107 protein-coding genes, 1 tRNA gene and 2 riboswitches (1 of these 110 running past the window's edge) are annotated in these 114,873 nt (G+C 70.2%); of the genes, 69 read left to right on the top strand and 39 right to left on the bottom strand.

Annotated features, from left to right (window positions below; translation table 11 throughout):
• The first annotated feature begins 42 nt into the window (after positions 1–42).
• The 7 genes from ACFY3V_RS13955 (at position 43) to ACFY3V_RS13925 (ending at position 7,867) form a co-directional block, all read left to right on the top strand.
• Positions 43–3,216, top strand: a complete 3,174-nt coding sequence (locus ACFY3V_RS13955; protein WP_362897518.1) for a S41 family peptidase — start codon at positions 43–45, stop codon at positions 3,214–3,216.
• Between the two features lie 94 nt (positions 3,217–3,310).
• Positions 3,311–4,429, top strand: coding sequence for an ABC transporter ATP-binding protein (locus tag ACFY3V_RS13950; protein ID WP_389773183.1), 1,119 nt, complete (start codon positions 3,311–3,313; stop codon positions 4,427–4,429).
• A gap of 2 nt (positions 4,430–4,431) precedes the next feature.
• A complete protein-coding gene (locus tag ACFY3V_RS13945; RefSeq protein ID WP_389773675.1) occupies positions 4,432–5,229 on the top strand; it encodes an ABC transporter permease in 798 nt (265 codons plus the stop codon).
• Between the two features lie 142 nt (positions 5,230–5,371).
• Positions 5,372–6,553: a sensor histidine kinase gene (locus ACFY3V_RS13940; RefSeq protein WP_389773180.1), complete on the top strand. Its 1,182-nt coding sequence runs from the start codon at positions 5,372–5,374 to the stop codon at positions 6,551–6,553.
• Positions 6,550–6,747 (top strand): hypothetical protein, encoded by a 198-nt coding sequence (locus ACFY3V_RS13935; RefSeq protein WP_362897524.1) that lies wholly within the window; start codon positions 6,550–6,552, stop codon positions 6,745–6,747. The genes ACFY3V_RS13940 and ACFY3V_RS13935 overlap by 4 nt, the downstream gene beginning before the upstream one ends.
• On the top strand, positions 6,744–7,337 hold the full coding sequence (locus ACFY3V_RS13930) for a response regulator transcription factor (protein WP_362897775.1): 594 nt from the start codon (positions 6,744–6,746) through the stop codon (positions 7,335–7,337). Before ACFY3V_RS13935 ends, ACFY3V_RS13930 begins: the two co-directional genes overlap by 4 nt.
• 212 nt (positions 7,338–7,549) lie before the next feature.
• A complete protein-coding gene (locus ACFY3V_RS13925; RefSeq protein ID WP_362897526.1) occupies positions 7,550–7,867 on the top strand; it encodes an STAS domain-containing protein in 318 nt (105 codons plus the stop codon).
• Positions 7,868–7,985: 118 nt separating this feature from the next.
• Here the strand turns inward: ACFY3V_RS13925 and ACFY3V_RS13920 are convergent, their stop codons facing one another.
• From ACFY3V_RS13920 to ACFY3V_RS13900, 5 genes are all read right to left on the bottom strand, one after another.
• Positions 7,986–8,591 (bottom strand): TetR/AcrR family transcriptional regulator, encoded by a 606-nt coding sequence (locus tag ACFY3V_RS13920; protein WP_362897528.1) that lies wholly within the window; start codon positions 8,589–8,591, stop codon positions 7,986–7,988.
• A 349-nt stretch (positions 8,592–8,940) separates the two neighbouring features.
• Positions 8,941–9,564, bottom strand: a complete 624-nt coding sequence (locus ACFY3V_RS13915; RefSeq protein ID WP_389773176.1) for a response regulator — start codon at positions 9,562–9,564, stop codon at positions 8,941–8,943.
• Positions 9,565–9,567: 3 nt separating this feature from the next.
• Complete coding sequence (locus ACFY3V_RS13910) at positions 9,568–10,884, bottom strand: histidine kinase (RefSeq protein WP_389773172.1); 1,317 nt, start codon at positions 10,882–10,884, stop codon at positions 9,568–9,570.
• Positions 10,842–11,624, bottom strand: coding sequence for an ABC transporter permease (locus ACFY3V_RS13905; protein WP_389773169.1), 783 nt, complete (start codon positions 11,622–11,624; stop codon positions 10,842–10,844). Before ACFY3V_RS13905 ends, ACFY3V_RS13910 begins: the two co-directional genes overlap by 43 nt.
• 107 nt (positions 11,625–11,731) lie before the next feature.
• Positions 11,732–12,574 (bottom strand): ABC transporter ATP-binding protein, encoded by an 843-nt coding sequence (locus ACFY3V_RS13900; RefSeq protein ID WP_389773166.1) that lies wholly within the window; start codon positions 12,572–12,574, stop codon positions 11,732–11,734.
• A gap of 422 nt (positions 12,575–12,996) precedes the next feature.
• Here ACFY3V_RS13900 and ACFY3V_RS13895 point away from each other — a divergent pair, with 422 nt between their 5' ends.
• Entirely contained in the window at positions 12,997–13,128 is a 132-nt protein-coding gene (locus ACFY3V_RS13895; protein WP_362897538.1) for a DUF397 domain-containing protein, read from the top strand.
• 56 nt (positions 13,129–13,184) lie between these two features.
• On the opposite strand, the gene nucS is transcribed toward ACFY3V_RS13895, so the two are convergent.
• From nucS to ACFY3V_RS13870, 5 genes are all read right to left on the bottom strand, one after another.
• Positions 13,185–13,844 (bottom strand): endonuclease NucS, encoded by a 660-nt coding sequence (gene nucS, locus ACFY3V_RS13890; RefSeq protein ID WP_350948584.1) that lies wholly within the window; start codon positions 13,842–13,844, stop codon positions 13,185–13,187.
• A 135-nt stretch (positions 13,845–13,979) separates the two neighbouring features.
• Complete coding sequence (locus tag ACFY3V_RS13885; protein WP_389773162.1) at positions 13,980–15,134, bottom strand: ABC transporter permease; 1,155 nt, start codon at positions 15,132–15,134, stop codon at positions 13,980–13,982.
• The gene (locus ACFY3V_RS13880) at positions 15,131–16,009 is read right to left on the bottom strand and encodes an ATP-binding cassette domain-containing protein (protein ID WP_350948586.1); all 879 of its coding nucleotides are present in this window, start codon (positions 16,007–16,009) and stop codon (positions 15,131–15,133) included. The genes ACFY3V_RS13885 and ACFY3V_RS13880 overlap by 4 nt, the downstream gene beginning before the upstream one ends.
• Positions 16,006–16,410, bottom strand: a complete 405-nt coding sequence (locus ACFY3V_RS13875) for a winged helix-turn-helix domain-containing protein (protein WP_389773159.1) — start codon at positions 16,408–16,410, stop codon at positions 16,006–16,008. Before ACFY3V_RS13875 ends, ACFY3V_RS13880 begins: the two co-directional genes overlap by 4 nt.
• Entirely contained in the window at positions 16,407–16,847 is a 441-nt protein-coding gene (locus ACFY3V_RS13870; RefSeq protein ID WP_362897545.1) for a hypothetical protein, read from the bottom strand. The genes ACFY3V_RS13875 and ACFY3V_RS13870 overlap by 4 nt, the downstream gene beginning before the upstream one ends.
• 254 nt (positions 16,848–17,101) lie before the next feature.
• Here ACFY3V_RS13870 and ACFY3V_RS13865 point away from each other — a divergent pair, with 254 nt between their 5' ends.
• Both ACFY3V_RS13865 and ACFY3V_RS13860 read left to right on the top strand, forming a co-directional pair.
• Complete coding sequence (locus tag ACFY3V_RS13865; RefSeq protein ID WP_389773156.1) at positions 17,102–17,422, top strand: ATP/GTP-binding protein; 321 nt, start codon at positions 17,102–17,104, stop codon at positions 17,420–17,422.
• A gap of 163 nt (positions 17,423–17,585) precedes the next feature.
• Positions 17,586–18,299: an alpha/beta hydrolase gene (locus ACFY3V_RS13860; protein ID WP_362897547.1), complete on the top strand. Its 714-nt coding sequence runs from the start codon at positions 17,586–17,588 to the stop codon at positions 18,297–18,299.
• Positions 18,300–18,513: 214 nt separating this feature from the next.
• Here the strand turns inward: ACFY3V_RS13860 and ACFY3V_RS13855 are convergent, their stop codons facing one another.
• Together ACFY3V_RS13855 and mce are read right to left on the bottom strand one after the other, a co-directional pair.
• Complete coding sequence (locus ACFY3V_RS13855) at positions 18,514–19,794, bottom strand: DivIVA domain-containing protein (RefSeq protein ID WP_362897549.1); 1,281 nt, start codon at positions 19,792–19,794, stop codon at positions 18,514–18,516.
• Between the two features lie 157 nt (positions 19,795–19,951).
• Positions 19,952–20,413: a methylmalonyl-CoA epimerase gene (gene mce / locus ACFY3V_RS13850; RefSeq protein WP_350948591.1), complete on the bottom strand. Its 462-nt coding sequence runs from the start codon at positions 20,411–20,413 to the stop codon at positions 19,952–19,954.
• A gap of 83 nt (positions 20,414–20,496) precedes the next feature.
• On the opposite strand from mce, the gene ACFY3V_RS13845 reads away from it, so the two are divergent.
• Positions 20,497–21,684: an acetyl-CoA C-acetyltransferase gene (locus ACFY3V_RS13845; RefSeq protein WP_389773151.1), complete on the top strand. Its 1,188-nt coding sequence runs from the start codon at positions 20,497–20,499 to the stop codon at positions 21,682–21,684.
• A complete protein-coding gene (gene meaB, locus ACFY3V_RS13840; RefSeq protein WP_362897554.1) occupies positions 21,681–22,625 on the top strand; it encodes a methylmalonyl Co-A mutase-associated GTPase MeaB in 945 nt (314 codons plus the stop codon). Before ACFY3V_RS13845 ends, meaB begins: the two co-directional genes overlap by 4 nt.
• Positions 22,626–22,785: 160 nt before the next feature.
• Here the strand turns inward: meaB and ACFY3V_RS13835 are convergent, their stop codons facing one another.
• Positions 22,786–23,463 (bottom strand): DUF4230 domain-containing protein, encoded by a 678-nt coding sequence (locus tag ACFY3V_RS13835; protein WP_389773148.1) that lies wholly within the window; start codon positions 23,461–23,463, stop codon positions 22,786–22,788.
• Positions 23,464–23,518: 55 nt separating this feature from the next.
• The gene (locus ACFY3V_RS13830; RefSeq protein ID WP_362897557.1) at positions 23,519–24,934 is read right to left on the bottom strand and encodes a hypothetical protein; all 1,416 of its coding nucleotides are present in this window, start codon (positions 24,932–24,934) and stop codon (positions 23,519–23,521) included.
• A gap of 291 nt (positions 24,935–25,225) precedes the next feature.
• Here ACFY3V_RS13830 and ACFY3V_RS13825 point away from each other — a divergent pair, with 291 nt between their 5' ends.
• The 10 genes from ACFY3V_RS13825 to ACFY3V_RS13780 all read left to right on the top strand — a co-directional run bounded on the left by ACFY3V_RS13825 (position 25,226) and on the right by ACFY3V_RS13780 (position 36,874).
• On the top strand, positions 25,226–25,759 hold the full coding sequence (locus ACFY3V_RS13825; protein ID WP_350948596.1) for a MarR family transcriptional regulator: 534 nt from the start codon (positions 25,226–25,228) through the stop codon (positions 25,757–25,759).
• Positions 25,760–26,184: 425 nt separating this feature from the next.
• Positions 26,185–27,852, top strand: a complete 1,668-nt coding sequence (locus tag ACFY3V_RS13820) for a methylmalonyl-CoA mutase family protein (protein ID WP_350948597.1) — start codon at positions 26,185–26,187, stop codon at positions 27,850–27,852.
• 46 nt (positions 27,853–27,898) lie between these two features.
• Positions 27,899–28,837: a tetratricopeptide repeat protein gene (locus tag ACFY3V_RS13815; protein WP_389773144.1), complete on the top strand. Its 939-nt coding sequence runs from the start codon at positions 27,899–27,901 to the stop codon at positions 28,835–28,837.
• A gap of 178 nt (positions 28,838–29,015) precedes the next feature.
• Complete coding sequence (locus ACFY3V_RS13810) at positions 29,016–30,428, top strand: NAD-dependent malic enzyme (protein ID WP_350948599.1); 1,413 nt, start codon at positions 29,016–29,018, stop codon at positions 30,426–30,428.
• Between the two features lie 187 nt (positions 30,429–30,615).
• The gene (locus ACFY3V_RS13805) at positions 30,616–31,194 is read left to right on the top strand and encodes a YqgE/AlgH family protein (protein WP_329091052.1); all 579 of its coding nucleotides are present in this window, start codon (positions 30,616–30,618) and stop codon (positions 31,192–31,194) included.
• A 155-nt stretch (positions 31,195–31,349) separates the two neighbouring features.
• The gene (locus ACFY3V_RS13800; protein WP_362504743.1) at positions 31,350–31,601 is read left to right on the top strand and encodes a DUF3039 domain-containing protein; all 252 of its coding nucleotides are present in this window, start codon (positions 31,350–31,352) and stop codon (positions 31,599–31,601) included.
• 243 nt (positions 31,602–31,844) lie between these two features.
• The gene (locus ACFY3V_RS13795; RefSeq protein ID WP_362897562.1) at positions 31,845–32,609 is read left to right on the top strand and encodes a zinc metalloprotease; all 765 of its coding nucleotides are present in this window, start codon (positions 31,845–31,847) and stop codon (positions 32,607–32,609) included.
• Entirely contained in the window at positions 32,606–33,991 is a 1,386-nt protein-coding gene (locus tag ACFY3V_RS13790; RefSeq protein ID WP_362897564.1) for an MFS transporter, read from the top strand. The genes ACFY3V_RS13795 and ACFY3V_RS13790 overlap by 4 nt, the downstream gene beginning before the upstream one ends.
• Before the next feature lie 99 nt (positions 33,992–34,090).
• The gene (locus tag ACFY3V_RS13785; protein ID WP_350949853.1) at positions 34,091–34,957 is read left to right on the top strand and encodes a hypothetical protein; all 867 of its coding nucleotides are present in this window, start codon (positions 34,091–34,093) and stop codon (positions 34,955–34,957) included.
• Between the two features lie 165 nt (positions 34,958–35,122).
• Positions 35,123–36,874: a DEAD/DEAH box helicase gene (locus ACFY3V_RS13780; protein ID WP_362897568.1), complete on the top strand. Its 1,752-nt coding sequence runs from the start codon at positions 35,123–35,125 to the stop codon at positions 36,872–36,874.
• 201 nt (positions 36,875–37,075) lie between these two features.
• Here the strand turns inward: ACFY3V_RS13780 and ACFY3V_RS13775 are convergent, their stop codons facing one another.
• Complete coding sequence (locus ACFY3V_RS13775; RefSeq protein WP_350949851.1) at positions 37,076–37,849, bottom strand: hypothetical protein; 774 nt, start codon at positions 37,847–37,849, stop codon at positions 37,076–37,078.
• 198 nt (positions 37,850–38,047) lie between these two features.
• Here ACFY3V_RS13775 and ACFY3V_RS13770 point away from each other — a divergent pair, with 198 nt between their 5' ends.
• A complete protein-coding gene (locus ACFY3V_RS13770) occupies positions 38,048–38,620 on the top strand; it encodes a hypothetical protein (RefSeq protein WP_389773137.1) in 573 nt (190 codons plus the stop codon).
• 7 nt (positions 38,621–38,627) lie between these two features.
• Here the strand turns inward: ACFY3V_RS13770 and ACFY3V_RS13765 are convergent, their stop codons facing one another.
• Positions 38,628–39,203, bottom strand: coding sequence for an isochorismatase family protein (locus tag ACFY3V_RS13765; protein ID WP_350949849.1), 576 nt, complete (start codon positions 39,201–39,203; stop codon positions 38,628–38,630).
• 4 nt (positions 39,204–39,207) lie between these two features.
• Positions 39,208–40,497 (bottom strand): nicotinate phosphoribosyltransferase, encoded by a 1,290-nt coding sequence (locus ACFY3V_RS13760; protein WP_362897575.1) that lies wholly within the window; start codon positions 40,495–40,497, stop codon positions 39,208–39,210.
• A gap of 40 nt (positions 40,498–40,537) precedes the next feature.
• Here ACFY3V_RS13760 and clpS point away from each other — a divergent pair, with 40 nt between their 5' ends.
• From clpS to ACFY3V_RS13730, 6 genes are all read left to right on the top strand, one after another.
• Positions 40,538–40,825, top strand: a complete 288-nt coding sequence (clpS, locus tag ACFY3V_RS13755) for an ATP-dependent Clp protease adapter ClpS (protein WP_329091067.1) — start codon at positions 40,538–40,540, stop codon at positions 40,823–40,825.
• 118 nt (positions 40,826–40,943) lie between these two features.
• Complete coding sequence (locus tag ACFY3V_RS13750; protein ID WP_350949847.1) at positions 40,944–41,468, top strand: DUF2017 domain-containing protein; 525 nt, start codon at positions 40,944–40,946, stop codon at positions 41,466–41,468.
• A gap of 9 nt (positions 41,469–41,477) precedes the next feature.
• Positions 41,478–41,894, top strand: a complete 417-nt coding sequence (locus tag ACFY3V_RS13745; RefSeq protein WP_350949846.1) for a M67 family metallopeptidase — start codon at positions 41,478–41,480, stop codon at positions 41,892–41,894.
• A 171-nt stretch (positions 41,895–42,065) separates the two neighbouring features.
• Positions 42,066–42,203, top strand: coding sequence for a hypothetical protein (locus ACFY3V_RS13740; RefSeq protein WP_362897577.1), 138 nt, complete (start codon positions 42,066–42,068; stop codon positions 42,201–42,203).
• Positions 42,204–42,292: 89 nt separating this feature from the next.
• Entirely contained in the window at positions 42,293–42,571 is a 279-nt protein-coding gene (locus tag ACFY3V_RS13735) for a MoaD/ThiS family protein (RefSeq protein ID WP_350949844.1), read from the top strand.
• A 154-nt stretch (positions 42,572–42,725) separates the two neighbouring features.
• Positions 42,726–43,673: a cysteine synthase gene (locus tag ACFY3V_RS13730; protein WP_350949843.1), complete on the top strand. Its 948-nt coding sequence runs from the start codon at positions 42,726–42,728 to the stop codon at positions 43,671–43,673.
• A 96-nt stretch (positions 43,674–43,769) separates the two neighbouring features.
• Here ACFY3V_RS13730 and ACFY3V_RS13725 read toward each other — a convergent pair whose 3' ends face one another.
• Entirely contained in the window at positions 43,770–45,605 is a 1,836-nt protein-coding gene (locus tag ACFY3V_RS13725; protein ID WP_389773129.1) for a DUF3352 domain-containing protein, read from the bottom strand.
• A 317-nt stretch (positions 45,606–45,922) separates the two neighbouring features.
• Here ACFY3V_RS13725 and ACFY3V_RS13720 point away from each other — a divergent pair, with 317 nt between their 5' ends.
• From ACFY3V_RS13720 to ACFY3V_RS13685, 8 genes are all read left to right on the top strand, one after another.
• Positions 45,923–46,714: a thioesterase family protein gene (locus tag ACFY3V_RS13720; RefSeq protein ID WP_362897581.1), complete on the top strand. Its 792-nt coding sequence runs from the start codon at positions 45,923–45,925 to the stop codon at positions 46,712–46,714.
• A 134-nt stretch (positions 46,715–46,848) separates the two neighbouring features.
• Complete coding sequence (murI, locus tag ACFY3V_RS13715) at positions 46,849–47,670, top strand: glutamate racemase (RefSeq protein ID WP_362897583.1); 822 nt, start codon at positions 46,849–46,851, stop codon at positions 47,668–47,670.
• Positions 47,671–47,790: 120 nt separating this feature from the next.
• The gene (locus ACFY3V_RS13710) at positions 47,791–48,543 is read left to right on the top strand and encodes an MBL fold metallo-hydrolase (RefSeq protein WP_362897585.1); all 753 of its coding nucleotides are present in this window, start codon (positions 47,791–47,793) and stop codon (positions 48,541–48,543) included.
• 5 nt (positions 48,544–48,548) lie between these two features.
• On the top strand, positions 48,549–49,265 hold the full coding sequence (gene rph / locus ACFY3V_RS13705; protein ID WP_350949838.1) for a ribonuclease PH: 717 nt from the start codon (positions 48,549–48,551) through the stop codon (positions 49,263–49,265).
• 43 nt (positions 49,266–49,308) lie between these two features.
• The gene (locus ACFY3V_RS13700) at positions 49,309–49,962 is read left to right on the top strand and encodes an XTP/dITP diphosphatase (protein ID WP_389773124.1); all 654 of its coding nucleotides are present in this window, start codon (positions 49,309–49,311) and stop codon (positions 49,960–49,962) included.
• A 106-nt stretch (positions 49,963–50,068) separates the two neighbouring features.
• Positions 50,069–51,808, top strand: a complete 1,740-nt coding sequence (locus tag ACFY3V_RS13695) for a molybdopterin-dependent oxidoreductase (protein WP_389773121.1) — start codon at positions 50,069–50,071, stop codon at positions 51,806–51,808.
• A gap of 158 nt (positions 51,809–51,966) precedes the next feature.
• Positions 51,967–52,722 carry a toxin glutamine deamidase domain-containing protein gene (locus ACFY3V_RS13690; protein WP_389773118.1) on the top strand — a complete coding sequence of 252 codons (756 nt, stop codon included), beginning with the start codon at positions 51,967–51,969 and terminating at the stop codon, positions 52,720–52,722.
• The gene (locus ACFY3V_RS13685) at positions 52,719–52,988 is read left to right on the top strand and encodes a hypothetical protein (protein ID WP_389773115.1); all 270 of its coding nucleotides are present in this window, start codon (positions 52,719–52,721) and stop codon (positions 52,986–52,988) included. Before ACFY3V_RS13690 ends, ACFY3V_RS13685 begins: the two co-directional genes overlap by 4 nt.
• Positions 52,989–53,011: 23 nt before the next feature.
• On the opposite strand, the gene ACFY3V_RS13680 is transcribed toward ACFY3V_RS13685, so the two are convergent.
• The 8 genes from ACFY3V_RS13680 to bcp all read right to left on the bottom strand — a co-directional run bounded on the left by ACFY3V_RS13680 (position 53,012) and on the right by bcp (position 61,037).
• Positions 53,012–55,528 carry an FtsX-like permease family protein gene (locus ACFY3V_RS13680; protein WP_362897611.1) on the bottom strand — a complete coding sequence of 839 codons (2,517 nt, stop codon included), beginning with the start codon at positions 55,526–55,528 and terminating at the stop codon, positions 53,012–53,014.
• Position 55,529: 1 nt separating this feature from the next.
• Entirely contained in the window at positions 55,530–56,300 is a 771-nt protein-coding gene (locus ACFY3V_RS13675; protein ID WP_362897613.1) for an ABC transporter ATP-binding protein, read from the bottom strand.
• 436 nt (positions 56,301–56,736) lie between these two features.
• A complete protein-coding gene (locus ACFY3V_RS13670; RefSeq protein WP_389773111.1) occupies positions 56,737–57,315 on the bottom strand; it encodes a DUF1707 domain-containing protein in 579 nt (192 codons plus the stop codon).
• 9 nt (positions 57,316–57,324) lie between these two features.
• Positions 57,325–57,987: a response regulator transcription factor gene (locus ACFY3V_RS13665; protein ID WP_350949859.1), complete on the bottom strand. Its 663-nt coding sequence runs from the start codon at positions 57,985–57,987 to the stop codon at positions 57,325–57,327.
• Between the two features lie 23 nt (positions 57,988–58,010).
• Entirely contained in the window at positions 58,011–59,210 is a 1,200-nt protein-coding gene (locus ACFY3V_RS13660) for a sensor histidine kinase (protein WP_362897617.1), read from the bottom strand.
• 748 nt (positions 59,211–59,958) lie between these two features.
• A tRNA-Leu gene (locus ACFY3V_RS13655) sits at positions 59,959–60,031 on the bottom strand.
• Positions 60,031–60,498: an HNH endonuclease signature motif containing protein gene (locus ACFY3V_RS13650; RefSeq protein WP_389773108.1), complete on the bottom strand. Its 468-nt coding sequence runs from the start codon at positions 60,496–60,498 to the stop codon at positions 60,031–60,033. Before ACFY3V_RS13650 ends, ACFY3V_RS13655 begins: the two co-directional genes overlap by 1 nt.
• Positions 60,499–60,572: 74 nt before the next feature.
• Positions 60,573–61,037, bottom strand: coding sequence for a thioredoxin-dependent thiol peroxidase (gene bcp / locus ACFY3V_RS13645; RefSeq protein WP_350949829.1), 465 nt, complete (start codon positions 61,035–61,037; stop codon positions 60,573–60,575).
• A 111-nt stretch (positions 61,038–61,148) separates the two neighbouring features.
• On the opposite strand from bcp, the gene ACFY3V_RS13640 reads away from it, so the two are divergent.
• Together ACFY3V_RS13640 and ACFY3V_RS13635 are read left to right on the top strand one after the other, a co-directional pair.
• A complete protein-coding gene (locus ACFY3V_RS13640; RefSeq protein WP_350949828.1) occupies positions 61,149–61,481 on the top strand; it encodes a DUF3618 domain-containing protein in 333 nt (110 codons plus the stop codon).
• A gap of 129 nt (positions 61,482–61,610) precedes the next feature.
• On the top strand, positions 61,611–62,108 hold the full coding sequence (locus ACFY3V_RS13635) for a hypothetical protein (protein WP_389773104.1): 498 nt from the start codon (positions 61,611–61,613) through the stop codon (positions 62,106–62,108).
• A gap of 107 nt (positions 62,109–62,215) precedes the next feature.
• On the opposite strand, the gene ACFY3V_RS13630 is transcribed toward ACFY3V_RS13635, so the two are convergent.
• Positions 62,216–63,409 (bottom strand): amino acid deaminase/aldolase, encoded by a 1,194-nt coding sequence (locus ACFY3V_RS13630; RefSeq protein ID WP_389773101.1) that lies wholly within the window; start codon positions 63,407–63,409, stop codon positions 62,216–62,218.
• Positions 63,410–63,558: 149 nt separating this feature from the next.
• Between ACFY3V_RS13630 and ACFY3V_RS13625 the strand changes: the two genes are divergently transcribed.
• Positions 63,559–64,215 (top strand): DUF6286 domain-containing protein, encoded by a 657-nt coding sequence (locus ACFY3V_RS13625; protein ID WP_362897623.1) that lies wholly within the window; start codon positions 63,559–63,561, stop codon positions 64,213–64,215.
• 227 nt (positions 64,216–64,442) lie between these two features.
• On the opposite strand, the gene ACFY3V_RS13620 is transcribed toward ACFY3V_RS13625, so the two are convergent.
• The 8 genes from ACFY3V_RS13620 to ACFY3V_RS13585 all read right to left on the bottom strand — a co-directional run bounded on the left by ACFY3V_RS13620 (position 64,443) and on the right by ACFY3V_RS13585 (position 74,312).
• Positions 64,443–66,626 carry a hypothetical protein gene (locus tag ACFY3V_RS13620; RefSeq protein ID WP_389773097.1) on the bottom strand — a complete coding sequence of 728 codons (2,184 nt, stop codon included), beginning with the start codon at positions 66,624–66,626 and terminating at the stop codon, positions 64,443–64,445.
• 141 nt (positions 66,627–66,767) lie between these two features.
• A complete protein-coding gene (locus ACFY3V_RS13615) occupies positions 66,768–68,144 on the bottom strand; it encodes an L-serine ammonia-lyase (protein WP_362897627.1) in 1,377 nt (458 codons plus the stop codon).
• A 72-nt stretch (positions 68,145–68,216) separates the two neighbouring features.
• On the bottom strand, positions 68,217–68,606 hold the full coding sequence (gene gcvH, locus ACFY3V_RS13610) for a glycine cleavage system protein GcvH (RefSeq protein WP_350949822.1): 390 nt from the start codon (positions 68,604–68,606) through the stop codon (positions 68,217–68,219).
• A complete protein-coding gene (gene gcvT, locus ACFY3V_RS13605; protein ID WP_389773093.1) occupies positions 68,603–69,694 on the bottom strand; it encodes a glycine cleavage system aminomethyltransferase GcvT in 1,092 nt (363 codons plus the stop codon). Before gcvT ends, gcvH begins: the two co-directional genes overlap by 4 nt.
• A gap of 33 nt (positions 69,695–69,727) precedes the next feature.
• A riboswitch (glycine riboswitch) is annotated at positions 69,728–69,822 on the bottom strand.
• Positions 69,823–69,921, bottom strand: a riboswitch (glycine riboswitch).
• A 72-nt stretch (positions 69,922–69,993) separates the two neighbouring features.
• Complete coding sequence (locus tag ACFY3V_RS13600; protein WP_389773090.1) at positions 69,994–70,689, bottom strand: gamma-glutamyl-gamma-aminobutyrate hydrolase family protein; 696 nt, start codon at positions 70,687–70,689, stop codon at positions 69,994–69,996.
• Positions 70,690–70,825: 136 nt separating this feature from the next.
• Positions 70,826–71,590 carry a 3-oxoacyl-ACP reductase gene (locus tag ACFY3V_RS13595; RefSeq protein WP_362897633.1) on the bottom strand — a complete coding sequence of 255 codons (765 nt, stop codon included), beginning with the start codon at positions 71,588–71,590 and terminating at the stop codon, positions 70,826–70,828.
• 5 nt (positions 71,591–71,595) lie between these two features.
• Positions 71,596–72,942, bottom strand: coding sequence for an aldehyde dehydrogenase family protein (locus tag ACFY3V_RS13590; RefSeq protein WP_389773086.1), 1,347 nt, complete (start codon positions 72,940–72,942; stop codon positions 71,596–71,598).
• Between the two features lie 2 nt (positions 72,943–72,944).
• On the bottom strand, positions 72,945–74,312 hold the full coding sequence (locus tag ACFY3V_RS13585; protein WP_389773670.1) for a glutamine synthetase family protein: 1,368 nt from the start codon (positions 74,310–74,312) through the stop codon (positions 72,945–72,947).
• Between the two features lie 63 nt (positions 74,313–74,375).
• Here ACFY3V_RS13585 and ACFY3V_RS13580 point away from each other — a divergent pair, with 63 nt between their 5' ends.
• The 20 genes from ACFY3V_RS13580 (at position 74,376) to ACFY3V_RS13485 (ending at position 98,041) form a co-directional block, all read left to right on the top strand.
• Positions 74,376–75,098, top strand: a complete 723-nt coding sequence (locus ACFY3V_RS13580; RefSeq protein WP_362897639.1) for an FCD domain-containing protein — start codon at positions 74,376–74,378, stop codon at positions 75,096–75,098.
• A gap of 135 nt (positions 75,099–75,233) precedes the next feature.
• Positions 75,234–76,013, top strand: a complete 780-nt coding sequence (locus ACFY3V_RS13575; RefSeq protein WP_362897641.1) for a hypothetical protein — start codon at positions 75,234–75,236, stop codon at positions 76,011–76,013.
• A gap of 72 nt (positions 76,014–76,085) precedes the next feature.
• Complete coding sequence (locus ACFY3V_RS13570) at positions 76,086–76,484, top strand: hypothetical protein (RefSeq protein ID WP_362897643.1); 399 nt, start codon at positions 76,086–76,088, stop codon at positions 76,482–76,484.
• Positions 76,481–77,167, top strand: coding sequence for a nucleotidyl transferase AbiEii/AbiGii toxin family protein (locus ACFY3V_RS13565; protein ID WP_362897645.1), 687 nt, complete (start codon positions 76,481–76,483; stop codon positions 77,165–77,167). The genes ACFY3V_RS13570 and ACFY3V_RS13565 overlap by 4 nt, the downstream gene beginning before the upstream one ends.
• Positions 77,168–77,279: 112 nt before the next feature.
• Positions 77,280–77,477: a hypothetical protein gene (locus tag ACFY3V_RS13560; RefSeq protein ID WP_362897647.1), complete on the top strand. Its 198-nt coding sequence runs from the start codon at positions 77,280–77,282 to the stop codon at positions 77,475–77,477.
• A gap of 348 nt (positions 77,478–77,825) precedes the next feature.
• Positions 77,826–79,514, top strand: a complete 1,689-nt coding sequence (locus ACFY3V_RS13555) for an ABC transporter ATP-binding protein (protein WP_389773667.1) — start codon at positions 77,826–77,828, stop codon at positions 79,512–79,514.
• 367 nt (positions 79,515–79,881) lie between these two features.
• Complete coding sequence (hutU, locus tag ACFY3V_RS13550) at positions 79,882–81,537, top strand: urocanate hydratase (RefSeq protein ID WP_362897651.1); 1,656 nt, start codon at positions 79,882–79,884, stop codon at positions 81,535–81,537.
• A 180-nt stretch (positions 81,538–81,717) separates the two neighbouring features.
• Positions 81,718–82,542, top strand: a complete 825-nt coding sequence (locus tag ACFY3V_RS13545; protein ID WP_389773079.1) for a MurR/RpiR family transcriptional regulator — start codon at positions 81,718–81,720, stop codon at positions 82,540–82,542.
• Between the two features lie 42 nt (positions 82,543–82,584).
• Positions 82,585–83,271, top strand: a complete 687-nt coding sequence (locus tag ACFY3V_RS13540; RefSeq protein WP_389773076.1) for an SDR family oxidoreductase — start codon at positions 82,585–82,587, stop codon at positions 83,269–83,271.
• Positions 83,272–83,376: 105 nt separating this feature from the next.
• Positions 83,377–84,540 (top strand): allantoate amidohydrolase, encoded by a 1,164-nt coding sequence (locus ACFY3V_RS13535; protein ID WP_362897778.1) that lies wholly within the window; start codon positions 83,377–83,379, stop codon positions 84,538–84,540.
• Positions 84,528–85,901 carry a formimidoylglutamate deiminase gene (locus tag ACFY3V_RS13530; protein ID WP_362897657.1) on the top strand — a complete coding sequence of 458 codons (1,374 nt, stop codon included), beginning with the start codon at positions 84,528–84,530 and terminating at the stop codon, positions 85,899–85,901. The genes ACFY3V_RS13535 and ACFY3V_RS13530 overlap by 13 nt, the downstream gene beginning before the upstream one ends.
• On the top strand, positions 85,898–87,070 hold the full coding sequence (gene hutI / locus ACFY3V_RS13525; RefSeq protein ID WP_389773073.1) for an imidazolonepropionase: 1,173 nt from the start codon (positions 85,898–85,900) through the stop codon (positions 87,068–87,070). Before ACFY3V_RS13530 ends, hutI begins: the two co-directional genes overlap by 4 nt.
• A gap of 211 nt (positions 87,071–87,281) precedes the next feature.
• Positions 87,282–88,229: a sigma-70 family RNA polymerase sigma factor gene (locus tag ACFY3V_RS13520; protein WP_362897661.1), complete on the top strand. Its 948-nt coding sequence runs from the start codon at positions 87,282–87,284 to the stop codon at positions 88,227–88,229.
• A 1,494-nt stretch (positions 88,230–89,723) separates the two neighbouring features.
• Positions 89,724–91,043 carry an ammonium transporter gene (locus tag ACFY3V_RS13515; protein ID WP_362897663.1) on the top strand — a complete coding sequence of 440 codons (1,320 nt, stop codon included), beginning with the start codon at positions 89,724–89,726 and terminating at the stop codon, positions 91,041–91,043.
• Positions 91,040–91,378, top strand: a complete 339-nt coding sequence (locus ACFY3V_RS13510) for a P-II family nitrogen regulator (RefSeq protein WP_350948726.1) — start codon at positions 91,040–91,042, stop codon at positions 91,376–91,378. Before ACFY3V_RS13515 ends, ACFY3V_RS13510 begins: the two co-directional genes overlap by 4 nt.
• Before the next feature lie 3 nt (positions 91,379–91,381).
• On the top strand, positions 91,382–93,658 hold the full coding sequence (locus tag ACFY3V_RS13505) for a [protein-PII] uridylyltransferase (protein ID WP_350948725.1): 2,277 nt from the start codon (positions 91,382–91,384) through the stop codon (positions 93,656–93,658).
• Positions 93,659–93,919: 261 nt separating this feature from the next.
• Positions 93,920–96,652 (top strand): nitrate- and nitrite sensing domain-containing protein, encoded by a 2,733-nt coding sequence (locus tag ACFY3V_RS13500; RefSeq protein ID WP_389773067.1) that lies wholly within the window; start codon positions 93,920–93,922, stop codon positions 96,650–96,652.
• Positions 96,649–97,071 (top strand): roadblock/LC7 domain-containing protein, encoded by a 423-nt coding sequence (locus tag ACFY3V_RS13495; protein ID WP_389773064.1) that lies wholly within the window; start codon positions 96,649–96,651, stop codon positions 97,069–97,071. Before ACFY3V_RS13500 ends, ACFY3V_RS13495 begins: the two co-directional genes overlap by 4 nt.
• A gap of 93 nt (positions 97,072–97,164) precedes the next feature.
• On the top strand, positions 97,165–97,473 hold the full coding sequence (locus tag ACFY3V_RS13490; protein WP_389773663.1) for a DUF742 domain-containing protein: 309 nt from the start codon (positions 97,165–97,167) through the stop codon (positions 97,471–97,473).
• Entirely contained in the window at positions 97,454–98,041 is a 588-nt protein-coding gene (locus tag ACFY3V_RS13485; RefSeq protein ID WP_350948722.1) for an ATP/GTP-binding protein, read from the top strand. Before ACFY3V_RS13490 ends, ACFY3V_RS13485 begins: the two co-directional genes overlap by 20 nt.
• 94 nt (positions 98,042–98,135) lie before the next feature.
• Here the strand turns inward: ACFY3V_RS13485 and ACFY3V_RS13480 are convergent, their stop codons facing one another.
• Complete coding sequence (locus tag ACFY3V_RS13480; protein WP_389773060.1) at positions 98,136–99,122, bottom strand: ABC transporter substrate-binding protein; 987 nt, start codon at positions 99,120–99,122, stop codon at positions 98,136–98,138.
• Between the two features lie 389 nt (positions 99,123–99,511).
• On the opposite strand from ACFY3V_RS13480, the gene ACFY3V_RS13475 reads away from it, so the two are divergent.
• Both ACFY3V_RS13475 and ACFY3V_RS13470 read left to right on the top strand, forming a co-directional pair.
• Positions 99,512–102,301 carry a nitrate- and nitrite sensing domain-containing protein gene (locus tag ACFY3V_RS13475; protein WP_389773057.1) on the top strand — a complete coding sequence of 930 codons (2,790 nt, stop codon included), beginning with the start codon at positions 99,512–99,514 and terminating at the stop codon, positions 102,299–102,301.
• A gap of 1 nt (position 102,302) precedes the next feature.
• The gene (locus ACFY3V_RS13470) at positions 102,303–102,899 is read left to right on the top strand and encodes a DUF742 domain-containing protein (RefSeq protein ID WP_362897674.1); all 597 of its coding nucleotides are present in this window, start codon (positions 102,303–102,305) and stop codon (positions 102,897–102,899) included.
• Between the two features lie 97 nt (positions 102,900–102,996).
• On the opposite strand, the gene ACFY3V_RS13465 is transcribed toward ACFY3V_RS13470, so the two are convergent.
• Together ACFY3V_RS13465 and ACFY3V_RS13460 are read right to left on the bottom strand one after the other, a co-directional pair.
• The gene (locus ACFY3V_RS13465; protein ID WP_362897676.1) at positions 102,997–103,950 is read right to left on the bottom strand and encodes an SIS domain-containing protein; all 954 of its coding nucleotides are present in this window, start codon (positions 103,948–103,950) and stop codon (positions 102,997–102,999) included.
• 46 nt (positions 103,951–103,996) lie between these two features.
• Entirely contained in the window at positions 103,997–104,887 is an 891-nt protein-coding gene (locus tag ACFY3V_RS13460; RefSeq protein ID WP_389773052.1) for a hypothetical protein, read from the bottom strand.
• A gap of 394 nt (positions 104,888–105,281) precedes the next feature.
• On the opposite strand from ACFY3V_RS13460, the gene ACFY3V_RS13455 reads away from it, so the two are divergent.
• The 4 genes from ACFY3V_RS13455 to ACFY3V_RS13440 are packed head-to-tail and all read left to right on the top strand — an operon-like array spanning position 105,282 to position 109,075.
• Positions 105,282–106,406 carry a spermidine/putrescine ABC transporter substrate-binding protein gene (locus ACFY3V_RS13455; protein ID WP_362897680.1) on the top strand — a complete coding sequence of 375 codons (1,125 nt, stop codon included), beginning with the start codon at positions 105,282–105,284 and terminating at the stop codon, positions 106,404–106,406.
• The gene (locus ACFY3V_RS13450; RefSeq protein ID WP_362897682.1) at positions 106,403–107,284 is read left to right on the top strand and encodes an ABC transporter permease; all 882 of its coding nucleotides are present in this window, start codon (positions 106,403–106,405) and stop codon (positions 107,282–107,284) included. Before ACFY3V_RS13455 ends, ACFY3V_RS13450 begins: the two co-directional genes overlap by 4 nt.
• Positions 107,277–108,050, top strand: coding sequence for an ABC transporter permease (locus tag ACFY3V_RS13445; RefSeq protein WP_362897684.1), 774 nt, complete (start codon positions 107,277–107,279; stop codon positions 108,048–108,050). The genes ACFY3V_RS13450 and ACFY3V_RS13445 overlap by 8 nt, the downstream gene beginning before the upstream one ends.
• Positions 108,050–109,075, top strand: a complete 1,026-nt coding sequence (locus ACFY3V_RS13440) for an ABC transporter ATP-binding protein (RefSeq protein ID WP_362897686.1) — start codon at positions 108,050–108,052, stop codon at positions 109,073–109,075. Before ACFY3V_RS13445 ends, ACFY3V_RS13440 begins: the two co-directional genes overlap by 1 nt.
• Here ACFY3V_RS13440 and ACFY3V_RS13435 read toward each other — a convergent pair.
• Positions 109,069–109,677 (bottom strand): TetR family transcriptional regulator, encoded by a 609-nt coding sequence (locus ACFY3V_RS13435; protein ID WP_350948712.1) that lies wholly within the window; start codon positions 109,675–109,677, stop codon positions 109,069–109,071. The genes ACFY3V_RS13440 and ACFY3V_RS13435 overlap by 7 nt on opposite strands.
• A gap of 257 nt (positions 109,678–109,934) precedes the next feature.
• On the opposite strand from ACFY3V_RS13435, the gene ACFY3V_RS13430 reads away from it, so the two are divergent.
• The 3 genes from ACFY3V_RS13430 to ACFY3V_RS13420 all read left to right on the top strand — a co-directional run.
• Complete coding sequence (locus ACFY3V_RS13430) at positions 109,935–111,074, top strand: nucleotide disphospho-sugar-binding domain-containing protein (RefSeq protein ID WP_362925190.1); 1,140 nt, start codon at positions 109,935–109,937, stop codon at positions 111,072–111,074.
• Between the two features lie 34 nt (positions 111,075–111,108).
• Positions 111,109–112,515, top strand: coding sequence for an aminobutyraldehyde dehydrogenase (locus ACFY3V_RS13425; protein ID WP_350948710.1), 1,407 nt, complete (start codon positions 111,109–111,111; stop codon positions 112,513–112,515).
• Positions 112,516–112,712: 197 nt separating this feature from the next.
• A protein-coding gene (locus ACFY3V_RS13420; protein ID WP_362897693.1) for a nitrate- and nitrite sensing domain-containing protein crosses the window boundary here: on the top strand, positions 112,713–114,873 show its 5' portion. 806 nt of this gene lie beyond the right edge of the window; 2,161 of the gene's 2,967 nt are visible here — the first part of the coding sequence; its start codon is at positions 112,713–112,715; its stop codon lies beyond the right edge, outside the window.

Below are 114,873 nucleotides of genomic sequence, written 5' to 3'. Positions count from 1 at the left end.
AACCATCCTGTTTAACCTGATAGAGGACCATATGATTTATCGATGGTTTCTGGTTTCTACCTGCGATTCCCCCACATCTCCCACGAGACGCTCACCTTCGTCGCCGACGACGACGTGTGGGCGGCCCCGGCGGACGGCGGCCGCGCGTGGCGTCTCTCCCTGGACCGAGCCCCCGCGAGCCACCCTCGTCTCTCGCCAGGCGGTACCAGGGTCGCCTGGACCGGTGTCCGTGACGGCGCTCCCGAGGTCTACCTGGCGGACCTGGAGTCCGGTTCCGCGGAGCGGCTGACCTACTGGGGAGACGCGCGGACGCGGACGCGCGGCTGGACGCCGGACGGCGAGGTCCTCGCGATCAGCGCGACCGGCCAGCCGTTCGCTTCGCAGACCTGGGCCTACGCGCTCGGTGAGGGACGGGTCGAGCGGCTGCCGTACGGCCCGGTCAACGACCTGTCGATGGCGGGGGACACAGTGGCGCTCCTCGCCGGAGGGCTTCCCCGCGACCCCGCGGTCTGGAAGCGCTACCGGGGCGGCACGGCGGGCCGCCTGTGGGTGCGGCGCGGCGACGGTGACTTCACCCGGATCCTGACCGACCTGAACGGCCACCTCGCGAGCCCGATGCTCGTCGGGGGGCGGCTCGTCTTCCTCTCCGACCACGAGGGCATCGGCAACCTCTACTCCTGCGACCTGGACGGCGGCGGCCTGCGCCGCCACACCGACCACGAGGTCTTCTACGCCCGGCACGCCACCACCGACGGGACCCGGATCGTCTACCAGAACGCCGGAGACCTCTACCTCCTGGACGATCTCGACGCCGAGGCCCGCAAACTCGACGTCACCCTCGGCTCCCCGCTGCGCGGGCGGCAGCCGTACCAGGTCAACGCGGGCAGGCGGTTGCACGACCTGGCCGTGGACGCGACCGGGCGCGCCAGCGCGGTGGAGGTCCAGGGAACGGTGCACTGGGTGACGCACCGGGACGGCCCGGCGCGGCAGCTCAGCGACGGCCTGTCGGCGGGGCGGCCCCGCATGCTCGGCGACGACCGCGTGGTGTGGGTCTTCGACGACGGTGAGACGCAGGGGCTGGAGATCGTCCCGGCGGGCGGCGGGGAGAGCCGCAGGATCGCCGTGGGGACGCTGGGCGAGGTCGGTGACCTCGCCGTCGCGCCCGACGGGAACACGATCGCGGTGACCGCGAGGAACGGACGGCTGCTCCTGGTCGACGTGGCCTCCGGCGAGGCCGTGGAGCTGGCCAGCGCCGAAGGGGAGATCCACGGCCTGACCTGGTCACCCGACTCGGCCTGGCTGGCCTGGTCGCACCCCGACGGCCCCCAGCTGCGCAGGATCAGGCTGGCGAGGGTGGCGGACCGGGTCGTCACCGATGTCACCGACGGCCGGTTCGTGGACATCTCACCCGCTTTCGCGGGTGACTATCTGGCGTTCCTGTCGCGACGCGGCTTCGACCCGGTCTACGACGCGCACTCCTTCGACATGTCCTTCCCTTTCGGCTACCGGCCCTACCTGGTGCCGCTGTCCGCGTCCACGCCGTCCCCGTTCGCGCCCAGCGCCGCGGGAAGGGCGGCCGACCCCGACTCGGACTCGGGTTCCGGCTCCGACGGCGACGGCAAGAGCGACGGTGCGCTCACCGTGGACCTGGAGGGCATCGCCGCCAGGGTCGTGCAGGTTCCGGTGCCGGAGGGCCGCTACTCGGACCTGCGCGCGGTCAAGGGCGGGTTCGTCTGGCTGCGGGAGCCGCTGGCGGGGGAGCTCGGCGAGGACAGGGACGAGGTGGGCGGCGAGGCGCCCCGCCCGGCGCTGGACCGCTACGACCTGGTCAAGCGCGAGTGGAAGGAAGTGGTCGACAAGCTCGACTGGTACCGGGTGAGCGGTGACGGCACACAGCTCGTCGTCAGCGACAAGGGCACGCTCACGGTTCGTCCCGCCGGGGGCAAGCAGGGCGGCAAGAACGGTGACGACGCGACCGTCGACCTGTCCAGGATCCGGATCACCGCCGATCCGCGCGTCCTGCGGCGGCACGCCTACGCCCAGGCGGGCCGCAGGATGCGCGCCGACTTCTGGGTCGAGGACATGGCCGACGTCGACTGGGAGGACGTACTGGAGGAGTACCGGCCGCTGGTGGACCGGGTCGCCACCGCCGACGACTTCGCCGACCTGCTCTGGGAGGTCCTGGGGGAGCTGGGCAGCTCGCACGCCTACGTCGACGCCGCTCCCTGGGGCTACCCGGCCTCAGAACCGGTCGGGCTGCTCGGCGCCGACCTCTCCAGGGGCGACGACGGCCGCTGGCAGGTGGACCGGGTGCTGCCCGCGGAGTCCTCCGACGTGCACGCCCGCTCGCCGCTCGCCGGTCCGGGGGCGGGCGTCCAGCCGGGAGAGGCGCTGCTCGCGGTCGACGGGCGCCCGGTGCCGCCGGAGGGACCCGCGCGGCTGCTGGTCGGCGCCGCCGACAAGCCGGTCGAGCTGACCCTGGGTGGCGGGCGGCGGGTGGTCGTCACACCGCTCCGCGACGACCGGCGCCTGCGCTACCAGCACTGGGTGGCCGGATGCCGGGCACGGGTCAGGGAGCTCGGCGGCGGACGCCTCGGCTACCTGCACATCCCGGACATGGTGGCCGAGGGTTGGGCGCAGTTCCACCGCGACCTGCGCAGGGAGATGACCTTCGAAGGGCTCGTGGTGGACGTACGGGGGAACCGAGGCGGCCACACCTCCGAGCTGGTCATCGAGAAGCTGATCCGCCGGGTCATCGCCTGGGACCTGCCCAGGGGCATGACGCCGATCACCTATCCCGAGGACGCGCCGCGCGGTCCGCTCGTCGCGATCACCAACCAGAACGCCGGATCCGACGGCGACATCGTCACCGCGGCCTTCAAGATCCACAAGCTCGGGCCCGTGGTGGGCACCCGAACCTGGGGAGGCGTCATCGGCATCGAGGACGACCACCGCCTGGTCGACGGCTCGCGCGTCACCGTGCCCAAGTACTCCTTCTGGTTCGAGGAGCTGGGCTGGGGCGTGGAGAACTACGGTGTCGATCCCGACGTCGAGGTCGACATCACCCCCGACGACTGGGCGCAGGACAGGGACCCGCAGATCGAGGAGGCGGTACGGCTCGTGCTGGCCGCGCTGGAGGAGCGTCCGGCGGCGACCCCACCCGATCGCTCCACCCGGCCCTCCCGGCGGCGTCCCGCGCTGCCACCCCGCCAGTAGTTGACATTTGTCACCCGGAACACCGTAAAGATCACCGTTTTCCGGTGATATCCACGACTACCTGGTCAAATGCCGGACGACGACGATTGTCGTCATGAGAACACCACAGGTGACGGACCCGCCGGGCCTCGACAGTGTGATCGAGGTCGGCGGGCTCCGGCAGGCGTACGGCGACTTCGAGGCGGTGCGCGGCGTCTCCTTCGACGTCCCGAGGGGCGAGTTGTTCGCCCTGCTCGGCACGAACGGCGCAGGCAAGACCACCACCGTGGAGGTCCTGGAGGGTTTCAGGGCCCCCACCGACGGCAGCGTCCGGGTGCTCGGGCTCGACCCGGTCAGGCAGCGCCGGACGCTGCGGCCCCGTGTGGGGATCATGCTGCAGGAGGGCGGCTTCCTCGGTGACCTCACGGTCGCGGAGACCGTCGGCCTGTGGGAGGGGCTGAGCCGGGACACGGGCCGTACCGCCGCCTCCGCGAGGACGTTCTCCCTTCCCGGCCGGCGCAGGGGCACGGATCCGGGGACCATGGACGCGCTGGAGGCGGCGGGGCTGGCCAGGAAGGCGAGGACCAGGGTCCGGCAGCTCTCCGGTGGCCAGCGGCGCAGGCTCGACCTCGCACTGGCGGTGATCTCCCGGCCGGAGGTGCTCTTCCTGGACGAGCCGACCACCGGCATGGACCCCGAGGCGCGTCGTGCCACCTGGAAGGTGATCGAGGACCTGCGGGCGGGGGGCACCACGGTGCTGCTCACCACCCACTACCTGGAGGAGGCCGAGCGCCTCGCCAACCGGCTGGCCATCATGCACGAGGGCCGGATCCACCTCCAGGGCACCGTCGAGGAGGTGGTGGCCGGCTCCGGCGACCGGATCTCCTTCCGCCTTCCCGGCATCTCCTGGACCTTCGGCGAACTGCCCCCGCTGGACGGCGTAGCCCCCGTACTGACCTACGGCGGCGACACGGGCGATACGGGGGTCGCCTACACCCTGACCGGCGCGCGGGCGGCGGCCCGCGCGCACGCGGCGGTCCGGCTGCTGCTGGACTGGGCCGACGCGCGGGGCGAGACCCTGGAACGGCTGGCCGTACGCCGGGGAACCCTGGAGGACGTCTTCCTGCGGGTGGCAGGGGAGGCGTCGCCGGCCGGGGACGCCGGAGACGACGGTACGGATCGGCGGGCCGACGGCGGGCCGGTGGCGGCAGGACCGACGAGAAGGGGCGAGTGACCATGAGAACCGACGTGCTGCACGCGATCAGGCTCGCGAGGATCGATCTCACCCTGGTGAGCAGGAACACCACGGTCCTGTTCAACGTGCTCCTGCTGCCGCTCCTGATGGCCTGGCTGTACACCCAGGCGGTCGGCGCCGAGAAGATCGACGGCGTGGACGGAAGGCAGTTCGTCCTGGCCGGGCTGCCGGGGGTGCTGCTGGTGTTCGCGGTCTTCGTCAACCTGGTGAACTCCTTCACCGCCCGGCGCGAGGAACTGGTGCTCAAGCGGCTGCGCGCGAGCCAGCCGTCGGGGCCGGCGATCCTCGGTGGCGGCGCCCTCGGGGCACTCGTGCTCTATCTCGCCCAGGTGGCGCTTCTGGCCGTCTGGATGCGGCGGGCCGAGGGAATCACGGTGGCGAACGTGCCGATGCTCGTGACCGTCGCCGTCCTGGGAGTCGCGCTGTTCTGCCTGCTCGCCGCTGCCTTCTCCGGCCTCACGCCGAACGCCGAACTCGCCCAGGTCACGGTGCTGCCGGTGCTCCTGCTCGTGCTGGTCGGCGCCCCGATCGCGTTCCCCGCGGACACGCTGCCCGGCGCGCTGGGCCATGTCGCCGCCCTGCTTCCCGCGACTCCGATCGTGGAGATCGCGCGTACCGCCTTCCTGGGCGGTGACCACATCTCCGGGGGCGGCGAGGCGCTGAGCACGGGCGGGCAGTGGGTGGCCGCGCTGCCCTCATTCGCGATCCTGCTGGCCTGGATCGCGGTGGCCGGGCTGCTGGCCCGATGGCTGTTCCGCTGGGAACCTCGGCACGGCTAACGTGCATAACGAAATGCCGGCCGACTTCGCGAGACAAGGGATGAGGCGCCTCGCGCGCCTCGTCCCCTCCGCGTTCTCCACGCACCGTGCCCCCGCCGCCCCCGCCCCCGCCGCCCCCGTCCCCGCCCCTTCCGTGCTTTCCGTGAGAAGGCGGCGCTCATCCGTCCAGCGGCTCCGCCGGATGACCGTCTTCTCCCTCACCATGGGCCTCGTCCTCGCCTGGATCAGCCCTCTCGCCGAGCTGGCGGACGAGGACGGGGGAAGCAGGCCCTCGCTGCTGACCGTCGGGATACCGGGCCTGGTGATCTTCAGCCTTCTGTACCTGAGGATCGTCAAAGCGGCCCTGGACGACACCGGCGCGCGAGGCGAGATCGTCGCCTCTGCCGTGGTCGCGGTGGTCCTCATGCTGACCCAGAATGGCGATCCCTGGCCCTGGGGGTTGCTCGGCCCGGCGTGGGCGTCGGGCGCCGCGCTGCTGCTCGGCAGATCCGCCACGATCGCCGTCACCGTCGTGGCCGCCGCCGCCGGACTGTTCCTCGCGTCGCAGGGACAGGGGGTCGCCGAGGTGTTCGCGGCACCGTACGAGGAGAGTTCCCTGCCCGGCATCGGCGCCTACCTCGGGGTGGCCGCGGCGGCGCCGTGGGCGAACCGGTTCCAGCTCTGGTTCTGGCAGCTGTTCAGGGCCGCTGAGGAGGGCAAGGAGGCGCGGGCCAGGCTCGCCGTCACCGAGGAGCGACTCCGCTTCTCCCGCGACCTGCACGATCTGGTCGGGCACAGCCTCTCCGCGATCGCCGTCAAGAGCGAGGTGGCCTCCAAGCTGTCGGGCGTGGACGCCGGGCGGGCGGCCAGGGAGATGGACGAGGTGAGGACCCTCGCGCGGCAGACGCTCAAGGAGATCCGCGCGGTGGTACGCGGCTACCGGACGGTCGATCTCACCGCCGAGCTGCGCGCGATGACCGCGGTGCTGGAGGCGGGCGACATCCGCTGCACCCTGGAGACGCCGCGCGAACAGGTGCCAGAGGGGACGGCCACCCTGCTGGCCTGGGTGGTGCGGGAGGGCACCACCAACGTGCTGCGGCACAGCTCAGCCACTCGGTGCCGTATCACGATCACCCTCCACGGGGAAGACGTCGTGCTGGAGATGACCAACGACGGGGTGAACGAGGAAGGGGCGGGTGGCGACGGGGTGGACGGCCGGGGCGGCACCGGCCTCCTCGGGCTGTCGGAGCGGGTCGCCGCGATCGGCGGGACCGTCACGGCGGGCCCCGGCGCTCCCGGGACGTTCAGGCTGCGGGCGACGATCCCGCTGGAGGGAGAGCGATGATCCAGACGATGGCCGTCGTGCCGGGCCGTCCCACCGTCTCGTACCGTCTCGCCGTGCCGGGCTGTCCGGTCGAGGTGGGGCGTTCCGGTGGGGTGAGTGGTCCGGTCGAGGTGGGCCGTTCCGGTGGGGTGAGTGGTCGGGGCGAGGCGGGCCGTCTCGCCGTGCCGGGCTGTCGGGCCGAGGAGGCATGGTGATCCGGACACTGCTCGCCGACGACGAGCACCTGGTCAGGAAGGCGATCGCCACCCTGCTCGGCCTGGAGCCGGACATCGAGGTGGTGGCGGAGGTGGCGAGGGGGGACCTGGTGGCGGCGGCCGTGCTGGAGCACCGGCCCGATGTGGTCGTGCTGGACATCGAGATGCCGGGGATGGACGGGCTGAGCGTCGCCGAGACGCTGCGGGGCCACGCGGTGCTGATGCTGACCAGCTTCGGGCGGCCCGGATACCTGCGGCGGGCGCTCGCGGCAGGGGTGCGCGGCTTCGTCCCCAAGGACGCCTCCGCCGACGAACTGGCGACGGCGATCCGCAAGGTCCACGCGGGTGGGCGCTATCTCGACCCGGAGATGGCCGCCTCGGCGATGATGGCGGGGGAGAGCCCTCTCACCGAGCGCGAGCGCGGCTCTCTGGAACTGGCCGCGCAGGGCGCCTCGGTCGCCGAGATCGCCGCCGCGCTCCACCTCACCCAGGGCACCGTACGCAACTACCTGTCCAGCGCCATCACCAAGCTGGGCGCGACCAACCGGATCACCGCGATCCGGGCCGCCCAGCAAAAAGGTTGGCTCTAAACGCGTTTTCTCCTTCGAATCGGGCAAGGGACTCCCGTGTTCGCCGGAAGATCGACGTCAGGGACGAGGGAGGTTCGCACCTTCTGGTAGGAGTGACGACCTTCTTCCGCGCGGTGACATCGGATGAACGTGATGCGTGACCAGTCGGCGGGTGACGCGTCGCCGTGGTGCCGGGCCGGTTTCTCCGTGGCGGCCGGGCGTGAGGAGGAGGCATGCGCGTCTCTGGTAACTCCCGGGCTCAGGTGGTCGGCGTCGGGAATCGTCTCGACGTGGGAACCGTGGCCCAGGTGCGTCCGCGACTGCACGAGGCGGTCGACTCGGGGCGGGGCGACCTGATCGTAGATCTTTCCGGGTTGGAAATGATCGACGCCACCGGTCTCGGGGTGCTGGTGGGCACGCATCGCCGCGCTGTGAGCGCGGAACGCCGCCTCATCCTGCGGAGGGTGCCGCCCAGGGTCATGCGGGTGCTGGCGGTGACCCGGCTCAACCGGGTCCTCACCGTCGAGCTTCCGGTGGCCGCGGTGGCCTGATCCGGAAGGTCGCCGGGTTCGGGGATCCGGCGGCACCGGAGCACGATGTCGGAGGACGGGCACGGCGGGCCCGCCCTCGTGTCACACCGCTGTCGTACACCGCTGTGTTACGCCGCGATCAGGTCACGAAGGACCTGTGGAAGATGTGCGTGGCGGTGTCGATGAGCCTGGCGACCGGAGGTGGGTCGTCGGCCAGGACCCACTCGATGAGCAGTTCCTGGATCGCCCCGATCATCCCCAGCGCGAGGAGGTGCTGGTTGGCCTTCGTCGCCTCCGGCATGTCGGCGACGTTCGACTCGATCGTCCTGGTGAGGGCCGCGACGGCCGACTGCCTGGAGGTGAGGAGGCAGTCGCCCGCCCGGCGGACCTCCAGATGCATGATCTGCGCACGACGCCTGTCTTCGGTGACAAAGGTGATATAGCTGGTGATTCCCGTCCTGACCCGGTCGGCCAGGGTATCGGGGGCCTGCTCGATCGCTTTCGACATCGACTCCAGCGTCTCGTGCACGCATCGGGTGTACACGGTCTGCATCAGCTCCTCGCGTCCTGAGAAGCACTCGTAGAATGCGCGGTTGGAGATACGTGCCTCGGCACACAACCTCTCGATCGTCGTTTCGGGGAATCCGGGGTCGGAGAAGAGGGTGTACGCCGCGGAGATCAGACGCTCCCGGCGCTCCTCAAGTCGCTCCTCCGCTGACATTCCCCGGTAGGACCGTCCATTCATGTCAAGCTCCCACAGATCAGTGCGAGGTTGACAGATACTCGCTTTATCACTTCCACCTCATGGCTCTGGCCCCCGGAATCAACCATTATGGGTGCAAGATCCTTTTTGTGGAAGAGTCGCTATGTTATTTCTTGCATTATCCATGTAAGAAGGCGACATGTCTGAGTAGTCGGTCAAGGTGTTTTCAGTCGTGGTGGAATGGGCGGGGTTCGTCGCGGGCGGCGCGGGAAAGTCCGGCCCCGGGTCGCGAACCTCGGGGCGCCGTTCTGTTCAAAGTCCGCTCGGCCTCAAGAGCGAAGCCGGCCTCGGAAGAGCGGCCGGGGTGGCGCCGGTCCCGGTGGGCGACCGCCTAGCGAGTGAGCAGGCCCCGGTCCAGGGCCGTGGTCACGGCGGCGGTGCGGTCGGAGACGCCTAGCTTGCCGAAGACGCGCAGCAGATGGGTCTTGACCGTGGTCTCGCCGATGAACAGGGCCCTGCCGATCTCCGCGTTGGTCAGCCCCCTGGCCACCAGGGAGAGCACCTCCGTCTCACGCGGCGACAGCGACTCGGTCACCGGAGCCCGCATCCGGGTGACCAGCCTGGTCGCCACCGACGGCGACAGGACGGTCTCCCCGCGCGCCGCCGAGCGGATCGCGGCGAGCAGGTCGGCCCTGGAGGTGTCCTTCAGCAGATAGCCCGCCGCGCCGGCCTCGACCGCCCGGACGATGTCGGCGTCGGTCTCGTAGGTGGTCAGCACGATCACCCGGCTCTCCGGCCGCCCGGTGAGGATACGCGAGGTGGCGCTCACCCCGTCTCCGTCCGGCATACGCAGGTCCATCAGGATCACATCCGGGGTGAGCTCCGCTGCCCGTACGACGGACTCGTCCCCTGAGGCCGCCTCGCCCACCACCGTGATCCCGGAGTCGGCCTCCAGCATCCCCCGAAGGCCCTCGCGGACCACCGGGTGATCGTCGACGATCATCACGCGAAGCATGTGTCACCCCTCCTGGTCGGGACGGCCGGTGCCGTCGCTCTGGCCGGTTCGGTCGGTGGGGGGAGCGGGCCGTTCCGGAGAGTCGTCGGCGGTGAGGACGGGCCGGTCGGTGGGGACGACCACCTCAAGCACCGTCCCCTCGCCGGGGAGTCCCTTCACAGTGAGGGTGCCGCCGACCTGCTCGACGCGGGCGCGCATGCCCCGCAGGCCGTACCCCTCGCCGCCGGACGGCTCGAAACCGCGTCCGTCGTCGCGTAACCCCAGCCGTACGGAGCCGTCCCGGTAGGCGATCGAGACCGCGACGGACGCCGCGTCCGCGTGCTTGCGCACGTTGGCCAGCCCTTCCTGGGCGGCGCGGACGAGCACCACCTCGGCCGAAGCGCTCAGCGGCCGGGACCTTCCGTACGCCTCGAATCCGGCGGACAGGTTCGTCTCCTCGCCGAAGCGGTTCGTCAGCCGCCGCAGCGCCTCGTCCAGGGTCGAGCCGTCCAGCGGCGCCGGGCTCAGCGTGGTGACCAGCAGGCGGGCCTCGGTGAGGTTCTCCCGCGCCGTCCGCATGGCCAACGCCAGGTGGCGGGACGGGTCGGGCTGCGCCTCGGCCGCCTGGAGCAACATGATGATGCTGGTGAACCCCTGAGCAAGGGTGTCGTGGATCTCCCCGGCGAGCCGTTCGCGCTCCGCCTGCGCCCCGCGCTCGGCCGAGAGCGTGGACACCTTCGCCCGGCTGCTCTCCAGCTCCTCGATGAGCGCGGCCCGCTCCTCGCTCTGCCGGGTGATCCGCTCCATCCAGATGCCGAACGTGGCGGAGAAGACGACGACGATCGTGGCGACCACCAGGAAGTTGAACGGCTCCGCCCCCTCGACCAGGAACAGGTAGCGGATCATCGCGGGGAGGTTCAGCGCGGTCACGGCGATCATCGCCCGCCTGGCGGGGAAGACCATGAAACACTGCGGGCAGAGCCCGAACAGGGCGTAGGTCGCGTACGACGCGGTGAGTCCCGGGGGAGTGAACAGCGCGATCAACAGGCCGATGTAGACCGCCCCCCGCAGCCGGTCACCGCGGATGATCGCCGGACGGCCGAACAGGACATAGAGCGGCAGGATCGCGCCCAGGCAGCTCGCCACGATCACCTTCTCGCGCACGGGCACGTCGATGACGAACGCGGTCGAGGTGGGCAGGAGGAGCCCGAAGGCCAGAAGCAACTCCCAGCCGCGCAGCGACTCCCACGCGTGCGGTTCGGTCCTTCGGGCGGAGGGCTCGGTGTGGTCGGCGAGACTCACCCGTCTCGGCGGCTCTTCCAGCGGAACGTCATCAGGCACAGCACCAGTCCTCCGACCGCCCAGGCTCCCAGGACCAGGGCGACCCGGTTGAGTTCGTACGAGTTCGCGACTTCAAGTGTGGCACCGGCGTCCCCCAGGAAGACCGACCGGAACCCCTGGCACATCCACTTGAGCGGGAAGAGCGAGGCGATGTTCACCAGCCAGGACGGCAGCTGTCCGATGGGGATGAACACCCCGGAGATGAACTGCAGCACCACGAACGGCATCGCGATCACCGCGGAGGCGCTCTTGGCCGACCGGGGCAGGCTGCTGATCGCGACACCGAGCAGGGCCGAGCCGACCACGCCGAGCACGAACACCCAGGCGAAGGTCACCCACCGGAACGCCTCCGACGGCAGCTTCAGGCCGAACAGCGCGACCCCGATCGCGAGCAGGATGACGACCTGCAGGAAGGAGACGAACAGGGTGTTGAGGGCCTTGCCGATGAAGTAGGAGGTGCGCGGCAGCGGGGTGCCGGCCAGCCGTTTGAGCGTGCCGTCGTCGCGGTCCACCGCGATGTTGATCCCGAGGTTCTGGAACCCCGTCATCGCGGCGGTCCCGATGAGCCCGGCCACATAGAGCTGGGAGACGGTGAGGCCGGTCCCCTCCATCTCACCGGAGAAGATCGATCCGAAGATCACCAATATGATGATCGGGAAGGCGAAACTGAAGATCACCGCGTCTCGCTCGCGAAAGAACATCCTGTTCTCGACGACCGTCCGTGACAGCCCCAGTCGCATCACGGAAGGTTGCCCCACGGATGACGCCGGGGCGGAGGGGCGGGCAAGGGTCTGGCTCATCTGGTCGGTCACCTCGGGGGATCGGTTCGCGCTCGTACGGGAGACGGTCAGGCGGGGGTCTCGATGAGGCGGAGGTAGACGTCCTCCAGGGTGGGACGGGTCACGGCCAGTTCGGGGACCTCTCCGTCGAAACGACGGGTCAGCTCCAGCACGGTCCTGGTCGGCGTGTCCGTCTCCAGGAAGTGGCGCTCACCCGCGTCGGACCAGCTCACCAGTGCCTTGCCGGCGGCCCTGCCGCCCAGCGTCTTCGGCTCGCCCTCGGCCACGATCCGTCCCCCGGCGACCACCGCCACCCGGTCGGCGAGCGCCTCGGCCTCGTCCAGGTAGTGGGTGGTCAGCACGATCGTGGTGCCGTCGCGGGCCAGGCTCTCGATCAGCTCCCAGAACCGCCTGCGAGCCTCCGGGTCGAACCCGGTGGTCGGCTCGTCCAGGAAGAGCAGCTCCGGATCGCCGATCACCCCGAGCGCGACGTCCACCCGGCGCCGCTGCCCGCCCGAGAGCTTCCGGATGCGCTGGTCGGCCTTCTCGGTGAGCCCGACCTGCTCGATCACCTCGTCCGGGTTCTTGGCGCCGGGGTAGTAGCCTGCAAAATGCCGTACGGTCTCCCGCACGGTCGCCTCGGCCACGTCGTTGGCCGTCTGCAGCACGATGCCGATCCGTGAGCGCCACGCGCGGGTGGGCCTGCCGGGGTCGACCCCCAGGACGCTCACCTCCCCGGCGTCCCTGGAGCGGTGCCCCTCCATGATCTCCACCATGGTGGACTTCCCCGCCCCGTTCGGGCCGAGGATCGCGAACACCTCGCCCGCGCGGATGTCGAGATCGACTCCTGCGACGGCCTGAACGTCGCCGTAGCGCTTGGTCAGACCTCTCACTCTTACCGCTGTGTCCATGTGCCAAGCGTCGCGTCCACGCGGTTCTCGCGGTACCGACGTTCGATGGAGCCCCGTGTCCACCGAACGGAGGACACGGGCCCGTCGTTTCTCTCTCGATCGGCGGCGTGCCGTGACGGACGGCCGCTTCATGCGCTCGATCTCAGGCCGGATGATCCGGACGTGGTGCACATCGAGTGTGCCACCGGCACACCGTATTTGAAGAGCGATTCAGAAGGCACGGGATAACCACTGATATTCGGCTGTTTTCCGGCAGCCGCATTGCTCGTCGAGAATTCAGTAACGCCTGTCGCGAAAAGGGTGGCCGAGCTTGAGTGGCGGGCTGGGAAGAAGGGAGGCGGAAATGTCGATCAATGATCGACCGGTGACCCCGTCGGGTGCCGAATGGCGCGAGAGCGCGCGGTAATGGCCAGGGTGGGCCTGTGTCGAGGTGGCGCGGAAACCCGCCCGGTGTCATCGCCGTGCGCGACGGCGAGGATCCGAACGGCCTCGCCCTGGACTTCGCACCCAAAAAGTGGTCGGCGTTCCCGGGCGGGGAGCTCTGCGTGCCGTGACAGCCGTCGGATTCCGTTTCGCACGCCTCCTCCGGGCCTCGGCGGCACTCAGCTCGTCAGAACAGGGTGTCCTCGCGTTCGATGCCGCGCAGCTCGTCGTAGTCGAGGGTGACGCAGCGGATGCCTCTGTCCTCGGCCAGGGTCTTGGCCTGGGGCGCGATGCTCTGGGCGGCGAGGATTCCGGAGACCGGGGCGAGCAGGGGGTCGCGGTTCATCAGCTCCAGATAGCGGGTGAGCTGTTCCACGGCGTCGATGCCGGCGCGGCGCTTGAGCTCCACGGCGACGGATGCGCCCGTGTGGTCGCGGCAGAGAATGTCGACGGGGCCGATCGCCGTCATGTATTCGCGGCGGACGAGCGTCCAGCCCGCGCCCAGGGTGGTGATGTGCTCGGCGAGCAGCTCCTGCAGGTGGGCCTCGACCCCGTCCTTGATCAGGCCCGGATCCACGCCCAGCTCGTGGCTGGTGTCGTGGATGATCTCCTCCATGGTGAGGACGAGCTTCTCGCCGGTCTTGCCGTGGGTCACCGTCCAGGTGCCCTCCTCCTCGCGGAGCTTGCACGGCGGGTTCATCCAGTTCAGCGGCTTGAAGGCCCGGTCGTCGGCATGGATCGAGACGCTGCTGTCGGCCTTGATGAGAATGAGCCGGGGTGCCATCGGAAGATGGGCGGTGAGTTTCCCGACGTAATCCACGCTGCACCGAGCTATGACCAGACGCATGACCGAACCCTATCGGCCCGCAGGGACCCCGGTCCCCGTGATCCATCCGGACGGCCCGCCGGCGGGCCGTCGGCGGTTGGGGTGTGACTCCCCGCTCGTACGGGAGTCGTACGGGCGGGGAGTCACGCCGAGAGGTCAGCGCACCGCCTCGGAGAGCTTGACGCGGGCGCCCGTACGCAGGACCGCGCGGCTGTAGATGCGGGCGCCGAGCATGAGGGTGCCCGCCGTCGCGAGGAGCATCAGGACCGCCGCCAGGGCGATCTCCCAGGCGAACACCTCGCCTCCGGCCATCCGGACCGGCATGACCATCGAGGAGAACGGCGGCACCAGCGAGAGGATCCTGGCCACCGGGCTGCTCGGCTGGACCGCCGCGAAGTAGGCCACCAGGTAGGTGACCATCATGAGCATCGTCATCGGGGTGAGGACGCTGTTCGCGTCCTCCTGCCTGGACACCAGAGACCCGAGCGCCGCCGCCATCGCGGCGAAGAAGGCGTATCCGAGGACGAACCAGAACAGCGCGCTGACCACGATGCCCGTCATCCCCGGGGGCAGGTCGGCCGCGAGACCGGTCGTCGCCGCCGCGCCGAGACCGGCCACGATGATCACGACCATGTTGGCGAGCGCGAGCGCGCCCAGCCCCACGATCTTGCCGCCGAGCAGCTGCCAGGGACGGACCGAGGTGAGCAGGATCTCCACGATCCGGCTGCCCTTCTCCTCGACCACGCCCATGGCGACGTACATGGAGGAGTAGATGAGCAGGAAGAACAGCACCATGACCAGCAGGGACGCGATGCCCACCCGCACGCCCGCGTAGCGGGTGTCGGCTCCGATGGAGACCTGCTCCAGAGGGGCGACCCGCATCGCCTCCGCCACCTTGGCCGGGTCCAGGCCCGCCTCGCCCAGCCGCCTCTCGGTCTGGGCGGCCTGGTTCGCGCTCTCCAGCAGCAGACCGAGGTCGCGGTCCACCTCGCCGTCGGCGAGCACCTTGCGGCCGTCCACCACGGCGGCGTCGACGTCGCCCGCGGTGACCGCGGCGCTCGCGGTGGCCTCGTCGGGGAACTCCCTGACGGTGAGCTCCACGTCCTTGGCCGCGCCGGTCAGGGCCGGCCGCAGCGCCTGCGACTGCGCTCCGGCGAGCCCCACGGTGTAGGAGTCGGGCCCGGAGAAGAGCCTGGGCAGGAACGCCAGTGCCGCGACCAGCACGGCACTGACCACGAGCCCGATGACGAACGCCTTCGTACGGCCGCGCGTGACGATCTCCCGCCGTGCGACCAGCCACAACCCGTTCACGCTACGGCCTCCCTGAAGATCTCGGTGAGTGTGGGGCGCTGCCACCCGAAGTGCTCGACCCTTCCGGCCTTGGCCGCGAGGCGCAGGATCTCCTGGTCGTCGCCGTCGACGCCCGCGACGAGGACCTCGTCGCCCTTCTCGACGACCTCTCCCGGCAGGGACGTGGCCCAGCCGGGAGAGGCGTCCCTGACGACCACCCTGAGCAGGCCGCGTCCCTCACGGTCGCGCAGCTCCTCGACCGTTCCGCTCGCCACCATGCGACCGGAGGAGATGATGCCGACCGAGTCGCAGAGCCGTTCGACGAGGTCCAGCTGGTGACTGGAGAAGAGCACGGGAACGCCTGCGGCGCGCCGCTCGGCGAGCACCTCGGCGAGCGAGTCGACGGCGAGCGGGTCGAGCCCGGAGAAGGGCTCGTCGAGGACGAGCGCCTCGGGATCGTGCACCAGCGCCACCGCGAGCTGCACGCGCTGCTGGTTGCCCAGGGAGAGCGCGTCCACCGCGTCGTTCGCGCGCTCGGTGAGCGAGAGGCGTTCGAGCAGGTCGCCGGTGGCCTTCTTCGCCCCGCTCGCGGTCAGGCCGCTGAGCCTGCCGAAGTATTCGACCTGCTCGGCGACCTTCATCTTCTGGTACAGACCGCGCTCCTCCGGCATGTAGCCGAACCGGCGCCGGTCGTCGAACGTCAGCGCCCTGCCGTCGCGGCGCACGGAGCCCGAGTCGGCGGTCAGCACGCCCATCAGGATGCGCATCGTGGTGGTCTTGCCCGCCCCGTTGGCCCCGACGAAACCGAACATCTCGCCGGGTTTCACGGAGAACGTCACGCCGCCCAGGGCGACCTTGTCGCCGTACCGCTTGTGCAGGTCGTCTATCTCGATCATTGGGGGGATCCCTCGGTGAGACGTCTCAACACGGAGACGTAGTCATGGAACGCCTGGCGGCCCTCATCGGTGATGGCGAGCCAGGTGCGCGGGCGCTTACCCACGAAGGCCTTCTCCACGCTCACGTAGCCGGCCTCCTCCAGGGTGATGACGTGCTTGGAGAGCAACGAGTCGCTGACCTCGATCGTGTCGCGCAGGAAGCGGAACTCGGCCTTGTCGGTGACCGAGAGCGCAGCCATGATCGACAACCGGACGGGCGCGTGGATGACGTCGTCGAGGCCGTGCCGAGGGTGTGAGCCCGTGCCGCCCGCGGCGCTTCCGGCGCCGCGCGTCGCCCTGCCCGCGCCGCCGTCCGCCGGGCCCGGGTGTCCCGCCTCCCGCGCGCTGTGGGTCTCGCTCACCGCTCCACCCGCAGCACACGCCAGGCCGCGTAGAAGATCGGGACGCTCGCGCAGATCGACAGCGCGATCAGCGCCGCGCTCCAGACCACGCCGGGGTCGTCGGGGCGCAGGAACGCGCCGAACACGAACACGAACAAGACCAGGGCGACGTACGAGATCGTCACGGGCCCCGTCGCCTTGTTGGCCCAGGCGACCTCCGGGTCCTGAACCCTCATGCCGCCGAGATATCCGACGAACAGGACGGTGAGGACGAGCCAAGCCGCCGCGGCCGTGTTTCTGGACCAGCCGGGGCCGAGGAACATGACGGGCCAGTAGACGATCGTGCCAACGCCCACGATCACGTAGAGCAGGCCGGCGAGGCGCGCCGGTCGCCGGGTGCGCCGGCCGACCTCGTCGATCTGTCGCAGGGCGTCCTCAGGTGTCAGCTCGTCCTTCACGACTCCTCCTCCGCTCATGTTCTCAAACGCTACTGGTTACTCAACTCCGGTTCAAGTACTTTCTGTCCGCTCTTTGGCTACCTGCCCGGCTTTTGGGGTAGCCGGTACCTCTCTGGGAGACTGTTGTGACGCCGGAGTGGCGGTTCGCCAGGTGGGCGACCCGGTGGGCGGGGTGGGAGAGCGATGACGAGCACTTGTCGGGCGGCGCGAGCGGTCGGAAGGACCGTGATGGCCGGCCTCGGCGCGACGGGCTCGTGAGCCCCCGCAAGGCCCGCCGCGCCGACCCCTTCGACCGGGGCGGCAAGCGGGGCCTCGCCCGTCCCGTCGGGGGCTCCGTGCCCGGCGTCGACCGTACCGAGGAGTGGTCCGACGGTGACTGGCAGGTGCGCCGGGTCACCGGTGGCGCGGCGGACAAGGTCTACCGCTGCCCCGGATGCGATCAGGAGATCAGGCCAGGACTGCCGCACCTGGTCAGCTGGCCCGCCTGGCCGGGCGGGGAGGACGAGCGCAGGCACTGGCACACCGCGTGCTGGCGCAACCGGGTCAGGCGCGGACCCGGCAGAAGCAGATACTGACCGGCGCACGCGGACCGGCCATCACCGACAACGACCGGCCACTATCGGCCACGACCGGCGCAGACGCGGGTCGGCTACCACTGACCTACCACTGACAACGACCGGCCATCACCGGCCACGACCGGCTCCGACGCGGGCCGGCAGGGCGGATTCGAGGAGAGACATGGAGATTCGGGCCTCTACGGTGTTGCCCGCGCGCAGGGAGCCGATCGAGTTGCACACCGGCGACGGGCTGACACTCGTCGGTGAGCTCGCCCTTCCCGCCGACCGGCCCCCGGTGGCCACGCTGGTCTGCCTGCATCCGCTGCCCACCCATGGCGGCATGATGGACAGCCACGTCTACAAGAAGGCCGCCAACCGGCTGCCCGCCCTCGCCGACCTGGCCGTGCTGCGCTTCAACACGCGCGGCACCACCTCGGAGCGGGGCACCTCCCAGGGAGCCTTCGGCGCCGGCGAGGACGAACGCATGGACGTCGCCGCGGCCCTGGAGTACGCCGACTTCCACGACCTGCCCCGGGTCTGGCTGCTCGGCTGGTCCTTCGGCACCGAACTGGCGCTCAAGTGGGGGCACGACCCGCTGGTGGAGGGGGCGATCCTGCTCTCCCCGCCGCTGCACCGGGCCACCGACGCCGACCTCGACGCGTGGGCGGAGTTCGGGCGGCCGCTGATCGCGCTGATCCCGGAGTTCGACGACTACCTGCGTCCGGAACAGGCCCGTGAACGCTTCGCCAGGGTGCCCCAGGCCGAGGTCGTCGGGGTGGACGACGCCAAGCACCTGTGGGTCGGCGAGCCGTACGTGCGCATCGTCCTCGACCAGATCGTCCAGCGGGTGAATCCGGCGGCCCACCCCCTGCCCACCGAGGTTCCCGGATCGTAGGAGCCTGTCCGGTTCGGTCGTCCGACGAGATCATTGTCGTGTACGCCGTTCGTCGAGGCCGGGGCACCACGAAGTCCTGATCTCCGAGCCCGCCGGAACGCCCGCGTGATCCGGGCGGTGAGAAGAGACGAGACAGGAAGAGAGCCCGGCGACCGTGCAGGTCGCCGGGCTCTCTCCCCGTAGCCGTCGCGAACGCCCCGGAGTCAGCGGCCGCCTATTCCTGCCACCACTCCGCGTCGTCGTCCTTCGTCTCGGTCCTCGCGGGCGCGGGAACCGGCTTCTCGGCGCCGTTGGCGGCGGGGATGGCCGGCTTCGGCGGTGCCGCGGCGATCGCGGGCTCCGGGTCGGCGGCCGGGAGCGGTGCGCCACCGAGCAGCTGGCGCAGCTGCGCGAGGTGGCTGGTGATGCTGTCGCGCTGGCGGGTCAGCTCGTCGACCTGGCGCTGGGCGACCGAGCGGCTGCGCTCGGACTCCGCCTTGGCCTCGGAGACGATGGACTCGGCGCTCGCCTTGGCCTCGGAGACGACCTGGTCGGCGTTCTTGCGCGCGTTGGCCAGCAACTGCTTGGCGTGCGTGTCGGCCTCGCGACGGGTCTGCTCGGCCTGCTGCGTGGCCTTGGTGGCGCGCTGCTCGGCGGTGGCCGCGCGCTGCTCGGCGGTGGCGGTCAGCTGCTGGGCCGCGGCCTGCGCGTTGGCGTGGCGCTCGGCCTCCTGGCGCTCGGCCTCCTCGCGCCGGGCGGCGAGCTGGATCTCGAACTCCGCCTCGTCCTGTGCCCGCTTCGCCTCGGACTCCTCAAGCACCCGCTGGGCCTGGGCGCGCATCTCGTCGGCCTGGCGCTTGGCGGTGGTGAGGACCTCGTCGCGCTCGCGCTTGGTCGAGGCGCGCAGCTGGGCCACCTCGCGCTCGGTGGTGGTGCGCAGCTTGGCGATCTCGCGCTCGGAGTCGGCGCGCTTCTCCGCCACCTCGTGGTCGGCGGTGGCGCGCAGCTTGGAGACCTCGCGCTCGGTGGTGGCGGTCAGCTCGTCGGCCTCGCGGCGGGCGGTCGAGCGGATCTCCTCGGCCTCGCGCTCCGCGCTGGTGCGCATCTCGTCGGCCTCGCGGGTGGCGAGGGCGCGCTTCTCGGCCGCCTCGTTCTCCGCGGCGGCGCGCAGGTCGGCGGCTTCGACCTTGGACGCCGCCTTGATCTCGTTCGCCTCGGCCCTCGCGGCCTGGACCAGCTCGGTCGCCTGCTCCTCCGCCAGGCGGAGGAGTTGCTCGATCCGGGCGCCGAGCCCGGAGTAGGTCGGTCGCTCCTGCTCCTGGAGCTGACGTTGTGAGTCGGACAGCTCCCGCTGCAGGCCCTGGAGCTGCTCCCGGGACTGCCGGAGCTCACCGTCGAGCTGCTTCAGATGGTCGTGGACCTGGTGCCGGTCATAGCCACGAAGCACCACGTCGAATTCCCGAGCGGGGGCGTCTTCAAAGAAATTGTTGAGCTGGGCATCGATGTCGGACTGCATGGAGGCTCGATCCTGGGTTGTCGAGACGGCTACACGGGCCGGACGGGGGTTTCAGGCATCCGAAGCGGGAGCCGGGGCGGGATCCACGTCCGGTGGTACGCCAGCGTACTCCGCCGTTGCCGAGTTGGCGGTCTCGTCCGACTTTATGCGCGACTTGTTACGTATCAGCGTTTCTTGCATTCGGGGTGGGCTTGGCGTGCCTTTCCGGGGCCTGAACGAGTTCGGTGAGCATTCCCCCGACGTCTTTGGGGTGAAGAAAGGCGATGGAAGAGTCCATGGAGCCGTGGCGCGGTCGCTCGTCGAGCAGCCGGACCCCCTTGCCGCCGATCTTGTCCATCGCCTGCACGACATCCGGAACGCCGAAGGCGACATGATGGACACCTTCCCCGCGCTTCGCGAGAAATTTGCCGACCGGCGTGTCGGGGCCGAGCGGTTCGAGAAGCTGGATATACGATCCACCGCCTTCGCCGTCGGCGATGCGCAGCATCGCCTCCTTCACTCCCTGCTCGATGTTCACCTCGCGGGCCACCACCGTGAGCTCGAAGGTCTGCTCGAAAAAAGCGATCTTCTCCTCAAGGTCGTGGCAGGCGATTCCTACATGATCGATGCGCATGAACATGGGGTCATCCTCCATGGGGTCGCCGATGTACTCATGGGTATGGTGGCAAAGTCGCTCCAAGTCCCGTCAGGGAGGCCCCACTTATGTCTGGTTCCGTCATCGTCGCCGGAGCTCGTACCCCCATCGGACGGCTGCTCGGTTCGCTGTCCGGCCTGTCGGCCGCCGAGCTCGGCGGCATCGCCATCAAGGCCGCGCTGGAGCGTTCCGGCGTCGCTCCCGACGCCGTGCAGTACGTGATCATGGGGCAGGTGCTCCAGGCGGGTGCCGGTCAGGTCCCCTCCCGCCAGGCCGCCGTCAAGGCGGGCATCCCGATGACCGTGCCGTCCCTGACGATCAACAAGGTATGTCTCTCCGGCCTGGACGCCATCGCCCTGGCCGACCAGCTCATCCGCGCCGGCGAGTTCGACATCGTGGTCGCGGGCGGCATGGAGTCCATGTCGAACGCCCCGCACCTGCTGCCCGGCCTGCGCAGGGGCGTCAAGTACGGCTCCGCGGACATCGTCGACTCGATGGCCTACGACGGCCTCACCGACGCCTACGACCAGGTGGCCATGGGCGAGTCCACCGAGCGGCACAACGCGCGCCTCGGCCTGACCCGCGAGGAGCAGGACGAATACTCCGCGCGCTCCCACGGGCTCGCCGCCGCCGCGATCAAGAACGGGACGCTCGACGACGAGATCGTGCCGGTGTCCATCCCGCAGCGCAAGGGCGAGCCGGTGGTCTTCTCCGCCGACGAGGGGGTGCGCGGCGACACCACCGTCGAGGTCCTGTCGCGGCTGCGGCCCGCGTTCGCCAAGGACGGCACGATCACCGCCGGATCGGCCTCGCAGATCTCCGACGGTGCCTGCGCGGTGGTCGTGATGTCCAAGGCCAAGGCCGAGGAGCTCGGCCTCGACTGGCTGGCCGAGATCGGCGCGCACGGCAACGTCGCCGGACCCGACAACTCGCTCCAGTCCCAGCCGGCCAACGCGATCAGGCACGCTCTCGCGAAGCAGGGCCTGGAGGTCGGCGACCTCGACCTGCTGGAGATCAACGAGGCCTTCGCGCAGGTCGTCCTCCAGTCGGTGAGGGAACTCGGCGTTCCCCTCGACAGGGTCAACGTCAACGGCGGCGGCATCGCCGTCGGCCACCCGATCGGCGCCTCCGGCGCCCGCATCGTCCTCACCCTCGCCCACGAGCTCAGGCGCAGGGGCGGCGGCCTCGGGGCGGCGGGGCTCTGCGGTGGCGGCGGGCAGGGCGACGCCCTGATCATCCGCGTACCCTCGGCATGATCGCGGAGGTCTCCGACCTGGTCGCGATGGCGCGCCAGGGAAGGCCGCGGGCCGTGGCCCGGCTGATCTCCATGGTCGAGAACGGCTCCCCGAGGTTGCGGGAGATCACCGAGCTGCTCTGCGCCGACCGGCCGCACCGGGCACGGATCATCGGGCTCACCGGCTCTCCCGGCGTCGGCAAGTCCACCTCGACCGGAATGCTGGTCCACGCGTTCCGCAAGCGGGGCATGCGGGTCGGCGTGCTCGCCGTCGACCCGTCCTCACCGTTCACCGGCGGGGCGCTGCTGGGCGACCGGGTCAGGATGCAGGACCACGCCACCGACCCGGACGTGTTCATCAGGTCGATGGCGAGCCGGGGCCACCTGGGAGGGCTGTCGTGGGCCACGCCTCAGGCGCTGCGTGTCCTGGAGGCGGCCGGTTGCGAGGTCATCCTCGTCGAGACCGTCGGGGTCGGGCAGGCGGAGGTCGACATCGCCTCGCTCGCCGACACCACCGTCGTGTTGCTCGCCCCGGGGATGGGCGACGGCATCCAGGCGGCGAAGGCGGGCATCCTGGAGATCGCCGACGTGTTCGTGGTGAACAAGGCCGACCGCGAGGGCACCCAGGCCACCGTCCGCGAGCTCCGCAACATGATCGCCCTGGTCGAGCGGCCCTGGAGGCCGCCGATCGTACCGACCGTGGCCTCCAGAGGTGAGGGAGGCGAGGAGGTGGTCGACGCCCTCGGCGACCACCTGGCCTATCTGGAGGCGTCGGGGGAGCTCGTCCGGCGCCGTCACGCCAGGGCGAGGGACGAGATCGAGGCGATCGCCCTCACCGCCCTGCGCTCCCGCTTCGCCCACCTGCACGGCGACCGGCGCCTCGACGCCCTCGCCACCCGCGTCCTGGACTCAGAACTCGACCCCTACACCGCGGCGGACGAGCTCCTGGCCGCCACGGGCTGAGCGAGACCCGCGCGCCTCGGGCACCGAACCGGTTACCGAGCCGCGCGGGACCGTGATCCGGACTTCGGATCCCGTGGTCCGAACCTCGTCCTTGGGACCCCGCGATCCGGCGGCCGTGGCACATGCCCGATCCGGGGGATCGAGATCACGGCTCCGGGGCTCAGGTCTCGTCGGCGAACTTGACGGCGACCTTCTCGAAGCCGAGACCCTTCAGCAGGCCCTCAAGCATGATCTTGGTGTTCTGGTCGGCCCGGTTGCGCAGGTCGCTGGCCTGGGCGGCCTCGGCGATCTTCTTCTCGGCGAGCATGTAGAGCTCCCGCTGGTCGGCGGGGGAGGAGGACAGCAGATCCTCGACCCGGTCGAAGAGGCCGCGCTGCTGGGCGTAGACGTACGAGCGCTTGTTGTCGATGTTCGGCTTCTCCAGCTGGGCGCGGGGCAGCTTCACCGTGACCTCGGTGCGGTCGGGGGAGACCGTGAGGGCGTTGCCGGCGATGCCGCCGAAGTCGACGTAGGCGTCGACACCGCCGGCGCCGACGAAGAGGGTCCTGCTGCCCTTGATCGCGTCGGGCAGGAAGGCCGCGTCCTTCTCCAGGTCCACCACGACCTGGAAGTTGCCGGTGGCGGCCTCGAAGCGGCTGAGGTTGTGGATGGACTCCAGCAGCACGGGCTGGCTGCGGTCGATCGTCTCCTCACCGAACGGGTTCAGCCACGACCAGGCGAGGCGTGCGCCGACGACGAGAAGGATCACGACGACGAGCAGCCCGGCGAGAAAACGCCAGAAACGCCCGCGGCGCGCCGTAGGGGGCGCCGCGGGCGGAGCTTCTTGGGAGGCTTTCACGGCGCTTTCCTTCCCCGCACGGTGACCTTCTCACGCGGAGCCTATGCCGATCTTCCTACCCCCGGGGAGAGGGCGGCGCGCCCCGTTCCGCGAAGGGGGCGCGCCAGGGGCCGGTCGGGGTGATCACTCCGGGGGCGGGGGGAACGCCGGGTGCCTGGTGGACGGTGCCCGGCCGCGGTTCGGGGCCGGTCGAGGCGCCCCCCGCACCCTGCCCGCTCTGCCCTGTCTGGGAGGTCTGTCCGGCCTGGCCGCCGAAGTGAGTGCTTTGTAGCCGGCAGTCGGTGAAGTCGGTGTAGTGGAGGCGGAGCCAGTCGCGCCGCTGGACGTCCGTGAGGCCGGAGAACCAGGCCGCGGCATACCGGTGCTCGGGAAGCGGCCCGCCGGGAAGCGGCTCGCCACGCAGCCACGCGGTCACGATGTCGCGGTAACCCGACGCGGGACCGGAGCCGCACCGGGCGGCCAGGCCGTCGACGAACTCGTCGGCGGCCTTCTCCGCGAAACCGGCCGCCAGGTCGTCGACATGGATCGCGATCACGCCCGCGGAGGCGGGAGGGCTGTCGCGCCTGGGATGCTGTTCCACCCGGGAGAACTCCCCGGGCGTCCCGGCCAGCCGAGACGCGATCTTGATGAACTCCGAGCCCAGCTCGGGGAGGCCGGCGCGCATGCCCGGGTGCACACACACCATGATCGGCCATTCCTGGCAGCTGTAGACGACCTGCTGGGCGGAGACCGGCTGCGGCTCGGTGAACAGCCTGGCCATACCGGTCCCGGCGGCGAGCACCGCGATCAGCGCCGCGGCCAGCACCAGGGCCTGGCGCGTCACGACCGCCGCCCAGCCGAGCAGCAGCGCCGAGCTGATCCCCACCAGCCAGAGCGTCTGGTCGGTGAACGCCGCCGCGTTCAACCCCTGGAAAGGGTCGTACGGCTCCCGCGTGGCGGGGGCGAGCCGGTCACCCCAGGTCGGCCCCTGGCACAGCCAGGTGAACAGGCTGTAGCAGCCGAGCCCGGCGAGGGCCGGTGTGATCGTCCAGGGCATCAGCCAGCCGATCACCCAGCCGATGACGACGTACAGCGCGAGCCCGGCCGCCCCCATCACCAGACCGCTGGGCAGCAGCCGCCCGGCCTGCTCTGTGATCATGGTTCTGACCGCGAGGACCAGGACAGTGGCGGTGAACGCGCCTCCCGCCACCACCAGGATCGCGAGTGGTGCCCGTACCGCCTGCCACGGGCTCATCGCCCCCCCACGCGTCCCGCGCCGTCTGCGCACCGCCACCCAGGCGGCGAACGCGGCCGCCACCGGGCCGGTGAGCCGGAGTGAGCCGATCACCGCGACGACGATGTTCTCCCACGCGCTGACCCCGGGAACCAGGACGCTCCACGCCGCGACCACCCCGAGCACGAGCAGGACGGCGACGGCCATCAACCCGCTCTGCTGGAGTTCCTCGCGTGAAACGCCCCCGTGCTCACGCACCGGTGGGCGTGGTGAGAGCCCACGCCGCGTCGATGCGGTCAAGGTCTGTCCGGCGTTCGAACGCCGTTGAGTTGTCGTTCATGAAGCACCCCCCGTGCCGTGAATGTGCGGATGCCGGTCCCCTCGGCGCCGGTCCGGCTCGCGTCCCCCGCAGGCCGGACTGAGTCATCGTGGCCACTTGGCCACGGCCTCACCATTCGATGTGGGAACCATAACGGAGCGTGACGTTTGGCGTCCGGGTTCTTGGTGAAGCCATCAGCGCGGTGACTCTACGTATACGGGCGAATCGGGATGAGGCCGCGCTACCGTAGCCCTGTGGTTACAGGTCAGCTGAATCTCCCGTTTGACCCCATCGAACGTGCCGCGGAGACGTGGCGCGTTCACTTCGGGCCCTCCTCGGCCATGGCCGCCGTCACATCGATCATGAGAGCGCACCAGATCCTGCTGTCGCAACTGGACACGCTGCTCAAACCGCATGACTTGACCTTCGCCCGGTACGAGGCGCTGGTGCTGCTCACCTTCAGCAGGACGGGGGCGCTGCCGCTCTCCAAGATCGGCGAGCGTCTGATGGTCCACCCCACGAGTGTGACCAACACCGTGAGCCGTCTGGAACGTGCCGGTCTGGTGCGGCGCCTGCCCAATCCCCGTGACGGCCGGGGCGTGCTCGCCGAGATCACCGGTGAGGGCCGCGAGACCGTCGGACGGGCGACGGCCGACCTGATGGCGGCCGACTTCGCCATGCCGATGTACGACGAGGCGAAGCTGGAGCAGATGTTCGACCTGTTCAGGACCCTCCGCGTGGCGGCCGGCGACTTTCAGTATTGATGCAGTGCTGTTGGCGACGCTAACGCGTCGCGGTGAGGCCGCTCTTACCCGGCTCCTTCCCTCGTCGAGGAAGATCGCTCGTTCCTCACGACCTCCCTCTCCTCAGTCCAGTCGCCGGCGCGGCCTCACGGGGAGTCCCGCCAGTGGGGACGCTGGGGCGGTGCGGCGAGGTTGTTCTTGTCCGGTTCGTGTTGTCGGGGATGCTGGGGCGTCGCGGTGAGGCCGCTCTTGTCCGGTTCCTTCCCTCGTCGAGGAAGGTCGCTCGTTTCTCGCGACCTCCCTTTTCTCGGTCCAGTCGCCAGCATGGGCTCACGGGTTGGTTGGCGACGCCCCCCGCGCCTGGTCAAGAATTACTAGGACGTCCTAGTATCTGGATGAGGCCACAAGCCGGATAAGAAGCCACATGCCATACAAGGGAGTCGGCCATGGACGCTGAGCGAGTCGAGGCGGGGCGGGCGCGCTGGCAGGCGCGCTTCGACGGGGCGCGCAAGCGCGAGGCGGAATTCCGCACCCTCTCCGGGATCGACGTGGACCCGGTCTACGGCCCCGAGGGCGGCGATCCGCGCATGGAGCGCATCGGCTGGCCGGGGGAGTATCCGTTCACGCGCGGCCTGCACCCCACCGGTTACCGGGGCAAGGCGTGGACCATCCGGCAGTTCGCCGGATTCGGCAACGCCAAGCAGACCAACGAGCGCTACAAGATGATCCTCGGCGCGGGAGGTGGCGGGCTGAGCGTCGCCTTCGACATGCCGACGCTGATGGGCCGCGACTCCGACGACCCGCGCTCGCTCGGCGAGGTCGGCCACTGCGGTGTGGCGATCGACTCCGCGCTGGACATGGACCTGCTCTTCGACGGCATCCCGCTCGGCGAGACCACCACCTCGATGACGATCAGCGGCCCCGCCGTCCCGATCTTCTGCATGTACGTCGTCGCGGCCGAGCGGCAGGGGGTGCCCGTCGGGAAGCTCAACGGGACCCTGCAGACCGACATCTTCAAGGAGTACATCGCCCAGAAGGAGTGGCTGTTCGCCCCCGAGCCGCACCTGCGGCTCATCGGCGACCTGATGGAGTTCTGCGCCGCCGAGATCCCCGCGTACAAGCCGCTCAGCGTCTCCGGCTACCACATCCGCGAGGCGGGGTCCACGGCCGCGCAGGAGCTGGCCTTCACGCTGGCCGACGGGTTCGGCTACGTGGAGCTGGGCCTGTCGCGCGGCCTGGACGTCGACGTCTTCGCCCCCGGTCTGTCCTTCTTCTTCGACGCCCACATCGACTTCTTCGAGGAGATCGCCAAGTTCAGGGCCGCCCGGCGGATCTGGGCGCGGTGGCTGCGCGACGTCTACGGCGCGAAGACCGACAAGGCCCAGTGGCTGCGCTTCCACACCCAGACGGCCGGGGTGTCGCTGACCGCGCAGCAGCCGTACAACAACGTGGTGCGCACCGCGGTCGAGGCGCTCGCGGCGGTGCTCGGCGGCACCAACTCGCTGCACACCAACGCGCTCGACGAGGTCCTCGCGCTGCCCTCGGAGAAGGCGGCCGAGATCGCGCTGCGCACCCAGCAGGTGCTCATGGAGGAGACCGAGATCGTCAACGTCGCCGATCCGCTCGGCGGGTCCTGGTACGTGGAGGCGCTGACCGACCGGCTGGAGGCCGAGGCCGAGGCGATCTTCACGAGGATCAGGGACATGGGCTCGGACGGCACGATGACCTCGGGCATCCTGCGCGGCATCGAGGACGGCTGGTTCATGTCCGAGATCGCCGAGGCGGCCTTCGACTACCAGCGGAAGCTGGAGAAGGGCGAGAAGAGGATCGTCGGGGTGAACTGTCACACCGCCTCCATCGACGAGCCGCTGGAAATCCTCCGGGTCAGCCACGAGGTCGAGCGCGAGCAGAACCGCGTCCTGGCCGAGCGCCGAGCCACCCGTGACCAGGCGGCCGTGGACGCCGCCCTCGCCGCGATGACACAGGTCGCGAAGGGGGAGGGCAACATGATCCCCGCCATGCTCGACGCGGTCAGGGCCGAGGCGACGCTGGGCGAGATCTGCGACGCACTGCGCGACGAATGGGGCGTATACACCGAACCTGCCCGCTTCTAGCGGTGGCGCGTCGGGGCACCGGCCGGGATGCGGCAGGATTGGAGTCATGAGCCCAGCGGACTTCACTCGACCCGGATCGCTCTACGGCGCCGTCGATCTCGGCGCTCGCAAGCAGGCACTTGAGGCACAGGCGCGGCGGGAGACCGCCGCGCAGGAAACCGGCGGTGTTCCGGCGCCGGTCATCGACGTCGACGACGCCAACTTCGCGACCGAGGTCGTCGAACGCTCCATGAACGGCCTCGTGCTGCTGGAGCTCACCGTCACCCGTGCCGAGCAGGCCAAGCAGTACAGCGGGCTGCTGGAGAAACTGGCCGCGGAGAACGCCGGCCGGTGGGTCTTGGCCAGGGTCGACGTCGAGCTCAGCCCTCAGATCGCGCAGGCGCTCCGGGTGCAGAACGTGCCCGCCCTGTACGCCATCTTTCAGGGGCAGCCGGTGGCCGTCGTCCCGGGCATCGCCACCGAGCCGCAGCTGCGCGACTGGCTGTCGCAGCTGATGGAGGCGCTTGCCCAGTATCTCCCGCCCCCCGGTGAGGAGGCCGCGGCAGGTGAGGAGCCGCAGCCGCAGGAGCCCCCGGTCGACCCGGACGTGCTCGCCGCCGAGCAGGCGATCGACGCCGGCGACCTCGACGGCGCGGTGGCCGCGTACGAGCGGCTGCTGGCCCGCTCGCCGAACAACCAGGACGCCAAACTGGGCCTGGCCGGGCTCGGCCTGATCCGCCGCACCCAGGACGTCGACCCCGCCGATGTGCAGCGCCGGCTGGCCGACCCCGCCGACGTCGAGGCCCAGCTCCTCGCCGCCGACTTCGAGATGCTCTCCGGCGAGGTGGACAAGGCCTTCGACCGGCTCGTCGACGTGGTGCGCCGCACCTCGGGCGCCAACCGCGACACGGCCAGGGTGCACCTGCTTGGGCTGTTCGACACGCTCCCCGGGGACGACCCGTCCATCGGCAGGGCCCGCAGAAACCTGGCCAGCGCCCTGTTCTGAGCGATCGACGGCCCTCGGAGCCCGGCTCACGTCTCCTCGGCGGGGGCCGGGCGGCGTGAAGTATGTCGTGACCGCATCTATATGTGCAGGTCGGCCGACACAGGCGCGCTCACCCACGACGGGATGGCACGATGGAAGGCATCCCAACCAAAGTCAGTCGCAAAGGAGCGGATTGGCTGTGGCCACCGTGCCGAGTGTGTCGTACTCCATCACCGTGCGTCTCGAGGTGCCCGCGGGCGGCAACGCCGTCAGCCAGCTCACCCACGCCGTAGAGTCCGCCGGAGGTGTGGTCACCGCGCTCGACGTGACCACGGCCGGACATGAAACGCTGCGCATCGACGTCACCTGTGCCGCGCGTGACACCGATCACGCGCAGGCGATCGTCGACAAGCTGGAGGGCGTCGAGGGCGTCGTCATCCACAAGGTCTCGGACCGGACCTTCCTCATGCATCTCGGCGGCAAGATCGAGATGCGGTCGAAGGTGCCGTTGCGCAACCGTGACGAGCTCTCCATGGCCTACACGCCCGGCGTCGCCCGGGTCTCCATGGCGATCGCCCGCAACCCCGAGGACGCCCGCCGCCTCACCATCAAGCGCAACACCGTCGCCGTCGTCACCGACGGCTCGGCGGTGCTCGGCCTGGGCAACATCGGCCCGGCCGCCGCGCTCCCCGTGATGGAGGGCAAGGCCGCGCTGTTCAAGCGGTTCGCCGACATCGACGCCTGGCCGATCTGCCTGGACACCCAGGACGTCGACGAGATCGTGCGCACGGTGCAGATCATCGCCCCCGGCTTCGGCGGCATCAACCTTGAGGACATCTCGGCCCCGCGCTGCTTCGAGGTCGAGCGGCGGCTGCGCGACCTGCTGGACATCCCGGTCTTCCACGACGACCAGCACGGCACCGCGATCTGCGTGCTGGCCGCGCTCACCAACGCGCTGCGCGTGGTCGGCAAGGATCTGGGCGAGGTCCGTATCGCCCTGGCGGGGGCGGGCGCGGCCGGTACGGCGGTGCTGCGCCTGCTGCTCGCGGCGGGCGCCCGCAACGTGGTCGTCTGCGACTACCTGGGCGCCGTGCACCGCGGCCGCCAGGACCTGGACGACTCGCTCCAGTGGATCGCCGACCACACCAACACCGAGGGCTACTCCGGTGACCTGCGCGGCGCGGTCAAGGGGGCCGACGTGTTCATCGGCGTGTCCGCGCCCGGCATCCTCAACGGCGACGACATCGCCTCGATGGCGAAGGACGCCGTGGTCTTCGCGCTCGCCAACCCCGAGCCGGAGATCTCGCCCGACGACGCCCGCGAGTACGCGGCCGTGGTCGCCACCGGCCGCTCCGACTATCCGAACCAGATCAACAACGTGCTCGCCTTCCCCGGCGTCTTCCGCGGTCTGCTCGACGCCCAGGCCACCGTGGTCAGCCAGGAGATGCTGCTGGCCGCGGCCAAGGCGCTCGCCGCCGTGGTGACCCCCGAGGAGCTCGGTCCCAACTACATCATCCCCAGCGTCTTCCACCCGGACGTGTCGGGCGCCGTCGCGGCGGCCGTGCGCGAGTCGGCCGGTGGCCGGGCACGTACGGGCATGACGGAGGCGTGACCGCGCGGTCCAGGGGCACGGCGGGGGCGGAAGAGGAGGCCTGGAGGCCCTCCTCTTCCGCTCCGGCCGCCCTTCTCGTCTCGCGCGGTGCCCTCACATGCGCGTCACGTGACACTGAGCGGGGTCCGAACCATCGGAACAGCGGGTGGAGCAGCGCGAAAGGGGGTTCACCCCTCATTATGGAGGCATGGCGGAGGCGATCTACGTCGGTGGGCTTCTGGTGGCGACCCCGCAGCTGGAGGATCCCAACTTCCGGCGCAGCGTGGTCCTGGTGCTGGAACACGATCTCGACGGCGGCACCCTGGGCGTAGTGCTCAACAGACCGAGCGACATCTCGGTGACCCAGGTGCTCCCCACCTGGGACACCATGGTCACCGGCCCGTCCGTGCTGTTCCAGGGCGGTCCCGTCCAGACGGACAGCGCCCTCGCGCTGGCCGCCGTCCCGAGCGGGCAGGAACCGCTCGGCTGGCGGCGGTTGCACGCGGGCACCGCGGCCGTCTCCAGGCTCGGCACCGTCGACCTCGACGCACCGCCGGAGATCCTCGCCGGGGAGATCGCCCAGATGCGCATCTTCGCCGGGTACGCCGGATGGTCGGCGGGGCAGCTGGAGAGCGAGATCGGCGAGGGCGCCTGGTACGTCGTGGACTCCGAGCCCGGCGACACCTTCCACCACGAGCCCGAGTCGCTGTGGCGGGCGGTGCTGCGCCGTCAGAGGGGCGAGCTCGCCTACGTGGCCACCTGCCCCGACGACCCCTCGATGAACTAGCCCTCCGCTCCGCACCCGCCGGGTCCGGACGATCATCGGGATCACCGCCCGGGCGGCCGATCCCGGGATGTCGCTCCGGCGCCGATGGGTCGTGTTTCGCGCCCGACCGACCGCCGGTGCCCCGGGCGCGGCGGTACGGGCATAAAATCGCGAGGGTGAGTACGAAGATTCTCCCTGAGAGCGACGTCCGCCCGGACCTGTCGCACGGCGACGGCGACCACGAGCGCTTCGCCCACTACGTCGAGAAGAACAAGATCATGGAGAGCGCGCTGAGCGGGGCCCCGGTCCGCGCGCTCTGCGGGAAGGTCTGGGTGCCGAACCGCGACCCCCAGAAGTTCCCGGTCTGCCCGGAGTGCAAGGAGATCTACTCGGGACTTCCGAAGGGCGAAGACGGCAACAACGAGTGAGTGTTGCTCATGGGTGATCGCCACAGATGAGGTTACGGTCGGGATGCCGCCGGAGAGCGGCGAACGTCCAGCGCCTGGGATCTGTCGGGGGAGTCCATGTTTCGGCGTGCGATCGCCGTTGTTTCCGCATGCCTGTTCACGGTGGGAGCCTCATCTCCTGTTCCCGTCGTTCCCGGCCGGGGAAGCGCCGCCTCCGGGCCACCGGGGTGTGCCCCCGATCCCTCCGGGTGGGCCGCCCGCTCCGTGGTGCCGCGACACGCGCCCTCGCCGTCCCTCGCGCCCGCAGGCGGGCGGCGTGGGCCGAACCCGCTCAGGCCCGCGCTCCCCATCACCGTGCCCACCTGGGTGCACGTCCTCACCGACGGCAGGCTCGGCGCGCCCGACGCCGCCGTACGCGCCCAGATCACCACGCTCAACGCCGCCTACTCCGGGCGGCTCGGTGGCGCGGACACCGGGATCCGGTTCAGGCTGGACGGCGTCACCCGTACCGTCAGCGCGACCTGGTTCCGCGAGCCCGTCACCCACGAGCGGATGATCAAGCGGATGCGCAGGGGCGGCCCCGAGACCCTCAACCTCTATCTCGCCCAGCTCGGCGAGCTGGTGCTCGGCTACTCCACCTATCCCCACGGGTACGCCAAGGAGCCGGCCCTCGACGGGGTGGTCGTCGACTGGCGGAGCCTGCCCGGCGGGGCGATGCGCAGCTTCGACCGGGGATACACCGGCGTCCACGAGATCGGGCACTGGCTCGGGCTGCTGCACACCTTCGAGAAGGGCTGCGAGCCGCCGGGCGACGGCGTGGCCGACACCGAGCCCGAAGGGCAGCCCACCGAGGGCTGCCCGCTGCTCAAGGACACCTGCAAGGGCGGCGGACCCGACCCGATCCACAACTTCATGGACTACTCCGACGACCGCTGCATGTCCGGGTTCACCGTGGGCCAGGCCGTCAGGATGCAGGAGATGTGGGCCGTCTACCGAGGCCGGGGGGCGAACACTACCCTTGACGGGTGACAGCACCGAAGACAGTCGACGCTCCATACGAATCCCCTCGGATCTTCGGTCCCGAATACCGGACCGCCTCCCTGGGCATCCTGCTCGTCGTCACGCTGATCGCCTTCGAGGGCATGTCCGTGAGCACGGTCATGCCCGCCGTCTCCGCGGACCTCGACGCCCTCGACCTGTACGGGGTGAGCTTCTCGGCCTTCCTCATCGCCGGTCTGCTCGCCAACGTCGTCGCCGGGCTCTGGTCCGACCGGCGGGGGCACGCCTGGCCGTTCCTGCTCGGGGTGGGGCTGTTCACCGCCGGTATGGTCATGGCCGGAGCCGCCGCGTCCAAGGAACTGTTCATCGTCGCGCGGGCCGTACAGGGCCTCGGTGGCGGCGCCGTCGTCGTCGCGATCTACGTGATGATCGCGCGGGTCTACGTTCCGGCGACCAGGCCCCGGATATTCGCCGCGCTCTCGGCGGCCTGGGTGCTTCCCGCCCTGATCGGGCCGGGTCTCACCGGGATCATCGCCGAGACCGCGGGATGGAGATGGGTCTTCTACGGCATCGTGCCGCTGGTCGTCCCCGCCCTCGTGATGCTCCTGCCCGCCCTGCGCGTCGGCGGCCCGATGCCCGAGCCCTCCTCAGGACCCCGTTCCAGGCCGCTGGCGATGACCCTGGCCGCCACCGCCACCGCGTGCGGCGGCGGGATCCTGCTGTACGGGGTGGGCCGTCTCCACGAGGCCCCGATACCGGGAGGGATCGCCACCGCCGCGGGGCTCGCCCTCCTCGCTTCGGGCCTGCCGAGACTGCTGCCTCCCCGTGCCCTCAGGTTCGGCCGCGGCCTTCCCACCACGGTCATGATGCGCGGCGTGCTCGCCTCGGCGTTCTTCGGGGTCAACGCCTTCATCCCGCTGCTCCTCACCGAGGTGCACGGCTTCTCCGTCGCCGGGGCGGGGGTCGCGCTCACCCTCGGCGCCATAGGCTGGACCAGCGGCTCCTACCTGCAGACCCGCCGCTCGTACGACAGGCCGCTGCTGGTGCGGATCGGCGCCGTCGCGATCACCGTGGGCATCCTGACGACCCTGCTCGCGCTCGTGCCCGGGGTCAGCGGCTGGGTCACCGTGCCCGCCTGGGTCATCGCGGGATTCGGCATGGGCATCGGCGTGACCAGCGTCAACGTCACCGCGATGCGTCAGTCGCCCGACGCCGAGCAGGGCGCCAACTCCGCCGCCCTCCAGGTCGTCGACACCCTGGGCAGCGCGATCACCATCGGCTTCGGCGGAGTCCTGGTCAACCTGATCGGCCACGACGACATCGCCACCGGCTACACCACGATCGTCGCCCTGATGGCCTCCATCGGCCTCTTCGGGGTCGTCGTCGCCCGGCGTATGAGGGACATCTCATGACTCATTGGTCACTCTCGTAACAGCGATCACCCATAGCCGGGTCACGCCCCCCGATGCGTGGTAGGACGGTAGGACCGTCGCCGCCGGGGAGGAGGTCCCGTGCACGAACGACCTCGCCGGTCGGACCCGCCCGACGAGCCCGGCCGTGGCGGGGGACGCCGGTCAAGGCGGGCCCGCAGGGCCGCGCGGGCGGCCGAGGATCAGGTGTGGCCGCCCACCGACCCGGACCTCGACGACGAACGCCGCCCCTGGCCGGCGCCCGAGGACGACGAGTATCGCCCCTGGCCGCCGCCGGAGGACGAGCCGTCCGACGCCCGCTCCAGTCTGACCTGGCCTCCCCGCATCCCCGAGCCCGGCGACGACCTGCCGCCCTCCGCCCGCTGGTACGGCACGCCCATCGCCCCTCCCGAGCGTCGCCCCGGGCGCCTGCGCCGTGTGCTGCTCGTACTGCTCACCCTGGCCGCCGGTGCCGGCGTCATCGCCGTGGTGGCCGTACTGTCCCTGCGGGCACTGCCCTCCCCGCCGCCGGAGCGGGTGGACGATCCGGTCGCGGGGGTGAGCTACCCGCTGCCGGAGCGCTGGCTCACCGGTACGGTGCCGCCGGTCACGGAGTTCACCTCGGCCGCGGGCGACGGCGTCAACACGACCGTGATGGTCATGCCCGCCGAGCCCGCGAACGACGCGCGCGCCACCACCACCGAACTCAGCGACCTGTACGCGCGGCTCCTGCTCCACGGTGACGAGGTGAAGGTCGTGGACGACACGGAGATCACCGTGGGCGCGCGTACCGGGCACACCCGAGCCCTGCGCGCGGAGTACCTGGACGTGGTGAACCGGCCGGCGTACCTGCGTGTGGTCTTCCTCACGGGGGCGGGAAAGCGCCCGGTGGTCGTGGTCGCGATGACCCAGCCGGACGACCCCGTGTCGAGGGCCGAGATCGACACGGTGATCGCGGGCCTGCGGTGAGCGGGCCTGCGGTGAGCTGCTCGTGCTGAGCGGGCGTCGCGCGAGGCAGGCTCCGCGATTCGACGATCTCCGCTCCGCGGGCCAATAGCACGAGGGGACGACCTTGGCGAGGATCTCGGCCGATCGGCACGTCTTGTCGGCGGCGCAGATTACCCTGGGGACACTGTGAGCACTTTCGCCGCATCCCACCTCTCGCCCTCATATCCGGACCGTGCCGCCTGGGGCACCGCGCCGAAGCTTCGCGCGTGGCAGCAGGAGGCCTTTGACCTGTACTCCAGCCGTGCGCCGCGCGACTTCCTCGCGGTCGCCACACCGGGTGCGGGCAAGACGACCTTCGCGCTCCGCATCGCCAGCGACCTCCTGTCACGAGGGATCATCCGGGCTGTGACGATCGTCACACCCACGGAGCACCTCAAGCAGCAGTGGGCGGACGCCGCGAGCAGGGTCGGCATCGCGATCGACCCCGAGTTCAAGAACAGCCAGGGCGCGACCTCCCGTGACTACCTCGGGGTGGCCATCACCTACGCCCAGGTGTCCATGCACCCGGCGCTGCACCGCGCCCGCACCGAGGCTCGCAAGACGCTCGTGATCTTTGACGAGATCCACCACGCGGGCGACGCGAAATCCTGGGGCGACGGCGTGCGGGAGGCGTTCGAGCCGGCCGCCAGACGCCTCGCCCTGACCGGGACCCCCTTCAGGTCCGACGTCAACCCGATCCCCTTCGTCACCTACGCCGAGGACGGCGACGGGGTCCGGCGCAGCGTCTCCGACTACTCCTACGGGTACGGCCCGGCACTCGCCGACGGCGTCGTCAGGCCGGTCATCTTCCTCGCCTACGCCGGTGAGATGCGCTGGCGGACCCGCGCGGGCGACGAGATCGCCGCGACCCTCGGCACCCCGCTCACCAAGGACCAGCTCGGCCAGGCGTGGCGGGCCGCACTCGACCCGAAAGGCGAGTGGATCCGCCAGGTCCTCCGGGCGGCGGACCGGCGCCTGACCGAGGTGCGCAGGGGCGTGCCCGACGCCGGTGCCCTGGTCATCGCGACCGACCACGAGACCGCACGCGCCTACGCCCGCCACATCCGGACCATCACCGGAGAGGGCGCCACGGTCGTGCTCTCCGACGACCCCACGGCCTCCAAGAAGATCAAGGAGTTCTCCGCCTCCGAGCAGCGCTGGCTGGTCGCGGTCCGGATGGTCTCGGAAGGGGTCGACATCCCGCGCCTCGCCGTCGGCGTCTACGCGACGAGCATCTCGACCCCGCTGTTCTTCGCCCAGGCCGTCGGACGCTTCGTCCGCGCCCGTAAACGGGGCGAGACCGCGTCGGTCTTCGTGCCCTCCGTGCCGACCCTGATGGGCCTGGCGGGGGAGATGGAGGCCGAGCGCGACCACGTGCTCGACCGCAAGCCCGCCGAGGAAGGGCTGGACGACTTCCTGCTGGAGGACGCCCAGCGTAAGAAGGACAATCCCGACGTCGTGGGCGACGAGCTGCCGTTCGAGACCCTGGAGGCGGTCGCCACGTTCGACCGGGTCCTCTTCGACGGCGGCGAGTTCGGCAGTGCCGCGGAGACCGGATCCCCCGAGGAGGAGGACTTTCTCGGCCTGCCGGGCCTTCTGGAGCCCGACCAGGTCCGCACCCTGCTGAGCAAGCGCCAGTCCGACCAGCTGAAGGCCAAGCGGAAAAATCCCGAGCCCAAGGAGCCGGACCTCGCCCCGCACGAGCTGATCGCCAACCTCCGCAGGGAGCTCAACGGCCTCGTCGGCGCCTGGAACCACCGCACCGGCCAGCCTCACGGAGTCATTCACGCAGAGCTACGCAGGGCCTGCGGCGGACCCGCCATCGCGCAGGCCTCCGCCGAGCAGATCCAGGAGCGGATCGGCAAGATCCGCCACTGGGCCACCCAGCGCTCCCACTGACCCGGCCACCGGGTCGGGCGGCCTTCAGTCTGATCCGGTGACTCGACCTCGATCACCCCGGCGAGAGCTCCCCGGGGGGCGAGCCGGGTCCGGTCGCCGGGCGCACCGACCCGTCCTGACGAGGGTGCGCCCGGTCCGGAGATCCGGGCGGTACGGGTCGCCCCGAGCGGTTCGGGCGAGCCGGGCCCTGGATCACCGGACTCACCGGGCCGTGGACGGCTCCTCCGGTACGCGACCCGGCCTGGCGAGGGCGATCGGCCTGCCGGTCCGCCCGTCGATCGCCCTGAACGCCCCCGTGTCGCGCACCGGTACCGTGAGCGGCACCTCCAGGGAGGCGACGCCGCCGGCGACGCTCACGGGCCACGTGGTGGCGCCGGAGGAGCGTCTGCGTGCCCTGTCCTCCCGCATCCAGACCTTGATCGTGCGATTTTCGTGGTGCAGGACCACGGTCGCGGTGTCGCACTCGTCGGCTCTGGCCTTCCAGAAGAGCGTCACGCCCCGTGGTGCGCCCTGACGGCGAGCCAGCCGCACCCGCTCGGGAGCGGGCATCCGTCCACGGCAGGAGAGGCCCCGCCTGCCGGAGGAGACACCGGGCCCGTTGCCTGGCACCCGCTCCCCTCGCACCGCCTGTGCTCCCCGCGTGTCCCACATACCCTGCCGCGCCGCGTCCGGAAGCGGTGCGGGCACCCGGGACGGCGCGAGCGGGGACCGAGGCCGGATCCAGGACTCGGTCCGGGGGGCGATCCGGGATCCGGCCGGAGGGCCTGCCAGGGAGCCGGTCAGGGCCGCCGGGCGCGGGAGCGCGGTGATCGGAGTTGGGGCGGGAACCTGGACGACGGTGGTGGCCCAGACCGTGGCCGCCTCCAGCGCGACCAGCGAGAGCACGCTCGTCAGCCGTACCAGCGTCCCTCCGCGAAACAGGTTCCACAGGCACAGCGGGGTCAGGATCAGCCAGGAGACGCCGAGCACGAACATATGAGATCACCACCGGTAGTAAGAGGTATCAACTCTCCGTGATACTCCTGCCGCCACCGGTGATGGTGCTGTTTGCCCATCCATGCCGATCCGGTAATCGTTCGAATGCTCAGAGTAGGCGTCGCTGGTAGCGTGTCGCTGTCACTACCCCGGGCCCGCCACCGGGTTCCCCCGCAATGCTTTCAAAGAGGACAAGTGTTGGCCGAGATGATCCGTACCGAGATCATGGAGTACGTGGCTCCGATGTTCGAGCAGATCATGGCGAGGATGGACACCCTCGCCACCAAGGACGACGTCGCCGGACTCCGGCAGGAGGTCGCCGAGATTCGGCTCGATGTGGCGAAGTGCGCCACGAAGGAAGAGCTCGCCGAGGTCAAGGAAGACATCGCTGAGTTCAAGGCTGAGGTCAAGCAGGACATCGCTGAGTTCAAGGCTGAGGTCAAGCGGGATGTCGCTGAGCTCAGGGCCGAGGTGGCGGAGGTCAAGGAGGAGGTGGCCGAGCTGAAGGTGGGGCTCGCGGAGGTCAAGGAGGAGGTGGCCGAGCTGAAGGTGGGGCTCGCGGAGGTCAAGGAGGATGTCGCCGAGCTTCGGCTCGATGTGGCGAAGTGCGCCACCAAGGAGGAGCTCGCCGAGGTCAAGGAGGAGGTCGTGGGAGTCAAGCAGGACATGAGGGCCATGGCGTACGACATCGGCGAACTCAAGGAGAACTACCGGACCATGGACGGGAAGCTCGACCGGATGATCCTCTTTCTGGGGATGCCGAAGAGCTGAAAGATCGTCAGGCCGATCGGACCACGGGGGTTCCCGTGAGGCGGGCTCCGGCGGAGCCGAGTTCGGCGAGGGTGGTCTCGGTGGTGGGGGCGGACACCCCGGCGGTGAGGTCCAGCAGCACCTGAACGGACAGCCCGTGCGCGACCGCGTCCAGGGCGGTGGCCCGCACGCAGTGGTCGGTGGCGATGCCGACGATGTCCACCGCGTCCACGCCGCGTTCGCCGAGCCAGTCGGCCAGAGAAGTCCCGTCGGAGGTGACGCCCTCGAAGCCGCTGTAGGCGGCGCTGTGGGCACCCTTGCTGAAGACCTCCTCGACGCGTGAGGTGTCGAAGGCGGGGTGGAAGTCGGAGCCGGGTGTCCCGGCGACACAGTGGGCGGGCCAGGTGGTCACGTAGTCGGGTTCGGCGGCGAAGTGGGAGCCGGGGTCGATGTGATGATCACGGGTGGCCACGACGTGGTCGTAGCCGTGCGAGGCGGCGTGTGCCGAGATGGCGGCGGCCACCTCCGCGCCGCCGCCGACCGGGAGGCTCCCGCCCTCGCAGAAGTCGTTCTGGACGTCGACGATGATCAGTGCTGTTGGCATGCGATCAGTCAAACACGGTTGGGATCGCGGCGTAGCCCCGGGACAGCTGATAGGCGTTGGAGGGCAGCTCGGCGACGGCCTCGCGGTGCCGCGCGCGGCTCTCCTCCAGCTTCTCGCGGCCGACGACCTCCCCCTCCCTGACCAGCGGAACCTGTAGCGGGCGGGCGTTCGAGGGGTGCTCGCCGGAGACGGTGACCACCTCGGCGGCCGCCGTGCCCTCGGCGTCGAGCTCGCGGAACGCCTCCTTGCGTCCACCCCGGCTGGGCTTGCCCACCGACCTCTTGGCCACCGGCCGCATGACCCCTTCGGCGTCCTCGCGGGCGACGAGCTTGTAGACCAGGGCGGCGGTGGGCGAGCCGGAGCCGGTGACCAGCGACGTGCCGACGCCGTAGCCGTCCACGGGCGCGGCGGCGAGCGCGGCGATGGCGTACTCGTCGAGGTCGCTGGTCACGATGATGCGGGTCTTGTGGGCGCCGAGCGCGTCGAGCTGCTCGCGGACCTCGTGGGCGACCTGGCCGAGGTCGCCGGAGTCGAGGCGGACCGCCCCGAGGGAGGGGCCGGCGAGTTCCACCGCGGTCCGCACGGCCTCGGCCACGTCGTAGGTGTCCACGAGCAGCGTGGTGTCGGCGCCGAGGGAGGCGATCTGGGCCCGGAAGGCCTGCTCCTCCGAGTCGTGGAGCAGGGTGAAGGCGTGGGCGGCGGTCCCGGCGGTCGGTATGCCGTACTCGTGGCCCGCCATGAGGTTGGAGGTGGAGGAGAACCCGCACAGGTAGGCGGCCCGCGCCGCGGCCACCGCCGCCGCCTCGTGGGTGCGCCGCGAGCCCATCTCGATGAGGGGCCTGGTCCCGGCGGCGCGGATCATGCGTGTGGCGGCGTTGGCGATCGCGCAGTCGTGGTTGAGGATCGACAGGATCACGGTCTCCAGCAGCACGGCTTCGGCGAACGTGCCCTCCACCGTCATGATCGGGGAACCGGGGAAGTAGCACTCGCCCTCGCCGTAGCCGTCCACTTTCCCGGAGAACCGGTATCCGGCGAGGAACTCCAGGGTGGGCTCGTCGACCACCTCGTTGTCCCGCAGGAATGCCAGCGACTCCTCCTCGAAGCGGAAGGACTCCAGCGCGTCCAGCACCCGGCCGGTTCCCGCCACGACCCCGTAGCGCCGCCCGCCGGGCAGCTGGCGCGCGAACACCTCGAAAACCGCCCGTCTGGAGGCGGCCCCGCTTCTCAGCGCCGCCTCAAGCATCGTCAGCTCATAGTGATCGGTAAGCAACGCGGTGCTCATGCTCTTTGTCACGAGTCGAAGACTAAGCCCGGGGTAGGGCAGACTGGTGAATGTGGGTAGCACCGCTCCAACGGAGGTCGAGCGTCCGTCAATCGACGTACGGCCCGATCTGCCATGGTTGACGATCGTCTGGAACGACCCGGTCAACCTGATGTCCTACGTGACGTACGTCTTCCAGTCCGTTTTCGGATACTCCAAGGAGAAGGCGGAGAAGTTGATGCTCGACGTGCACCACAAGGGCAAGGCCGTGGTTTCCAGCGGCACCCGCGAGGAGATGGAGCGCGACGCGCAGATCATGCACTCGTACGGGCTGTGGGCCACCGTCCAGCGGGATTCGTGAGCGCGCGAGCGGCCGGCCGCCATCTGTCGTCGCGTGGTGACCGGCCGGGCCCGAAGCGGCAGGACTCGAAACGGCGGGCGGGTCTCGGGCGGTGCCCGCGAGAAATGGTGGGCGAGAGATGAGTTCGGGGTTCAAGCCGGGGCACGAGGGCGGTGTGATCACGGTTTTCGACGCCGCCGAGGTGTCGATCCTGCGCTCGCTGGTCACGCAGATCCTGGGCCTGATCGAGCCGGGGGAGACCGGCGACGACCCCCTGGAGAAGGCACTCGGCATCGGCCCCTCCGAGCAGTCCGACGATCCGGTGCTGGCCCGGCTCTTCCCTTCGGCGTACGAGGACGGCGAGGCGGCCGCCGAGTTCCGCAGATACACCGAGGCGACGCTGCGCGAGGGCAAGCGGGCCGACGCCAAGGCGATGCTCGACAGTGCGGAGGCCGGCAGGGTCGAGCTGACCAGGGAGCAGGCGCAGGCGTGGATGCGCGCGCTGAACGACGTGCGCCTCGCGCTCGGCACCCGGCTGGAGGTGACCGAGGAGGTGCACGACGAGATCGCCGACATGCCGGAGAGTGATCCCCGCTATCCGGCGTACGTCATCTACGACTGGCTCACCTACCTCCAGGACACCCTGGTCCGCGCCCTTTGGTAACTTCCAGTCATGCTCACCATCTCTCGGGAACTGGTTGACAGGATCATCGCGCACGCTCGGGCGGACCACCCCGACGAGGCCTGTGGCGTGATCGCCGGGCCCGTCGGCTCCGACTCCCCCGAACGCTTCATCGCGATGGAGAACGCCGAGCGGTCGCCGACGTTCTACCGGTTCGACTCGCTGGAGCAGTTGCGTGTCTGGCGGGAGATGGACGACCGCGACGAGGAGCCGGTGGTCATCTACCACTCCCACACCGCCACCGAGGCCTACCCCTCCCGCACCGACATCTCCTACGCCGCCGAGCCGAACGCCCACTACGTGCTGGTCTCCACCCGCGAGGAGCTGGGGGAGAAGGCCGAGTTCCGCTCGTACCGGATCATCGACGGCGTCGTGAGCGAGGAGGAGGTGACGATCACCTCCGGGTGACCGGCACCTTTTCGGGTCCTGGCGCCGGGGCCTCCGGGGTGGGGACCTTACCTCCATGCCCTGGTGTCCCGGCTCCCTCGTCTCCGTGTTCGGGTGGCATCCGGGATTCGTACGGGGCCGGTGTCCGGTACGGCCGTGGGACGAATGAACCCTTTGGGTAAGCTGGTGGGCATGCTGACCGCCGCCCCGAGCCAGGAGGACGTGGTGCTCTCGCGTCCCGGCCCTCGGGCACGGCGCGCGGGTGTCGCGCCCGTGCAGAACTTCCTGTTCGCGCACACGCCCTTCGTCGTCGTCTACGACTGTCGCTGACCGGCTTTTCTGGAATCCTCCGGTGCTCACCGGTGTTCTGATCCGGTGGGCCTCTCACTCCCATGACGACACAAGGAGACTGACCCGCGATGGCCATCGAGGTTCGCATTCCGACCATCCTGCGCACCTACACCGACGGCGCCAAGGCCGTCGACGCCAAGGGCGCCACGCTCGAGGAGCTGATCGGCGATCTGGAGGTCCGGCACCCCGGGCTGAAGGAGCGCCTGGTGGACAAGGGCGCGCTGCGCCGCTTCGTGAACGTCTACCTGAACGACGAGGACGTCCGCTTCCTGGGCGGGCTGGAGACCCCGGTCGCCGACGGCGACACGGTCACCGTCCTGCCCGCCGTGGCCGGCGGATCCCGCTAGCCGCGTGGCGCCGCCCGCACCGCGGGAGTTCCGTGATCTTTCGCGAGATCGGAGAGCTCTCCCGGGCCGGGCGGCGCGCCGCGGTTTTCGGGCTGTCACCCCGAGGCGCCAGGTCTGTCATCACAAGGTCAACCCGAGGCGGAAGCCGTACACCATGCGTTTTGACTCACTGATCGAATCGGTCGGCCGGACCCCGCTGGTCGGCCTGCCCAGGCTCTCGCCCTCGGAGGACGTACGGATCTGGGCCAAACTCGAAGACCGCAACCCGACAGGTTCGATCAAGGACCGTCCGGCGCTGTGGATGATCGAGCAGGCGGAGAAGGACGGGCTTCTCCAGCCGGGCTGCACGATCCTCGAACCCACGAGCGGCAACACCGGCATCTCGCTCGCGATGTCGGCCAGGCTCAAGGGCTACAAGCTGATCTGCGTGATGCCGGAGAACACCTCGGAGGAGCGTCGCCAGCTGCTGCGCATGTGGGGGGCGCAGATCATCTCCTCGCCCGCGGCGGGCGGCTCCAACGAGGCGGTGCGGGTCGCCAAGGGCCTGGCGGAGGAGAACCCCGACTGGGTGATGCTCTACCAGTACGGAAACCCGGCCAACTGGCGCTCGCACTACGAGTCGACGGGGCCGGAGATCCTGGAGGATCTGCCGTCCGTCACCCACTTCGTGGCCGGTCTGGGCACCACGGGCACCCTGATGGGCGTCGGCAGGTTCCTGCGCGAGCACGTTCCCGGTGTGAGGATCGTCGCCGCCGAGCCGCGTTACGGCGAGCTGGTGTACGGGCTGCGCAACGTGGACGAGGGCTTCATCCCCGAGCTGTACGACGCCGACGTCCTGACCACGCGGTTCTCGGTCTCCTCGGCCGACGCGCTGCGCCGCACCCGGGAGCTGCTGTCCGGCGAGGGCATCTTCGCGGGGGTCTCCACCGGTGCCGCCCTGCACGCCGCGCTCGGTGTGGCGGCGAAGGCCGTCAAGGCGGGGGAGCGGGCCGACGTGGTGTTCGTGGTCGCGGACGGCGGCTGGAAATACCTGTCCACCGGCGCCTACGAGGGGACGCTCGACGAGGCCGAGGAGCGGCTCGAAGGCCAGCTCTGGGCCTGAACGCCGCCCGAGAAAAAGCGAATCCCCGGCGGGGCCGGAGCCCTGCCGGGGATCTGGGGAGGCCCGATCCGAACGAGATCGGGGAGCCCGGGTGGATCAGTTGAACAGCAGCCTCATCGAGAAGGTCCCGTCGCTGCCCGACTGGGTGCCGCTCACGCCCACGGCGCGGAGCACCTGGAGGTTGGCCTTCTCGTCACCCTGGAGGCTGCCGAGGTAGAGGTTCTCCACCTTGTCCAGGTCGGCGTAGAGGGCGAAGGTCGCCTCACCGGCGTTGGGGATCGCGAGCTGGAAGGTCTCGCTGTCGCCCAGGGCACCGTCCTTGTTGAGCTCGGCGGCGTAGTCCTGCGCGCTGCCCAGGACGAAGACGCCGTCGCCGGGAACCTTGGCGAGCTGCGGGACGGCCGTCCCGGAGTCCGCGAGGAACCTCTCGATCTTGCCGACGACCTCCTGCGCCTTGGCCGGGTCGGTGACGATCTTCGCGCCGAACTTCGGCTGGTTGCCGTCGAGGCCGTTGGAGTCGAGGGCGATGGTGATGTTCTTGCCGAGCAGCGTCACCAGGTCGTCGGGGAGCGCGAGGCCGTAGTTCTGCTTGGCCTGGTCGGCGAACTGCTGGACGCCGCCGCCCGCGGCCTGGTCGGCCGACTTCATGAGCTGCGCCCACTGCTTGCCGACCACCTCGCCGAGACCCGAGATCGAGATCGCGCCGGCGGTGGAGGCGGGAAGCGTGCTGATCCTGGAGGGCTCGGGATCGCCCATGTCCAGGTTCTCGACGCCGCGGCTGATGCCCGCGAGCTCGACGTACTCGCTGTCGAAGCGGAGGGCGCCCGCCACGCGGGCGTTCTTGACCTGGGCGAGGACGGTGGGGTCCTGGGCGGCCAGTTCGGGGGCCATTCCCGCGAGCTTGCCCGCGTCGGCCCAGAAGGAGAGCACACCGGTCTCGCCGAGGGCGCTCAGGTCGTCGGAGAAGTTGGCGTTGCCCGACAGCGGCTCGGCGGCGGCGGCCTTGTCGGCCTCGGCCTGGGTCGGGGTGAGCAGCGCGTAGTCGTCGCGGAACGCGATGCCGTACTTCTCCTTGCCCATCAGCTTCGCGATGCCCGCCGTGGCCTTGTCCTGGTCGGTGACCTGGACGGCCACCACGACGCCGGGCTCGGCGCCGGCCTTGGCCGGGGCCAGCGCGGCCACGCCGACGCGGACGCCGAGCCAGGGCTCGATGTCGGCGGCGTAGTCGACCTTGCCGAGGTCGTCGGCGTCCTTCTTGATCAGGTCGAAGATCGCCTTACGCGGGTCCTCGCCGCTGAAGGAGTCCTTGGTGGTCGTGAACTTCCTGGCGATGTTGAACAGCGCCACCTTCTGGTTCGCGGCCGGGTCGAGGTCGAGGCGGATGTAGCCGACGGCGTTGCCGGGCAGCACGTCGTGCGGCTGCGCGCCGCCGCCGCTGAGCAGGTTGATCGCGAAGAAGCCGCCACCGCCCACGAGGGCGACGACCAGCGCGGCGACCACCGCGAGCAGCCAGCCCTTGCCGCCCTTGCGCGCGGGAGGTCCCGGGGGAGGCCCGGCGCTCAGGAAGTCGGGTCCCTGCTGCCAGTTCCCCGCCTGCTGCCCGTACGCCTGCTGGCCGTAGCCCTGCTGCTGGCCGTACGGCTGGCCGGCCTGCTGGCCGTAGTTCTGCTGTCCGTACGCCTGCTGGCCGTAGGCCTGCTGCTGGTGGCCGGGCTGCTGTTGCTGCGGGTAGGGCTGGCCCTGCTGCGGGTAGGGCTGCCCCTGCTGGTAACCGCCGGAAGACTGTGGGTATCCGGGCTGGCCGTTCTGTGGATAGGCCTGCGTGCGCGGCTGGTCGTTCGGCTGTGCGCCCTCGTTCCAACGGTAGGCGATCGTCCTGTCGGGCTGCTGACCCGGATCGGGCGACTGGTTAGGGGGATTGTTGGCAGGCATGATCACTCACAAGGTGGACTTCGCGGATAGGGAGAAGTTAGTGCACGCTGCTAGCAACCCGCTTGCATTGAACTAACTATGTGATTGTCACGTCTAAGCGGGATCAGCCCCTGCTCAGTGCGGTTTCTTCGCCCATCGTGATCTTTGTCGCCTTGTTCCCGCAGGTCACTGTCGTCCCTTCCTTACCGCGGAGCTTGTTTCCCCGGCGGCTCCGGCGCCCTGGCGGCTCCCGGGAAGAGAGCACCGAGGACCCGGGGAGGCGACGGTCGCATGGAATGGGTAAAGTGATCCCTCTAGAACAAGATTCGGGAGCGTGGATGGCGAAGTTCGACGAGGCGACAGCGGTGACCAAGGTGGACGAGACCACCTACGACGCGTGCCTCGACCCCGGATACTCCATCGGCGGCCCCCTGAACGGCGGCTATCTGATGGCCGTGCTGCTGCGCGCGGTCGTGGACGCCTCCCCCCACGAGCACCCGGTGAGCACGAGTGTCCAGTTCCTGCGGGCGGCGAGGCCCGGCCCCGCGCGGGTGCGCCTGGAGCAGATCAAGACCGGCCGCACCGCCACGATGACCAGGGTGACCCTCGTCCAGGAAGGGACGTCCTTCATCGAAGGGCTCGTCACGACCGCGACGCTCAGCGATGCCGTCCCCGACTGGACGGACGGGCCCTCGGCGGTGATGCCGCCGATCGAGCGATGCGTCTCACTGCCCGCCCCCAAGGACGCGTCGAACCTGACGTTCAGCGCCCAGGTGGAACTCGCCTTCGACCCTCCCACCGTCGGCTGGGTCGACGGCCGTCCCACCGGCAGGCCCGAGGCCCGCGCCTACTTCCGGCTGGCCGAGCCGCAGGACCCCGACCCGTACGTGCTGGCGCTCGCCGTCGACGCCCTCCCGCCGGTGGTGTTCTCCGCGGGGGCGCGCGGCTGGGCACCCACCGTCGACCTCACCTGGCACCTGCGTGCCCTGCCCGCACCCGGCTGGCTCACCCTCCTGGGCGGGGGTCGCCTGATCAGTGACGGCTGGTTCGACGAGGAGGTCGAGGTGTGGGACTCCGCGGGCCGCCTGGTCGCCCAGTCCCGTCAGCTGGCCCGCGTCGGGCGGGGCTGACGTCCGCGCTACGGGACGTAGTAACAGACACCGTACGACTGAATGTCATGAAAAATACATGGCTGAGCTGGTATTCGGCGTTGTGAGGATTCTTACCGTGATCGGCCGCCCCGGGTCGCCTAGCCTGGGGAACTGTGTCGCAAGCGAGCATTGGAATCTTTGACAGCGGTGTCGGTGGCCTCACGGTGGCTCGGGCGATCATCGACCAGTTGCCCAACGAGTCGATCTTCTATGTGGCCGACACGGCGAGGCAGCCGTACGGCCCCAAGAGCATCGCACAGGTCCGCGCCTACGCGCTGGAGGTGATGGACCACCTCGTCGAGGGCGACGTGAAGATGCTGGTGATCGCGTGCAACAGCGCGAGCGCGGCGGTGCTCCGCGACGCGCGGGAACGCTACGCCGTCCCGGTCGTCGAGGTGATCCAGCCGGCCACCCGCCGCGCCGTGCGGGCCACCCGCAACGGCAGGGTCGGGGTGCTCGGGACCAGGGCCACGATCGAGTCGATGGCCTACCACGACGCGTTCGCCGCCGCTCCCGACGTCCGGCTCACCGGGGTGGCCGCGCCGCGCCTGGTGGAGTTCGTCGAGCGGGGGGAGACGATGAGCGACGAGCTCATCGACGTCATCCGCGAATACCTGGAGCCGGTGCTCGCCGACGGGTGCGACACGCTCATCCTGGGGTGTACGCACTACCCGCTCCTCACCGGGCCGATCTCCTACGTGGTGGGAGACGGCGTGACGCTGGTGTCCAGCGCCGACGAGACGGCCAAGGACGTCTACCGCGTCCTGCACGACCGGGGCCTGGCCGCCGTTGGGGACGCGCCCAGGCACCGCTTCCGCGCCACCGGTGACGCGGGGCTCTTCACCGACCTCGGACGACGGTTCCTCGGACCGGAGATCGAGGCGGTCGAGGTGGCGGTGGTAGGGGATGTTCCGAACAACGGGCATCGCGTGTGACGGTGCCCGGGCGCTCCGTAGGGGGAGCGCCGGGGATCGGCGGACGAAGGGGGACGGAAACCGGCCACCGGCGCCCGCGCCGTGACACGCGGCGCCGCACAGTAACCGTAGGAGGCCGCCGTGAAGTTGACGATCATTGGATGCTCGGGGAGTTTCCCCGGGCCCGACAGCCCTTCCTCCTGCTACCTGCTGGAGGCCGACGGGTTCCGCATGCTGCTCGACTTCGGGAACGGCGCGCTCGGCGCGCTCCAGAGGCACATCGGCCTGTACGACGTGGACGCGATCTGCCTGTCGCACCTGCACGCCGACCACTGCCTCGACATGTGCCCGTACCACGTGGTGCGCACCTACTCGCCCGGCGGCCCGCTGCCCAAGGTGCCGGTGTACGCGCCCTCCGACGCCCGTGAGCGCCTGAACTCCGCCTACGCGATGCCCGACGAGCCGCCGCTGGAGAAGGCGTTCGAGTTCGTGAGCCTGATGCCCGGGACGTTCGAGGTCGGCCCCTTCGAGGTGACGGCCGCCCCGGTGAACCATCCCGTGGAGACCTACGGGTTCAGGGTCTCCCACGGCGGGCGCTCGGTGGCCTACTCAGGGGACACCGGCGAGAGTGCCGAACTGGTCAAGCTCGCCTCGGGAGCCGACGTGCTCCTGTGCGAGGCGTCGTACCTCGACGAGCCAGGACTCCCCACCGGCCTGCACCTGAACGGCCGCCAGGCGGCCGAGCACGCGGCCAGGGCGGGCGTGGACACCCTCGTCCTCACCCACCTGGTGCCCTGGAACGACCGCGACCGTGTCATGGAGGACGCCTCCCGCGGGGGGTTCGCCGGACGGATGGAACTGGCGCGGAGCGGGGCCCGGTATGACCTAGGGTGAACGTCATGGCTCGCGCAGATGGACGTACTCCCGATCAACTCCGCCCCGTCACCATCACCCGGGGCTGGCTCGCGCACGCCGAGGGCTCGGTGCTCGTCGAGTTCGGCGGCACCAAGGTGCTCTGCGCCGCCTCCGTGCAGGACAGCGTCCCGCGCTGGCGCCGGGGCAGCGGCCAGGGCTGGATCACCGCCGAGTACGCCATGCTGCCGCGCGCCACGAACACCCGCAACGACCGCGAGTCGGTGCGCGGCAAGATCGGCGGCCGTACGCACGAGATCTCCCGCCTGATCGGCCGATCCCTGCGCGCCTGCGTCGACTACAAGACGCTGGGCGAGAACTCGATCGTCATCGACTGCGACGTGCTCCAGGCCGACGGCGGCACCCGCACCGCGGCCATCACCGGCGCGTACGTGGCGCTGGTCGACGCGGTCGCGTGGATGCGCAAGCGCAAGATGTGCGGTGGAGACCCGCTGGTCGACTCGGTCGCGGCGGTCTCCGTCGGCGTCGTCGGCTCCACGGCGCTGCTCGACCTCTGCTACACCGAGGACGTCGCCGCCGAGACGGACATGAACGTGGTGATGACCGGCTCCGGCGAGTTCGTCGAGGTCCAGGGCACCGCCGAGGGCAAGCCGTTCGACCGCGCCGCCCTCGACGAGCTGCTCGACCTCGGCGCGGCCGGCTGCGCCGAGCTCACCCGCCTCCAGCGGGAGGCGTTGGCATGAGCCGCTTTCTCACGGTGAATCGTTCAGGAACGAGGCGGTCGGCATGAGCGAGTCCGGTACGACCGAGATCGAGACCGGTGCGGCCCGGTCCGGTGCGGCCCGTGTGGTCCTCGCCACCAGGAACTCGGGAAAGATCGCCGAGCTGCGCCGGATCCTCGCCGACGCCCGGATCCCGGTCGAGATCGTCGGGCTTGAGGAGTTCCCCGAGATCGGCGACGTCGCCGAGACCGGCCTCACCTTCGCGGAGAACGCGCTGCTCAAGGCACACGCGGTCGCACAGCAGTCCGGCCTGCCCGCGATCGCCGACGACTCCGGCCTCTGCGTCGACGCCCTGAACGGCATGCCGGGCATCTTCTCCGCCCGCTGGGCGGGAAGGCACGGCGACGACCAGGCCAACCTCGACCTGCTGCTCGCCCAGGTCTCCGACGTGCCCGCCGAGCACCGGGGCGCGCACTTCGCCTGCGCCGCGGCGCTCGCACTCCCCTCGGGGGAGGAGCGGGTGACCGAGGGGGCGCTGCGCGGCGTGATCATCGACGCCCCGCGCGGCACCGGCGGCTTCGGCTACGACCCGATCCTCGTCCCCGAAGGGGAGACCCGGACCACCGCCGAGCTGTCCGCCGCGGAGAAGGACGCGATCAGCCACCGTGGCCGCGCCTTCCGCGCCCTCGCCCCCGTCATCGCCGAACTGATCGCCTGACGGCGAGAGCCGCGCGGACGACGGCCGAGGAGCCCGAGACGTCCAGGTCGCGCCTGTAATCAGCGCGTAAGAACCCGCGGCCCCTTATGGGCGTAGCGTCGGGGGTATGCAGAGCAACAAGCGTGTGCCCTCCTGGGCCCCGGCGCTGATCGGCCTGGTGTCCGGCGCGGTGGCGGTGGCGGTGTCACTGCTCGTGGCGGGCCTGGTGAACGCCGCCGCCTTCCCGGTCGTCGCGGTCGGCAACTCCGTCGTCGACCTCACCCCTGCGCCGCTCAAGGAATGGGCGATCCGCACCTTCGGCGAGAACGACAAGACCGTGCTGCTCGCCGGGATCCTGCTGGTCATGGCCGCGATCGCCGTCGCGCTGGGAAGGGCCGCCGTCCGCGACCTCCGGTACGGGATGGCGGGTCTGGCCGCGTTCGGCCTCGTCGGCGTCGTCGCCGTGCTGACCCGGCCGGGGGCCGGGCCGGTGGACGTCGTCCCGACGCTCGTCGGGGTGGGCGCCGGCATGCTCGTCCTGCGGTGGCTCGTCGGCCGCGCTCTCGTCCCCGACGACGCCTCGACCGGGTCGTACGCGGGGGTGGTGTCCGGTGGGGCCTATGTCGTGGGTGCCGCGGGGGCCGCGCACGACACCGGGCCGGGTCGCCAGGAAGAGATCTCGCACGACACCGGGCCGGAGCGCCTGCGACCGGTCTCGCCCGAGTCCTCATCGGAGGCAGGGGAGCGGACCGGACCGCAGGTACCGCCCGTCATGCGGGCGGGGAACGACCTGCGAGCCTTCGACCGCCGGGGCCTGCTGACCGGCGCGGTCGGCGGCGTGGCTCTCGCGGGGGTGGCGGGTCTGGCCGGGCGCGCTCTCTCCGGGCGGGCCGAGGTGAACGCGGCACGTAGCGGCATCACGCTGCCCCTGCCCGCGAAACCCCTCCCCGCGCTGCCCGCCGGAGTCGACCTGAAGATCAGGGGCCTGTCGTCGTTCGTCACCCCCAGCAACGACTTCTACCGGGTCGACACCACCCTGTCGGTCCCCCAGGTCGACCCGCGCGACTGGACCCTCACGATCCACGGCATGGTCGATCGGCCCGTGGAGCTCACCTTCGCCGACCTGATGAAACGCGCCGTGGTCGAGGCCGACGTCACGCTCTGCTGCGTCTCCAACGAGGTCGGCGGCCCCTACATCGGCAACGCCCGCTGGCTGGGCGTGAGCCTGGCCGCGGTGCTCCGCGACGCGGGTGTCCGCAAGGACGCGGACATGCTGCTCAGCACCTCCGCCGACGGCTGGACCGCGGGAACCCCGGTCGACGTCGTGATGGACGGCCGCGACGCCCTGCTCGCCTTCGGCATGAACGGCGAGGTGCTCCCCGTCGACCACGGCTTCCCGGTCCGCCAGGTCGTCCCCGGGCTCTACGGCTACGTCTCGGCCACCAAGTGGGTCACCGACATCAAGGTCACCCGCTTCGACCAGGACGAGGCCTACTGGACGCCCAGGGGCTGGTCCGCGAAGGGGCCGATCAAGACCCAGTCGCGCATCGACCTGCCCAGGGACGGCGCGAGCGTCCCCGCCGGCAAGACCGTCGTCGCGGGGGTCGCCTGGGCACAGCACAAGGGCGTGGACGCGGTCGAGGTCCGCGTCGACCAGGGCGAGTGGCGCCAGGCCCGCCTCGCCGAGGCCCCCACCGCCGACACCTGGCGCCAGTGGGTCCTCGACGACTGGGACGCCACCCCCGGCGAGCACACCATCGAGGTCCGCGCCACCGACACCACCGGCTACACCCAGACCGCCGAGCGCACCCCGGTCGCCCCGGACGGCGCCACCGGCTGGCACACCATCCGGGTACGGGTCGGCTGACCCTGGCTGTGCCGCTTCGCGATCACTGACCTCGATGCCGTTGTGACGAGGACTGGAACGACAGGTGGGGGTTGAGCCTTTAAACGGTCAACTCCTTCGTGTCGGGTGGGTAGGCCGCCCTACTATCTGGCTCCCAGGGGGCAGGGACGGGGGAGCCGGTGAACGAGTGGAGTTTGGCGTCGGGGGTCTACAACCCCGTGGTGACGATGGACGGGCAGCGGTGGCGGGACTTCGAGCTGGAGGCCCAGGTGCCGGTGATGGCACCGGCGCCGCGCGAGAGCGAGCGGGAGCGGATGCGCTGGGGTCCGGCGCGACTGGACCAGTGCAGGCCGTACGGCTTGGCGGGTGGGCTGGCCAGGCCGGATCCACAGACCGAGGAGGACATGCTGCGGGCCGTTCCCCTCACCGAGCAGGGCACCCCGCGCCGCTTCCCCGACCCGCGCGGCATGTGGATCAGGCTGATCAACGGGAGCGGCCCGGCCGACGATCCGTTCCGGGCGACCAACGCGATCGACTGCGCGCTGTCGGTGCTCTCCACCTGGTACGGCACCCCCGCGGTGGCCGCGCCGCGCAGGCCCGAGTACGACCGGGTGGGCAGGCCGCTGCTCACCGGGGAGGCCGGGGGGGTGGCGAGGGCGGAGCGGTGGCTGGGGCAGCGCTTCCACTATGTGGGGCAGGGACGTCACGCCTACCTGCCGATCGCGCAGGCGCTGCTGGCCGGGGGGCACGGCTCCTCGGCGCTCATCGTCAACCGCTGGCCGGCCGGGGGCAGCCACGCGTGGAACGCGGTGAACTTCGACGGCGAGGTGATCTGGATCGACGCGCAGCGGGGGCACATGGCGGTGGAGCCGCCGTACGAGTCGGTGACGGGTGTGTTCTGCGTCGTGATCGACAGGGAGGGACGACGTCTGTGAACCCGGACCAGGCGAGGGCCGTGGCGGAGGAGTACTTCAACGGGGTCCGGGGCGCGGGTGCCGCCGTCGAGATCAGGATTTATGCCTTTCAGGAGGGCTATGTCGCCTGGGCGAACGAGCCCGAGCCCGACGATCCCAGCGTGCTGCCCGACACCGTCGGGTCCGGCTGCGTGGTGATCGACGGGGCCACCGGCGAGATCGTGATCCGGCCGCTGCTCAACCCCGAGACCGTGGCGGAGCAGTGGCCGGGACGCCGCCCCCGATGACGAAGGCGTCCCGGCCACCACGCTCAGCCGCTCGCGAGTGAGCCCACGACCGAGGCGCGGGCCGCGCGCCGGGCGGGCAGGACGGCCGCGAGCACCCCGGCGAGGCCGGACAGGGCGACGAACGACAGGATCTGCGGCACCGGCAGCTGGAAGACGACGTTGTCGGTCATCGTCTGCGCCGCCGCCCAGCCGAACGCGACTCCCAGCGTCACGCCGACCAGCGCGCCGATGAGGCCCAGGACCAGCGCCTCGACCGAGAGCATCCGCCGCAGCTGGGGCCGGGTCAGGCCGAGGGCACGCAGCAGCGCGGACTCGCGGGTGCGCTCGTGGACCGAGAGGGAGAGTGTGTTGGCGATGCCCAGCAGGGAGATGAGCACCGCCAGACCGAGCAGCCCCGTGATGATCATCAGTATCATGTCGAGCGCCTCGTCGAACTGGCCCCGCATCTCCGTCGAGCTCGCCACCTTCGCCGTCGGGTACGCCTCCGTCGCCGCCTCGACCGCCGCGAGCGCCCGGTCCGGGTCGACGCCGTCACGGTGCTTGATCATCACTCGGTTGTCGCCGACCTCGCCGAAGTAGCGGTCGAACTCCCGCTCGGGCACCGTCACGTCGGAGAGGCTCGCGTCGACACCGGAGATGCCCACGATCGAGAGATCGACCGTGCCCGCCTTCGCCGTCCGTACGGTGATCCGGTCACCGACCCCGAGCGCGAGCCGCTCGGCGACGCGGTCGGTGACGAGCGCGGTCCCCGGCACGAGCCGGTCGAGCGAGCCCGCGTCGAGCGGCGGCTTGAAGCCCGGGGTCGGGGTGAAGGTTCCCACGTCGTACCGCGTGGTGCCGGTCGCGAGCCTCGCGCCGGTCTCGCGGAAGGCGATGACCGAGTCCAGCTCGGACCGGCCTCGGAGGTCCTCGGCGATCGCGCGGGGCAGGCCGGAGTCGCGCCCCTGGGTCTGCACCATGTAGTCGAAGGGGAACTGCTCGTCGAGCTGCTGGGTGAACGTCACCCGGACGGTGCCGGTGACGACGGAGATGACCGTCATCAACGTCACGCCCACGGTGAGTGCCACGGTGGTGGTCGCCGACCGCTTCGGGTTGCGCCGGGAGTTGTCCACGGCCAGCCTGCCGGGTACGCCGAAGAGCTTGGCCGGTACCCACCCCGCGAAGGCGGAGAGCGGCCTGACGATCACCGGCCCGAGGATCAGCACCGCGAGGAAGACGGACGAGCATCCGGCCATCACCGTCACCAGGGCGGTCTCGCCCGGATCCGTGGAGATCCCCGCCACCACGATGCCCACGCCCGCGAGCAGGAACAGTCCCGCGAAGATCATTCGTACCAGGCCGGTCCTGAAGGTCCGCTCCTCGGTCTGCGAGCGCAGCGCCGCGATCGGTGCCACCCGCGTCGCGGCCCGCGCGGGCAGCAGTGCCGCGCCGACCGTGACCGTCAGGCCGATGACCAGGCCAAGGACGATGGTGGTCGGCGTCAGGGTGGCGGCGGCGGCCGTGGGCAGCGGCGCGTCGAACGCCGCCAGCACGGAGAGCGCCCCCGCACCCAGGCCGTAGCCGAGCAGCAGGCCGAACACCGACGACAGCAGGCCGACCACCGCCGACTCCAGCATGATCGAGGTGAAGACCTGCCCGCGCGTCGCCCCGACGCATCGCAGCAGCGCCATCTCGCGGGTCCGCTGGGCCACCAGGATGTTGAAGGTGTTGTAGATGACCAGCGCGGCCACGAACATCGCCACCACGCCGAACAGCAGCAGGCCCAGCTTCAGGAAGTCGCCGTTGGCGCCGTTGTTCCTGGCGAGGTCCGCCGCGTAGCGCTCACCGGTCTTGACCTCGTGACCCGCGCCCACGGCCGAGGCGACCGAGCCGCGCAGCGCCTCCTGGGTGACCCCCTCGGCGGCGGCGACGTCGATCTCCCGATACCCCTGCTGCCCGGTCATCTTCCTGGCGGTGTCCGTGGTGTAGCCGACCGCGCCGAAGTATCCGAGCTCCTGGTCCAGGCCGACGTCGAACAGGCCCACCAGCGTGAACTCGTGCCTGGCGTTGCTCGCGTCGAGCACCGCGACGGTGTCACCGACCTTGAAGCCCCTGGTCCTGGCGGTGCCCTCGTCGAGCACGGCCTGCGTCGCGGTCTTCGGGGCCGTACCGCTCACGATCGGCATACGGTTCAGGTCGCCCTCGGGCAGGGAGATTCCCGCGGTGGGGAAGTCACCGGCGGCCTTGCCGTCCTTGCCGATCAGGGCGGATGTGCCCCGTACCAGCCCCTGTGCGTCGGCCACCCCGTCCACGGCGCGCACCTTCTCCAGGGCGGCCTCGGAGATCACAGGAGGCTCGTCGCCGTTCCCCCCGGGCGCAGGGAGTACGGCGACGTCGATTTTGTCGGCCGCCGCGGAGAACTTCTCGGTGAACCCCGCGTCGATGGTGTCGGTCAGCACGAACGTCCCCGCGATGAAGCCGACCCCCAGCGCGATCGCGAGGGACGTCAGCATCAGGCGCAGCCGGTGCGCGAGCAACCCGGCCAGCGTCGTCCTCAGCACCTCACGCCTCCAGCTTCATCAGCGTGTCCAGCACCGACTGCGGCGTCGGCCCTGTCAGCTCGCTCACCAGCAGGCCGTCGCGGAGGAAGACCACACGGTCGGCGTACGAGGCCGCCACCGGGTCGTGGGTGACCATCACGATCGTCTGGTCGAGCTCGCGCACCGACGTCCGCAGGAAGGAGAGCACCTCGGCACCGCTGCGCGAGTCGAGATTGCCGGTGGGCTCGTCGGCGAAGATGACCTGAGGCCTGCTGATCAGGGCGCGGGCGACCGCGACGCGCTGCTGCTGGCCACCCGACAGTTCCGAGGGCTTATGGCCGAGCCGGTCGCGCAGGCCCACGGTCTCCACGACCCGGTCGAACAGCGCGGGGTCTGCCAGCCGCCCGGCGATCTCCAGCGGGAGCCGGATGTTCTGCTCGGCGGTGAGTGTCGGCAGCAGGTTGAACGCCTGGAAGACGAAGCCGATCCGATCGCGGCGGAGCATGGTGAGCTTCTTGTCGTTGAGTTCGGTCAGCTCCACGTCCCCGACGCGCACCTGCCCGCCGCTCACCGTGTCGAGTCCGGCCAGGCAGTGCATCAGCGTGGACTTGCCCGACCCCGAGGGACCCATGATCGCGGTGAAGGCGCCCGTCGCGAAGGAGACGTCCACTCCGCGCAGCGCGTGCACGGCGGTGTCCCCCCGGCCGTACACCTTGGTGAGACCTCTGGCCGTCACGGCCGGCGCCGCGCTTTCCCGCGCGTCCCACGCGCCGACCTCTCCGGTGATGGTCACGACAGCTCTCCTCAACAACGTGTGATGTTATGACGCACCAAACGGTATTGATGGGGAAAGAGGGATCCATCAGGCGTTAGGCCTGACTTATGGCGATACGGAGGGGGTCGGGAGAAGGAGGGACGCGACCTCCGCCGTAGTGCGGCCTCGGCCATTCGGACGAGGCGGGCGAGGCGAACGGGGCCTCACCCTCGATGGGATTCCTGCCCGAAGGCCGGGGCGCTCGCGGGTTTCTGATCCAGCGGGGTTCTCCCGAGGCTCTCGCCCCCGACCCGAGGCTCTCGCCCCCGACCCGAGGCTCTCGCCCCCGACCCGGGGCTCTGTCTCCGGCCGAGGCTCTCGCCTTCGGCCAAGGCTCGTGCGGTTCTCGTGTCCGACGGGGAGACTCGCGCGGTTCCTGTCTCCGGCGGGGAAGGTTCCCGGCCCTCAACCGGTATTACCTCCGCGGGTATTTGATCTTCAAGGTGCCCAGGCCGACCTTGCCGGTGACACGCAGCACCGGCGCGTCAGGGTGTCCCGGTTCGGTGGCCTTGTTGGTGATCGTGCCCATGTTCGTCGTGAGAGAGTCGATCCGCACGGTCCACCCCCGTGGCACGATCACCAGGATGTTGCCCATCCCGCAGGTCGCCTCCAGCAACACCTCGCGGTGCGAGCACACGGCCCCGGTGAAGTCGATCTTCACGCTGCCCGAGCCGCAACTCGCCACGATGCGCGCGGGCACCACCCAGTAGTCCTTCTGTTGCACCGCCCCGTACTTCGTTTGCAGCTCCAGGACTCCGCTTCCGACGCCCCCGGCACCCCCGGCGCCCAGCATGGCGAGCCCCGCGTCGTCTCGCGGCAGGTCGGCAGTGATGGCCCTCAGGTCGTCGTACGTCCTCGCCGCCTGCGTCCGCTCGATCCGCTCCTCCAGTTCCTCCAGGGAGAGCCGTCCCTCTCCGGTGGCCACGCGCAACCGCTCGATGACCGCGTCACGATCGGAGTGCGACGCGCGGAGCCGACCGTCAAGGTTCGTCATACGACGATGCTAATCGGCGGAATGCGGGGTTACGATTCCCGATTCATAGGCATATACGACGACCTGTGCTCGATCCCGCAGGCTCAGCTTCGCCAGAATCCGGCCCAGATGCGTCTTGACCGTCGCCTCCGCCAGCTCCAGACGACCGGCGATCTCCGTGTTCGACAACCCCCTCGCCACCAACACCAGCACCTCCCGCTCCCGCGCGGTCAGCCCGGTCAGCACCGCGGGCTCGGCCACCGCGGAGGGGAGATGCACCGCGAAACGCTCCAGCAGCCGCCGCGTCGTACTCGGCGCCACCACCGCGTCCCCGCTGTGCACCGACTGGATCGCGCTCACCAGATCGGCGGGCGGCACATCCTTCAGCAGGAACCCCGACGCGCCCGCCTTCAACGCCGCGAACGCGTACTCGTCCAGATCGAACGTGGTCAGGATCAGCACCCGAGGCCCACCGGCCGTCGAACGGATCAGCCGCGTCGCCTCCACCCCGTCCATCACCGGCATCCGCACGTCCATCAGCACCACGTCCACGGCGACCGTCCGCACCGCCTCCACCGCCGCGGCCCCGTTACCCGCCTCCGCGACGACCTCGATGCCGGGATGGGCGTCGAGAACCATGCGGAAACCGGTGCGCAGCAACTCCTGATCGTCGACCAGCATCACCCGAATCACCTGGTCACCCACCGTGTGCTCCGTCAAGCCGCCCGCCCCGCCCCGGTATCGCCGATCGGCAGCCGCGCCACCACCTGGAAGCCGCCACCGGGAACGGGGCTCGCCTTCACACTCCCGCCGAACATCGCGACCCGCTCGCGCATGCCGACCAGGCCGTGCCCGCCCTCACGCTCCGGCGTCGCCGCGCCACGACCATCGTCGGTCACCCGCACGAGCAGCTCCCGCACGCCGTACTCCATCTCCACCGTGGCCCTGCTGTCCGGGCCACCGTGTTTGAGGGTATTGGTGAGCGCCTCCTGAACGATCCGGTAAACCGTGAGCTGCTCCCCCTCGGGAAGCTCCGCGGGAACACCGGACACCCGCAACTCCACCGGCAAACCCGACTCCCGCACCTGCGTCACCAGATCGTCCAACTGCGACAGGCTCGGCTGCGGAGCGTACTCCTCCTGGACACCGTCGGCCCGCAACACGCCCACCATCCGCCGCATCTCCGCCAGAGCCCTGCGGCCCGTGGCCGAGACCGCCTCCATCGCCCTGCGCGCCTGTTCAGGATCGCGGTCGATCGCGTACCCCGCCCCGTCGGCCTGAACGATGATCACACTCACGTTGTGCGCGACCACGTCGTGCAGCTCACGGGCGATCCTGGCCCGCTCCGCGGCCGCCGCCAGCCTGGCCTGCTGATCGCGATCGCGTTCCGCTCGCTCGGCCCGCTCCTCCAGACCCTCCAGATAACGGCGGCGGGTGTTCGCGTAGATCCCCGTCATCCAGATCGCGGCCGCGAACGCCGAGGCCGTGGCGAAGGCACGCAGGTCAAGTCCCTGAGGCACCCGCCCGAACACCAGGAACAACCCCAGCTCCACCACCAGCCCCGCCCCGACCGCCCAGCGCAGCGGGCGCCGCGACGCCACCCCGTACATGGCGACGAGCACGGAGACGTTGAAGAACAGGGGCGGAACCCCGGCGAGCCACTGGAGGAACGAGGCGAACGAGACGATCGCGAAGACCGCGACCGGACGCTCGCGCATCCAGAACAGCGGCACGAACAACAGCAGCGTCAGCCCCGCGAACCCCCACAGCCCCAGCCTCTCCGCCCCCCAGGCCACCAGGTCGACCACCCCGACGGCCCAGACATTGAGCAGCGAGACCAGCAGGAACGGAGTCAGCCACAGGGCGTCCGTGATCCTGGGATGGCGCACGCTCCAGGCGCGCAATCTGCCGAACACATCACTACGATACGTATGCGCAGATCAGAGCCCTTCCCCCTCAAGGTGGAGGTCGATGTACGACTCAGGTCGCACATCGAGCCGCACATTCGGCTTGGCTTACACAGCCTTTACGGTCTTTGGGGCACCATGGTTTCTGGGAGCGCCCTCCGGGGTGAGTAAAGGGAGATAGTTTGTGGTGATCAATCACAACGACGCCGGGTCGCGCGGCTAAGAAGACAGGCCGCGCGACCTGACGTTTTCTCTCCCGTTCCCCCGCCGCGACGGATAGCCGCCACATCGGACAGAGCTCCCTCGCCGCATACCGCTCGGCGCCTTCTCGGACGCTTCGGCGGCCTCACCGGGATCGTCGGCTTGCTCGCTCACCTGCCTACCCGCTTACCCGTGCGGATCCACGAGGGTCTTCCCGTCCGGCGGTGAACATCGTGCCGTCTCGTGCGGCACCGGGCGACGCCGGTCCCTCGGGCGGTCGATCCGGGCCCACGCGGGCGACTCACCGAAGCACCACCCACGGCGAAGCCGGCCGAACGCGCGTCCCCGGCCTCAACCCGCCGGATCGGACGCGACGGCACGGTCCTCCGCGAGGACGGATTCGCGCAGTAATTGAATGGCTCTGCGTATGACCGCGGATCTCGACGCGAAGCGTCTTTCGCTCCGACAGTATTCTATGAAAAATAGATCCTGGGCCGATATTGTCACGCTGGTGTCTGTCGACTTTATGTCGATCGATTGATTCTTGATTGTTTTGTGGGGTCGACGGGATTCGAACCCGCTCTGGACGGTACCTAAAACCGTTGCCTCTACCGTTGGGCTACGACCCCTATTTTTTTCCTGCAAAATTCTCTGTCTGTGAATGGCAATTGGGGCAGAGAAAACGCAGGTTTTCTTTTCTGTTGTCCAGCCAGTTGCCATTGATATGGTCAACGTGCAGCGTCAATGCCTGACCTCGCCAGGCGCCCTCGATCCTACATCCCGCGCAGCGGTATGGCATCCCGGTCTCGATCAGGCAGCGCCTGAGCTGCCCGGGGTCCGGGCGTGGACCGCCCTCCGGTCGCATGGCGAGAACCTGTTCCGGACGACTGCGTCGCGGCGAGGGCTTCCCTCTGTTGGGGGAGACCCTGCGAAAGTGCGAGGTGTCGATTCCGAAGCGCTTCAGCTGGCGGCTGATATGAGCGTGGTTGCCGCCCGCGATGGTGATGCCGAGGCGGCGGAGGACGTCGGCGATGCTGAGGGATGCGGCCGCGGCCTCCGCCAGCATTTCCGGGGTGTATTTGTATTTGGCGGGCACGCCCCAAGTCTAGGTAATGGGACCGACAATTCTTGGGGCGTGCTCATGTCATATTAAATGGCGAAAATCGGGTGTCAGTCGACGCCTAGTTCGCGGCGGAGGCGGGCCACGTGGCCGGTCGCCTTCACGTTGTAGAGGGCCTTCTCGATCTTGCCGTCCGCGTCGATGACGAAGGTGGAGCGGATGACCCCGAGGGTCGTCTTGCCGTACATCGTCTTCTCCCCGTACGCGTCGTAGGCCTTGTGGACCTCAAGGGAGGGGTCGGACAGGAGCGGGAAGGTGAGGGCGTCGTGCTCGACGAACTTGGCGAGCTTGGCAGGGCTGTCCTTCGAGACGCCGAGCACGACGAATCCGGCCGAGGTGAGCGAGGCGAGGCTGTCGCGGAAGTCGCAGGCCTGCTTGGTGCAGCCCGGGGTCATCGCGGCGGGATAGAAGTAGAGGATGACGCGCTTACCGCGGTGGCTCTCCAGCGACACGGTGGTGCCGTCGGCGGCGGGAAGGGTGAAGTCCGGGGCGGCGTCGCCCGGCTCAAGTTTCATGGTGTTCCTCCGAGGAATGGTTCCCCGGTCAACTTACCGGCCTGCCCGAAGTGCCGTGGGTAGGTAGGACCTGACAGACTGATCAATGTCAAGGAGTAGGGGAGGATAGCCATGGCGGACACCGATCCCGCGGAGTTGGAACGACAGATCGAGCGCACGCGCGCGGAGTTGGCCCAGACGGTGGACGCCATCGCGGACCGGGTGAGCCCCAAGCGGGTCGCGGCGCGTGGTGTGGCGAAGGTCCGGGCGAACGCGGAGCATCTCGCCGCTCAGGTCGGTGACCTGGTGGGGGGCGCGGCGGGGCCGAAGCCGGTCAGGCTCGCCGGCGAGCCCGAGGACCTGTGGGCGGACGAGCGGCCGGACCTGGCGCCGATCCTGATCGGGGTGGGGGCGGCGCTGGCGCTCGGCGCGGTGGTCATGCTGTGGCGGCGCCGTCGTCGCTGACCGTCACCGGCCGGGGGAGCGAATGTCGCCGGTGACCGATCGGCTGCCCGGAATTGAGTAGGGGTTTACTCATGTGACCTTTTTCCCGCTCGCGGACCATCGCGAGTAGGAAAAAGGAGGGGTAAATCCATGAAAAACATCATTCGCGCTGCGATCGCGGTGGTGGCGACCACGGGCGTCATGCTGACCGTGGCTCCGGCCGCCTTCGCCGCGACACCGACGTCCGCGTCGGCTGCGTCCTCGGCGTCCTCGGCGCGAGACTTCGACGACAGCTTCGAGCAGGAGTCCAGGAACGGCCTGGCCACAGTGGAGGCCGTGTACTCGGTCAGGGGTGACGACGAGGAGGACAACACCTTCAGGCTGCGGGGCGAACTGTACGACGGTGACAGGCGCACCCTCCGCCAGGGGGGTCGCTGCGCCTACGTCGAGGTGCAGGTCACCTCGTCCGAGGACGAGGACTGGGACGTTGCCAAGCGCGACAGGCTGTGCAGCTACGACGACACCAAGCGCTTCCGCGTCACGGCGCACGACGTGAGCGAGGTGCGGGTCAAGACCTGCCAGGTCAAGTACCGTAGCTGGTCGACCTACAAGTGCAGCAGGTGGGAAGAGCTCGACCTGGGCTTCTGAGATCTCTCCGAGGCCGGGAGCACCGCGGGCCATCGGGCCCGGAGGACGGGACCGAGATGTGAGGGGAACGGGCACTCGCCGGTGAGACGGCGGGTGCCCGTTTCGCGTCAGAGGAAGGTGCGGCCCTCGCCTCGGTAGGTGGGGACCTCGTCCACGACCTCGTCCCCGTCGATCAGGTGCAGGCTCGCGAAGCGCTCGCAGAGCTCGCCCGCCTTGGCGTGCCGGAACCAGACCCGGTCGCCGATGCGCAGGTCTTCCGCGGCCTGCCCGACGAGGGGGGTCTGGACCTCCCCGGCCCCTTCGTTGGAGTCGTAGCGCAGTCCGCACGGCAGGTAGGGCTGGGGCAGACGGTCGTCGCCGGGGGCGCCGGAGGCGGGGTAGCCGCCGCCGAGGACGGTGACGACGCCGGGGGCGGGGCGGCGTACGACGGGCAGGGCGAACAGGGCGGCGGGCCGGCCGGTGAATCCCCGGTAGAAGTCGAACAGGCGGGGATGGAAGAAACCGGATCCGGCCGCGATCTCGGTGACGGCCTTCTCCTCGGTGGTCTTCTCGATGCTGCCGGTGCCGCCGGCGTTGACGAACTCCAGGTCGGTGACCTGGCGGACGGCCTGGACGATCCGGCCCCTGCGGGTGATCAGCTCGCGGCGGGACCTGGCCTGCATCAGGCGGACGGCCCGGGTGAGGGCGGGGTTGCCCGGCGGGTCGTCGCCGACCCCGGCGATCTGGGCCTCGTACGCCATCAGGCCCACGAGCCGGAAGCCGGGCCTTTTGGCGATCTCGGTGGCGAGGTCGGCGGCCTGGTCGACCTCGCGGACGGGGGAGCGGCGGACGCCCGCCCTGAACCGGCCGCCGAGGGCGAGGTAGCCGGCGTCGACGTCCAGGCAGAGCCGGATCTCGTGGCGGTCGCGAACTCCGGCGACGGCGGATTCGACGAGGTCCAGGTGCTCGGCCCGGTCCACCATGATCGTGATCTCCCGCGCCGCGATCGGCTCGGCGGCGAGTTCGGCGAGCGCGGCGCGGTCGACGGTGGGGTAGGCGACGAGCACGTCGCGCATCCCGGTGGAGACGAGCCAGAGGGCTTCGGGGAGGGTGAAGGCCATGATCCCGGTGAAGCCGTCCATGGCGAGGACGCGTTCGAGCACGGCTCGGGACCTGATGGACTTGCTGGCGACCCTGATCGGCTTGCCCCGGGCGCGGCGGGCCATGCCTTCGGCGTTGGCGCGCAGGGCCCGCAGGTCGAGGACGGCGAAGGGAGGGTCCAGGTGCGCTGTGGCCCGGTCGTAGCGCTGGCGGTCGTCCATGTCCGCAGGATAACTCCGATACGACAAAGATGAGTATTGTTCATGTTGCCCTGTCGGTGATCAATGCTCCCCCCAGGGAGGGCTCAAGATCGTGCAAGTGGGCGGTTGATCCCCGGCCCGGCCCTGCAGGAACGCGTACACATGGCCGGATGACGACTACTCTCCAGGACGTCCTGGCGGGCTCGGGAGGCACCGGTGCCGCGGGGAACACCGCGGGCTCGGGAGGCAAGGCGGGGGCTGAGCGGTTCCAGGACGTCCGGCGCAGGTCGGTGCGGATGCTCAGGCCGGGCAGGACCCTCGCGGGTGTCCCCACCGCGCTGACGGTGTCCGCCGTGCTGGCGGCCTCGGCCGCGGTGACGGTGGGCCTGCTCATGGACTCTCCGCTCGCGCGGGTGCCCTACCGGCGGATCGTCAAGGGCGTCGGCGCGTGGAACTGGTCGGATCCCGCCGTGTTCGCCGCCTCGGCGCTCGCCGTCGCGGTGGGCCTGGTGATGCTCGCGCTCGCCGCGCTGCCGGGGCGGTCACGGCTGGTGCCGCTGGAGGCGGGAGACCCGCACATGGTGATCGGCATCACCAGGTCCGGACTCCGCCGCACGCTGCGGGAGGCCGCCGAGTCGGTTGAGGAGGTGAACGGGGCACGGGTCCGGCTCACGTCGCGGATCGTCGAGGTCACCGTGTTCACCGACGCCGAGCGGACAGGCCCCGTGCTGCGCCGGGTGGGTGCGGCGGTGGGCGACCGGCTCGGGGGCCTGGGCGCGATGTGCGCGGGAGAGGTCGTCGTACGGCTGCGCAGGAAGGGGGCCTGATGAGGCCCTACCTGGGCAACCGGATCGGCCTGGCCGTCACGGGGACGGTGCTGGTGTGCGCCGGGCTCTACGCCTTCCTGCGGGGACGCGGTGACCTGCCGGGACAGGCGCCCGGTGCCAGGCTCGTGCCCCGAGGGTTCCCCGGGTGGCTGGCCGCGCATCCGTTGCCGGGCTGGCTGGTCGCGCTGCTGCTGGTGACGCTCGCTCTCGCGGCGCTGCGGTGGCTGCTACACGCCCTGGGATGGGGACGGTGGGGCAGGCGGACCGGGACGGGGACCGCCATGCTTGGAGTCGCTCTTAAAGAAGTCGAAGGGCTCACTCGTGTCCGCGTCAGGTACGTACGGCACGAGCGGCTGCGCATCGGGGTGGGCTGCGCGCCCGCGACCGATGTCGGCAGACTCGTGTCCCGGCTGAACAGAGACGCGGTGGGGAAGGTCCGACGGGCGCTCGGGGAGGTAGAACTCGGCGTGGTGGTTCGCCTTCACGTTCGCCGCCGCTGACTCCCCGTACTCCGGCGAGCCTGCCGTGCCTCCGTACGCCGACCGCTCACTCGCGCCTCCGTACGCCGACCGTTCGCCTGTCCCCCCGTACACGGGTCGTTCATCCGTCGCCCCGTACGCCGACCGTCGCTCCGGCTCCCCGTAGGCCGGGCGCTCACCCGTCCCTCCGTACACCATCCGGTCCGCCGTGTTTCCGTACGCGGGTGTCTCGCCCGTCGTGCCGTACCCCGGCCGGTCCGCCGCCTCGCCGTACGAGGTCCTCGCGGACGTGCTCTCCTCGGGAGCCCGCCCGTCGTACGACCCGTGCGCCGTCTCGTCGAAGGGGCTCGCGTACACCGGTCGCTCGGCCGTCGCGCCGGGCGAGGGGTCCTCGTCGCCGGGTCCCTCGTCCGAAGACTCCTCGTCCGCTCTTCCCGCCGCGACCTCGGGCGCCCTCTCCTCGTGCTTCTCGTGCCTGACGCCGAAGGCCAGTCCGGCGGCCAGGCAGAGCAGCGGGAGGGCGGGGACGACGTAGCGGTGGTCGAAGGCCGCGATGAAGGGCGGCAGGATGAGCAGCATCGTCCCCGCCGCCCAGGGCAGCAGCACCGCGCCGCCGAACCTTCGCAACCGCATCAGCACGCCGACCAGGCCGACCAGCAGGATCACCGCGAGGTACGGACCCCGCACGAAGCCGTACTCCTGGTAGTCGCGCAGCAGGCCCGCGTAGGGTTCGGCCATCGTCGGCGCTCCCGACGAGCCCTGGTAGGCCACGGTCAGCTGCTCTGCGGTCTTGCCCTGCGAGGCGGCACCGGAGGTGAAGGGCCGCACGGTGTCGGGGAAGACGTAGGCGCTCTGCGGGCCGGGAGCCGGGTAGACGCGCCGAGTCCAGTCGAAGATGTGGGCCGCGTCCTCCAGACCCGCCCGCAGGAAGTCGAACGGCTGGGCCATGATCGCCTGGGTGGCGAAGGCGCCCGCGAGGGCGTCGCGCTCGGCCCAGCTGCCCTTGACCTTGTTCAGCGGCGACTCGCCGTCCCAGATGTAGACGGGCGGCGCCGCGCGCTGCCCCAGCGGCTCGACGGGACACAGGGCCGCCTCGGGGCCGGTCGGCTGGATTGCGGCACAGTCGGCGAAGGTCATCGTCCGGGCCCAGAGGAAGGTGTTTCCCCTGGTCAGAGCGAAACTGCCGTGCTCGGCCCTGAACCAGGCCGCGTACGAGCCCAGGCCGATCGCGGCGGCGAGCGTCGCGGAGAGGACCGCCCGCCACCCGGCTCGGCGGATCACCATGCAGACCAGCGCCACGGCGATGAGCGGCAACCCGATCGTGCGGGTGACGGTCGCCGCGGCGAGCAGCGCCCCGGCCAGCGCGGCGACCCACGCCGCCGGGCGTCGCCGCCACAGCAGCAGCGTGACCGCGAGCACCGCGAGGAACTGAAAGAGCAGGTCCGCCATGACGAGGTGTTCGAGCTGGATCTGGTAGGCGTCGAACAGCACCGGCAGCGCGGCGAGCGTCGCACCCCACCCCGGCAGCCCGCCCAGCCTGCGCAGCAGCAGGTAGACGCAGACGGCCACGACCAGTCCGAGCAGGTGCTGCACCGCGACCACCGCGGGGATGCTGGACAGCGGCTTGAGGATCCACAGGAACAGCGAGTAACCCGCGGGGCGGGACTCCAGGGGGCGGGGGGCGAGCCCGGCGTTCAGGTAGACGAAGGAGTCGGCCCAGAACCACAGGGCGGGCCGGTAGCCGAGCATGGCGAGGAGGCGCAGGCCGCCACCCGCGAGCAGGGCGGTGATGAAGAGCCAGTGCGATCCGAGGAAGCGGAGCGTCCGCAGGGAGCGGGAAGGAGTCTCCGGAGCAGGAGAGCGGCGGGAGCGGCGGGAGCGGCTTGCCGGGGGCGTTCCCGTGACCACCGCGACCTCCCGAATCCCGCGCATGGCCACCCAGCATAGGCGTGGGATCGGAGGAGGCTGCACGTGATGCGAAATTTGGTAGCGATCGAGTTGTATGTCGTCAAGGTTCCGCGGTCCCGAGTCTCCCGCGCGCCCGTCAGAGGCCCCACCGCCCAAACTCCGAGGTCAGCACTCGATGACGTTCACCGCGAGCCCTCCCCGGCTGGTCTCCTTGTACTTGTCGAGCATGTCGCGGCCGGTGTCGCGCATCGTCTTGATGGCCTTGTCCAGCGAGACGAAGTGACGGCCGTCGCCGCGCATCGCGATCCTGGCGGCGGCGATGGCCTTGATCGAGGCGACCGCGTTGCGTTCGATGCACGGGATCTGCACCAGGCCGCCGATCGGGTCGCAGGTGAGCCCCAGGTTGTGCTCGATGCCGATCTCGGCGGCGTTCTCGACCTGCTCGGGGGTGCCACCCATCACCTCGGTGAGCCCGGCGGCGGCCATCGAGCAGGCCGAGCCGACCTCGCCCTGGCAGCCGACCTCGGCGCCCGAGATGGAGGCGTTCTCCTTGAACAGCACGCCGATCGCCCCGGCGGTGAGCAGGAAGCGGATCACGCCCTCGTCGTCGGCGTCCTTCGTGAAGCGGTCGTAGTAGGTGAGCACGGCCGGGATGATGCCCGCGGCGCCGTTGGTGGGCGCGGTGACGATCCGGCCGCCGGCGGCGTTCTCCTCGTTGACCGCGAGGGCGAAGAGCGAGACCCAGTCCATCGTCTGCAGCGAGTCCTTTTCTCCCGACTCGCTGCGCAGCTGCCGGTGGAGCTGGTGGGCGCGGCGGCGGACCTTCAGGCCGCCGGGCAGCATGCCCTCCTTGTCGATGCCGCGCCGCACGCACTCGCTCATGACCTGCCACAGGACGAGCAATCGGTCGCGAACCTCGGCCTCGGTGCGGCCGAACGCCTGCTCGTTCTCCAGCATCAACCCGGAGATGGACAGCCCGGTCTCCGCGCACTGGGCGAGCAGTTCGGCGGCCGTGGTGAAGGGGTGGGGCAGGACGGTGTCGTCGGCTTTGATCCGGTCGGCGCCGGTGGCGTTCTCGTCGACGACGAAGCCGCCGCCGACCGAGTAGTAGACCTTCTCGCGGACCGTCTCGCCGGACTCGGACAGGGCGGTGAAGCGCATGCCGTTGGGGTGGCCGGGGAGCGAGATCTTGCGTTCGAAGACGAGGTCCTCGCCGACGACGAAGGGGATCTCGCGCGAGCCGTACAGGGAGATGGTGCCCGACTCGCGCATGGCGGCGAGCCGGCCCTCGACCGCGTCGACGTCGACGAGCTCGGGCTTCTCGCCGGACAGGCCGAGCAGCACGGCCTTGTCGCTGCCGTGGCCCTTGCCGGTCAGGCCCAGCGAGCCGTACAGGACGGCGCGCACCCGGGCCGTCTTCTCCAGGAGCCCGTCCTGGTGGAGGCCGCGGGCGAACTTGTGGGCGGCGGCCATCGGGCCGCCGGTGTGCGAGCTGGACGGGCCGATTCCGATCTTGAAGAGATCGAAGACGCTGATCGTCATCTGAATCCTTCCAGCGTGGACGGCCACGCGCGCCCTCCGGCGCGCGTGACCGTGACGCGAGGGGGGAAAGGCTTAGGACTCACCCGAGGTGAGCGCGGCGTACTCCTCGGGCGACAGCAGGTCGTCGGCGGAGCCCTCAAGACGTACGCGGAACAGCCAGCCCTCACCGTAGGAGTCGCTGTTGACCAGCGAGGGGTCGTCCACGACGGCCTGGTTGACCTCCACGACCTCGCCGTCGACCGGCGCGAAGATGTCGCTCACCGACTTGGTCGACTCGACCTCGCCGACGGCGTCACCGGAGGCGACCGTCGCGCCGACCTCGGGCACCTGCACGTAGACCACGTCACCCAGCGCCTCGGCGGCGTAGGCGGTGATGCCCACGGTGAGGGTGAGGCCGTCATCGATGCCGGAGATCCACTCGTGTTCCTTGGTGTAGTGCAGGTCCTCGGGAATGCTGCTCATTTTTTCCTCCTGTAGAAAGGCAGTGCGACGACCTCGACCGGCTCGTGGCTGCCCCTGATGTCGACGGCCAGTCCTGACGACAGGCCGTTGTCCACGTAGGCCATCGCGATAGGCCTGCCCAGTGACTGGGAGGGCGCCCCGCTGGTGACCTCGCCGACGACCGCGCCGTCACCGGCGACCACCACCGGATACCCGTGCCGGGGCACCCGGCGGCCGGTCGCGACGAGGCCGACCAGGCGGCGGGACGGCGGGACGTCCTTGAGGGATTCGAGGGCGGCCCGGCCGACGAAGTCGCCCGGTTTGTCAAACCTCACCACACGGCCGAGCCCGGCGTCGAACGGGGTCAGGGCGGCCGACAGCTCGTTGCCGTACAGCGGCATCCCGGCCTCCAGACGGAGGGTGTCGCGGGCGGACAGGCCCGCGGGGATCAGGCCGTGCGGCGCGCCCGCCTCGGTGAGGGCGGCCCAGAGCGGTTCGGCGTCCTCGGCCGCGACGAACAGCTCGAAGCCGTCCTCGCCGGTGTATCCGGTACGGGCGACGAGGGCCTCGCGACCGGCGACGACGGCGGGCAGGCCGGCGTAGTACCTGAGCCCTTCGAGGTCGGCGTCGGTGAGCGAGCCCAGGATCTCCACGGAGCGCGGCCCCTGGACCGCGACCAGCGCGTACCGCTCGGAGCGGTCCTCCACCGCGGCGTCGAAGCCCTTGGCGCGGCCGGTCAGCTCGGCGGCCACCCGGGGGTAGTTGGAGGCGTTGGCGACGACCATGAACTCGGCGGGGGCGAGCCGGTAGACGATCAGGTCGTCCAGCACGCCGCCCTCGGTGTCGACGATCATCGTGTAGCGGGCGCGGCCGGGCTCCAGCGCGGAGAGGTGGCCGACCAGCGCGTAGTCGAGGGCTTCGGCGGCCTGTGGCCCCGTCACGAAGATCTCCCCCATGTGGGAGAGGTCGAACAGGCCGGCCGCCTGGCGGACCGCGTTGTGCTCGGCCGACTCGCTGCCGTAGCGGAGCGGCATCAGCCAGCCCGCGAAGTCGGTCAGCGTCGCGCCGAGGGACTCGTGGACGCCGCGCAGCGGCGTAGGTCGGGACATGTGCGCACCTCAGACAAGGGACAGATGAGAGCATCCTCCCCCTCTGTCGTGGGTGCCTGAGAGTTTCATCCGGGTTTTACCGGACTTTCACCTTCGGCGAGGTCGTGGGACCTGCTTTCCAGAGGGCACCTACCCGCACGGTCCTTTGCCTTGAGAGGTTCGCGGGGAGGGCTTGCTCCTTCAGGGGTCCTGGTCTGGCTGTCAGGACGCTCTCCCGCACGGGTTCATCGGTGTCGTCGGCCAGCCTAACCGCCCGCACCGGCCGAGCGAAATCCCCTCGCGGCCCCGATCCGTGCCGGTCAGGGGGTGGCGTGCCGGACCAGCGCCTCGAACAGAGCCGACTCGTCGTCGGTCTCGGGGTGCCACTGGACGGCGACGGCGAAGGGGTGGCCGTCCACCTCCACGGCCTCGACCGTGCCGTCCTCGGCGTGGGCGGTCACGGTCAGGCCCTCGGCGAGCCGGTCGAGGGCCTGGTGGTGGTAGTGGGCCACCTCCACGGTCTCGGTCCCGAAGATCTTCGAGGTGTGGCTGCCGGGGGCGAGCCGCACCGGCATCCTGCCGTACTGGCCGGGGGCCGGGGCGTGCCCGGCGTGGCCGACCACGTCGGGCAGGTGCTGGTGGAGGCTGCCGCCCAGCGAGACGTTCAGGATCTGCATGCCCCTGCAGATCCCCAGGAAGGGTGTGCCCCGCTCCAGCGCCGCCTCGACCAGTCCCAGCTCGGCGTCGTCGCGGAACGGCCGGACGTAGCCGGTCCGCTCGTGCGGCTCCCGCCCGTACCGCTCGGGGCCGACGTCACCGCCACCGGCCAGGATCAGGCCGTCCAGGCGCCCCACCAGCGCCCAGGGGTCGCCCGCCGGGGGCAGGATCACCGGCTGCCCGCCCGCGCGGGCCACGTGGTCGACGTAGTCGTACGGCAGGAGCGCGGTGGTCGTCTCCCAGACGGTGAAGCGCGCGGGCTCGACGTAGCAGGTGATGCCGATGACGGGACGGGACATGATCTCTTTCTCACGCGGACGCCGGGGACATGGGAGATGGGCCCACGTCCTCGCACGTTATCGGGGCCGGGGTATGGCCTGGGCAAATCCCGCCACCGCCGGTCGCGAAGGTGGCGGGGCGAGGTCTACAGCGGGTCTACAGCGGGGTGACGTACGCGCCGGAGATGCCGCCGTCCACCAGGAACTCGGAGCCGGTGATGAAGCTCGCGTCGTCCGAGGCGAGGAACGCCACCGCGGCGGCGATCTCGGACGCCTCGGCGAAGCGGCCCACCGGGATGTGGACGAGGCGGCGCTGCGCCCGCTCGGGGTCCTTGGCGAACAATTCCTGCAGCAGCGGCGTGTTCACCGGCCCCGGGCACAGCGCGTTCACCCGGATCCCCTCGCGGGCGAACTGCACGCCCAGCTCGCGGGACATGGCGAGTACCCCGCCCTTGGAGGCGGTGTAGGAGATCTGGCTCGTCGCCGACCCCATCACGGCGACGAACGACGCGGTGTTGATGATCGACCCCTTGCCCTGCCGCCGCATGTACGGGATGGCGTGCTTGCAGCACAGGTAGACCGAGGTGAGGTTCACCTCCTGGACCCGGCGCCAGGCGTCGATGCCGGTCTCCAGGATCGAGTCGTCCTCGGGCGGCGAGATGCCCGCGTTGTTGAACGCGATGTCCACGCTGCCGTAGGTGTCGAACGCGGTCTGGAACACCCGGGCGACGTCGTCCTCGTCGGTCACGTCGGCCCGCACGAACAGCCCCCCGACCTCCTCGGCGGCCGCCGGACCGGTCGTCTCGTCCAGGTCCACGCACACGACGCGGGCGCCTTCCGCGGCGAACCGGCGCGCGGTGGCGAGGCCGATCCCGCTTCCGGCGCCGGTGATGACGGCGACCCTGTCCTGCAAACGCAGCATCGCTTCTACTCCTCGGAAATGAAGACGTTCTTGGTCTCGGTGAACGCTGACAGGGCGTCGGGACCCAGCTCGCGGCCGAGGCCCGACTGTTTGAAACCGCCGAACGGGGTCCAGTAGCGGACGCTCGAATGCGAGTTGACGCTGAGGTTGCCCGCCTCCACCGCTCTGGCGACCCGGAGCGCCCGGCCGACGTCGCGGGTCCAGATGGACCCGCTCAGGCCGTACGGGGTGTCGTTGGCGATCCGTACGGCGTCCGCCTCGTCGTCGAACGGCACCACCGACACCACGGGGCCGAAGATCTCCTCGGTGAACGCCCGGTCGTCGGCCGACCGGGGCGTCAGGACCGTCGGCGGGAACCAGAACCCCGGCCCCGACGGGCACACGCCCCGCAGGTGGGGCGGTTCAGTGACGAAGGAGGCCACCCGTTCCCTGTGCTCGGCGCTGATCAGCGGGCCCATCTCGGTGGCCTCGTCGCGGGGGTCGCCGACTCGGACGTTCAGCACCGCCTCGCCGAACCGCGCGAGGAACTCGTCGTGGACCGAGCGCTCGACCAGGATCCGGGAGCGCGCGCAGCAGTCCTGGCCCGCGTTGTCGAACACCGCGTACGGCGAGGTCGCCGCGGCCTTCTCCAGGTCGGCGTCGGCGAAGACCACGTTGGCGCTCTTGCCGCCCAGTTCCAGGGTGAGCCGCTTGACCTGTCCGGCGCAGGTGGCGGCGATCTGCTTGCCGACCTCGGTCGAGCCGGTGAACACGATCTTCGCCACCCCCGGGTGCTCGACCAGCCGGGCACCCGCGACCTCCCCGACCCCCGGCAGGACCTGCAACACCCCCTCGGGCAGGCCGGCGGCCAGCGCCAGCTCGGCCACCCGCAGGGCGGTGAGCGGCGTCCACTCGGCGGGCTTGACGATCACGGTGTTGCCCGCGGCCAGCGCCGGGGCCGCCCCCCAGGTCATGATGACCATCGGGAAGTTCCACGGCACGATCACGCCGACGACGCCCAGCGGTTCCCTGAAGGTGACGTCCAGTCCGCCGGGCACCGGGATCTGCAGGCCGTGGTCGCGCTCGGGCGCCCCCGCGTAGAAGTCGAGCACGTCGGCGACGTTGCCCGCCTCCCAGCGGGCGTTGCCGATCGTGTGCCCGGCGTTGGCGACCTCCAGCAGGGCGAGCTCATCGGCGTGCTCGCGCACCAGCGAGGCGAAACGGCGCAGCAGCCGGGCACGGTCTCCCGGTGCGACGTTCCGCCAGTGCGTGAAGGCGCGCCCGGCACGCTCCACGGCCCTGTCGGTCTCGGCGGCGTCGGCCATCTCGATCTCGGCGACCGCCTCTTCCGTCGCCGGATTGATGATCTTCACATTCACATCCGTTCGAATCCCCGGAAAAGCTCCCAGTCGGTCACCGCCGCGTCGAAGGCGGTGAGCTCGACCCGGGCGTTGTTCGCGTAGTGCGCCACGACGTCCTCACCGAAGGCGGCCGCCGCGAACTCGGAGGTCTCCCAGAGCTCCAGCGCGTCGCGCAGCGTGCTCGGCACGGTCTCCGCGCCCGAGGAGTAGGCGTTCCCCGTGAAGGCGTCCTCAAGCGGCAGCTCGTTCTCGATGCCGTGCAGGCCGGCCGTGATCAGCGCCGAGACCGCCAGGTAGGGGTTCACGTCGCCGCCGGGGACCCGGTTCTCGATCCGCAGCGATGGGCCGTGGCCGACCAGGCGCAACGCGCACGTCCGGTTGTCCACGCCCCACTTGACCGCGGTGGGGGCGAAGCTGCCCTGCACGTACCGCTTGTAGGAGTTGATGTTCGGCGCGTACAGCAGGGTGAGCTCGCGCATCAGCGCGATCTGCCCGGCGATGAAGTGCGCTCCCGTCGCCGACAGCCCGTGCGGCCCGGAACCGGCCATCACCGGCTCCCCGCCCGCGTCCCTGAGCGAGATGTGGATGTGGCAGGAGTTGCCCTCGCGCTGGTTCGGCTTGGCCATGAAGGTGATCGCCATGCCCTCCTGGGAGGCGATCTCCTTGGCGCCGTTCTTGTAGATCGAGTGGTTGTCGCAGCTGGCCAGGGCCTCGGCGAAGCGGAAGGCGATCTCGTGCTGACCGAGGTTGCACTCGCCCTTGGCCGACTCGACGTACATGCCCGCGCCCTCCATGCCGAGCCTGATCCTGCGCAGCAGCGGCTCGACCCTCGCGGTGCCGAGGAGGGAGTAGTCGACGTTGTAGAGGTTGGCGGGGGTCAGGTCGCGGTAGCCGCGGCGCCAGGCGTCCTCGTAGGTGTCGCCGAAGACGACGAACTCCAGCTCGGTGCCGACGAAGGCGCCCCAGCCCCGCTCGTCCAGCCTGGCGAGCTGCCTGCGCAGGATCTGGCGCGGCGAGGCGGTCACGTCGGAGCCGTCCTCCCACACCAGGTCGGCCATCACCAGGGCCGTCCCCTCCTGCCACGGCACGCGGCGCAGGGTGGACATATCGGGTTTCATGACAAAGTCGCCGTATCCGCGCTCCCAGGACGACATGGCGTAGCCGTCGACCGTGTTCATGTCGACGTCGACCGCGAGCAGGTAGTTGCAGCCCTCGGAGGCGTGCCGCAGCACCTCCTCCAGGAAGTAGCGCCCCGACAGGCGTTTGCCCTGGAGGCGGCCCTGCATGTCGACGACCGCCAGCAGTACGGTGTCGATCCGCCCCGCCCGCACCTCGTCCTGAAGCTCGGTGACGTCCACACGCCCTCCTCGTCGGGGTCTTATTGGGCTAGTGTTAGACCATTGACGTGCAGCGGGGGGAGCGTTGTCAAGGGCCGGAGGAGATAATTGGACGAGCTGTCGCGGTTGACGGCCGTGTTGCGGCCGGTGCGGGCCGGCAACGCGTTCGAGGAGACGGTGGAGCGTCTGCTCCAGGTCATCAAGCTGGGGCTGGTGTCGGAGAAACTGCCGCCCGAGCGGGAGCTCGCCGCCCAGCTCGGCATCAGCAGGGTCACCCTGCGCGAGGCCATCCGCGAGCTGCAGGAGGCGGGCTATCTGGAGGTCCGCCGCGGCCGGTACGGCGGCGCCTTCCTCACCCACAACGTCCCGCCGCAGCCGCACCGGGACGACCTGCGCCGGGCCGTGGCCGACATGGGCACCGACGACCTGTCCGACGCCCTCACCTTCAGGATGGCGGTCGAGTGCGGCGCGGCCCAGGTGCTCGCCACCACCCCCCTCACCCCGGAGCGGCGCGAAACCCTGCGCGAGAGGCTGCGCGAGGTCAACTCGGCGGGCCCCGAGGACTACCGCCGCCTCGACACGGCCTTCCACCTCGCCATCGCCGAGCTCACCGGCTCCGCCCTGCTCGCCGGGGCCTGCGCCGACGCCAGGCTCCGGGTCACCGACCTGCTCAACGCGATCCCGGTGCTCCAGCGCAACATCGAGCACGCCTCCCTCCAGCACCAGGCGATCGTGACGGCCATCCTGGCCGGGGACCCCGAGGCCGCGCGCCGCGCCGTGGCCGAGCACCTTGAGGGGACCGCGGCGCTGCTGCGGGGTTTCCTCGCCTGACGCGCGGCGCGCCTCGTACGGGCGGCCTGTGCTTCGTACGGCGCCTCGCGGGCGCCGGGGAGACCGCCGTGCCGTCGTGACGCCGGGTGACTCCCGCGCCGATCCTGCGGTGTTCCTCGCATAGCCTGGGGGACGGTGGGGGATTTGTTCCGAGAGCGGATCATGGACACAGGGCGGCTGCCGCTGTTCTGTTTCTTCGTCGCGCTGATCGTCGTCTTCCTGCTCACCAGGATCAACGTCCGGCTCATCCGTGCCAGGATCGGCTGGTTCGGCAACGTCAACGTCGGCGAGATGCACATCCACCACGTGGTGTTCGGCGTGGTGCTCACCCTGCTCGGCGGGGTGGCCGGCCTCATCGTCTCGGGGGTCTCGGAAGGCTGGTACGCGGTGACGGCGGCCGTCTTCGGCGCCGGGGCCGCCCTGATCCTGGACGAGTTCGCGCTCATCCTGCACCTGCACGACGTCTACTGGGAGGAGGAGGGCAGAGCCTCGGTCGACGCCGTGTTCGTCGCCGTCGCGGTCACCGCCCTGCTCCTGATCGGCCTGCGTCCCCTCGGCTGGGAGGACTACGCCGGCGAGTCCCCGGGCATGTGGCTCACGATCTCCTTCATCGTGACCAACCTCGTGCTCGCCGTGATCACGTTGCTCAAGGGCAAGATCTGGACAGGGCTCGTCGGGCTGTTCGTCCCGGTCCTCCTGGTGGCCGGCGCGATACGGCTCGCCCGCCCGGGATCGCCCTGGGCCCACTGGTTCTTCGCGCCGGGCTCCCGGCGTCCGCAGCCCCGCAAGATGGCGAGGGCGGAGGGCCGCGAGGAGCGCTGGCGTCGCCCGGTGATCCGCGGGAAGATCGCCTTCCAGGAGTTCCTCTCCGGCCGCCACGACCTCCCCTCCACCCGCCTTCGTTCCCGTCACTGAGCCCGCCGCCGAGTCCGTCGTGGGCCCGCGCGCCCCGTGGACCTCGGGCGAACGGCGGGCATACTGGGGGACGTGAGTACGCTTCCTTCCCGATGGGACGGCGTGGAGCGGCGCGTCCCGGAATCGCTGGCCGACCTGCGCGGCCCGGCGACGGGGACGGTCGCCCTGCCCGTCCACCTCGGCTGGTCCGGGCTCACCGAGTTCGATCTGGTGAACCCGCTGCTACGGATGAGCCTCTACCGCACGGTCATCACCGGCGGTGGCCGCTCCGACGCCGAGTCGTATCTGAACGCCGAGCATCTCGTCGCCGACTGGCCGACACTGCGCCGGGGCATCGGGCCGAGTTACCGGAGGGCCTGGGAAACCAAGATCACCGCCCTGGGGTGGGGCACCGGGACGGGCGTCGAGGCGGATCGTGGCGCCGAGGCGGAAACCGGGACGGGCGCCGCGGCGCCGGGGTGGGAACGGTGATCCTGCCCCCGTTCCAGCAGCGGATGCTGGAGGCCGCGCTACCCGCCTGCGGCAGGTTCGGGCTGGTCCTGGCGGGCGGGTACGCGATGAACGCCCACGGCTTCACCGAGCGCCCGAGCGACGACCTCGACTTCGCCACCGCCGCCGAGACGCCGCTGCCCGAGGTCGCGGAGGGAATGGCCGAGGCGTTCAGGCAGGCCGGGCTGGAGGTCACCATGACGGAGGTGACGCCCCGGATGGGCCGCCTCGTGGTCAGCGACCCGGTGACCGAACAGAGCTGCGAGTTCGACCTGCTCAGGGAGGCGTTCCAGCAGCAGCCCGTGATCGTCGGCGACATCTCCGTCGTCTCCCTGGACGACGCGGTCGGCCTGAAGATGCGGGCCCTGCACGAGCGCAGCCTCGCCCGCGACGTCATCGACATCGCCTCGATCTCCCACCTGTACGGCTTCCGTGAGCTCGAACACCTCGCCCGCCTGCACAACGAGGAGTTCGAGCTCGCCGAGCTGGTGATGAGGCTGGAGTTCGTCGACCTGATCGCGGACGAGGACTTCGAGGCCTACGGCGTGGACGACGAGCGGATCACGGAGATCCGCCGGTTCGCCCGCGCCTGGGTGGAGGACATCGGCCTCCGCCGCGCCGAGGAGGGCGACGTCGACTACGACGACGTTCCCGACCCCGACTGAGAAGACCTGAACCGGTGAGGCCGGTGACCCAAGGAGGGTGAGGGGCTCCTGTGACGCATACCCGGCCTCTCGCGGGGCAGGTGAGGGTCCTCTCTGCCGAAGGGTGCTGATCATGGGTCTTATGGAGAAGCTCAACCTGCGTGAAATGAAGGCCAAGGCCAAGCTGAAGCTGGCCGGTCGGGTGGGTGACCGCCGCAAGGTGGCCGAGGCGAGGACGGAGGAGGCCGAGGCGAAGCTTCTGAAGACCAAGGACGAGATCCTGGACACCGTCGCGGAGATGCGCAGGGAGTACGGCGTCCGCCGCCGCTGACTCCCGCCCCGGGTGTCCTGTCGCTCGCCAAGTCCCTTCCGATCGGTTTTCCGGCGCCTTTCCCGCCGCATGACGTCAATGTAGGTTGACACCCTCGAGGGTGTCAACCTACATTGACGTCATCGTTTTCATCTCCGACCAGGGCGAGCCGCCCGAGATGGATTCGTGCGCGGTAGACAGGAAAAGCGGCCGAAGGCCGATCGCGTCGTTTCTGAGGGGGACACGTTGGCGGGGGTCGTATCACAGGACGCTGGAAACGACGAGGGAAAGACTGAAGACCCCGGCGAACCGGGACAACTCGGCGGCACCGTGCCGAAGGCCGCCTCCTGGCGGTTGCTGGTCGCCTACATGCGGCCCCACAGAAGGGCCCTGCTGCTGGGCGGGGTGCTCAGCCTGGTCGGCTCGCTGGCGGGGCTGGCGATGCCACTCCTGGCCAAGACGGTCATCGACGCCTTCGGCGAGCAGCGCTCCCTGCTCGGTCCGGTGCTCGGCCTGACCGCCGCCGTGCTCCTGGGCGCGGTCATCGGCGCGCTGGGTAACTACGTGCTGGAACGGATGGGCGAAGGCATCGTCTTCTCCGCCCGCCGTACCCTCGTCGACCGGATGCTGCGGCTGCGGGTCTCCGAGGTCGATCGGCTCAAGCCGGGTGACCTGATGTCCAGGGTGACCTCGGACACCACGCTGCTGCGGGCGGTGTTCACCAACGGCGTGGTCGAGACGGTCAGCTCGCTGTTCATGCTCGTGGGCGCCGTGGTGATGATGGCGCTCATCGACGGGATGTTGCTGCTCATCACGCTGGGAGTGATGGTCGTGGTCGGCGGCTTCGTCAGCCTGATCATGCCCCGCATCCAGCGGGCCTCGATGCAGGCGCAGGTCGCGGTGGGCGAGATGGGCGCGGTCCTCGACCGGGTGCTCCAGGCGTTCCGTACCGTGAAGGCGAGCGGCGCGGAGGAGCGGGAGATCGCCGCGGTGGGTGAGGCGGCCCGCGAGGCGCGTGACCGGGGGATCGCCGTGGCCTGGCTGACGTCGATCGCCGGCGTCTCGGCGTGGGTCTCCGCGCAACTGGCGTTCGTGGCCGTGCTCGGCGTGGGCGGCGCGCGGGTCACCTCCGGCGTGCTGGAGGTCTCCTCGCTGATCGCCTTCCTGCTGTACCTGTTCTATCTGGTCGCCCCCATCGGCCAGCTGGTTCAGGGCTTCACGCAGGTGCAGAACGGCCTGGCCGCGGTGAAGAGGATCCGCGAGATCGAGGAGCTTCCCGCCGAGAGAGCGGACGGCGCGGCGTACGAGGTCGGCAGGGCCCCCGCCGGGGTCGTCTTCGAGAACGTCGCCTTCCGCTACGGCGACGACAGACCGGTCGTCCACGACGCCGTCTCCTTCGAGGTGCCCGCGGGCGGCCTGACCGCCCTGGTGGGCCCGTCAGGGGCGGGCAAGTCCACGGTCTTCGCACTGCTGGAGCGCTTCTACGAGCGGCATGCGGGGACGATCACGATCGACGGCCGCGACATCGCGGACTGGCCGCTCGCCGAGTTGCGCGCCTGCCTCGGATACGTCGAGCAGGACGCGCCGGTGCTGGACGGCACGCTCAGGGAGAACCTCGTCTTCGCCGCGCCGGGTGTGGACGAGGCCGACATCTGGCGGGTGCTCGCCCGTACCCGGCTGGAGGATCTGGTCTCCCGGCTCCCCGAGGGACTGGAGACCCGGGTCGGCCATCGAGGGATCATGCTCTCCGGCGGCGAGCGCCAGCGGGTCGCCATCGCCCGCGCACTACTGCGCAGTCCCCGGCTCCTGTTGCTCGACGAGGCCACCTCCCAGCTCGACGCGGTCAACGAGCTGAGGCTCCGGGAGGTGGTCGCGGAGGTGGCGGCGGAGACGACCGTGCTGGTGATCGCCCACCGCCTCTCCACCGTGGCGGGGGCCGACCGGATCGTGGTGATGGAGGCGGGCAGGGTGAGGGCCGTGGGCACCCACGACGAGCTGCTCGCCGACGACGCCCTCTACCGCGAGCTGGCCACCACCCAGTTCCTGCTGCCCGGCTGAGGCCGCCTGCCCGTTCCCTTTCCCACCTGGTCCTGCGGGGATCGGCTTGGTTGCGTAAATTCATATCGTTCATAAAGGAATAATTCGGACACTGAGTCGAGGGGCTGATTCGCCGTCCGGTGAACCGGGCATCCCCGCCTGTGCGAAGCCTCTCCTTCGCATCGGAGCGCCCATCGGGCGCGCGCCGCATTCGATCACCCGGTCCCGTCCGTGCGGGACGGAGGAGCCGGGGCGTGGCGATCGTTACGGCTACATCAGGGGGTGCCACGGGCGTGCTGCCCGCGGCACCCCTTTTGCCGGGTTGACCGGTGGCCTCCGGGTGACCAAGTATGAATACGTTCATTCATTCTTGAGGGGGAGGTCGGGCATGTCCGGCAGCCGGATCGTGCGCGCGCCGCGCGGCACCACGCTCACCGCCAAGGGGTGGCCGCAGGAGGCGGCGCTCCGCATGATCCAGAACAATCTCGATCCCGAGGTCGCCGAGCATCCTGAGCAGCTCGTCGTCTACGGCGGCTCGGGCAAGGCCGCCCGCGACTGGCGCTCCTTCGACGCGATCACCCGTACGCTGACCACCCTGGAGGGCGACGAGACGCTGCTGGTGCAGTCGGGCCGCCCCGTCGGAGTGTTCCGCACCCACGAGTGGGCGCCCCGGGTGCTCATCGCCAACTCCAACCTGGTGCCCGACTGGGCCAACTGGGAGGAGTTCCGGCGTCTGGAGGCCGCCGGGCTCACCATGTACGGGCAGATGACGGCCGGCTCCTGGATCTACATCGGCACCCAGGGCATCCTGCAGGGCACCTACGAGACCTTCGGGGCCGTGGCCGCCAAGCGGTTCGGCGGGAGCCTCGCCGGGACGATCACGCTGACCGCCGGGCTCGGCGGCATGGGCGGCGCCCAGCCGCTCGCCGTGACGATGAACGGCGGCGTGGTGATCTGCGTCGACTGTGACCCCAGGTCGATCGACCGGCGCATCGAGCACCGCTACCTGGACGTCCGCGCCGCCGACCTCGACGAGGCGCTGCGCCTGGCGTACGAGGCCCGCGACCGGCGCGAGCCGCTGAGCATCGGGGTCGAGGGCAACGCGGCCGAGGTCGTGCCGGAACTGCTGCGCAGGGGCGCCGAGATCGATGTCGTCACCGACCAGACGTCCGCCCACGACCCGCTGATGTACCTGCCGGTCGGCGTGGCCTTCGAGGACATGGCCGACGAGCGCGAGAAGGACCCGGCGGGCTTCACCCGCAGGGCCCGCGAGTCCATGGCCGCCCACGTGGAGGCGATGGTCGGTTTCCAGGACGCCGGGGCCGAGGTCTTCGACTACGGCAACTCGATCCGGGGCGAGGCGCTGCTCGCGGGCTACACCCGCGCGTTCGACTTCCCCGGCTTCGTGCCCGCCTACATCCGGCCGCTGTTCTGCGAGGGCAAGGGCCCGTTCCGCTGGGCCGCGCTGTCCGGCGCCGCCTCCGACATCGCCAAGACCGACCGCGCGATCCTGGAGCTGTTCCCCGACAACGAGCCGCTCGCCAGGTGGATCCGGATGGCCGGGGAGAAGGTCCACTTCCAGGGGCTGCCCGCCCGCATCTGCTGGCTCGGGTACGGCGAGCGCCACCTGGCGGGGGAGCGGTTCAACGACATGGTCGCCTCGGGGGAGATCGAGGCCCCGCTGGTGATCGGCCGTGACCACCTCGACTGCGGCAGCGTCGCGAGCCCGTACCGGGAGACCGAGGGCATGGCGGACGGCTCCGACGCGATCGCCGACTGGCCGCTGCTGAACGCGATGCTCAACGTCGCCTCCGGCGCCGCGTGGGTCTCCATCCACCACGGCGGCGGTGTCGGCATCGGCCGTTCCATCCACTCGGGGCAGGTCACCGTGGCCGACGGCACCAGGCTGGGGGCCGAGAAGCTCAACCGGGTCCTCACCAACGACCCGGGCACGGGCGTCATCCGCCACGTCGACGCCGGGTACGACGAGGCCGTCACCGTGGCCGAGGAGCGGGGTGTGCGCGTCCCGATGCGCGAGTCCTGACCGGACGCGCCGCGACCGGGGCCCCGCGGGAACGTACGGGTGCCGATTCGCGTGCCGCGTCCCGATCGCGGTGCGCGAATTCCCCCGGTGCCGCTCGTTTTCGTCTCCGCGGGTGTATGAACGACAGCGGGGCGGGACGGGAGGGGAATGCTCGTGGGGGTTCGAGCGGTTGGAGGGGGCGTGGGTGACGGACTCGATCGGCTTCTGGAGGGGCGGAGACTGTCGCCCGTGCAGCGGCGGATCGCGCGTTACCTGGGCGACCACCTGTCCGAGGCCGTCTTCCTGTCCAGCGTGGAGCTCGCCGACCGGGCCGGGGTGAGCCAGCCGTCGGTGACGAGGTTCGCGATGGTGCTCGGCTTCGGGGGATATCCCGAGCTGCGGCAGGCGCTGCGCCCCCTGGTCGTGGGCGGCAGGAGGCCGTCGCGGGCCAACGACCTGCAGACCGCGATCGACGTGGAGATCGACAACCTGCGGAGCGTGCGCGACGCGCTGAGCGACCCCTCCGACCTCTCCGAGCTGGGCGCCAACCTGGCGGGATGCGAGCCCCTGCCGGTGCTCGGCCTGCGGGTGTCGAGCGGGCTCGCCACCACGTTCGCCTACTTCGCGCGGCGGATCCACCCCGATGTCCGCCTGCTCACCCACGGCGGCTCCGAGCTGGCCGACGGCCTGTACGCCGCGCGCAGGGCGGGAGCGGCCTGGCTCGTCGCCGTCGTCCTGCCCCGCTACCCGGCCGAGGCCGTGCAGGCCCTGCGGGACGCCCGCCACCTCGGCCTGCGTACGGCGGTGATCACCGACCGGCGGGACGTGCCCTTCGCGGCGGACGTGGTCCTGGCCGCCCCCGTCGGCGAGCGGCTCGTCTTCGACTCGCACGCAGGCCCTCTCGCCCTGGCCATGGTGCTGGTGGAGGCGATGGCCGACGCGGCGCCGCTGCGCACCCAGGCCAGGCTTGAGGAGTACGAGCGGATGACCGACCAGGCCGGGGTCTTCACCGAGCACCTCGACTGACGGCCCGCGGTGATCGTTTTTGTCGTGGGTAAGGTGACTGCCATGTCAGAACGACCTACCGCGCTGATCACCGGCGCCTCCAAAGGGATCGGCGCCGCGATCGCCCGTGCCCTGGCCCCCACGCACGACCTGCTGCTCGGCGGACGCGACACCGAGGCGCTGTCCGGGATGGTCGCCGAGCTGCCCGGCGCGCGGCCCTGGCCGGTGGAGCTCACCGCCGTCACCGAGGCCGACGTCGCCGACATCGACCGGCTCGACGTGCTGGTGCACAGCGCGGGCGTGGTGAACCTGGGCCGTGTCGAGGAGACCCCCGCCGAGGTGTGGCGGCGCACGATGGAGATCAACGTGGTCGCGGTGGCCGAGCTCACCCGGCTGCTGCTGCCCGCCCTGCGCGCGGCGCACGGCCACGTGGTGCTGATCAACTCCGGTTCCGGGCTGCGGGCGAACCCGAGCTGGGTCTCCTACGCGGCGAGCAAGTACGCGCTGCGCGCCTTCGCCGACGGGCTCCGCCTGGAGGAGCCCGAGCTCCAGGTCACCACGATCTACCCGGGGCGGGTCGCGACCGACATGCAGCGTGAGGTACGGGCACAGGAGGGCGGCCCCTACCGGCAGGAGGATCACCTCGACGCGGACTCGGTGGCCAGGGTGGTGCTGACCGCTCTGACCGCGTCCCCGGACGCCAACATCACCGAGATCACCATCCGTCCTACCGGCAAGCCCTCGAACTGAGCGCGGTGACCGAAGGCGCCTCAGGTTGGGAGGGCGCCGGGCCGAGAGCGCGGCGGGCTCGCCAATGAATGGTCTCATTCACATAATGGGAGGGTGTTCGACGAGATGTGGGGTGCCATAGAGCACCTCGGACGTGACGGCCGGACCCGGGGCTACCTGCGAGACGCGTGGTCGCCCGCGGATCTGGAACTCCGGCGATGGTTCGGGCAGGAGGCCGACAGACGCGGCCTCGACCTGAGGGAGGACCGCAACGGCAACCTGTGGGCCTGGTGGGGTGACCCCTCGGACCGGCCCGGCGTGGTCACCGGCAGTCATCTCGACTCGGTGCGCCAGGGCGGCGCCTTCGACGGCCCCCTCGGCGTCGTGTCGGCCTTCGCCGCCCTCGACCTGCTGCGGGCGAAGGACTTCCGGCCCGCGCGCCCCGTGGGAATCGCCTGCTTCACCGACGAGGAGGGCGCCAGGTTCGGCGTCCCGTGCGTCGGCTCCCGCCTGCTGACCGGCATCCTCGACCCCGACAGGGCCCGCGCCCTGAAGGACGACGAGGGCGACTCGCTCGCCGAGGTGCTGCGCGCGGCGGGGCGCGACCCCGGCGCTCTGGGCAGGGACGAGGAGACCCTGCGGCACATCGGCGTCTTCGTCGAACTCCACGTCGAGCAGGGACAGGACCTCGTCCACGTCGGCGCCGAGGTCGGCGTCGCCTCGGCCATCTGGCCGCACGGCCGCTGGCGGTTCGACTTCCACGGCCAGGCCAACCACGCGGGCACCACCCGCCTGGCCGACCGCGACGACCCCATGCTGCCCTTCGCCCGTACCGTCCTGCACGCCCGCCAGGCCGCCCAGCGCGGCGGCGTGGTCGCCACCTTCGGCAAGACGCGCGTGTCGCCCAACAACGCCAACGCCATCCCCGGCCTGGTCAGCGCCTGGCTGGACGCCAGGGGCGGCGACGAGGACGCGGTGAGGGAGCTCGTCGCCGAACTCACCGACTTCTCCGGTGCCGAGGTCACGGTCGAGTCGTGGACCCCGGTCGTCGACTTCGACGCGGCCCTGCGGGAACGGGTCGCCGAGGCCGCGGGCGGCGCACCCGTCCTGCCGACCGGCGCCGGACACGACGCGGGCATCCTCGCCTCCGCGGGCGTGCCCAGCGCGATGGTGTTCGTCCGCAATCCAACGGGAATCTCGCACTCTCCGGAGGAACACGCGGACCGGGCCGACTGTCACGCCGGGGTCACCGCCCTCGCCGCCGTCGTGGAGGACCTGTGCGGGAGCTGAACTACTGGTGCGAGCTGGCCTGGCTGCCGCCGGGCGAGGCCGTCGCGGGAGTACTCGTCAAGGTCAGGGACACCCTGATCGCCGAGATCGTCACCGGCGTGACGACCCCGCCCGGCGGAGCCGTCCGGCTCGCGGGCCTCACCCTTCCCGGGCTCGCCAACGCGCACTCCCACGCCTTCCACCGCGCCCTGCGCGGGGTGACGCAGCGCGAGAAGGGCAGCTTCTGGACCTGGCGCGAGCGGATGTACGGCGTGGCGGGAACGCTCGACCCCGACTCCTACCTCAGGCTCGCCAGGGCCACGTTCGCCGAGATGTCGCTGGCCGGGATCACCTGCGTGGGGGAGTTCCACTACCTGCACCACGGGCCGGACGGCAGGCCGTACGACGACTCGAACGCGATGGGACACGCGCTCGTCCAGGCCGCGCGGGAGGCGGGGCTGCGCATCGCGCTCCTGGACGCCTGCTACCTGACCGGCGGCGTCGGCACCCCGCTGAGCGGTGCGCAGCGGCGCTTCGGCGACGGGGACGCCGACGGGTGGGCCGCGCGGGCCGAGGCGCTCGTGGCCGGATACCGGGAGGATCGGGACGTGGAGATCGGCGTGGCCGTGCACTCGGTCCGCGCGGTGCGGGCCGAGCAGATCCCCGTGGTCGCCGAGTTCTCCCGGCACCACGCGGTCCCGCTGCACGCCCACGTCTCCGAGCAGCGGGCCGAGAACGCCGCCTGCGTGGACGCCTACGCCGCGACCCCGGTCCAGCTGCTGGACGCGCACGGCGCGCTCGGTCCCCGCTCGACCGCCGTACACGCCACGCACCTGTCGGACGTGGACGTCGCGCTGCTCGGCGCCTCCGGCACGCGCGTGTGCATGTGCCCGACGACCGAGCGCGACCTCGCCGACGGCATCGGGCCGGCGAGGAGGCTGTTCGAGGCGGGCTCGCCCATCACGCTCGGCTCGGACAGCCACGCGGTGATCGACCTGTTCGAGGAGGCCCGCGCGGTCGAACTGGACGAGCGGCTCGCGACCGAGCGGCGCGGTCACTGGTCGGCCGCCGAACTCCTGAACGCGGCCACGGCCGCGGGGCACGACTCACTCGGCTTCGCCGACGCGGGCATGCTCGTCCCCGGTGCCTGGGCGGACCTGGTGTCGGTGCGCCTGGACTCGGTCCGTACGGCCGGAGCATCCCCGGCGCACCTGGCGGAGACCGTGGTCTTCGCCGCGACGGCCGCCGACGTGCACTCCGTGGTGTCGGGCGGGCGTCACGTGGTCGTCGACGGCGGGCACGTACTCGGCGACGTGGGCGCGATGCTCGCGCAAGCGGTCGGCGAGGTACTCGCCGAGGCGCGGGAGGAGAGGTCGGTATGACGAGCGAGGACCGTCCGGTGACGAGCACCCTTTTCGACGGCATCGGCCTGCTCTACACGGGCGACCCGGCGCGGGAGGAGATCGAGAACGCGGCGTTGGTGGTCGAGGGCGGCGAGGTGGTGTGGGCGGGTCCCGCCGACGCGGCTCCGCACGCCGACGAACGGGTGGATGTGGAGGGGCGCTGCGTCATCCCCGGTTTCGTCGACAGCCACGCCCACCTCGTCTTCGCGGGCGACCGCAGCGCCGAGTTCGCCGCCCGCATGGCGGGGCGCCCGTACACGGCGGGAGGTATCCGTACGACGGTGTCGGCCACCCGCGCCGCCTCCGACGCCGAACTCGCGGCGCGCACCGCCGCCCTGGTCGCCGAGATGCTCGCCCAGGGGACGACCACGGTCGAGATCAAGAGCGGCTACGGTCTCACGGTCGAGGACGAGCGCCGGTCACTGGAGATCGCGCGGAGGTTCACCGAGGAGACCACCTACCTGGGCGCGCACGTCGTCCCCCCCGACGCCTCCTCGGCCGACGAGTACGTCCGCACCGTCACCGGGGAGATGCTGGAGGCGTGCGTGCCGCACGCCCGGTGGATCGACGTGTTCTGCGAGCGCGGAGCCTTCGACGCCGACCAGAGCAGGGAGATCCTCCTCGCCGGGGTGAAGGCGGGACTGCTGCCGCGGATCCACGCCAACCAGCTGGGTGAGGGGCCGGGGGTGCGGATCGCCGCCGAGGTGGGCGCGGCCTCCGCCGACCACTGCACCCATCTGAGCGACGACGACGTCTCGGCGCTGTCGTCGTCGGGGGTGGTGGCGACCCTGCTGCCCGGCGCGGAGTTCTCCACCCGCTCGCCCTACCCCGACGCCCGCCGCCTGCTGGACGCCGGGGTGACCGTCGCGCTCGCCACCGACTGCAATCCCGGCTCCTCCTTCACCTCCTCCATGCCGTTCTGCGTGGCACTGGCGGTCCGTGAGATGCGGATGACACCGCTGGAGGCGATCAGGGCCGCCACGTACGGCGGGGCGAGGGCGCTGCGCCGCGGGGACGTCGGCACGCTGCGGGTGGGCAGCAGGGGGGATCTGGTGATTCTCGACACACCCACCTACGTCGACCTCGCCTACCGGCCGGGGGTACCGCTGGTGAGGCAGGTCTGGAAGGAGGGGCGCCGCCTGGTTTGAGCCCCTTTGCTGGGGTTAGTGGTGGCCCTCGTCGCGGCGCAGGGAAACATCCTCCTTGAGGAGGAAATCCAAAACCATTCTCCAGGCGTACTTCTTGAGGGAATCTTTGCCCTGATCCGTCCGTTGAAAAGACAAGCGATGTGTCTGAGCGCACGGGGCCTTGAGCGAGCGGTTGGACACGTCATAAGCACGCGGAGCGAGGTGCCATCGGATGGCAAGGCCGACGGGGAATCGGACGCAGGATCAGCATGTCTCTGATCGAGACCTGCTCGGGACCTACCTGGCAGAGATTGGACGGGTGCCCCTGCTCACCGCGGAGGAAGAGGTCGAGCTCGCCAAGCGGATCGAGGCGGGTCTCTTCGCTGAGCAGTTGCTGGACGGTGGGTTGGGCGGATTGACGGAGCCGCGGATCGGTGACGCGGCCGATGAGGAGCTTGAACGGCTGGCCGTTTCCGGACAGAGGGCCAAGGATGAATTCATCCAGGCCAATCTACGTCTTGTGGTGGCCGTCGCGCGCAAATATTCCGGGCGGGGAATGCCGCTGATCGATCTGGTCCAGGAGGGAAACCTGGGGCTGGTCCGCGCGGTCGAGAAGTTCGACTACCGGCGCGGTTACAAGTTCTCCACATACGCCACGTGGTGGATCAGGCAGTCGGTGGGACGCGCCATCCACGAGCAGGCCAGGCCGGTGCGCCTGCCCACCCACGCGGGCGAGCAGATGACCAGGCTGATGCGGGTCCGTCGCGACATGCTGGCCGAGTTCGACGTCGAGCCGACCGACGCCGATCTGGCCACGGTGCTCGAACTCCCCATCGAGCGGGTCCGTGAGCTCCGCCGCTGGGCCTCCGACCCCGTCTCCCTGCAACTGGGCGTGGGTGACGAGGACGAGACCGAGCTCGGCGACATGATCGCCGATGACACGTGGGCCGACCCCGAGCAGCAGGCGATGGACATCCTGGAGCGCGAGCGCCTCGAGGAGTGGCTGACCGGGCTTGAGGGGCAGACCCGTGAGATGCTCCGCTGGCGCTACGGCCTGATGGACGGCCGCGAGCACACGCTGACCGAGGTCGGCGAGCGGTACGGCATCGGTCGCGACCGCGCCCGCCGGATCGAGCGTGACGCTCTGGCCCGGCTGCGGAAGATGGCGACGGCGGCCTGAGCTTCGTGATCCGGCACGGTCTCGTTTGGACCGTGCCGGATCGTGGGGTTCGGCTTTTACGGCGGTTCGCTGCGGCGGTTCCGTGGTGTTCGGGCTGTGGTGGTGAGTTCCATCGCCGCTCACGCCTGGTTGGTTCTGTCGAGGTCACGCTTGGTCTGTTCCATGGCTGTTCGGGTTGTGGTTCGTCGCGGTGGGTTTCTTCGCCGTTCACGCTGCGGTGGGCGGGTGCTCCGGCCGGCCGTCTCAGTCACCGTCTGGCGTTTCAGGCCTCCGGCCTGCTCGGGCACGGTGGTTGCGGGCTCTTTTTAAGCCGGCCGGAACACCCGCCCACCTCCGCTGCACGTGCTCTCGCCGTACGGCGTGCGGACCGTAGTGACTTTCTCTCCGGCCGCCCTGGGTTCCGTGGATGGCTGAAGCGATCCGTACGGGACCGTCGAGAGGGAGCGCCGTAGCTGAAGCTCTACCTCGGAAAGGTGCGCAGGGCGGGGCGTCGGTCTTCCATGAGGGAGACACGACGGGCGCAGGGAGGGGGCAGCGCGGGTCGGAGGTTCTGTGAGAGCGGCTGCTTTCGTCGTCGGAATCGTGCGCCGGTGTTCGGTCCGAATGCGCGCGGTCGCTGCGCAGGATGTGGGACTCGCCTCACAGGACGGGCAACGTGACCACTGTGACGAATGCCTGCCGCCTCTGCGCTATGGGACGTCGGCTATTCGTAAGGGTCTGAACCGGCATGGCTCGGGCTGTTTCGTGGTTTGTTTATGTGTTCCGCCGCATTGTGTGGTGAGAGGGATCGGTGCGGTGGGGGTCTGGTTTTCTACGGTGCGCGCCGTGCGCTCCTTTCGAAAGTAACGCTTCAGTTACGGCGGCTCGCGCTGAGCGGTCTCGTACGGATCGCTTCAGCCGCACAGAGGTCACAGGGCGGCCGGAGAGAGAGCGACTACGGTCCGCGCGCCGTACGGCGGGGGCGTGCGCAGCGGAGGTGGGCGGGTGTTCCGGCCGGCTTAAAAGAAGCCCGCAACCACCGCGCCCGAGCAGGCCGGAGGCCTGAACCACCAGAGCGCAACTGAGACGGCCGGCCGGAACACCCGCCCACCGCAGCGTGAACGGTTGCGGGCCCGATCCGTCCCCAGAAGCCTGCCGGGGTCCGTTCCGGGGAAGGGGACCGAGGGTGACCAGGGGTTACGGGCCAGCCTATTCGCCCGGATCGAGGGGGTCCGGTGGGCGTGGCGTAGGGGTGGCGGAAGCCCTGGTAACTGCCAAGTGGAGTTGACCTGGGCTCTTTTAAGGCCATCTCCAAGTCATGGCACACCTTGTCCGAAACACATCTGAAACACCCTGCTGCCGAGATTCACAGATGTGAAACACACAAGGTCACACCTTGAAACGGTAGAAGAACACGCTGTGGCGCAACGTCAGTGCGCGGCCGGTCGATGGAGCCCAGAAGCGATCACTGCATGTGAAACCGGCAAAAGCCAATTGGAAGGAGGGTCGCTTCGCATGGAGATCGATAGCGGCTCCACAGCCTGGATGCTCGCGAGTACCGCACTCGTCCTACTCATGACACCGGGTCTCGCGTTCTTCTACGGGGGCATGACCAGGGCCAAGAGTGTTCTGAACATGATGATGATGTCGTGGGTCAGCATCATCGTCGTGACGATCGCCTGGGTGCTCTACGGTCACTCGCTCGCCTTCGACACCGTCGGAGACGGTTCGGGATTCCTCAACAAGATTATCGGTGGACTCGACAACATCGGTCTGAGCGGCCTGGTCGAGACGGCGACCAAGGATGACGGCACCGGTATGCCGAGCCTGGTCTTCTCGACGTTCCAGATGACTTTCGCGATCATCACGGTCGCGCTGATCAGCGGAGCGCTCGCCGACCGGGTGAAGTTCGGCGCGTGGGTCGTCTTCGCCATTGTCTGGGCGACGGTCGTCTACTTCCCCGTGGCCCACTGGGTGTGGGGCGGCGGCTGGCTGAGCAGCCTCGGCATCGAGGACTTCGCCGGCGGTACGGTCGTCCACATCAACGCCGGAGCCGCGGCCCTCGCGGTCGCCCTGGTGATCGGCAAGCGCGTCGGCTGGCGCAAGGACCCGATGCGACCGCACAACCTCACGTTGGTCCTTCTCGGCGCGGCCCTGCTGTGGTTCGGCTGGTTCGGCTTCAACTCGGGCTCCGAGCTCGCCGTTGACGGCACGACCGGCCTGGCGTTCATCAACACCCAGATCGCCACCGCCGTCGCGGCGGGCGCCTGGATCCTCGTCGAGAAGATCCGCGACGGTCACTCCACCACCCTGGGTGTCGCCTCCGGTGCGGTCTCCGGCCTGGTCGCGATCACCCCGGCCTGTGGTTTCGTCGACCCCTGGGCGGCGTTCGTGATCGGCGCGCTCGCCGGTGTCGCCTGTGCCTACGCGGTCGGCCTGAAGTACAAGCTCGGCTACGACGACTCCCTCGACGTGGTCGGCGTCCACCTCGTCGGCGGTGTCGTGGGTGCGGTGGCGCTGGGCTTCGTCGCCGCCTACCCGTTCGCCGACGGCCAGGAGAAGGGTCTCTTCTACGGCGGGCCGGTCTCCCAGCTCGGTGTGCAGGTGCTCGGTCCCGTCGCGGTCGGCGCCTACTCCTTCGTTATCTCCTGGATCATCGCTAAGATCATCGACAAGACAATGGGCTTCCGCATCTCGCAGGAAGACGAGATCACCGGCGTCGACATCACCTCCCACGCCGAGACCGGTTACGACCTCGGCACCATCCACTCCTCGGGTGTGGCCGCCGTCAACGGTCCGGCCCCCACCCCGGCGTCTAAGAAGGTGGACGCATGAGACTCATCACAGCGATCATCAAGCCGTTCAAGCTCGATGACGTGAAAGCGGCCCTGGAGCAGTTCGGGGTCAAGGGAATGACGGTCAGCGAAGCGAGCGGTTACGGCCGCCAGCGTGGTCACACCGAGGTCTACCGGGGTGCCGAGTACCAGGTCGACCTGGTGCCCAAGGTCCGCCTTGAGGTGCTCGCCGAGGAGGAGGACGCCGAGGATGTCATCGACGTCATCGTCAAGGCCTCGCAGACCGGCAAGATCGGTGACGGCAAGGTGTGGTCCGTCCCTGTGGACACGGTCATCCGCGTCCGCACCGGGGAACGCGGACCTGAGGCGCTCTAACCGGTGAGAGGCGACGCTCGCTCGTACGCCGCGGCCCGTAAGGAACGGGCCGCGGACATCGACCGCTGGTTGACGGACCTGGTCCGCACCGCCTGCGGTACGCCGTACGGGCCTAACGGGGGAACGACGAGAAACGACGAGCGCGGCGCCCTCAACGGGGTCGCGCTCGTCGCGGTCGGGAGCCTTGGCCGCTCCGAACTCGCGCCGGGCAGTGACCTCGACCTGGTCCTGCTGCACGACGGGCGGGAGGACGTCGCGCGTGTCGCCGACCGCATCTGGTATCCGATCTGGGACTCGGGGGTCGGTCTCGACCACTCGGTGCGGACGGTGGACGAGGCGGCCAAGGTCGCCAGGGAGGACCTCAAGGCGGTCCTCGGCCTGATCCAGGCGCGGCACGTGGCCGGAGACCCGGAGCTGACGCGCTCGGCGCGTGAGATCGTGCTCGCCGAGTGGCGTGCCGACTCCCGGCGCCGCCTGGGCGAGTTGCGTGACGCCGCGGACAAGCGGGCGGAGGCGAGCGGCGAGCTGGCGTTCCTGCTCGAACCCGACCTCAAGGACTCCCGCGGCGGCATCCGCGACGTGCAGGCGATGCAGGCGGTGGCGGCGGCCTGGGTCGCCTCGGCCCCGGGTCCCCGGGTCCGTGAGGCCTATGAGTTGCTGCTCGACATCCGGCACGGTCTGCACCTGGTGACCGCCCGCGGCGCGGACAGGCTGGTGCTCCAGGAGCAGGACGCCGTGGCCGGGATGCTCGGGCTGCTCGACGCCGAGGCGCTGATGCGCAGGCTCGCCGAGGCCGCCAGGACGATCGGGCACGCCTTCGACGCCACCTGGCGCACCGTCGACCGGTTGCTCACCGGCCCCACCCCCCGTGGTCGTCGCCCGCTCGCCGACGGCGTCGTCGAGCACGGCGGAGAGGTCGTGCTCGCTCGCGGGGTGAACCCGCGCAAGGACCCGGTGCTGGTGCTGCGCGCCGCCGCCGCGGCGGCCGAGGCGGGGCTGCCGCTGGCGCCCGCCACGGTCACCACGCTGGCCGCCCAGTCGCCGCCGCTGCCCGTGCCCTGGCCGGACGAGGCGCGTGACGCGCTGGTGGCGCTGCTCGGGGCCGGCCGCGCGGCCGTGCCCGTCTGGGAGGAGCTCGACCAGGCGGGAGTGCTGGTCCGCCTGCTGCCCGACTGGGAGCGGGTGCGGCACCGACCGCAGCGCAATCCGGTGCACCGCTACACCGTCGACCGGCATCTGATCGAGGCCGCCGCGGGGGCCGCCTCGTTCACCCGCGAGGTCTCGCGGCCCGACCTGCTGCTCATCTCCGCGCTCCTGCACGACATCGGCAAGGGCTATCCCGGTGACCACTCCACCACCGGTGCCGTCGTCGCCCGCGACATCGGGACCCGGATGGGCCTGCCCCCGGCGGACGTCGACATCCTGGAGACCGTGGTCCGCCACCACCTGCTGCTGCCCGAGACGGCCACCCGCCGCGACCTGGACGACCCGGTGACGATCTCCCGGGTGGCCGAGGCCGTCGGCTCGCGTGAGGTCCTCGAACTGCTGGCGGCCCTCGCGGTGGCCGACGGCCACGCCACCGGGCCCGCCGCCTGGAACTCGTGGAAGGCCTCGCTCGTCGCCGACCTGGTACGCCGGGTGCGTTCCGCGCTCTCGGGAACCCCGCTGCGTCCCGCGCCCTCGCTCTCGGTGGAGCAGGCTTCCCTCGCCCGCCACGGCGGGGGCGCCGTGCGCATCAACGGGGGAGCGGTCACCGTGGTCGCGCCCGACCGCGCCGGCCTGCTCTGGCGCGCGGCCGGGGTGCTGGCCGCGCATCGGATGGTGGTCCGCTCCGCGTCGGCGGCCTCGGCGGGGGCGACCGCCGTCATCGAGTTCTCGGTCGTTCCCGAGTACGGTTCGCCGCCCGACCCCGCGACGCTGGAGGCCGACCTGCGCCTCGTCCTGGCCGGTCGTCTCGACATCGAGCAACGCCTGGCCAGGAGGACCAGGTCGATGCGCCCGGCCCGGGTGCCGGTGGCGCCGCCGAGGGTGAACCTGGTGGACGACGCCTCCAACACCGCGACCGTCATCGAGGTACGCGCCCATGATCGTCCGGGTCTTTTGTGGCGGATTGGTAGAGCATTTGGTGAATGTGGCCTTGACGTACGGGCCGCCCGTGTGGAGACTCTCGGCGCAGAGGCGGTGGACGTCTTCTACGTGGTCGACAGAGCCGGTCGCCCACTGACCGACGAGGTCCAGCGGGCACAGGTACGCGATCAAGTGCTCGCTGCCCTGCGATAACCGTAAAAAATCGGTCCCTAGTCGCCTTCGTAACGATTAAAGGCGCTATGTCGGTTTTGCCGATTCTTACTCGTGACCTTGTGGTGTGATGTTGTCCACTTGTGTCGTGATTGAGGGGTATCGAGAGCGGTGACTACGGCGACATCCGAGGGCGGGGGCGCTTCGGCACCCGACCGCGCTAAGCGGCCTGCCGCCCGCTTCGGTTTGAAGAACTGGCGCGTCCGTTCGCGCCTGACGGCCCTGATCCTGGTTCCGACGGCGGTGGGTGTCGTACTCGCCGGCACGCGGGTGGTGGCCTCCATCGACAGTGTGGCGGTCTACCAGCGGACCGCCGCCGCGGCGGAGTACTCCGGTGGACTCCGCGACCTCGCCCAGGCGCTCGGCCTGGAGCGTGACCGCGGTGCCTGGTCGTCGTTCCAGCCCACGAACAAGAGCCTGAAGGACAGCTCCGACGCGCAGCGGAAGACCGTGGACGCGCTGGTGAGGAAGGTGCGGCAGGAAGTCCAGGCGATCGACGACTCCTACGGAGCCAGGATCGTCGAGGCGGCCAAGAACGTGACCTACCAGCTGGACGGCCTCCCCGCGCTGCGTGCTCTGCCCGGTATCAACCGGATGGAACGATACAGTTTCATGATCGCTCCGTTGCTGACACTCCACGAGGAGCTCACCCTGGTCAGCGACGATCCGGAGATCGTCGGTAACACCCGCGCGCTCAGCGATCTGGCGTACGCCAAGGAGGAGGTCTCCAAGCAGCGCGCCCGGCTGCTGGCCGGTTACTACGCGCCCTCGCTCATCACCCCGCAGGAGATCGAGAAGTTCATCGCCTCCCGCTCCCGGATGGACGAGTACCAGGCTGACTTCGGCGTCGAGTCGACCCCGGCGAACGCGCAGCTTCTCGCGAGCGCCCTGATCGACGAGAGGGTCCACCGGGCCGAGCTCACCAAGGCCAGGGTCATCGTGCTCGCCAGCAATCCCGCGCGCACCGGGCGGCTGCTGTCGAACTTCAACGAGGTCAAGCAGTGGTTCTCGGACAACGCCGTGGTCCTCGACCAGATGCGGAAGGTCGAGAACAAGGTCGCCGGTGACGTGGTCACCCGGGCCAGGGATCTGCAGGACGCCGAGCAGCGCAACGCGATCATCACCGCGGGGCTGATCCTGCTGCTGCTCCTGCTGGTGCTCGGACTCACGGTCGTCATCGCCCGCTCGATGGTGACGCCGCTGCGCCGTCTGCGCGCCGAGGCACTGGAGGTCGCGAGCTTCAGGCTTCCCGAGATCGTGCGACGGCTCCGGGTCTCCGGCGACGCCCGCGAGCCCGACGTCGACCTCATCTCGATCGACACCAGCGACGAGATCGGGGAGGTCGCCAGGGCCTTCGACGAGGTGCAGCGGCAGGCCGTCCGCCTCGCCTCCGAGGAGTCCGAGCTCAGGTCCAACATCAGCGCGATGTTCGTCAACCTGTCGCGGCGCACCCAGACCCTGGTCGAGCGGCAGATCTCGCTCATCGACGGTCTGGAGAAGGGCGAGGAGGACGGCCGCCGCCTGGCCGACCTGTTCAAGCTCGACCACCTGGCCACCCGCATGCGGCGTAACTCCGAGAACCTCCTGGTCCTCGCGGGTCACGAGCCGACCCGCAGGCGGAGCCAGCCGGCCAAGCTCGTCGACGTCGTCCGCGCCTCCCTGTCGGAGGTCGAGGACTACGAGCGGGTCCAGGTCAAGGTGCACCGGACGATCTCGGTCGCGGGCAGCGCCGCCAACGACATCGTGCACCTGGTCGCCGAGCTGGTGGAGAACGCCATCCAGTTCTCCCCCCGGACGAGCCAGGTCGTGGTCTCCAGCAGCATGATCGAGGGCGGCGGCGCACTGCTCGCGGTGAGTGACCCGGGCATCGGCATGACCCACGAGGAACTGGTCGAGACGAACCGCAGGCTGGCCGACCCGCCCGTCGTCGACGTCTCGGTGTCGCGGCGCATGGGCCTGTTCGTGGTCGGACGCCTCGCGCTGCGCCACGGCATCCGGGTCCAGCTGCGCCCGCAGGAGGGCGGCGGTCTCGTCGCCATGGTCCTGTTCCCGCCCGCGCTCGTCGTCCAGGCGACCCAGCCGGTGCAGACGCCCTCGTGGGGTGGCGAGCAGGCTTCCTCGCGGGATCTCTCCGCCCAGCCGTCCACCGCGGGTCGCCCGCCCGTTCAGCAGTTCTCCTACGGGCAGTCCCAGCCGGGGCTGGGACACACCCACCCCTCGTTCGAGCAGGGGCAGTCTCCGTTCGGGCAGGACCCGTTCGGACGTGATCCTTTCGGACAGACCTCGTTCGGGCAGGCGTCCGTGGATCTGCCCTCGTTCGGCTCCGCCGACCGCCCGGCCCAGGACTGGCCGGTTTCCTCCGGTGCCTCCGAGGGAGGCGGCCAGCCCCTGCCCAAGCGCCAGGTCAACGGCAACGGTGCTCCTCCCGCCTCCGATTTCTCCGCCTGGAGCCAGTCCTCGTACGAGGAGACGGCGGAGGAGATGCCCACGGTGGGCGTCTCCTCGCTCGACGCCGAGCAGGAGGAGTACCTGCCCATCTTCGCCTCGATCGAGTCCGCCTGGTTCCGCCGCTCCGAGGGCGCCGGGCCGGAGGAGCCGACGCCCCCGGACGGCATGCCGGCTCACGAGACACCGCGGACGAGAGAGCAAGAGGGGGCGATGGCCGCCGAGCAGTCCGTTCCGGCGGAGGAGCCCGACAGCTGGAACACCCCGGCCGACGCCGGGTGGCGCGCCGCCCAGGCGGCGAGTGAACCCTCGCTCGGCGGGGTGACCGCGGCGGGGCTGCCCAAACGCACCCCCAAGGCGAACCTCGTACCCGGTACGGCCGCGGCCGTACCGGCCAGCCCCATGCCGCCCCTGTCGCCGGACAGGGTGCGCAACCGTCTGTCGAGCTTCCAGCAAGGCGTACGGCGGGGCCGCGCCGAAGTAGTCGAAACCACCACCAGAAGCCTGGTTGACGAGGAGGAAGGCTCGTGACGACCCTGAGTCATGAGGCACGCAGGTTCGACTGGCTGATCACCGAGTTCGTCCGTGGCACACCCGGTGTCGCGCACGCGGTGTGCGTCTCCGCCGACGGGCTGAGGATCGCCAGTTCCGAGGGGTTTCCGCCGGACAGGGCGGATCAGCTCGCCGCGGTCGCGGCGGGACTGCTCAGCCTGACGGTGGGTGCCTCGCGGGTGTTCGAGGGGGGCGCCGTCACCCAGACCGTGGTCGAGATGGAGCGTGGCCTGCTGCTGGTCATGGCGATCAGCGACGGCTCCGTGCTCGCCGTGCTCGCCTCCCCCGACTGCGACATGGGTCTGGTGGCCTACCAGATGACCCTGCTCGTCGAGCGGGCGGGACAGGTGCTCACCCCGGCGCTCCGCGCCGAGCTGCAGTCTTCCCGGGGCCGGTGATGACCGCGCTCCCGCTCGGTCTCATCACGGGAGAGGCCCGTGCTCGGGATTGACGGAACCGAGGACGACGAGCCTCTGTTCCGCCCGTACGCCATGACCGGTGGCAGGTCGGAACCTCGTTTCCACCTGGCGATGGAGGCACTGGTCTCCTCCTCCTTCATCATGGAGGAGGACCTGGCGCTGCTCACTCCCGAACAGGATGCGATCATCAGGCTCTGTCGTTCGTATCGTTCGGTCGCCGAGATATCCGCTCTCCTGAAGGTTCCGCTCGGCGTGGCCCGCGTGCTGGTGGCCGATATGGTCGATGAGGGCTTCGTCCGTATCCACCAGCCGCATCTCAACGAGGGACAACCGGACCTCAACATGCTCGAAAGGGTTCTCAGTGGACTTCGCAGGCTCTAGCCAGAGTGGCCTGACGTCAACGAAGATCGTTGTCGCGGGCGGGTTCGGTGTCGGCAAGACCACGTTCGTGGGTTCGGTGTCGGAGATTCTGCCGCTGACCACGGAGGCGGTGATGACCGACGCCAGCGCCGGGATCGACGACCTCGGGCTGACTCCCCACAAGACGACCACCACGGTCGCGATGGACTTCGGCCGGCTCTCCCTGGACCGTGACCTGATCCTGTACCTGTTCGGTACGCCGGGTCAGCACCGGTTCTGGTTCATGTGGGACGACCTGGTCCGCGGCGCGATCGGCGCGGTGGTTCTGATCGACACCCGCCGGCTCGCCGACGGCTTTCCCGCGATCGACTACTTCGAGGAGGCCAAGCTTCCGTTCGTGGTCGGTGTCAACGGCTGGAACGGGGAGTTCCCGCACCACGAGGAGGAGGTGCGGGAGGCGCTGACGCTGGCTCCGCACATTCCCGTCGTGCGGACCGACGCCCGCTCCCGCGACTCCGTCAAACGCACGCTGATCACTCTGGTCGAGCATGTTCTGCGGGTCCGCACGGCCTCTGGGACGTCCGCGTAGTCCGGCGTTCTCTCCGGGGCGGTTCCGTGCTCGGCGGGGTCGTCTCCGGAGAAGGGGCCCGAGTCTTCCCCGGCGGGGCGTGAGCCGGGAGTCGTCAGCCCGGCACCCACTCCTTCCAGGTTAGTTTGTTGGCGTCGATCCATTTCTGGGCCGCCTGGGGGGCGCCGAGGCCATTGTCGGTCATGTCGCTCGCCACCGCGTTCTGCTGCTCGCTCGTCCAGTTGAAGTTCCTGACCAGTTCGTAGGCCCTGCCGCCGGTGTCGGCGAATCGCCTGCTCACGATCTTGTCGAGCAGGTACGGCGGGTAGTCGCACCTGATCCTGGCGGGGTCGGCGTCGCAGCCGATCGCGTACGGCGGAAGGTTGACCTTCGCCAGTTTGATCTGGCCGAAAAGCCAGTGTGGCTCGTAGAAGTACATCAGCAGCGGGGTCCGGTTGCGGGTCGCTCGCCTGGCCGCGTCGATCAGCGCTTTCTCGCTGCCCGCGTGGACGACCCTGTAGTGGAGGCCGAGATTGCGGACCAGGGCCTCGTCGTTGGTGACATGCGAGGGATCCCCGTCGAGCAGTTGACCTAAATTGCCGGATTTATCCGTTTTGAAGAGATGTGCGTACTTATTGAGCTGCCGCCAGTCGGTGATCTGTGGATGCTCGTCCGCCATCCACTGGGGGACGTACCAGCCGACGACCCCCGTGGGGCCGCTCCTTCCCGCGGAGACCGCGACCTTCTTCTCCTCGATGTAGGCCCGCTTCAGGGCCTCCCGCCCCCAGTTCTCCACGATCACGTCCACCGTGCCCCGCTCCAGCCCCTCCCAGGACTGGAGCGGGTCGAGCCTCACCGTCTCCACCCGGTAGCCGAGCTCCTGGGTGAGCAGGCGGCCGACGACCGCGGCGCTCGCCTCGGAGCCCGCCCACCCGTTGACGGCGATCCTCACGGTCTCGCCGTCGGATGCCCGGGGCGCGGGTGCGACCGCCTCCCCGGTGCAGGCGGCGAGTGAGAGGAGCAGTGCGATGAGCACCGGCAGGGCACGAACGGTCGAGCGGGAGCCGCGAACCTGACGCGCGGCGTCGCCGGGTGTGGCCACGGTCTCCTCCAGGGCCCGCCACCCGGGCTCGGCGGGCCGGGGTGCACGGTGAGAACTGCGGATGCAGGGGGCAAGGTATGGCGCGAATCGCGAATATCGTGCATCACGATGTCACGCTCCTCGGGAGCTCGTCGGGGATGCCTCCATCCTCCTCTGTTTGGAACGATGCAAACGGCCATAGGGGTCCGGAAGTTCCTAATAAGATTATTCGGCTGACCAGAACCGGAGTTCCAGTCGTAGCTGGAGCTCCGGATACGGTCCCTGCTTCACCACGAATACGCATCTATAGAGCTGCGTTCGCTTGGCCCCACCGGTTGATATGTGCTCGAATTGCCGGGAACCACAGGAAATTCGGCCAGGGGGTTCATCCACCGAGAGGGCAGCGTTCGGTGAGTACACACGAGATCCAGGGCGCGGGCAGCCGCCTGCGCCTGCGGAACTGGCGGGTGCGCCGTCGCCTCGTCGCGCTCGTTCTGGTGCCCTCCATCGCCGCGGTGCTGCTCGGCGGTGTCCAGGTAGTGGCCTCGCTGCGCGCGGCAGGCGACTACCAGCGGGTCAACGACCTCGCCCGGCTCTCCGCCCGCGTCGGCGCGCTCACCCATGAGCTGGCCGAGGAACGCGATCGCACCGCCTGGTTCGTCGCCCTCGGCCGCCCTGAGGGCGGCGTAAGGAACATCAGGGCCCAGATGGATCTGGTCGACGGCTCCGCGGAGCGCGTCCGTGAGAGCGGCTCGCTGCTCGGTGAGGGGGTGAGCGGGCGTACCAGGGACGAGATCGAGAGCGCGATCACCCGTCTGGACGACCTTCACCTGCTGCGCGAGCAGGCACTGAAGTCGACGCTGCTGCCCGACGCGACCATCGCCGCCTACTCCCTGGTCATCGCCGATCTGCTCTCCCTGCACGACGAACTCGGCAAGGGCAGCGACGACGACGTCCTCTTCGGCCAGGCGCTCACCCTGGACGCGCTCGCCCGCGCCAAGGAGGCACTCTCCCTCCAACGGGCGCTGCTCACGGTGGTGCTCGTGGCGGGACGGTTCGAGCAGGGACAGATGGAGCAGTTCCTCGGCGCGATCTCCATCGAGCGCAACGAGCGCAGGACCTTCGCCGCCGAGGCCGGAAGCAGGGAGCGCCGCCTCTTCGACGAGACCGTCAACGGCCGCACCGCAGAACGCGCCGACCTCATCCGCGAACTGGTCCTGCTCCGCGCCGCCTCCGGTGACTCGCTGAAGGGCCTGGACCTGGAGCGGAAGGACGACGCCAAGGAGTGGTACGACGCGGCCACCGTCACCATCGGCCACATGCGCGAGGCAGAGGAGCGGCACGCCCAGGTCATCGTCGCGCGCAGCCAGCAACTCGGCGACGACGAGCAGAACCGTGCCCTGATGGTCGCCGCGGCCGTCGCCGCCCTGATGGCGCTCGTGCTGGTGGTCACCATCTGGGTGGTGCGCTCGCTGGTCAGGCCGCTGCGGCGGCTGCGCAGGGAGGCCCTGGAGGTCGCGGGGGAGAGATTGCCCGCGTACGTCCAGCGGGTTCGCGAATCGCACGGTGGGCACGGTGAGAGCATGGTCGCCGACGTGTCACCGATCGGGGTACTGTCGCGTGACGAGATCGGCGAGGTCGCCAGGGCGTTCGACGAGGTCCATCGGGAGGCGGTCCGGCTGGCGGGGGAGGAGGCGAGGCTGCGCAACACCGTGAACGCGATGTTCGTCAACCTCTCCAGGCGGAGCCAGACCCTGGTGGAACGCCAGCTCACCCTGGTCGAGCGGCTGGAGCGCGGCGAGCGCGACGACCAGCGGCTGGCGGACCTGTTCAAGCTCGACCACCTCGCCACCCGGATGCGCCGCAACAGCGAGAACCTGCTCGTCCTCGCCGGACAGGAGGTGGCGCGGCGCTGGAGGCAGCCGGTCGAGCTGATGGACGTGGTCAGGGCCTCGCTGTCGGAGGTGGAGAACTACGAGCGGGTGACGAACCGGGTCCGGGCGGAGGTCGCCGTCGCGGGTCCCGCGGTGAGCGACGTGGTCCACCTGTTCGCCGAGCTGATCGAGAACGCCGTCTCGTTCTCGCAGCCGACCACGAGGGTCACGGTGTCCGACAGCCGGATCGACGGCGGCGGTGTGATGGTGTCGGTGACCGACAAGGGCATCGGCATGACGCTCGACGAGCTCTCCGAGGCCAACTGGCGGCTGGCGAACCCGCAGGCCGCCGACGCCTCGGTCGCCCGCCACATGGGTCTGTTCGTCGTCAGCCGCCTCGCGTTCAAGCACGGTATCCGCGTCCAGCTCCGCCCGCAGGACTCCGGTCTGGCCGCGATGGTCCTGCTCCCGGAGTCGCTTCTCGTCCTGCCGCCCATCGGGGAACAGATGCCCGGTTCCTCGCGGCCCTCGGCCGTCTTCCCCGGTACGTCGCCGAGCGCGGGGCTGCCCGCCGGTGTGGTCGGCTTCCCGCAGGGCGAGACCGGTCACCTGTTCCCCGGCGAGGCGCCCGATTCACCCGACTCGCCGTTCCCGCACGTCCCGGGTGACGCGCCCGCGCCGTTCCCGCACCGGGGAGTTCCCGTGTTCGCGGCGCCCACGGTCACGCAGGCACCTCTCGCCGAGGAGGGCGGGCCGGACGCGACCGAGCGGAACGTGTGGAGCCCGCCCGCGGAGCGGTTCCGTCCTCCGGGGGAGCGAGGGGAGTTCCCGCAGCCGCCCCCCGGCCTGTTCGACCCTCTTCCGGGAGCGTCCGACCCCCTCGCCGGCGAGGTCCCGGCCGAGCGGGAGGACGACTTCCTGCCGATCTTCGCCGCGGTCGAGTCCGCCTGGTTCCGGATCGCCGATCCCGCCGGGGACTCCGGTGCGGAGACGGCCCGCCCCGAGGCGGACGACGCTCCCGACGACTCCGCGCCGGAGGGGTCGCCGGCCGAGCCGGAGCCGTGGACCTCGCCCGGTGACAGCGGCTGGCAGGCCGCGCAGGCGGTGAGCGCTCCGGCGCACGGCGGTACGACCGAGGCCGGCCTGCCCAGACGCACCCCCCGGGCCAACCTGGTCCCCGGCTCGGTCGCGCCGGTCGCGGGACCCGAGCCGTCCCCCGCGCCGGACGCGCCGCGCCTCTCGCCGGAGCAGATGCGCAGCCGCATGTCGAGCTTCCAGGAGGGTGTGCGCAGGGCACGCAACGAGCTCCCGGACAGGGAGGGGTAGCGTGCGGGCCGACAACCGGGACCAGGGGCGGGAGCTTCCCGACGGCCGGGCCTCCTCATGGCAGGAGCGGTGGGACGACACGCCTCGGTACGGGTTTTCCGCCGGGGCGCGGGGATACGGCTCGCCGGAGGAGAGGCCGGGGTTCGTGCCGTTCGTCGGCGCGGCCGGGGCGCGGGGATACGAGGCTCAGGAGGAGACGGCCGGGGCCCGGCGGGGCGGGCGCTTCGGATACGCGTCCGAGGACGAGGACGAGGAGCCGGCCGAGGAGGAGAGCTCGCTGATCCGGATGTACGCGGTGACCGGGGGGCGGGTCGTCCCGAGTTCCAAGCTCGCCATGGAGGCACTCGTCTCGACCACGACCACGGCCCCGCTCGGCCTCTCCTATATCCGGGAATATCGTTTCATCAGTGATCTGTGCCGAAGTATCCGCTCGATCGCTGAGATATCCGCGCTTTTGGGGGTCCCCCTCGGCGTCACCCGCGTCCTGGTCTCCGACATGGAGTCCGAAGGGCTGGTGCGGATCCACCACCCCCGGGTCAGCGCGGCGGGTCCCGGGCCCGACCTCCTCGAACGCGTACTCAACCACCTCAAGGAATAGGCCCGTTCCTCGCACGCGCCGCGTCTCGCGGAGATCCGGTACGGGTGCGGAGAACGGGACGGCGGGCGTCCCGCGTCAGGCGGAGCGGACGCCGGTCTCAGGCGAGCCACCAGCGGGCGGCGACGAGCTCGGCCACCAGGGTCTCGGTCAGGAGCGCCACGTCGGGGTCGTCGTCGTGGCGGTAGCGGACGGAGGCCTTGGCGCCGGGAAGCTCGCCGCCGACCGTCAGGACGGTGGAGCCGCGCTGCCGGATCCAGTCCATGGCCTGCTCGTCGTAGCGGGAGCCGGGGAAGAGGATGGCGCGGTAGTCGAGGGTCTTGGTGAGGTAGACGTCCACGTGGGCCCAGTCACCGGTCTCGCACGCGTCGGCCGCCCTGCGGGGCCCCTCGCGGAACATCAGGGCCGACTGCTCGGCCGAGGACAGGTGCTCGGCGGGAGCGATCGTGTAGACGCCGTTCGGGCCGTCGAGCAGCGTCGCGGCCGGTTCCAGCCACTCGTCGCGGCGGTCGAGCAGGTCGGCGGTGGCCTCGGCCGTACGGCGGATCAACCCGGGCACGTCCCCGCCCGACGCGGTGAGACGCTCGCCGAGTGCGAGGAGCAGGGCGAGGGTGTGCTGGAAGGTCCGGCAGGAGACACCGCCGCGCTCCTCGCCCGCCACCATCGGAACCACCAGGTCCGCACCCTCGGTGACGGCCGAGTCCGGGTGGTTGGTCAGCGCGAGGACGAAGGACCGGCCCCGGTGGCGGGCGACCGCGTCCAGGGTCTCCCGGCTGCCGCCGGTGGCGGAGATGGCGACCACCAGGGTGTCGGGGCCCGGCGGGTAGGACGCCGCGGCGGAGGCGTACTCGGCCACGGCGTCGATCCCCGCGGCCCGCAGGCGCAGCGCGGCCACCTGGGCGGCGTACCGGGAGCTGCCCATGCCGAGGAGGAGCACCCGCCGGATCCCGGCGGGAATCCCCGCGAAGGGATCGCCCGCCTCCAGGGTGCCGGCGAGGGCGGCCAGTGCGGCGGGCTTGGCCTCCAGGTCGGCGAGGTACAGGTCGGGAATCACGGGGTCTCCTTCGTGGGGAACAGCGGGTTCGCCGGGTTCGCCGGGATCAGCGGTATCGGGAGCGCAGCACGCCCATCGGGGCGTAGCGCCAGCGGGGAAGATGCCTGGCCGCGTAGACGAGCTCGCGGCACTCCTGCTCGATCTCGAAGGGGCGCAGCAGGGAACGGTCCAGCAGGGCGGCGTGCCCCAGCTCGTCCAGCCGCCTGAGGTAGGCCGACTCCAGGACGGCGCGGGCCGTGGCGGACCACCCGGCGATCATCGCGGGGTCCGCGTCGCGGCGCCTGATCGCGACCTGGCCGACGTGTTCGAGGCTCATGGTGAGCTGGGCGAGGTCGCGGGCCGCGGGCTGGAAGGGGTCGGCGCCCGCGACGGTCGGGTTGCCGTCGAAGTCGATCACCGCGTAGCCGTCCCGCCAGCGCAGGATCTGGCCGACGTGCAGGTCCCCGTGGATGCGGATCAACGGGGTGGCCCCCACCCGGGCGAGGGGCGCCAGCTCGGCGCGGAGCGCGTCGGCGCGCTCCGCGAGCCAGTCGCCGTCCTCGCCGTCGGTCAGCGCGAGTGCCTCCACCAGGGCCTCGCCCGCCCGGAGGGACCACGGGCTCTCTCCCGCCCGTACCGCGTCCGACCGCCTGACGGGGGTGGGGAAGGTCGCGGAGGGGGTCGCCATCGCCGTGTGCAGGTCGGCGGCGAGGACGCCAAGGTCGACGGCGAAGGAGGTGCCGTGCGAGACAGCCTCGTCCACGCACCACTCCCAGCCGTCACCGGCCCCGGGCAGGTACGCGGTGACGAGGGCGAGCAGCAGTTCGGAGCCGTCGTCGGCGCGCCGGGAGACGGACGCGTACGGCGTCGCGGTCGCGGTGAAACCGACCGACGTGAGGTGCGCGAACATGTCGGGTGTGGGGTGGGGGAGCGGCGCGGGCGGGGTGAGCCATTTCACAACGACCTTCTCGCCGACGACCACCGAATAGTTGGTCTGATCGACCTCGAACCCTCGTTCGGCCGCTGCCCTCGATGACGATTGAGTGTCGATTGAGGAAAGAGGAGTGATCGTTACGGGGAGTGAGTGGAATCTCCGTACACCGAATGGGGCGGGAACATCACAGGTCAGAGCCTCGACGAGCTCGCCGGTCCGCCCGTCGCCGGCCCTGGGGACCGTGTCGATCCGGTGCCAGATTGAAGCAGGATTTAACAAACGGACCAAACTCTCCAGTGGTGATGTCGGTGGAAGTCTTGCTCAAGTTAATGTTGACTGCAACACTCCTGCTTTGGTCTGCCGTGTCCCTTACGGCCGGTCTACCCCACTTACACTGAATTCTGAAGGAGTAGCGGTCGTGTCCCGCACCCGGTACACCCGTCGTCTTCCGGCCGCCGCCCTGGCCGCCGGTCTCGCGCTCGCAGTCTCGGCATGTGGCGGGGAGGCCGCGGACTCCGCCGCGCCCGCCGCCGGTGCCTCGACGGCGCAGCTCAACCCCAACGCGGACCTTTCCAAGCAGAGCATCACCATCTCTGTCTGGACAGGCTATACGCCCGAGGACCTGCCCCAGAGGATCAAGGACAACCTCAAGACGACCCTCAAGGTGACGGAGCACGCCACCAACGAGGACGTCATGGCGAAGCTCACCAGCGGCGCCGACACCGGCATCGACGTGGCCTTCGTCTCCGGCCAGTACGCCCAGGCGCTCAACGAGGCCGGACTGCTCGAGCAGCTCAGCCCCGAGCTGATCCCCAACCTCGCGAACCTCTACCCCGAGGCCAAGGAGCTGTCCTACGACAAGGGCAACGTCTTCTCGGTTCCCTACACCTGGGGCACCACGGGCATCTGCTACCGCACCGACCTGGTGAAGACGCCTCCGACGAGTTGGAACGATATTCTCAACCCGCCGGCGGACGCGGTGAAGAAGGTCACGATGATGACCACCGAGCGCTGGCTCGCCCTTCCCGCCATCAAGGCACTCGGCTACTCGGTCAACACCAGGAGCGACGAGGAGCTCGCCAAGGTCAAGGCGAAGCTGGAGGAGGCCAAGCCGAAGCTGCTCAAGTACGAGGACGTCACCTTCGGAGACATGCTCAAGAGCGGCGAGGCCGTGATGGTCGAGGCGTGGGACGGCTGGTGCCCGACCACCGAGAAGAACATCAAGTTCGTGGTGCCGAAGGAAGGCAGCGACCTGTGGGTGGACACCATGGTCGTGCTGAAGTCCTCCAAGAACAAGGAGGCGGGACACGCCTTCATCAACTACATCCTGGACCCGAAGGTCCACGCCTGGGCCGCGGAGAACATCCTCTACAAGGTCCCGAACAAGGCCGCGATGGACGCGCTGGACCCCAAGCTCAAGGCTGACAACGCCCCGCTGCAGATGAGCCCCTCCGACCTGCTCAAGGGCGAGTCGATCATCGACCTGGGCGAGGACTCGGCCAAGTTCACCCAGCTCGCGACCGAGGTCACGGCGAAGCAGTGACACGTTCCGCCGTTTCCGGCGCGTCCGCGAGATCGCGGGCGCGCCGGTCGCGTGCGCTGGGAAGGCTCGTCTTCCTGGGGCCCGGCCTGATCTACCTGCTCGTCTTCCTGCTGGTACCGCTCGCCCTGCTCATCAGCTTCACGATCTTCCGCAGGGGCCGGTTCGGCGGGGTGGTCTACGAGGTCACCGGGAAGAACTTCACCCGGCTGCTCGACCCGCTCTATCTGGAGATCGTGCTCGGCTCGCTGAAGCTGGCCACGATCGCGACACTGATCGCCCTGCTGGTGGGCTATCCGACGGCCTATCTCATCGCCCAGCTCCCGCGGAAGTGGAAGACGATCGCCCTGGTGGCGATCGTGCTGCCGTTCTGGACCAACTTCCTGGTCCGCATCTACGCCTGGATCATCCTGCTGAGCGGTCCGGGCCTGGTCAACAGCACGCTGATGGACCTGGGGCTGATCGACAGCCCGCTGGAACTGCTCTACAACCAGGGCACCATCGTCACCGGCCTGATCTACTCGTACCTCCCGCTGATGGTCCTGCCGCTGTACGCGGCGATCGAGAAGCTCGACCCGCAACTGCGCGAGGCCTCGGCGAACCTCGGCGCCTCACCCGCGCGCACGTTCGTGTCGGTGACGCTGCCGCTCACCCTGCCGGGGGTGCTCACCGGCTGCCTGTTCGTCTTCGTGCCGAGTTTCGGCAACTTCGTCATCCCCGAGCTGCTCGGCGGCGGCCGTTCCATCATGGTCGGCAACCTGATCAGGGACCAGTTCCTCAAGGCGCGCGACTGGCCGTTCGGGTCCACCCTCGCGCTGGCGCTGATCGCCGTGCTGATCGTCCTGCTGCTCCTGCAGGCCTGGAGTACCCGACGTGCGTAGATCACGCCTGCTGTACGTCCCCTTCTGGGTGACCTACGTCTTCCTCTACACGCCGATCGCCGTGCTCGTCGTGATGTCGTTCAACGCGGGCGAGTCCCCCTACGTCTACGAGGGCTTCAGCCTGGACTGGTACGGCGTCCTCGCCAGAGACGCCAAGATCCGCGAAGGACTGGTCAACACCCTCGTCGTGGCCGCGGGCTCCACCGTGCTCGCCACGGTGCTCGGCACCCTGCTCGCCGTGGGCCTGGCCAGGCACACCAGGTCGCGGACGCTGGACGCGCTCGGCGTGCTGCCCGCGATCCTGCCCGACCTGGTGCTCGCCATCGGGCTGCTGATGTTCTACGCCACGATCAAGTCGACCCTCGGGCTGCACTCGGTGCTGCTCGCCCACACGGTCTTCGGCATGGCGTTCGTGACCGCCGTGGTCCGCACCCGGCTCACCGGCGCCGACACCTCACTGGAGGAGGCGTCCAGAGACCTGGGGGCGACGCCGTTCACCACGTTCCTGCGGGTGACGTTGCCGCAGCTGGCGCCGGGCATCATGGCGGGGGCGCTGCTGGCGTTCACCCTCTCGATCGACGAGTTCGTCATCGCGTACTTCACGGCGGCGCCCACCACGCCGACCCTGCCCATCGTCATCTACTCAATGGTCCGCTTCGGGGTCACCCCCGAGATCAACGCGCTGGCCACGCTGCTGCTGCTGGTGAGCTTCACCGCGGTCATCGTGACCCAGCGGATGACCCGACTGACGGAGTCGCTGTCCTAATGCTGAAGATCACAGGTGTCAGCCGCCGGTTCGGCGACGTCACGGCGCTGTCGGACGTCTCCCTGGAGATCCGGCAGGGCGAGTTCTTCGCGCTGCTCGGTCCCAGCGGCTGCGGCAAGACGACGCTCCTGCGGATCCTGGCGGGCTTCGAGACACCCGACGAGGGCTCCGTCACGCTCGACGGCGACGACCTGCTCGGCCAGGCGGCCCACCGCCGCCCGGTCAACCTGATGTTCCAGTCGTACGCGCTGTTCCCGCACATGACCGTGGCGAAGAACGTCGCCTACGGCCTGGAGCGGGAGAGGCTGGGCAGGGCGGAGATCCGCAGCAGGGTCGACGAGGTGCTGGAGAAGGTCGGGCTGGACGCGATGGCCGGGCGCAGGCCGCATCAGCTCTCCGGCGGCCAGCGCCAGCGGGTCGCGCTCGCCCGCGCGATCGTGAAGCGGCCGCGCCTGCTGCTGCTCGACGAGCCGCTGTCCGCGCTGGACAAGAAGGTGCGCGCGGAGATGCAGTTGGAGCTCAAGCGGCTGCAGAACGAGGTCGGCATCACCTTCGTCGTGGTCACCCACGACCAGGAGGAGGCGATGTCGCTCGCCGACAGGATCGCGGTCTTCAACGCCGGCTCGGTCGAGCAGGTGGACGCCCCGGTGGAGCTGTACGAGCGCCCGCGCACCCCGTTCGTCGCCGACTTCGTGGGGGCGAACAACATCTTCCCCGGCAGGGCCTGCTCGGTCGGCCTGGCCGGCGACGGGCTCGGCATCCTTCCGGGGGTCTCGAACCTGCCCGACGGCACGCCCGCGCTGCTCGCCGTACGGCCGGAGCGGCTCAGGATCGGGAACGAGGGGGTGCTGCGCGGCGAGGTCGTCGACGTGAGCTTCTTCGGCGGCGTCTCGCACGTGTCGGTTCAGGTGGGCGGGCGCTCCACGCCCGTCCTGGTGGCCACCCCGGGGGCCACGCAGGTGCGGGCGGGTTCCGTCGTCGCGCTCGGCTGGGCGGACGGGGACGGAGTGCTGATCCCTCAATGAGAAGACTTGAGCGGGTTGTTCGTCGCGGTCCTGGCGTAGACGAGGATGAGTTCCGCCGCCTCCTGCGGGCCGATAACCGGGTGGCGGGCCGTTATGCGATAGCCGTACGCGTCTTCGAGCGCGACCAGGTTGCGGGCGATGGGCAGGGAGTCGCCCGACAGCCTGAAGGTCTCCAGGGCGGCCCCGGTGTCGAGGATGCTCTGGTAGAGCGAGACCTGGCGGTCGTAGAGGGTGGTCAGCAGGAGGGCGTACATCCTGTTGCGGGCCGCGGCGCCGCCGAGTTCGTTGAGCAGCCGGACGTCCGGATCGTCCGGGCCGTGCGGCAGCCCCGAGCGGATGGTCACCACGAGCTTCTCTGCGGGGTCGCGCATCCCGCTGATCCGCTTGAGTCGCTGCTCGTAGAAGCGTTCCATCCCGGCGTGGTGGGCGTCGACGAGCAGCTCGCTCAGGCGCGGGTAGTGGTAGAGGACCGCTCCGGACGTGAGACCGGCCTCCTCGGCGACGTGGTTGAGATGCACCCCCTCGGTGCCGTGCCGGACGATCGCCCGGTGTGCGGCCGCGATGAGATCCAGGCGCCGGTCCGCCCGTCCCTTGCGCGTCATACTCCCCCGTTCGTTGAAAACCACGCTCTGTGCCGGGGTCCATAGTGGCCCTTTCCCCGCGTTTTTGCCAGCCGAGAATTGAATCATTCCTAAAGAGCCGCAACCCCTAGACGCAAGGAGGCGTGATGTCGCTCACGATCCTGTTCATGCCGGAGAGTGCCTACGGGCCCACGAACAACTGCATCGGCATCGGTGACATTCTTCGTAAGCGCGGTCATCGAGTCGTTTTCGCAGCTGAGGCCTCATGGAAGGGTAAATTGGAGGCCCTTGGATTCGAGGAGGACCTTGTCGATCTCGCGCCGCCCTCCGAAGAGGAGCAGGACGCGGGACAGTTCTGGAAGGACTTCATCAGGGACACCGCCCCTGAATACAGGAAGTCGACCCTGGAACAGCTGGAGACGGTCACCAAGCCGATCTGGGACGCGCTTATCGACGGTGCCAAGTACTGCGAGCCTCAACTGAAGGCGATTATCGAGCGCGTCCGGCCGGATGTCATCGTCGAGGACAACGTCATCGCCTTCCCCGCGCTGGTGACGGCGGGCAAGCCGTTCGTCCGCATCGTGTCCTGCAACCCGCTGGAGGTGCGCGGCGAGGGCGTCGCTCCGGTCTTCTCCGGGCTTCCCGCCGACGACCGTTCCGAGTGGGACGCATTCAACGCCGAGTACGACCGCACCCACCGCGAGATCTGGACGGCCTTCAACGAGTGGGTCGTCGAGCAGGGCGCCCCCGCGCTGCCGGACCTGGACTTCATCCACGAGGGCGACCTCAACCTGTACGTCTTCCCGGAGATCGCCGACTACACCGACGCCCGGCCGCTGGGCGACTCCTGGCACCGCCTGGACTCCTCGGTGCGCGAGACGGACGAGAGCTTCGAGCTCCCCGACTCGCTCGCCGGCCAGGAGGGGCCGCTGGTCTACTTCTCGCTCGGCTCGCTCGGCTCGGCGGACGTCGGCCTCATGCAGCGGGTCGTCGACGTGCTGGCCACCACCCCGTACCGCTTCATCGTCTCCAAGGGCCCGCTGCACGAGGAGATCAAGCTGGCCGACAACATGTGGGGCGCCGAGTTCGTCCCGCAGACGAAGATCATTCCGCTGGTCGACCTCGTCATCACGCACGGCGGCAACAACACCACCACCGAGGCGCTGCACTTCGGCAAGCCGATGATCCTGCTGCCCCTGTTCTGGGACCAGTACGACAACGCGCAGCGCGTCGACGAGCTCGGCTACGGTGTGCGCCTGTCCACCTACGGCTTCTCCGACGAGGAGCTGACCGGCGCGCTGGAGCGGCTGCTGGGCGACACCGCGCTGCGCGAGCGCCTGGCCGCCGCGGGTGAGGAGATCCGCCGCAGGGACGGCCTGCGCAAGGCGGCCGACCTGATCGAGCGGGCAGGGGCCTGATCGCTTTTCGCATCACCACGACAAGGGAAGTTCCATGGGCAAGTTGATCAATCCGGCGACCGGCGACCTCCTGCGGGAGGTGGCCGAGACCTCGATCGAGGAGGTGGCCGCCGCCGTGCGGCGGGCCCGCGCGGCGTTCGAGGAGTGGAGCACGGCGACCCCGGCCGAACGGTCCAGGGTGTTGCTGCGCTTCGCCGACCTCGTCGAGGCCGACGCCGAGGAGCTCACCCGGCTGGAGGTCATCGAGACCGGCAAGCCCGCCGCGGTCTTCCGCGACGGTGAGTTGCCGTTCGCGGCCGACAACCTCCGCTTCTTCGCCGGTGCGGCCCGCTCCCTGGACGGCACCGGCGCGGGGGTGCTCAGCTCCGGCTACACCTCGGTGCTGGTACGCCGCCCGGTCGGGGTCGTCGGATCGATCGCCCCCTGGAACTTCCCCCTGGTCATGGCGGTATGGAAGATCGGTCCCGCGCTGGCGGCGGGGAACGCCGTGATCATCAAGCCCGCCCCGCAGACCCCCGGCACCACGCTCAGGATGGCGCGGCTGTTCGCCCGCGCCGGCGCGCCCGACGGTCTGTTCCAGGTCGTCCTGGGCGACGCGGAGGTGGGCGAGGCCCTCGTCACCGACCCCGGCGTCGACATGGTGAGCGTCACCGGCTCCACCGCGACCGGCCGCGCCGTCATGCGCGGCGCCACCGGCTCGCTGAAGCGGGTCCACCTGGAGCTCGGCGGCAAGGCGCCGGCGCTGGTCTTCGGCGACGCGGACCTGTCCGAGATGGCGAGGGGCGTCGCGATGGGCGCCACCTACAACACCGGCCAGGACTGCACCGCCGCGACCCGGGTCTACATCTCCCGCGACGTGTACGAGGAGTCGGTCGAGGCGCTGCACGCGACGCTGGCCCAGATCACGGTGGGCGACCCCTGGGACCCGGCCACCGACATCGGTCCGCTGATCTCCGCCGCGCACCGCGACCGCGTCCACGGCTTCGTCGAGCGCGCCGCGGCCGCGGGCGCCTCGGTGCTCCACGGCGGTGTCCCGCTCGAAGGGCCCGGTTTCTACTACCCGCCCACCCTGATTTCGGGCGCGGCGCAGGACAGTGAGATCGTTCAGGGAGAACTTTTCGGTCCGGTGCTCGTGGCCCTGCCCTTCGACGGTGAGGACGAGGCGGTACGGCTCGCCAACGACACTCCCTACGGCCTGGCCTCCTCGGTCTGGTCCAGGGACGTGGCGAGGGCGCTGCGCGTCTCGCACCGGCTCGACGTGGGCGTGACCTGGGTGAACGACCATCTGCCCATCGCGTCCGAGGCGCCGCACGGCGGTGTCAAGGGAAGTGGCTTCGGTAAGGACATGAGTCAGGAGGCGGTTCAGGAATACTCTGTGACCCGCCATCTGATGATCAAACATCAGGCTCCGGAGGTGAGGGATTCCTTCCGACCGGCCTGACGGCTTTGATGCCGCATGTCCCTTTTGTGGGGATATATCCACACTTACTCCATTCGAAGTGACATAAAGGATGTGCTCAAATTGCTTCCGCCGCTTCCAAATCCGGCGAGGGGTTACGTAGGCCAGTGATGACACAAGACCGCCGGAGCCACCGCGCGTCAGGGGTGGGCAGTCGACTCCTGCCGGCGAACTGGCGCGTGCGTCCCCGTCTGGTCGCGCTGATCCTGCTCCCGACCGCCGCGGCCGTACTTCTCACCGGCCTCCAGCTCACCACGGCCCTGTCCACGGCCGACGGATACCGCCGGATGAGCCAGGTCGCCGGGCTGGTCGATTCGCTCGGCACCCTCTCCCACGAGATGGCCGAGGAACGCGACCTCACCGCCTGGTACATCGCCGCCACCAACCGCGCCAACCTCAACAAGGTGCGGGATCAGCGCGACGTGGTCGACCGGAGCAGTGGCCAGGTGCTGGCCGCCATCGACGCCCTCGACTCCTCGCAGGCCACCCGCGTCCGTACCGAGGTCGCCCAGATCCGCCGCTGGCTCAACGGGCTCCCCGGCCTGCGCAGGCTGATGGCCGAGGGGAGCGTGCTCCCCCGAGCGGCCCTCGGCATGTACACGCGGATGATCACCGACTTCATCACCCTCCACGACGACCTGGGTCGCAGCGGCGGCGACGAGCGCCTCATCGGAGACGCGCTCGCGCTGGGCGCGCTGACCCGGGCCAAGGAGCAGGTCGCCAGGCAGCGGGGAACGCTCCTGATCAGCTTCCTCGACCGCAAGTTCGACTTCGACGACCCCGCCGACCTCCTCGGCGCCTACCGGAGCCAGCAGAGCGAGGAGAACGCCTTCCAGGCCACCGCCTCGGCCGCCGACGTCAAGAGCTTCCGCGACTCGGTGAACGGCCCCAAGGTCGACCAGGCCGACGCCACCCGTGCCCTCGTCATGTCCCTCATGCGCGAGAACAAGCCGCTGGAACGGATGACCGGCCGCACCTGGGCCAGGAGCGCGGCCGTCTGGTACGACGACTCCACCGCGGCGGTGGAGGGCATGCGGACCGTCGAGCGCCGGCTGGCGTCCGCGGTGGTCTCCCGCAGCCAGGAGATGCAGAGCGCCGAGCAGCGCAGCGCGATGATCTCCGGTGCGGCGATCCTGGTCCTGCTGGTCATGATCCTGCTCATCACCGCCTGGGTGGCCGGCACGCTCGTGCGGCCGCTGCGCAGGCTGCGCAGCGAGGCGCTCGAGGTCGCCGACACCCGGCTGCCCGAGACCGTCCGGGTGCTGCGCGAGTCCGGTGACCACGCCCCTCAGGTCGAGGTGCCCTCCATCGGAGTGGTCTCCCGCGACGAGATCGGGGAAGTGGCCCGGGCCTTCGACGAGGTCCACCGTGAGGCGATCCGGCTCGCCGGTGACGAGGCCCGCCTGCGCAGCAACATCAACGCGATGTTCGTCAACCTCTCCCGCCGCACCCAGTCGCTGGTGGAACGGCAGATCGACCTCATCGACGACCTGGAGCAGGGCGAGCAGGACGAAGGGCGGCTGGGCAGCCTCTTCAAGCTGGACCACCTCGCCACCCGCATGCGCCGAAACTCCGAGAACCTCCTCGTCCTCGCAGGTCAGGAGCAGAGCCGCCGGTGGAGCGAGCCCGTCCCGCTCAGCGACGTCGTCCGCGCCTCGCTGTCGGAGGTCGAGAACTACGAGCGGGTCAACCTCCGGGTCGAGTCGGGCATCTCGATCATCGGCCAGGCCGTCAACGACATCGTCCACCTGGTCGCGGAGCTCGTCGAGAACGCCATCTTCTTCTCGCCGCAGGACACCAAGATCACGGTGTCCAGCAACGGCAACGAGACGGGCGCCGTCATCCTGGCGGTCACCGACTCCGGCATCGGCATGAGCGACGAGGAACTGGCCGAGGCGAACCGCCGCCTGGCCGAGCCTCCCGCGGTCGACCTGTCGGTCTCCCGCCGGATGGGTCTGTTCGTGGTCGGCCGCCTGGCCATGCGCCACGGCATCAGGGTCCAGCTCAGGCGCCCGGACACCGGTGGCCTCAGCGCCGTCGTGCTCCTGCCGGTGCAGGTGGTCGCCCAGTCCCCGTTGATGCCCGAGATGGCCATGTCGGGGCAGGGCATGCAGTCCGGCTCCTTCGACGGCCAGCCGGGCTCGTTCGGGTCCATGTCCAACCAGGACCCGTTCGCCTCGGTGAACCCCGACCCGTTCGGGACCGCTCCGAACCCGGACCCGTTCGGGACCGGTGCGGCGCGCGGATCCCGGCAGCCGACCGGTCTCGGCACGCCGCCCGCCCAGGCGCCTTCCCAGCCGCCTCCCCAGGTGCCGATGCCGACGTCCGCGGACATGTGGT

The sequence above is a fragment of the Streptosporangium sp. NPDC000095 genome (assembly GCF_042899335.1).
Taxonomy (GTDB): domain Bacteria; phylum Actinomycetota; class Actinomycetes; order Streptosporangiales; family Streptosporangiaceae; genus Streptosporangium.
Note: the sequence above shows the minus strand (reverse complement) of the source record. Positions and strands in the feature narration are given on the sequence as shown.

What these genes read in the sequence shown, in the direction of transcription:
- ACFY3V_RS13955 (WP_362897518.1), top strand. Translation starts at nt 43, where the DNA reads ATGGTTTCTGGTTTCTACCTGCGATTCCCCCACATCTCCCACGAGACG.
- ACFY3V_RS13950 (WP_389773183.1), top strand. Translation starts at nt 3,311, where the DNA reads ATGAGAACACCACAGGTGACGGACCCGCCGGGCCTCGACAGTGTGATC.
- ACFY3V_RS13945 (WP_389773675.1), top strand. Translation starts at nt 4,432, where the DNA reads ATGAGAACCGACGTGCTGCACGCGATCAGGCTCGCGAGGATCGATCTC.
- ACFY3V_RS13935 (WP_362897524.1), top strand. Translation starts at nt 6,550, where the DNA reads ATGATCCAGACGATGGCCGTCGTGCCGGGCCGTCCCACCGTCTCGTAC.
- ACFY3V_RS13925 (WP_362897526.1), top strand. Translation starts at nt 7,550, where the DNA reads ATGCGCGTCTCTGGTAACTCCCGGGCTCAGGTGGTCGGCGTCGGGAAT.
- ACFY3V_RS13920 (WP_362897528.1), bottom strand. Translation starts at nt 8,591, where the DNA reads ATGAATGGACGGTCCTACCGGGGAATGTCAGCGGAGGAGCGACTTGAG.
- ACFY3V_RS13915 (WP_389773176.1), bottom strand. Translation starts at nt 9,564, where the DNA reads ATGCTTCGCGTGATGATCGTCGACGATCACCCGGTGGTCCGCGAGGGC.
- ACFY3V_RS13905 (WP_389773169.1), bottom strand. Translation starts at nt 11,624, where the DNA reads ATGCGACTGGGGCTGTCACGGACGGTCGTCGAGAACAGGATGTTCTTT.
- ACFY3V_RS13900 (WP_389773166.1), bottom strand. Translation starts at nt 12,574, where the DNA reads ATGGACACAGCGGTAAGAGTGAGAGGTCTGACCAAGCGCTACGGCGAC.
- nucS (WP_350948584.1), bottom strand. Translation starts at nt 13,844, where the DNA reads ATGCGTCTGGTCATAGCTCGGTGCAGCGTGGATTACGTCGGGAAACTC.
- ACFY3V_RS13880 (WP_350948586.1), bottom strand. Translation starts at nt 16,009, where the DNA reads ATGATCGAGATAGACGACCTGCACAAGCGGTACGGCGACAAGGTCGCC.
- ACFY3V_RS13860 (WP_362897547.1), top strand. Translation starts at nt 17,586, where the DNA reads ATGGAGATTCGGGCCTCTACGGTGTTGCCCGCGCGCAGGGAGCCGATC.
- ACFY3V_RS13855 (WP_362897549.1), bottom strand. Translation starts at nt 19,794, where the DNA reads ATGCAGTCCGACATCGATGCCCAGCTCAACAATTTCTTTGAAGACGCC.
- mce (WP_350948591.1), bottom strand. Translation starts at nt 20,413, where the DNA reads ATGTTCATGCGCATCGATCATGTAGGAATCGCCTGCCACGACCTTGAG.
- ACFY3V_RS13845 (WP_389773151.1), top strand. Translation starts at nt 20,497, where the DNA reads ATGTCTGGTTCCGTCATCGTCGCCGGAGCTCGTACCCCCATCGGACGG.
- meaB (WP_362897554.1), top strand. Translation starts at nt 21,681, where the DNA reads ATGATCGCGGAGGTCTCCGACCTGGTCGCGATGGCGCGCCAGGGAAGG.
- ACFY3V_RS13825 (WP_350948596.1), top strand. Translation starts at nt 25,226, where the DNA reads ATGAGGCCGCGCTACCGTAGCCCTGTGGTTACAGGTCAGCTGAATCTC.
- ACFY3V_RS13820 (WP_350948597.1), top strand. Translation starts at nt 26,185, where the DNA reads ATGGACGCTGAGCGAGTCGAGGCGGGGCGGGCGCGCTGGCAGGCGCGC.
- ACFY3V_RS13815 (WP_389773144.1), top strand. Translation starts at nt 27,899, where the DNA reads ATGAGCCCAGCGGACTTCACTCGACCCGGATCGCTCTACGGCGCCGTC.
- ACFY3V_RS13805 (WP_329091052.1), top strand. Translation starts at nt 30,616, where the DNA reads ATGGCGGAGGCGATCTACGTCGGTGGGCTTCTGGTGGCGACCCCGCAG.
- ACFY3V_RS13775 (WP_350949851.1), bottom strand. Translation starts at nt 37,849, where the DNA reads ATGTTCGTGCTCGGCGTCTCCTGGCTGATCCTGACCCCGCTGTGCCTG.
- ACFY3V_RS13765 (WP_350949849.1), bottom strand. Translation starts at nt 39,203, where the DNA reads ATGCCAACAGCACTGATCATCGTCGACGTCCAGAACGACTTCTGCGAG.
- ACFY3V_RS13750 (WP_350949847.1), top strand. Translation starts at nt 40,944, where the DNA reads ATGAGTTCGGGGTTCAAGCCGGGGCACGAGGGCGGTGTGATCACGGTT.
- ACFY3V_RS13745 (WP_350949846.1), top strand. Translation starts at nt 41,478, where the DNA reads ATGCTCACCATCTCTCGGGAACTGGTTGACAGGATCATCGCGCACGCT.
- ACFY3V_RS13740 (WP_362897577.1), top strand. Translation starts at nt 42,066, where the DNA reads ATGCTGACCGCCGCCCCGAGCCAGGAGGACGTGGTGCTCTCGCGTCCC.
- ACFY3V_RS13735 (WP_350949844.1), top strand. Translation starts at nt 42,293, where the DNA reads ATGGCCATCGAGGTTCGCATTCCGACCATCCTGCGCACCTACACCGAC.
- ACFY3V_RS13730 (WP_350949843.1), top strand. Translation starts at nt 42,726, where the DNA reads ATGCGTTTTGACTCACTGATCGAATCGGTCGGCCGGACCCCGCTGGTC.
- ACFY3V_RS13725 (WP_389773129.1), bottom strand. Translation starts at nt 45,605, where the DNA reads ATGCCTGCCAACAATCCCCCTAACCAGTCGCCCGATCCGGGTCAGCAG.
- ACFY3V_RS13720 (WP_362897581.1), top strand. Translation starts at nt 45,923, where the DNA reads ATGGCGAAGTTCGACGAGGCGACAGCGGTGACCAAGGTGGACGAGACC.
- rph (WP_350949838.1), top strand. Translation starts at nt 48,549, where the DNA reads ATGGCTCGCGCAGATGGACGTACTCCCGATCAACTCCGCCCCGTCACC.
- ACFY3V_RS13700 (WP_389773124.1), top strand. Translation starts at nt 49,309, where the DNA reads ATGAGCGAGTCCGGTACGACCGAGATCGAGACCGGTGCGGCCCGGTCC.
- ACFY3V_RS13695 (WP_389773121.1), top strand. Translation starts at nt 50,069, where the DNA reads ATGCAGAGCAACAAGCGTGTGCCCTCCTGGGCCCCGGCGCTGATCGGC.
- ACFY3V_RS13670 (WP_389773111.1), bottom strand. Translation starts at nt 57,315, where the DNA reads ATGACGAACCTTGACGGTCGGCTCCGCGCGTCGCACTCCGATCGTGAC.
- bcp (WP_350949829.1), bottom strand. Translation starts at nt 61,037, where the DNA reads ATGAAACTTGAGCCGGGCGACGCCGCCCCGGACTTCACCCTTCCCGCC.
- ACFY3V_RS13640 (WP_350949828.1), top strand. Translation starts at nt 61,149, where the DNA reads ATGGCGGACACCGATCCCGCGGAGTTGGAACGACAGATCGAGCGCACG.
- ACFY3V_RS13635 (WP_389773104.1), top strand. Translation starts at nt 61,611, where the DNA reads ATGAAAAACATCATTCGCGCTGCGATCGCGGTGGTGGCGACCACGGGC.
- ACFY3V_RS13630 (WP_389773101.1), bottom strand. Translation starts at nt 63,409, where the DNA reads ATGGACGACCGCCAGCGCTACGACCGGGCCACAGCGCACCTGGACCCT.
- ACFY3V_RS13625 (WP_362897623.1), top strand. Translation starts at nt 63,559, where the DNA reads ATGACGACTACTCTCCAGGACGTCCTGGCGGGCTCGGGAGGCACCGGT.
- ACFY3V_RS13620 (WP_389773097.1), bottom strand. Translation starts at nt 66,626, where the DNA reads ATGCGCGGGATTCGGGAGGTCGCGGTGGTCACGGGAACGCCCCCGGCA.
- ACFY3V_RS13615 (WP_362897627.1), bottom strand. Translation starts at nt 68,144, where the DNA reads ATGACGATCAGCGTCTTCGATCTCTTCAAGATCGGAATCGGCCCGTCC.
- gcvH (WP_350949822.1), bottom strand. Translation starts at nt 68,606, where the DNA reads ATGAGCAGCATTCCCGAGGACCTGCACTACACCAAGGAACACGAGTGG.
- gcvT (WP_389773093.1), bottom strand. Translation starts at nt 69,694, where the DNA reads ATGTCCCGACCTACGCCGCTGCGCGGCGTCCACGAGTCCCTCGGCGCG.
- ACFY3V_RS13600 (WP_389773090.1), bottom strand. Translation starts at nt 70,689, where the DNA reads ATGTCCCGTCCCGTCATCGGCATCACCTGCTACGTCGAGCCCGCGCGC.
- ACFY3V_RS13595 (WP_362897633.1), bottom strand. Translation starts at nt 71,590, where the DNA reads ATGCTGCGTTTGCAGGACAGGGTCGCCGTCATCACCGGCGCCGGAAGC.
- ACFY3V_RS13560 (WP_362897647.1), top strand. Translation starts at nt 77,280, where the DNA reads ATGGGTCTTATGGAGAAGCTCAACCTGCGTGAAATGAAGGCCAAGGCC.
- ACFY3V_RS13555 (WP_389773667.1), top strand. Translation starts at nt 77,826, where the DNA reads ATGCGGCCCCACAGAAGGGCCCTGCTGCTGGGCGGGGTGCTCAGCCTG.
- hutU (WP_362897651.1), top strand. Translation starts at nt 79,882, where the DNA reads ATGTCCGGCAGCCGGATCGTGCGCGCGCCGCGCGGCACCACGCTCACC.
- ACFY3V_RS13540 (WP_389773076.1), top strand. Translation starts at nt 82,585, where the DNA reads ATGTCAGAACGACCTACCGCGCTGATCACCGGCGCCTCCAAAGGGATC.
- ACFY3V_RS13535 (WP_362897778.1), top strand. Translation starts at nt 83,377, where the DNA reads ATGTGGGGTGCCATAGAGCACCTCGGACGTGACGGCCGGACCCGGGGC.
- hutI (WP_389773073.1), top strand. Translation starts at nt 85,898, where the DNA reads ATGACGAGCGAGGACCGTCCGGTGACGAGCACCCTTTTCGACGGCATC.
- ACFY3V_RS13520 (WP_362897661.1), top strand. Translation starts at nt 87,282, where the DNA reads ATGGCAAGGCCGACGGGGAATCGGACGCAGGATCAGCATGTCTCTGAT.
- ACFY3V_RS13515 (WP_362897663.1), top strand. Translation starts at nt 89,724, where the DNA reads ATGGAGATCGATAGCGGCTCCACAGCCTGGATGCTCGCGAGTACCGCA.
- ACFY3V_RS13510 (WP_350948726.1), top strand. Translation starts at nt 91,040, where the DNA reads ATGAGACTCATCACAGCGATCATCAAGCCGTTCAAGCTCGATGACGTG.
- ACFY3V_RS13490 (WP_389773663.1), top strand. Translation starts at nt 97,165, where the DNA reads ATGACCGGTGGCAGGTCGGAACCTCGTTTCCACCTGGCGATGGAGGCA.
- ACFY3V_RS13440 (WP_362897686.1), top strand. Translation starts at nt 108,050, where the DNA reads ATGCTGAAGATCACAGGTGTCAGCCGCCGGTTCGGCGACGTCACGGCG.
- ACFY3V_RS13435 (WP_350948712.1), bottom strand. Translation starts at nt 109,677, where the DNA reads ATGACGCGCAAGGGACGGGCGGACCGGCGCCTGGATCTCATCGCGGCC.
- ACFY3V_RS13425 (WP_350948710.1), top strand. Translation starts at nt 111,109, where the DNA reads ATGGGCAAGTTGATCAATCCGGCGACCGGCGACCTCCTGCGGGAGGTG.